Genomic DNA, 112,307 nt, shown 5'->3' on the forward strand with positions numbered 1-112,307 from the left:
GGCACAGCCGCGAATGCGCACGCCGGCCTCTCCGGTCCGCTCGCGGCTGACGACGAAGGCGGCGCCTCCGTCGGACACCGGACAGCAATCGAGCAGCTTCAGCGGCATCGCCACCGGCTTCGAGGCCATGACGTCGGCGACCTCGATGGGATCTTGGAATTGCGCACCGGGATGATTGCAGGCGTGGGCGCGCATCAGCACCGCGAATTCGGCGAGGTCTTCTTCGGTCACGCCGTATTCGTGCATGTATCTGTTAGCGACCAGGCCGTAATAGGCGGGAATGGTCGGGCCGAGCGGCACCTCGTAGTCGGGATGGCCGACCTGCGCCAACGCCTGGATCGAGGCATCGCGGCTCTGCCCGGTGAGGCGGTTCTCGCCGGCGACGACGAGCACATTGCGGGCGACGCCCGCTTCGACGAGATGATGCGCGAGCATGGTCATCGCGAGCCCGGTCGCGCCGCCGACTTGGACGGCGTGGGCGTAATTGGGGCGGATGCCAAAATGCTCGGCAAAGACGGTCGCCAGCATGATGTGCGGCGACACGGTAGAGTAGCCGCAGAGGATGCCGTCGACGTCGGCGCGGTTGAGCCCGGCATCGTCGAGCGCGGTTTGCGCGGCCCTGCTCATCAGGTCGAGCGAGGACGAACCTTCGTGCTTGCCGAAAGGCGTGAGGCCGACGCCGGTGATGAAGCTCACGGACGCACCTGTGCATCGTCATTCCGGGGCGGCGAACGGGTAACGCCATCGCGCACCATGGCGTCGATCTCGTCGGCGAAATAGCCGATCTCACGCAGGATTTCCGCGCCGTGCTCGTTGAGCTGCGGCGCAAGCCGCACCGGTTCGGCCTCGGTCTCGGACCAGGTCGCCGTCACCCTCATACTCCGGATCGGCCCTTCGGTTGGATGGTTCACCACCGGAAAGAAGTTGGTCGCCTCCAGATGCTCATCGTGCAGCATCGACGCGAGGTCGTGCATCGGCATCACAGGCACGTCCGCCCTGGTGAGCAGGTCGATCCATTCCTCGGTGCTGCGCGTCTCGAAGATGCGCGCGAGTTCGGCATAGACGACGTCGATATTGGCGGCGCGGCCGGCGAATGTCGCGAACATCGCGTCGGCGCGCAGGTCGTCGCGCCCCGTCGCCTTGAAGAAATTCTCCCACTGCTTGTCGTTGTAGACGATGACGCTGAGATAGCCGTCCGAGGTCTTGTAGGGCCTGCGGTCGCGCGAGAGGTGTCGGGCGTAACCGCCCTTGTCGAGCGGGGGCTCGTAGGTGAGACCGCCCATGTGGTCGCCCATGACGAAGCCGGCCATGGTCTCGAACATCGGGATGTCGACGCGCTGGCCTTGCCCGGTCCGGTCGCGGTGGACGAGGCTGGCGCAGATCGCGCCGACAGCGGTCAAGCCAACGATGCGATCGACCAGTGCGTTCGGCACATAGCGCGGCACGCCGTCACCGGTCTGCGCCATCAAGGCCGGCAGCGCGGTGGCGCCCTGGATCAGATCGTCATAGGCGGGCTTTGCGGCATACGGCCCGTCCTGGCCGAAGCCGAACACGCCGGCATAGACCAGCCGCGGATTGATCTTGCAAACAACGTCATAGTCCAGTTGAAGCCGCGCCATCGCCTGCGGGCGAACGTTGTAGACGAGCACGTCGGCGTCCTTCAGCAAGCGCAGCACGGCCTCGCGGCCGGCGGGCTTCTTCAGGTCGAGGCAGATCGAGCGCTTGCTGCGGTTGGTATTGAGGAACACCGGGCCCATGCCGGCGTGCCGCATCGGACCAATCAGGCGGGTGACGTCGCCGTCCAGAGACTCCACCTTGATGACGTCTGCGCCGTAGTCGCCGAGCATCTGGGTCGCATAGGGACCCATCAGCACGGTGGTCATGTCGACGACCTTGATGCCCTTCAGCGGCCCCATCGTTCACTCCCGATTGCGCGGGCTCAGATGAGCCCTGCGATTTCGGTCCAGCTAACGGCAGCGGCGGCGCGCGCGCAAGGGCGGCCGGCGTATGGCCGCATGCGCCGGCGAAGAAAGTCGGCTATTTCTTCTGACGGGATTCGCGCACTTTGAGGAGACGGTCGAGCTCCTCATTCTGCTGGTTGATGCGATCCGCGATCCGCGACTCGTTCTGCTCACCCGAGGCGGCCGCGGCCTGCTCGATGAGCTGGCGGATATTGTCCTCGAGAATCGCGATGCGATCGTTGAGTGCGTCCATCGACAGCGAATCTTCGTAGTCATTGCTCATGATGCATCCCCTGCAAATCGATCATGAGCTTTAAGGGCCCCGGGGGAGCCCACCATGATCTAGCGCAAGATAAGAAGGTGGGCACGGCGCTTGCGCGCCTTTGCCCACCCTACAAGGTCGGAGCTTACTTCAGCGGCTCCAGTACGGAGACGTAGTTGGCGACCGCCGCACCGCCCATGTTGAAGATGCCACCGAGTTTTGCGTTCTTGAGCTGCATGCCCTCGGGCGCTTGGCCGGCGAGCTGCATCGCGGTCATCACGTGCATGGAGACGCCGGTGGCGCCGATCGGATGGCCCTTGGCCTTCAGGCCGCCGGACGGATTGACCGGCAGCTTGCCGTCCTTGAGCGTCCAGCCTTCCTTGATGGCGCGGGCACCCTGCCCCCTCGGCGTCAGGCCCATCGCCTCGTACTCGATCAGCTCGGCGACGGTGAAGCAGTCATGGGTCTCGACGAAAGAGAGATCGGTGAGCGCAACACCCGCCTTCTCCAGCGCGCGCTGCCAGGCGACCGTGCAGCCCTCGAACTGGAGGATGTCGCGCTTGGACATCGGCAGAAAATCCTGGGCGTGCGCGGTGGCGCGGAAGCCGATCGACTTGCTCATGCCCTTGGCGGTTTCCGCGTCGGCCAGCACCAGGGCAGCGGCACCGTCCGAGACCAGCGAGCAGTCGGTGCGCTTCAGGGGGCCGGCAACGTAGGGGTTCTTCTCGCTCTCGGCGCGGCAGAACTCGAAGCCAAAGTCCTTGCGCATCTGGGCGAAGGGATTGGCAACACCGTTCTTGTGGTTCTTGGCCGCGATCAGCGCCAGTGCATCGGACTGATCGCCGTATTTCTGGAAATAGGAGCTGGCGATCTTGCCGAACACGCCGGCGAAGCCGCCGACGGTGTCGCCGTCCTCGGGCAGATAGGACGCCTTGAGCAGGTTCTTGCCGATCTCCGGCCCCGGCGTGCGCGTCATCTGTTCGACGCCGACAACGAGGACAATCCTGGCCGCGCCGGCCGCGATCGCGCGCACGCCCTGATGGACGGCGGCGGAGCCGGTGGCGCAGGCGTTCTCGACCCGGGTCGCCGGCTTGAAGCGCAGCTCCGGGTCGGCCTGAAGCACCAGTGAGGCGGTAAAATCCTGGGGCGAGAAGCCGGCGTTGAAATGGCCGAGCACGATCTCGTCGACATCGCCGGCCGAAATGCCGGCATCCGCCAGCGCCTCATTGGCGACCTTCACCACAAGGCTTTCCACGGTCTCGGTGTCGAACTTGCCGAATGGCGTATGCGCCCATCCGACGATGCTGGCGGTCATGATCTTTCTCCCTGGCGGTCTCTTGCTGACCTAAGTCTTAGCCCAGGGATGGCAAGACTTCACGCGGGTTTAAGGGCCTGGAGGGTGCGCTGGCAGATGGCAGTTATGCCGGCCCAGTTCCCGGCCCTGATCTCCGCCGTCGGGCACAGCCAGGAACCGCCGACCGCGACCACATTGGGCTCCGCGAGCCAGGTCGCCGCATTGGCCTCGCCGACCCCGCCGGTCGGGCAGAACCGCACGTTCGGGAACGGCCCACCCAGCGAACGCAGCCCCTTGATGCCGCCGGCCTGCTCGGCCGGGAAAAATTTTGCTACGTCGAAGCCGTAGGACAGCGCCATCATCAGCTCGGACGCGGTGGCGATGCCCGGCGCAAACGGCAAGGAGCTATGGGTGGCGGCCTTCAAGAGGTCCGGGGTCAAGCCCGGGCTGATGCCGAACGCAACGCCGAGCTTCTCGACACGCGTAAAGTCCGCCGGATTCAGAATCGTGCCGATGCCGACCACCGCCTCGGGCACCTCGGCCATCATCGCCCTCGCCGCCTCGATCGCAACGGGGGTCCGCATGGTCACCTCCAGCGTGCGGACGCCGCCGGCCACCAGCGCACGCGCCAGCGGCACAGCATCCTGAATCCGCTCGATGGTGAGGACGGGAATGACGGTCGCGGCCTTGAACAGCGCGACGAGGTGGTTCTGCTGGGCAGTGGTGGTCATCTTGGCTTTCGTTTCACTTGGTCGCTTGACGCGTCGTCGCCGGCCGGTGCCGTTTCTTCGGCGGCATGGCATAACCCGGAATGATGGCGCCGGAATAGCAGATCACGAGGCTGGCGAGGCGGTGCCCGGCCTGGGCGGCCTCGACCGGGTCGGAACCGGCGAGCCGCGCCGCGATATAGGCCGCGGCAAAACTGTCGCCGGCCGCGGTGGTGTCGACCACGGGTTTAGTCATGGGCTCGGCGCGAACCTCGTAGGGCCCCCCGGGAAAACGCAGCAGGCTGACCGGATCGGCGAGCCGGAACACCAGCTCGGGGCTCGGGATGCGCGCCATCAACTGCTCGTGGCTCTCGCCGGGATAAAGGGCGAGCAGATCCTCGGTCGAGGTCAGCACGATGTCGGCAGCCGCGAAGGCGGCTGAAAACACCTCGCGCGCGACGTCGCGATCCGGCCATCCCCGCGCGCGGAAATTGGTGTCGAACACGAAACGGGTGCCGAGCAGGCGCGCGCGCTTGATCGCCGCGAACAGGCGCTCGCGCCCGGCCGCGTCGTAGATCGAGAGCGTGATCGCAGAGAGATAGACGATGTCGTAGCTCATCAGGGAGTTGAGGAGATCGTCCGTCTCCGGCAGATTCATTAGCTGGCGCGCCGCCGCACTGTCGCGCCAGTGGAAGAACTGGCGCTCGCCCTTCGCATCGAGCTGGATCATGTAGAGGCCCGGCAGCTTGCCCGGCAGCCGCACGACGCGCCTGGTGCCGACGCCCTCCGCAGTCCAGGCCGCGATCATCTCATCGCTCAGGGCATCGTCGCCAAGCGCGGTGAGATAATCGACTTTGACCTCGAGCCGCGCGAGGTACACGGCCGTGTTGAGAGTGTCGCCGCCGAATCCGCGCGAGTAGAGGCCGCCGCCCTGCCCGCTGGAATGTCCGGCGGATTGTCCACCCTGGGCCTGCCGGAGCTCGACCATGCATTCGCCGATGCAAGCAACGCTCGCCATCACTTTACCCGCTCAGTCAGAGATCAGGCGACGAAATCGCCGCCGAGCTCGTCTTCGATGTGAATGCGGATGATGTCGTCGAAAGTCTTCTCGGCGGTGGTGAAGCCGAGCTCGAGCGACCGCTTTGCATTGAAGTTGCGCGGCCAGCCGCCGACGATGCCGACGATGAAGGGATCGGGCTCCCGCTTGATGCGGGCGGCGACCTTGTCGCCGGCGACGCGTTTCAGCGCAGCGATCTGCTCGCCAACCGTCGCCGACAGGCCCGGCATGGTCAAGTTGCGGCGCGGCCCCACCGCTGCGAGGTCCATGGTGGCGGCATGCAGCAGGAAGCCGACGGCGGAGCGCGGCGTGGCATGCCAGTGGCGGACGTCTTCGGATACCGGAAGGACCACTTCCTTGCCGGCCAGCGGCTCGCGCAGGATGTTGGAGAAGAAGCCCGATGCCGCCTTATTGGGCAGGCCGGGCCGAATGCAGATGGTCGGCAGGCGGATGCCGATGCCGTCGAGGAAGCCGCGGCGGGAATAGTCGGCCAGCAGCAATTCGCCGATCGCCTTCTGCGTACCGTAGCTCAGAAGCGGCGTGTGGAAGAACTCGTCGCCGATCGCATCGGGGAACGGCGCGCCGAACACTGCGATCGAGGACGTGAAGACCACGCGCGGCTTGTAGCCGCCGCCTGCGAGCCTGACGGCATCGAGCAGCATCCGCGTGCCGTCGAGATTGATGCGGTAGCCCTTGTCGAAATCGAGCTCGGCTTCGCCCGAGACGATCGCGGCGAGATGAAAGATCACGTCCGGACGGCCGGCGATCAGCTTTTCGGCCGCACCCGGCACGGCGAAATCGCTCGACACGGTCTCGACGGCAAAGCCGGCTTTTTCCGGCGCCTTCGGCTCGACCACGTCATGCATGGTCAGCTTGGTGATGTCGCTCTTGCCGAGCCGGCCGTCGCGCAACAACCGTTCGCACAATTTGCGGCCGACCATGCCGGCGGCGCCCAGAACCAGAATGTGCAAGAGCCTACTCCTTTTTATTGGCCGGAACGCGCCGGTTTCGGCGATTCGTCCTGGCGCGCGCTCAAGGCAGGCCCCGCGATCATTCCTTCACGGCGCCGGTCATCGCCGACACATAATACTCCACGAAGAAGGAATAAAGGATAACTACGGGAACCGAGCCAGTCAGAGCCGCCGCCATCAGCGCGCCCCAGTGGTAGACGTCGCCATTGACGAGCTCGGTGATCGCGCCGACGGGGATCGTCTTGTTCTCGGACGAGGAAATGAAGGTCAGCGCGTAGATGAACTCGTTCCAGGACAACGTGAAAGCGAAGATGCCCGCCGAGATCACTCCGGGCAGCGACAGCGGCAGCGTGATCTTCATCAGAATCTGCAGCCGCGTCGCCCCGTCAATCAGCGCACACTCCTCCAGCTCATAGGGGATGGTGCGGAAATAGCCCATCAGGAGCCAGGTGCAGAACGGGATCAGGAAGGTCGGATAGGTCAGGATCAGCGCCAGATTGCCGTCGAACAGGCCGAGCTGAAACACGATCGCCGCCAGCGGAATGAACAGGATCGAGGGCGGCACGAGATAGCCGAGGAAGATCGCAAGGCCGACATAGCGCGAGCCCTTGTAGCGCAGGCGCTCGATCGCGTAGGCGGCGCAGACGCTGGCGAACAGCGAGATGAAAGTCGAGGACACCGAGACGATCACGGTGTTCCACATCCAGAGCGGATAGTCTGTGTCGAAGAACAGCTTCTTGATGTGCTCCAGCGTCGGATGCACGATCCAGAACGGATTGTACTTTTCGTAATCGTACATTTCCGCGTCCGGCTTGAACGTCGCGACCGCCATCCAGTAGAACGGGAACAGCAGGAAGAAGATGATCAGGCCGAGCGGAAGGTAGACGCGGAAGAACTTCCGCGGGAAGCTCTCGAGGTAGTCCATTCCGACGCTTTGGTCATCTGCCGTGGTCATGGTCAGTCCCTCCCGCCCTGCTGCCAGCGGGAACGCTGAAGCCCAAAGAAGCTGAGCAGGATCGCCGCGACCAGGAACGGAATCATCGCGTTCGAGATCGCCGCGCCCTCGCCCAGATTGCCGCCGGTGATCGCGCGCTGGAACGACAGCGTCGCCATCAGATGGGTGGAGTTGATCGGCCCACCCCGCGTGATGGTGTAGATGAGCTGGAAGTCGGTGAAGGTCATCAGCACCGAGAACGTCATCACGACCGCGATGATCGGCGACAGCATCGGTAGCGTGATGTGGCGGAAGCGCTGCAGATTGGTGGCGCCGTCGAGATTGGCGGCCTCATAGAGCGAGGGCGAGATGGTCTGAAGTCCCGCCAGCAACGTGATCGCCACGAAAGGCACGCCGCGCCAGATATTGGCGGCGACGACCGACCAGCGCGCATTCCAGGGATCGCCGAGGAAATCGATATAGCGTGTGATCAGGCCGGCCTTGATCAACACCCAGGAGATGATCGAGAACTGGCTGTCATAGATCCACCAGAACGCGATTGCAGAAAGCACCGTGGGCACGACGAAGGGCAACAGGACGATGGCGCGGACCATCGACTTGAACGGCAGCCGCTCGTTGAGCAGCAGCGCCAAATAGAGGCCGATGGCGAATTTCACCGCGCTGGCCGCGACCGTGTAGAAGATCGTGTTGAACACCGACAGCCAGAACACCGAGTCCTTCGACAGCGAGACGAAGTTCTGGAAGCCGATGTAGCGCCCGGCTCCGCCGATCTTGGTATCGGTCATGCCGAGCCAGAAGCCCAGCGCCAGCGGGTAGGCCAGAAACAGGATGAGGATGGCGATTGCCGGCACCATGAACATCGCGCCGAGGAAATTCCGGCTCTCGAATGCTCTGGTCCACAAGCTGCTGCGCTTGACCTGCGCGACTGCGGACTCGGCCATAACTGCCATGTCGGATTCCCCTCGACGAAAAGTCGCGGCGTCCGGCGAACCGGACGCCGCGTAGATTGGAGCTGATCAGACCTGATAGTAGCGCTTGGCGCGTTCGGCCGCGCGTGCGGCTGCCGCCTTCGGCGTCACGGAGCCCGACGCCGCCTCGGCGAACATGTCGACGACGACGAAGTCGCCCATCACGGCGGCAGAGGCATAGCCGAGATCGCCGGCAAAGCCGTTGTCGCGGCAGCGCTTCAGGCAGTCGCGATACGGCGTGATCTTCGGATCCGACGTCCACACCGGGTTGTCGTTGTAGGCCGGCAGCGGCGGCGACACGTAGCCGTTGGAGGAGACCTCCCAGGCGTCGTAGTTCGCCTTGTCCATCATGAACTTGATGTACTCCTTGACCGCCTTGGGATACTTCGAGTGCTTGTAGCCGTAATAGACGAGCACGTTCTGCTGCTCGGTCGACACGCCCACGGGACCGATCGGCATCGGCGCGTGGTTCATGTCCTTGGCAATTTCCTGCTGCTTCGGATCGGTGGAGTTCTTGCCGACGGTCCAGATCGAGATACCGTTCAGCGTCAGGCTGAGCTCGCCGTTGAGGAACGCCTTGTTGTTGTTCGAGTCATTCCACGACAGCACGCCGGGGATGAAGGTCTCGTAGAGCTGCTTGACGTATTCGAGCGCGGCGATCGTCTCCGGCGAGTCGATCACGACCTCGTTCTTGTCGTTGACGACCTTGCCGCCGAAGGCCCACAGCGCCCACTGGCACCAGCCGTTGGCGTCGCCCGTGGCGTGGCCGAGCGCGAAACCGGCCGGCGTGTTGTTCTTCTTCAGCGCCTGGCAGAGCTTGAGGAAGCCGGCGGTGTCCTTCGGAAATTCATCGAAGCCGGCGGCCTTCACGTGGCTGACGCGGTAGTTCAGGCAGCCGCCGGTTGCGCCCTGCGGAATGGCGATCCAGCTGTTGCCCTTCTTGCCGTAGCGTTCGGCAACCGGGTACCAGCCGCCATACTGCGCGCCGAGATAGTCGGCGACGTCAGTCATGTCGATCAGCTTTTCCGGGAATTTATGGGGATCATCAAGCGTGCCGATGATCAGGTCGGGACCGGCGCCGACATTGGCGGCGACTGCGGCTTTCGGGCGGATGTCTTCCCAGCTCTCGGCCTCGAGCTTGACCTTGACGCCGGTCTTCTCGGAGAACGCCTTGGTCTGTTCGGCGAATTTGTCGAACTCGGCCTGAATGAACTGCTTCCAGCGCAGCACGCGGATGGAGGCGTTCGGCTCGGGCGTGTTGGTCCACTCCGCCGCGCGCACCGGGACAATGCCCGGGCCGGCCAGCAGCGCCGCGCCGCCCAGACCGACTTTAAGCACACTTCGCCTGTCGAAATCGCTCATCGTTCTCTCCCTAAATTTTATACTTGTATTGGGTCGTCTTGTATTGGTCGTCTTTGGCCGTTCTTCGGCCTCGCTACACTCGCTTGCCCGTCGCCTCGTCGAACAGATGAATCACGGAAGGATCGGGCTTCAGCTTGACCTTGTCACCCGGGTTGAACTGGTGACGTTCGCGGAAGACCGCGACGACCTGCTCACCACCGAGCTTCGCAAACACCTGCGTTTCCGAGCCGGTCGGCTCGACCACGACGATCTCGGCATCGGCGCCGTCGTCAGCGATGGTGAAATGCTCGGGACGTACGCCGTAAACGACAGGACGGCCATCGGACGCCGCCGGCGCGTTCTGGAGCGGCAGCTTGACGCCGTTCGGGCCCTCGAAGGTCGCGACGCCGTTGACGCGCACATGACCCTTCAGGAAGTTCATGGACGGCGAGCCGATGAAGCCAGCGACGAACTGGTTGTCGGGCTTGTCGTAGAGCTCGAGCGGCGTCCCCATCTGCTCGACGATGCCGTCATGCATGACGACGATCTTGTCGGCCATGGTCATGGCCTCGATCTGATCGTGGGTGACGTAGACGGTCGTGGTCTTCAGCCGCTGGTGCAGCTCCTTGATCTCGGTGCGCATCGCGACGCGCAGCTTGGCGTCGAGGTTCGACAAGGGCTCGTCGAACAGGAACACCTGCGGATCGCGCACGATGGCGCGGCCCATGGCGACGCGCTGGCGCTGGCCGCCGGAGAGCTGGCGCGGATAGCGTTCGAGCAGCGGCGACAACGCCAGGATCTCGGCGGCGCGCTTGACGCGTTTGTTGATCTCTTCGGTGCTCTCGCCCCGCAGCTTCATCGAGAAGCCCATGTTCTCGCCGACCGTCATGTGCGGATAAAGCGCGTAGTTCTGGAACACCATCGCAATGTCCCGCTCCTTGGGCTGGACATTGTTGACGACGCGGTCGCCGATCGAGATCGTGCCGGAGGTGATGTTCTCGAGACCGGCGAGCATGCGCAGAAGCGTCGACTTGCCGCAGCCGGAGGGGCCAACCAGGACGACGAACTGGCCGTCCTCGATCGGAATCGAAACGCCGTGCAGGACTTCAAAATTGCCGAACGATTTCCGCACGTCGCGGATTTGCACAGACGACATCTAGCTCCCTCCTCGAAAGTCCACGACGCATCTTGCGCCGCGACCGTCTTGTTTTTTCAGACTTCACCGAACGAAGCCCAACCTTAGCGGGCGACATTGTCGGCAGTTTGTGCGGTTTTGGCAATTTGTCTTTGGTTAGTCTGTGCTGGTAGCGCTGTCAACGTTCCTTTGTTTGCGACAGTGAGTGTGTTATGAGCAGCAAATGGGTCGAAACCGCACCAAGTCAGGCAAAATCCGGCTGGCGGAAGTCGCCGAGCTTGCCGGCGTCAGCCCGATCACGGCGTCCCGCTTCTTCCGCAATCCCGAGGCGCTGTCGCTCGCCAAACGGACCCGGGTCGAGAGCGCGGCCAGGGAGCTCGGCTATGTGCCGAATCTGGCGGCGCGCGCGTTGGCCTCGCAGCGCACCGAGGTGATCGGTGTCTTGATTCCGTCACTGACCAATAACGTGTTCTCCGACGTGCTGCGCGGCATCTACGACGCCTCCGAAAACAGCCGTTACTCGATCCAGTTATCCAACACACGCTACAGTATTCTCCAGGAGGAGAAGCTGCTGCGGCTGTTTCTTGCGCAGAAGCCGGCCGGGCTGATCGTCACCGGCATCGACCAGACCACCGAATCCCGCGCGATGCTCGATGCTGCCGACTGCCCGATCGTGCAAATCATGGAGATCGGACCCGATCCGATCGACATGATGATCGGCTTTTCGCACTATGACGCAGCCCGTGCGGCGGTTGCGCATCTGTTCGCGCAAGGTCACCGCAAGATCGGCTTCGTCGGCGCGCGGATGGATCCGCGGGTGCAGCGGCGGCTCGACGGATACGTCTCGGCCATGAAGGACGCCGGACTGTTCGAGCAACGCCTCGTCGTCACGACGGCGACACCGACGTCGGTGACGCTCGGAGGCGCCCTGTTCACCGATCTCCTGACGCGGGAGCCCGGCATGGACGCGGTGTTCTGCGCCAATGACGACCTCGCGCTGGGAGTGCTGTTCGAATGCAGGCGCCGCGAGATCGCGATCCCCGAACAGATCGCGATCGTCGGCTTCAACGATCTCGAATTCATGGCCTCCGCCGTCCCGACTCTCACGAGCGTACGCACCAACCGCTACGAGATGGGGAACACGGCAGCCAGCATGCTGATCGACGCGATCGACGGACGGCGTCCGGAGCATCCGGTGCTCGATCTCGGCTTCAAGGTGATCGAGCGGCAAAGCTCGTCGGCCCGGCGTTCCGACAACCGGCCAGCCGTTTCAGGCGCAGGCGCTGCGAACAAAATGGTAGCGTTACCAAGTGGCCATGACTAGTATCGGATTTGTGAGGAAACGACCCGCCAGCGGGCAGGCAAATCGTCGCTCGCGCCGTTGGGCATCGCACAAGCCGATACCATAGAACGGACGCCAGTGCGTTTGCATTGCAGGAGAAACCAATGACAAAAAAACCAACCAATGGGCATGCCCCCGCCGGCAACGGCGCTCGCCGCCACCTCCGCTCGCAGGAATGGTTCAACAATCCGCATAATCCGGGCATGACCGCGCTCTATCTGGAGCGCTATCTGAACTACGGTCTCACCCGCGCCGAGCTTCAGTCCGGCAAGCCGATCATCGGCATCGCGCAGACCGGCAACGACCTCTCCCCCTGCAACCGCCACCACATCGAGCTTGCCCATCGCGTCCGCGAAGGCATTCGCGAGGCCGGCGGCATTGCGATGGAATTCCCGACCCATCCGATCCAGGAGACCGGCAAGCGCCCTACCGCGGCGCTCGACCGCAACCTCGCTTATCTCGGCCTGGTCGAGATCCTTTACGGCTATCCCCTCGACGGCGTGGTGCTGACCACCGGCTGCGACAAGACCACGCCGGCCTGCATGATGGCGGCGGCAACCGTCAACCTGCCCGCGATCGTGCTGTCGGGCGGGCCGATGCTAAACGGCTGGCACAATGGCGAGCGCACCGGCTCCGGCACCATCGTCTGGAAATCGCGCGAGCGGCTCGCCGCCGGCGAGATCGACTATGAAGAATTCATGGAGATCGTGGCGTCCTCGGCGCCCTCGGTCGGTCATTGCAACACCATGGGCACCGCCTCGACCATGAACGGGCTTGCTGAAGCGCTCGGCTTCTCGCTGCCGGGCTGTGCGGCGATCCCCGCTCCCTATCGCGAGCGCGGCCAGATCGCCTATGAGACAGGGAAGCGCGCCGTCGAGATGGTCTGGGAGGATCTAAAGCCCTCGGACATCCTCACCCGCGAGGCGTTCGAGAACTGCATCGTGATCAACTCGGCAATCGGCGGCTCGACCAACGCGCCGATCCACATCAACGCGCTGGCGCGCCACATCGGCGTCGAGCTCTCCATCGACGACTGGCAGAAGGTCGGCCACGACGTGCCGCTCCTGGTCAACATGCAGCCGGCCGGCTTCTATCTCGGCGAGGAATTCCACCGCGCCGGCGGCGTGCCGGCGGTGGTGCGCGAATTGATGAAGCACAAGCGGATCCACGAGAACGCGGTCACCGTGAACGGCCGCGGCATCGGCGAGAACTGCGCCAATGCGCCAAAACCCGACAACGACGTGATCTGGGCTTACGACAAGCCGCTGGTGAAGGACGCCGGGTTCCTGGTGCTGCGCGGCAATCTGTTCGATTCCGCGATCATGAAGACCAGCGTGATCTCCAAGGAATTCCGCGATCGCTATCTCAGCAACCCGACCGATCTCAATGCTTTCGAGGGCCGCGCCGTCGTGTTCGAGGGTCCCGAGGACTATCACGAGCGGATCGACGATCCCTCGCTCGAGATCGACGAGCGCTGCGTGCTGTTCATCCGCGGCACCGGCCCGATCGGCTATCCCGGCGGCGCCGAGGTCGTGAACATGCAGCCGCCTGCCGCGCTGATCAAACGTGGCATCATGTCCCTGCCCTGCATCGGCGACGGCCGCCAGTCGGGCACCTCGGGTTCGCCTTCGATCCTCAATGCTTCGCCGGAAGCCGCCGCCAATGGCGGGCTCGCGATCCTCAGGAACGGCGACAAGGTGCGCGTCGATCTGAACAAGGGCAGCGCCAACATTCTCATCTCCGACGACGAGGTGAAGAAGCGCCACGCCGAGCTGAAGGCCAGTGGCGGCTTCAAGCATCCGCCGAACCAGACGCCGTGGCAGGAGCTTTATCGCAACACCGTCGGCCAGCAGTCGACCGGCGCTTGCATAGAACTCGCCACGCGCTATCAGAACGTCGCCGGCACCTTTGGTGTGGCGCGGGATAATCACTGACCACTCGTCATTGCGAGGAGCGAAGCGACGAAGCAATCCAGGCTGGCCTCCGCGGCGGGACTCTGGATTGCTTCGCTTCGCTCGCAATGACGATCCGATAGAACTTTCAGGCAAGGGAGAAGAAAATGGCAGACCGCCTCAAGGGAAAGCGCGCCGTCATCACGGCTGCAGCGGCAGGCATCGGACGCGCATGCGCCATCGCATTCGCGCGTGAAGGCGCAACCGTCATCGCCACCGACATCAACGAGAGCGGCATCGCGAGCCTGACCAAGGAAGGCGTCGCCGAAACCGCGAAGCTCGACGTGCGCAGCACCGCCGACGTCAACGCCTTCGCCAAGCGCGTCGGCAAGGTTGACATCCTGCTCAATGCCGCCGGCTTCGTGCACCACGGCACCATCCTGGAGTGCTCGGAAGAGGATTTTGATTTCTCGTTCGACCTCAATGTCAAGTCGATGCACCGGACCATCAGGGCCTTCCTGCCGGACATGCTCGCGGGCGGCGGCGGCAGCATCGTCAACATCTCCTCCTGCGCGGCGCTGCGGCCGCCGGCCAACCGCTACGTCTACAGCTCGTCGAAGGCCGCGGTGTCGCTGCTGACGCGCGCGGTCGCGCTCGACTTCATCACCAAGGGTATCCGCTGCAACAGCATCTGCCCGGGCACCGTTGAGACGCCCTCGATGCTCGACCGCGCCGCCGCGCAAGGCCCGCAGGGCAAGGAGATGTTCGTCTCCCGCCAGAAGATGGGCCGGCTCGGCACCGCCGACGAGATCGCGTCCATGGCGGTTTATCTCGGCAGTGACGAGAGCGCCTTCACCACCGGCGTCGACCTCGTCGTCGACGGCGGCTACATGCTCTGACGCCAAGGCATCCAGAAGGCATCCAGCATGAACAAGATCGATCTCAACGACCGTGTCGCCATCGTCACCGGCGGGGCGCAGGGCTTCGGCCGCGCCATCGTTCAGCGCTTCGTCGCCTCCGGCGCCAAGGTCGCGATCTGGGATTTCGACGCCGCGCTGGCCGAGAAGACGGCGAAGGAAATCGGCGACAACGCCCGCGTCTTCAAAGTCGACGTAACCGATACCGCGGCCGTCGAGCAGGCTCGCGACGCGACGCTTGCCGCCTTCGGCAAGATCGACATCCTCGTCAACAATGCCGGCATTGCCGGGGTCAACAAGCCGGTCTGGGAGACCGATCTCGAGGAATGGCGGAAGGTTCTGCGCATCAACCTGGACGGCCCCTTCATCTGCTGCAAGGCGGTCGTGCCCGCGATGCTCAAGCAGAAATACGGGCGCATCGTCAACATCGCCTCGATCGCCGGCAAGGAAGGCAATCCGAACGCCTCGCACTACTCGGCGTCCAAGGCCGGCCTGATCGCGCTGACGAAGTCGCTCGGCAAGGAATTGGCGGCACATGACATCCTCGTCAATGCGGTGACGCCCGCGGCTGCAAAGACCGCGATCTTCGACCAAATGACGCAGCAGCATATCGACTTCATGCTGTCGAAGATTCCGAAAGGCCGCTTCGTGCTGGTGGAGGAGCTAGCCGCGATGGCGGCCTGGCTCGCATCCGAGGACTGCGCGTTTTCGACCGGCGCGGTGTTCGACATCTCTGGCGGGCGCGCAACTTACTGAGGACGTCATGATCAGAGAGGGCGGATGTCTGTGCGGCGCGGTGCGGTTCAAGGCGGAGGGCGAGCCGCTCAACGTCCGCATCTGCCATTGTCGCATCTGTCAGAAGGCGATGGGCTCGCCCTACTTCGCCCGCGCGCAGTTCGACCAGCGCGCGCTGACCGTCGAGGGCGACACTGCCCGCTATGGGTCGTCCGAGAACATCGACCGCGTGTTCTGCAAACGCTGCGGCACGCGCCTGTTCGCCTGGCGGCGCAACGGCACGCTGGCGGGCGTCGCGCTGGCGACCTTCGACGATCGCAACGCCTTTGCGCCGACCGAGCACATCTGGGTCAGCGAAAAAATGGGCTGGGTGACGATCGAGGACGGCATGATCCGATATGAGGGGACGATCCCGACGTAGCTCATCCGGCGGCAAGGCTCGGTACCAAGACCGCCGGTCTCGCCGATCAATTGCAGCGTGGCATTTCGGAACCGGTCACCCTATGTTGAGGTGAAGCGTTGCTGCACCACCGGTTGGCTGGGTCGGCTGCAAGACCGCAGGTAAACCGGGACGGACGAGCCGTGAACATTTCTTTGTATGACCTCTCGGTGTGGGTGCTGCCGCTGGTGCTCGCCATCACCTTCCACGAGGCTGCGCACGCCTTCGTGGCATATCGTCTCGGTGACGATACGGCCTCGCAGCTCGGCCGTGTCAGCTTCAATCCGCTCCGCCACATCGACCCGTTCGGCACGGTGATCCTGCCGGCGATGCTGCTGTTCGCGCATTCGCCGTTCCTGTTCGGCTACGCCAAGCCTGTGCCGGTGAATTTCCGCAAGCTCAACGACCCCAGGCTCGGCATGGTGTGGGTGGCGCTGGCCGGGCCTGCCACCAACATCCTGCTGGCGCTGGCCGCAGCTCTTGCCCTGCACGCCCTGCCTTGGGCTCCGGCCAACTCGGCGCAATGGATCTTCGACAATCTCAAGAACGCGCTGCTGATCAACGCGGTGCTGGCGGTGTTCAACATGATGCCGATCCCGCCGCTCGACGGCGGGCGCGTCGCGGTCGGGCTGCTGCCCCGGCCGCTCGCCCTGCCGCTTGCGCGGCTCGAGCCGTTCGGGATGCTGATCCTGATCGGCTTGCTGATCCTGCTACCGCTGGCAGGCTCCCAGTTCGGTCTAAATCTTGATGTTATTTCAGCAATACTGCGAACGTTGACCGGTTATGTGATTCAGGCTGTTCTCATTCTGACCGGCAATGCGTAGTTGAACAGCGACACACCCGAACACAAGCCGAAGGGCTCGAGGCCGACTTGGTCAAAGCTGCCGATATGCTGATCGCGCGACGCGCCGATACCCGCGCCCGCGCCGATTTCGCCACCTGGAAGATGATGGCCAAGCTCAACGGGTCGTCCGCGCTGCCGCCGGGGGCGCAGGAATTCCTCGCGAGCTACAAGAACCTGCAGGCGCAGATGAACGAGGGTGAGGCTACCGAGGCCACCATCGGCGCCATCTACAAGGCCTACTATGCCGAGATGGGCGGCGCGGGAACCCCGCCTGACGTCCGCCCCAGGGCGGCCGAACCGGCGGCGGACAATGTTACCGCTTTCCGCCGCCCCGAACCGAAGCCGAAGAAGGCCAATTTCTTCGGGGCAGCGACCGCGGGCGCGACCCAGAAACGGCCGCTCCCGGTGGCCCTGATCTTCGCCTGCCTGGTCGTGGTCTATGTCGGGATCAGGCTCTACTGGCGCTGAGCCGACTTCTTCTTTTTCTTTGCGTCCGGCGGCGTGAAGATGATGTCGACGGTGCGCTCGAACCGGTCGTCGGTCAGGCTGGCAGGCGGCTGCGGGATGGGATCGGACTTGCGCACAATCGAGATCGCCGCCGCATCATAAGCTGCATCCCCGGATGACTCGGCAACGTCGACTGAAAGCACGTTGCCCCGCCGATTGATCGCGAAGGAGACCTTGACCTTCTGATTGTTGGGCTCCTTGCCCTCCGGGTTGACCTTGTGGGCGGTAAGATGCGCGCTGATCTTGCGGTTCCAGTCCGCCGTCAGCTTCAGAATATCCTTGCCGATGCCCAGCACAGGCGCCAGCGCCTTCTCGGCCTCGCGCGCGTCCTCATCAAGCGTCTGCCGCGCCGTCGCAACGGACTTCGGCGAGGCCTCCGCAGCGGGCGTCTCGACCGCCGCGATCTTCGGATCCTCGTCCTGCGGCTTCTTCGAGATGTTCTCGGTGACGACCCGATCGGGATCGTCGACCTGTTGCGACTGATCCTTTGGAAGCTCGGTTTCCTTGGTCTCGGCTTTTTGCTCGGGAAGCGCCTGCTGCTCCTGCATCGCTTCGCTATCCGGTCCCGGCGGAAGGTCGGTGTCAGGCGCCTTCGGCGAGGCCATCTCGACAGCGAACTCCGCGCCGGCCGCGCCGAGGCCGTCATCGCCGTCATCGGCGCGCAGGTGCGCCAGCGCGAGCGCGGCACCACCCAGATGCAGCGCGAGCGCCGCCACCGCTGCCAAAATCCAAAGCGTCCGGGCTGGTTTGGACTCGTCCGACATCGCGGCCTCTAAGGCTGAGCGGCGCCTGCCGCAGGCGCCCCCGGAGCGCCTTCCAGCGCAACCAGTTTCACCCGCGAATAGCCGCCTGAGCGCAACAGCTCCATGACCCCCATCAACTCGCCATACGGCACCGAGCGATCGGCGCGCAGAAAGACATACTTGTCCTTGCTCATGTCGGAGAGGCCGTCGAGGGTGCCGATCAACTCGGCGCGGTGGACCGGGTTCTCTCCGATGGCAAGCGTCAAATCGGGCTTGATGCTGAGATAGGTCGGCTTGTCCGGCTTCTTCTGCGGCGTCGCGCTCGACGTCGGCAGATCGATCGGCAGGTCGACGGTCGAGAGCGGCGCTGCGACCATGAAGATGATCAGCAGCACCAGGATGACATCGATGAACGGCGTGACGTTGATTTCATGCGTTTCGCCGAAATCGTCGTCGTCATCATTGTCTGCGAGCGAAACGCCCATGGATCACTCCGCCGCGCGCGAATGCACGCTGCCGTGGCTGCGGTCGAGATCGCGCGAGAGCAACCGCCCCGCCGCGCCCGAGGCACGGCTGACGAGCTCGAGATAGCTCTTCGTCACGCGCGAGAAGTAGTTGTAGATGATGACGGCGGGAATGGCGGCGACCAGACCGATCGCGGTGGCGAGCAGCGCCTCGGCGATGCCGGGCGCGACGACGGCGAGGTTCGTGGTCTGCGACTTCGAGATGCCGATGAAGCTGTTCATGATGCCCCACACCGTGCCGAACAGGCCGACGAAGGGCGAGGTCGAGCCGATGGTCGCGAGCACGCCCATGCCGACGCGGATGCGCCGCGCCTCCGCGCGCATGATCTCGGAGAAGCTCGAAGCCGCGCGCTCCTTGATGCCGGTGTCGCTGGAGAGGCCGGCCGACATCCGCGCCTCCCGCAGCGCCGCCGCCAGGAAGGACGGCAGGATGCCCTCCTTGGCGCCGAGCGCCATCTGCGCTTCGGCGAGCGAGCGGGCCTCCGCGATCTTCTTCAGCGCCGAACGAAGCTTGGTTGCGGCGATCGACAATTCGATCGACTTGGCGATCAGCACCGTCCACGTCATCAGCGATGCGAAGGCGAGCCCGATCATCACCGCTTTCACGATGATATCCGCCGACTGGAACATCACCCAGGGCGACAATTCCTTCATGGCGGGCGCGATGCCGGCATCGGACTTTGCCGCCGCGGGCGCGGCAGCTTGGGGCGCCGCAGGCGGAGCGACAACCGGGGCCGGACTGACCGCGGACGGCTGAGCCGTCGACTGGGCCGGAGCCGCGGGCGCGGCTTGTGTCTGGGCAGAAACAGGGGACGCAAGCCAGGCGGCCGCCAGCACCAGAGCTGCGGCAAGGCTTGCTTGGAAGGATATGATCTTCATACTTCGGCCCAGTAGCGAATGAGGTTGTGATAGATACCCGTCAATTTGACCGTTTCGGGATCGTCACGCCCGAGCCGTTCCACCAGCGCCTGTATCGCGGTGTCGAGGTCAAAGATCATGCTCCGGGCTTGATCGTCCCGTATCATGCTCTGAAGCCAGAAGAAAGACGCAACCCGCGTTCCCCTGGTCACCGGGGTCACCAGATGGAGGCTGGTCGAGGGATAGAGCACGCAGTCCCCGGCTTGCAACTTGACTTCGTGCGAACCGTAGCTGTCCTCGATCACAAGTTCGCCACCGTCGTACTCCTCCGGCTCGGCCAGGAACAGCGTCACCGACAGGTCTGTGCGGATGCGAAGGCCGGTCAGGCGGTCGCCGCGGATGGCATTGTCGACGTGCAGGCCAAAATGGTGGCCGCTGCTGGCTGCATAGCGGTTGAACAGCGGCGGGAAGATCTGGAGCGGGATCGCCGCCGCGATGAAGCGCGGGTTCGACGTCAGCGCCGAAATGATGCGGTTGCCGAGCTTGCGCGCGACCTCGCTGTCCGGCGGCAATTGCTCGTTGCGCTTGACCATCGCCGACTGCGCGCCGGCGGTGGAGCGCCCGTCTTCCCATTCGCTGGCGTCCATGATGCGGCGGAAATCCGCCACATCATCCTTGCTCAGAACGCCAGGCAGGCCCGTCAACATGATCAGAACTTCGCCGTCGTCACGAGATAGAACGCCCGCCCCGGCGCGACCGCCACGAAGGGTACGGCACTGCGATAGAACGAGTCGTAATAGAGCTTGTTCGTAAGGTTCTGAGCGTAGAACTTCATGGTCCAGTTCTGGTCGATCTTCTTCTCGATGAACGCGTCGAAACGCCAATAGCTCGGCAACTCGTTGGTGTTGGCCGCGAACGTGCCGCCATAGACCTTCGAGCGGTACACCGCCTGCCCGCCGAGTTCCCAGCCGCCATCGAACTTGTACTTGGTCAGCATGCTGAACGACTGGTGGGCAATGTTGGCAAGCTGCAGACCCAAATTCGACGCAACGCCGCTCTGCGTGACCTTCGACTGCATCAGCACCAGGCCGCCAAAAATGCTCCAGCGGTCGGTGAGCTTGCCCTCGGCCTCGATGTCGATGCCCTGGATCCTGTAGGCGGCCCCCGAAGTCAGCACGCTGTTGACGGTCTCGCGCGCATTGTCCTTGGTCGTCTGAAACAGCGCACCAGTCACCAGCAGGTGACGGTCGGCGAGCTCCCATTTGGTGCCGAGTTCGATCGCCTTGTTACGCTCGGGTCCGAGCAAAACGGCCGTGTTGGGCGGAACACCACCGTAATCGGTCGCGGTCGCATCAAGCTCCGACCCGAACGGATTGGCCGAGGTGGCATAGGCCGCATAGACGCTGCCGATCGACATCGGCTTGTAAACCAGGCCGACGTTGTAATTCACAAGGTCGGCGTTCTGCTTCAGATAGGCCGCGTTGGTCGACGAGCTCTGGCTATAGCCGTCGTAGCGCACGCCGCCGTTGACGATGATCGTGTCCTGCCAGTTGGCGGTATCCATGGCATACACGCTGGTGGTGTTGACGCCATATCGCGTCGGATTCCCGACGATCCCGGGAATGCTGAAGGGGATGTTGGTGAATTGCGGAGAATAGAGATTGACCCCCGTCACCGCGCCGTTGCTCGTGAAGGCGGAACCGGACAGCTCCGACGCGAGGCCCGCATAGCGGTCGATCGAGATGTTCTCGTTCGCATACTCGACGCCGAACACCGTGGTGTGCTTGACCCCGCCGGTGTCGAGCTTGAACGTGGCCTCGTTCTGGTTGGCCCACACGTCCACGCTTTGCAAGCGGCTCTGCGCGCTTGCCGTCGTGGTCCAGAGCAGCGGATTCGGGCTGGTCGTGTTCGGGTTCTGCGGCAGCGTGCCGATGTAGTTCAGCACCGAGTGCTCGCCGCGCACCTTGCTGGTCAGCGTAATGGCGTCGTTGACCTTGTACTCGATCGTGCCGGTGCCGAAATCCTGCCGCGCCGTCTGGAAGTCGCGGTTGAGGAAGCCGTACCAGCTTCCGCGCGGAATGCCCGCCGACGTCACCGGCACGTTGCCCTGCCTGTAAAAGGGCACGCCGAAATCCGGGTAGCCGCTGAGGTCGGTGTGGACGTAGTTCGTCGTGATCTTGATGTCGTTGGTCGGGGTGTACTTGGTCGAGATGAACGAACCCCAGCGATCGTCGGTGATGTAGTTGCGGCCGGCGACGTTGGCGTCCTGGAACAGGCCGCCAACGCGCACCGAGAAGGTGGGATCGATGACCTGGTTGACGTCGAGCGTGACCCGCTTGGTCCGGTCGGTGCCGAACTCGGTATCCATCCGCTTGAAATTGACGTCGCCCGCCTGCTTGGTGACGATGTTGATGGCGCCGCCAGCGGTGCCGCGGCCGGCGTAGGACGAGGCCGGGCCGCGCAGAATCTCGATCTGCTCGGTGAAGAAATTCTCGCGGATCGAGACCGCGGGATCGCGGATACCGTCGATGAAGACGTCGTTGCGCGCGTCGAAGCCGCGGATGAAGAAGCGGTCGCCGAAGGCGTTGCCGCCCTCGCCCGATCCCAGCGTCACACCCGCGGTGGAGCGTCCGATCTCCTTCAGCGTCGTGGCGTTCTTGTCCTCGAGCACTTCCTTGCTGAGCACGGTGATGCTCTTCGGCGTGTTCAGCATCTTTTCGGGAAACTTGCCGGAGGCCTGGACGTGGTCGACCTTGTAGGGCGCTGCCGGATCGGAATACGGATTACGGTCGGCTTCGCCGGCCGGAACGGTAGGAGCCGTCTGCTGCGCGGGCTGCTGCCGCTGCGCGGCGCGGCGAAGCGCATTGCGCGCGCGGACCTGGTCCGCCGTCGGCTTCGAAGCCACCGGGCGCGGACGCGCGACCGGAGCATCGACCGTCACCGGCGGCAGATTCGACTGCTGCGCTTCCGCGCCGCTCGACACCGATGCTGCCGCGATCAGGCCCGCGACAGCGGAGACCTTCTTGCCGGAAACGCTCGTGAACTTTTCATCGAATGCTGCGACCGAACGCAACGACTTCGGTGCGACCACCTGCCCCATTACCAAACACGCCCCATATTCCTGTTCGCCCATTCACTTCGATGAACGATTGGTGTGTTGGTATCGGCGGCAAAATAGCGGGTCAATGCGAGCAAGCCGCGAGAACGCTTGAATAAGTCCAGATCAAAACGATTCTAAACTACAGTTTGAAATCGTTCTAAAACAAGATTGGAGTCGTTCTAAAGAGAGCGCGAGTTCGGCGGTCGCGCGCGCATCGTCAATCGCTGCTTGGCGGCTTCATCAGCGAGAACAATTCATCGACGGTCTTCTGCGCCACCGCGCGCACGCGATCGCTGTTGTCCATGCCGGCGATGTTGACACCGTTGACGACGGCTCTGATCTCGTCGCGGAAGTCCGTGAGAAAGCGCAAGGGATCGCGCTGCTCGTTGGCGACGCGTGCGATCAATCCCGTGATCAGGATCTGACACGCGATCAGCTTGCCGTTCAGTTCGTCCATGCTGCGCTCCCGTTGTGGCGCGCCGATATGACCGATGCCAGTTTTCCTGACAACCGAAACGGCCTCCTCACGATTTAGAACCGTTCTTGCGAGCCGTCGCCTTGCGGCCCATGCGCGGCGCCGCTCGGTGCGGAGCACACCGCTTTCGAGCATTGCACAAAGTTTGCACGCTGATCGTTCCTGACGGGACAATCCAGCACTGCACACCGTAGTGACACGGAGCTGCCTAAGCGGTGCAAAGCTTTCCAATTGTTTAGGATTCTCAACGGATAGTGCTGTTTACACTGGAACTTGGCGTGTATTATACAAGCGCCCTGGAACCCTATGATTGCCTCATAATTCGTAGTTTAGGGCACAAGAGCCGACACGAGACGAAATGAAAAAGTCCCGGCCGATCCTCTGGATTCTGATCATCGCGGCCGTGGCCTCCGCGGGTTACTATGGTTGGCAGAAATTCGGCGCGCCCGAGGCCGGAAAAATCCAGACCGCACAGAAGGGGCCGCAGCGCCCGCCCGCCGTCCCCGTGAGCGTTTCGCCGGTCCAGAAGGTGGACTTTCCGGTTTACCTGACCGGTCTCGGCACGGTTGCGGGCTTCAACACCGTCCAAGTCCGGACCAGGGTGGATGGCCAGATCGACAAGATCGCCTTCACCGAAGGCCAGATCGTCAAGGAGGGCGAGCTCCTCGCCTCGATCGATCCCCGCCCCTATCGGGCCACGCTCGACCAGGCCAAGGCCAAGAAGGCGCAGGACGAGGCAAATCTGGCCAACGCCAATCTCGAGCTCCAGCGCGCCATGAAGCTCGGCGAATTCGCCACCGCCCAGCGGGTCGACACCCAGCGCTCGACGGTCGCCCAGCTCACCGCGCAGATCGCCGCCGACGATGCCGCGATCTCCAACGCGCAGACCCAGCTCGATTACACCCAGGTCAAGGCGCCGATCACCGGCGTCGCGGGCCTGCGCCAGGTCGACATCGGCAACATCGTCAATTCCTCGACGCAGACCGGCATCGTTACAATCTCGCAGGTCGAGCCGATCTCGGTGATCTTTACCGCGCCGGAAGATCAGCTGCCCTATATCAGCGAGGGCCAGAAGGCCGGCGCGCTCAAGGTGATCGCTTTCACCACCGACGGCAAGAAGACGCTGGCCGAGGGCAAGCTCGCGGTCATCAACAACCAGGTCGACACCAGCAGCGGCACGATCCGACTCAAGGCGGTGTTCGACAACAAGGACCACGCGCTGTGGCCTGGGCAGTCGGTGTCGACACGCCTGCTGGTGCGCACCCTGAAGGATGCGACCGTTGTCCCGGATGACGCGGTCCAGCATTCCACCAACGGCCTCTACGCCTATACGGTCAATCAGGACAACAAGGCCGAACTGCACAAGATCAAGGTCAGCTACGCCATCGACGGACGTTCGGTCGTCGACGAAGGGCTGACGCCCGGGCAGCAGGTGATCACCGGCGGCCAATTCAAGGTTCAGCCGGGAAGCCTCGTCTCGACGGCCGTGGCGAGTACGGATCCGGCCCAGAACAAGGTTCGACAGGAATGAACGCGGGCGGGATTTCGGCACCTTTCATCCGTTATCCCATCGGCACATCGCTGCTGATGGCCGGCATTCTCTTCGTCGGTCTGGTCGCCTATCCCCTGCTGCCGGTCGCGCCATTGCCGCAGGTGGACTTCCCGACCATCCAGATCACCGCCAATCTGCCGGGCGGCAGCCCCGAGACCATGGCCTCGTCGGTGGCCCAGCCGCTCGAACGGCAATTCGCCCAGATCCCGGGCATCGCCCAGATGACCTCGACGAGCTATCTGGGCACCGCGTCGATCACCATCCAGTTCGACCTCAACCGCAGCATCGACGGCGCCGCCAACGACGTGCAGGGCGCCATCAACGCCGCGAGCGGTCAGCTACCGAAGAACCTGCCCTCGCCACCGACCTATCGCAAGGTCAACCCGGCCGACGCTCCGATCCTGCTGTTGTCGGCGACCTCCGACACGTTGCCGCTGACCAGTGTCAGCGACGCGGTCGACGCCCAGCTCGCCCAGCAGATCAGCCAGCTCTCCGGCGTCGCGCAGGTCTTCATCGGCGGCCAGCAGAAACCGTCCATTCGCATCCAGATCGACCCGGCGAAACTCGTCGCCAAGGGCCTCTCGATGGAGGACGTACGCAGCCAGATCGCGATCACCACGGTCGACAGCCCGAAGGGCAACATCGACGGTCCGAAGCGCGCCTACACGATCTACGCCAACGACCAGCTCACGCAGGCCAAGGACTGGAACGACGTCATCATCGCTTATCGCAATGGAGGTCCCTTGCGAATCCGCGATGTCGGCCAGGCGGTCAGCGGCGCCGAGGACGCCAAGCAGGCGGCCTGGGCCAACGGCAAGCGCGGCGTGTTCCTGGTGATATTCAAGCAGCCGGGCGCCAACGTCATCGAGACCGTCGACCGGATCAAGGCCACCCTGCCTCGCCTCGTCGCAGCGATCCCGCCCGCGATCAAGATCGAGCTCATCAGCGACCGCACCACGACGATCCGCGCCGCGGTCGAGGACGTCCAGTTCACGCTGCTGCTGACCATTGCGCTGGTGGTCATGGTCATCTTCATTTTCCTGCGCAGTTTCTGGGCGACCGTCATACCCACCATCACGGTGCCGCTGGCGCTGCTGGGCGCGTGCGCCTTGATGTGGGTCGTCGGCTATTCGCTCGACAATCTGTCGCTGATGGCTCTCACCATCGCGGTCGGATTCGTCGTCGACGACGCCATCGTGATGCTCGAGAACATCACCCGTTACATCGAGGAAGGCGAATCGCCGATGGCGGCCGCCTTCAAGGGCTCCAAGGAAATCGGCTTCACCATCGTCTCGATCAGCATCTCGCTGGTCGCGGTGCTGATTCCGCTGCTGCTGATGGGCGGCATCATCGGACGCCTGTTCCGCGAATTCGCCGTCGTGCTGGCGATGACCATCTTCGTCTCGATGTTCGTGTCGCTGACCCTGACGCCGATGATGGCCTCGCGCTTCCTGCGCGCGCATGGGGAGGTGACCCACGGCAAGTTCTATCAATGGAGCGAGCGCGGTTTTGATGCGATGCTGCGCGGCTACGAATGGGTGCTCGACCATGCCCTGGCCTGGCGTCGCACGACCCTCACGATCTTCTTCGCGACCCTTGCCCTGTCGATCTATCTGTTCGTCCTGATCCCGAAGGGGTTCTTCCCGCAGCAGGACGTCGGGCTGATCACCGCGACCTCCGAAGCCTCCCAGGACATCTCGTTCGCGGAGATGCAGCGCCGCCAGGTCGAGCTCGGCAAGATCGTGATGGACGATCCCGACGTCGCAACAATCGCGATGAACATCGGCGGGAGCGGCCGCGCCGGCAACAACGGCAACATGTTCATCACGCTGAAGCCGCGCAGCGTCCGCAATGCCTCCGCGCAGCAGATCATCGCGCGGCTGCGTCCCAAGCTCGAGAAGGTGTCCGGCGCCCGCCTCTATATGCAGGCGGCGCAGGACGTCCGGCTCGGCGGCAGGCCAACGCGCACGCAGTTCGAGTTCACCCTGCAGGACGCCGATCTCGCCGAGCTCAACGACTGGGCGCCGAAGATCCTCGCCAGGATGCAGACGTTGCCGCAACTGCGCGACGTCGCGACCGACCAGCAGACCCAGGGCACCACGGTTCAGCTCAAAATCAATCGCGATACCGCAGCGCGTTACGGAATCCAGCCGCAGCTGATCGACGACACGTTGTACGACGCCTTCGGCCAGCGCCAGGTCACGCAGTATTTCACCCAGCTCAACACCTACAAGGTGATCCTCGAGATCCTGCCGGAGATGCAGGGCAGCCTCGAGAGTCTGAACAAGCTCTACCTGAAATCTCCGCTGACCGGTGACCAGGTGCCGCTGTCGACCTTCGCGACCTGGAGCACCGATCCGGTCCGCCCGCTCTCGATCAGCCACCAGGGCCAGTTCCCGGCGATCACGATCAGCTTCAACCTCGCCCAGGGCGTCGCGCTCGGCCAGGCCACCGAGGCCGTGCAAAAGGCGATGGCCGATCTCGGCGCGCCGCCGACGCTCAATTCGAGTTTCCAGGGCACGGCACAGGCGTTCCAGCAGTCGCTCGGCACTGTGCCGCTCCTCATTCTCGCCGCGCTGGTCGTGGTCTATCTGATCCTCGGCATCCTCTACGAGAGCTACATCCATCCGATCACGATTCTGTCGACCCTGCCCTCGGCCGGCGTCGGCGCACTCGCGATCCTGATGGCGGCCGGCTTCGAGTTCAGCCTGATTGCTTTGATCGGAGTCATTCTGCTGATCGGCATCGTGAAGAAGAACGGCATCATGATGGTGGACTTCGCCATCGCCGCGGAGCGCGATGAGCACAAGACGCCGGCGGAATCGATCCGGCAGGCAGCGCTATTGCGCTTCCGTCCGATCATGATGACGACGATGGCTGCCCTGCTCGGCGGCGTGCCGCTGATGCTCGGCCACGGCACGGGCGCCGAAATTCGCCAGCCGCTCGGCTACGCCATGGTCGGCGGTCTGATCGTCAGCCAGGCGCTGACGCTTTTCACCACTCCGGTCGTCTATCTCTATCTCGACGAGCTCAACAACTGGTTCTCGGGCTGGGGCCGTAAGGGTGACGGCGAAGGTGACGAGACGGTCGAGCACGGCACCGTTAAGGAAGCTGCCGAGTAGCAGCTTGCACCGCGCGCCTCACGACGTTACAGCGAGGCCCTCGGTTCACGTAAACGCGGTTTTGCCATGCTCATGCAATCCAGACTTGTCGCCCTTGTCGCCGCCATCCTGTTGTCGGCGGGTGTCGCGCATGCCCAGCAAGGCGCCAAGAAGAACGCGGCTCCCTCTGCCCCGGCGGCACAGCCCGCACCGGCTCCGACGCAGCCGCAGGCTGACGGCGCTCCGGCGCAGCCGCCCGGCTGGGTCGTGCGCTGCACCAGCGTCAGCCGCGACGCACCGCTCGAATGCGCGATGGAGCAGAACGCGGTGCTGACCAAGACCGGGCAGACCATCGTCCTGATCAACATCCGCATCGCGCCCGACACCCGCACACCAGTGGCGCTGTTGCAATTGCCGCTCGGCCTCAACCTTCCCATCGGCGCCAAGCTACAGGTCGACGAGGGCAAGACGGTCGATCTCCAGATCCAGACCTGCGAGAACCGCGGCTGCTACGCTTCGACGCCGATCGCACCGGACCTGCTTGCGACCTTGCGGTCGGGCAAGCAGCTCAAGGTCTCCTTCCAGAACATGGCGAAGGAAACGATCGCGATCCCGATGCCGCTCGGCGATTTCGCGGTGGCCTACGACAAGATCAAGTAAGTCGCCTCGCTCCTATTGCCGCGCCATCTGCGCGTTGCCGACGGCATCGCCGTCGAGCTTCTGGTCGTTGTGCATGGTGACGCTGACGTGCGAGAGCCGTCCGGTGAATTGGAACGGCGCCTCGTAATGCGAGACCGGACTGCCGCGGTCGCGGCCGATGTCGAGGCCCGACCACGAGATCAGCGTGTGGAATCCGAGCTGGGTCTGCAGCGACCCCGCCTTCTCACCATCAATCAGTAGCGTGTAGTCGGTGATGCCAGTGCGCGAGCCCTTCGCCGGCGGCTCCTTGCGCACGAGACGCTCGACATGCACGCCCAGCCGCCGCGCGCCCGACGGCACCTTGCGGTCCGAGCGGATGATCTGGTGACTGCCTCCGATGTTGAGGTCATGCACGAGGTGGCCATCCTTGACGTAAAGGCTGTAGCCGGACGTCGCGTCGCCGTGTGAGATCAGCACGCCATCGGCGCTCGCCTCGTCGATCTCAACATGCGCCTCGATCGTATAGCTGCGACTGCGCACGTCGGGTGCGACATCGGTCGGCACATGGCCCATGCCAGCATGGAAGACGAAATGGTGGCGAGCACCGTGGAAGCGCGCAGCATTCTCGGCAAAGCGTGGCCCGAAGCGATCATCGAGCGGCAACACCTTGTGCTTCTCGGCTTCCTCCCACCGTGTCGCGATCATCCGGCCAAGCCGCTCCGGCTCTTTCGCCGCGAGATCGTCGGTCTCGGAGAAATCCTCATCGAGATGGAACAGCTCCCATTTGTCGCTCTCGAAGGGCGTGCCCGATGGATGGAAAGCGACCGCCTTCCACCCTGCCTGCCAGAGGCCGCGATGGCCGAACATCTCGAAATATTGCGGCGAGCTCTTTGAAGGAGCAGACGCGTCCGTGATCGAACGCGCGAAGCTCTCGCCTTCCAGCGGCATCTGCCGGCAGCCTGCGATCTCGGCGGGCGCCTCGATGCCGATCAGCTCCAGCAGCGTCGGCGTGAGGTCGCAGGCGTGCACGAACTGGTGCCGCAGCTCGCCCGTGCCCGCGATCTTCTTCGGCCAATTGATGACGAAGGGATCGCGGATGCCGCCGCCATGGGTGTTCTGCTTGTAGCGGCGCAGCGGCGTGTTCGAAGCCATCGCCCAGCCATGCGGAAAATTGCTGTGGGTGTCCGGCCCGCCGATGTCGTCGATGCGGCTCAGCTTCTCCGCGATCGGCTCCGGCTCGAAATTGAATGGGCCCATCGCGTTGACGAAGCCGAGCGGCCCGCCCTCCTGGCTCGCGCCATTGTCGGACATCACGATGATCATGGTGTTGTCGCGGATGTCGGCCTTATCCAGAAATGAGACGAGGCGTGCGAGATGACGATCGGAATGGTCCAGCATTCCGGCAAAAGCCGCCTGCAGGCGCGTGAAGACGCGACGCTCGTCGGCCGAATGATCTTCCCAGGCCTTCACGCCGTCATTGCGCGCCGGCATCCGCGTTCGCTCCGGCACCAGTCCCATCGCCTTCTGACGCGAGAGCCGCTGCTCGCGTTCGACGTCCCAGCCGTGCGCGAACGAGGCGTCGTAGCTCCTGATGATATCCATCGGTGCCTGGTGCGGCGCGTGGCAGGCCCCCAGCGCGACCCAGGTCAGCCACGGGACGTCAGGACGATCGGCGACGTGATCTCCGATGAAGCGGATCGACTGGTCGATCAGATCCTCGGTCAGATGATAGCCGTCGGCATAGGTGCCCGGAGGATCGATATGCGTGTTGTCGGAGACGAGCTCCGGCGCGTACTGGTCGGTCTCGGCGTCGAGAAAGCCGTAGAAGCGATCGAAGCCGCGGCCGAGCGGCCAGCCGTCGAACGGGCCGGTGGCGCCGCTCTCGGTGAGCGGCGTCACATGCCATTTGCCGACCATGTAGTTGCGATAGCCGTGGTGCGCAGCATCTCGGCGAGCGTCCCCGCCTCGCGCGCGATCTTGCCGCGGTAGCCTGGATACCCGGAATCGAAATTGGCAAGGCACCCGACGCCGACCGAGTGATGGTTGCGCCCCGTCAGCAGCGCAGCCCGCGTCGTCGAGCACATCGCTGTGGTATGGAAGCCGGAATAGCGCAAGCCTTCGGCGGCGAGCCGGTCGATTGTCGGCGTCCGGATCGCCGAGCCGTAGCAGCCGAAATCGGAGAAGCCGACGTCGTCGAATAGCACCACCAGGATGTTCGGCGCGCCCTCGGGCGGCCTTGGCGAATCCGGCCACCAGGGTTTTGAGTCCGCAACCGTCTTGCCGACTGTGCCGCGAAACGGCGTGTCGCTGCGTGCACTCATCTGATCCTCCCTGTTCGGCCGGCCTGGGTGCCCGCCGACGGCCACGGTTGACCCGCAGCTCGTCCCCACCTAAATGTAATAAGAGTTATGATTATCATTTAGCCGCGATGCAAGCACGGAAGCAGCCACGTTCCGAAGACCCCGGGGTTCGCGATTTCGACCTGCCCGGCGTCGCCCCGTCGCGCCAGAAGCGCAGCCGGGAGACGACGCTGGCGCTGCTGCGCGCGGGCGCCGAGATGCTGCGGACGCGCAGCCTCGCCGAGCTCTCGATCGAAGCACTCTGCACCGAGGTCGGCGCCACCGTTGGCGCCTTCTACAGCCGCTTCGAGAGCAAGGAGGCCTATTTCAACGCCTTGATGGCGCTGGCCGCGCGCGACGGCGAGCACCGACTGGGCGAGATCAGGCAGCCGTCGCCCGAGACAGGCCTCAGCGAGCTCTGCCAAATCGTTGTCAAAGGCATCATCGCCTGGATGCGCAACCACGAGGGCGTGCTGCGCGCCGCGCTCCAGCATGACGACACCCGCCCGGACAAATGGACAGCGTTCAAGGCGCTGGCGAAAGCCACCACGATGGACGCCACCCCTCTCCTGCTGCCGGCCATGGGCAAGGGACGCAAGGCGGCCAAGACCCGCACCATCGCGTTCGGTTTCCAGGTCGTGCTGGGAACGCTGGTGAATGCGATCCTCAACGATCCCGGGCCGCTGTCGCTTTCGTCGAAAGAGATGGAGACGCGGCTGGCCGGCTGCCTGTTGCTGCTGCTTCAGGCGGAGCTATGACAATCCTTCGTCGCGAAGGATCTGTTTCGCCTTCTCGTCCCGGATCGCCTCGGCCTTTCTTACCCAGTAGATAGCCCGCTCGCTGTCTTTCGGGGCGCCGTTAAGGCCGTGAAAATAGTTGGCGATCATTTCTTGAATGGCCAGCAAATGGCCGGACTCGGCCACCCGCTCCTTCAGATTGAAGGACCTGAAGTACCGCTCCTGGGCCGTCCCTGCCCCTAGCCCCCGTCGCAAGGCCCCGGCGAGATAGAGCCAAGACTCGCAATCGTCGTCGGCGATCGATGCCTCGGCTCGCGCCATCAACGCCAGGCTGGCAGGCTGATCGCCCTTATCATCCAGATATTCAGCCATCTCGATCATGGCCATGACAGAGCCTTTCGCGATGAACGCCTCCAGATAGGCGGCGCCTTCGCCGTCCCCGCCTTCTTTCAAAAGTTGTCGGGCGACCCCAACATCGAATCCAAGCCCGTCTGAGAACACGATCCAATCTCCCGGCAGTCTCGCAAACAGCGAAAGCATAACATCATGCGCTGACATCGCCGCGGTTACCGCGAGCGGACGTCGATCAGTCCACGCCGAGATAAGCCTTCTGGACCTGCGGGTCCTCCGCGAGCGCCGCCGCCGTGCCTGACAACACGCTCTTGCCGACCTGGAGCACCGTGGCGAAATCCGAGACCTCGAGTGCGAGCTCGATCGACTGTTCGGCGAGCAGGATGGTCAGGCCCCCGCGATGCAGGCGGCCAAAGGTCTCGTACATGGATTCGACCACCGCCGGCGCGAGACCGAGCGAGGGTTCATCCAGCATCAACAGCTTCGGATCGCTCATCAGCGCGCGACCGACCGCGAGCATCTGCCGCTCGCCGCCGGACATGGTGCCGGCGCGCTGGTTGCGGCGCTCCTTCAGACGCGGAAAGATCTCGTAGACCCGTTCGAGCAGCGTGGCCTGGCGCGACTTGTCGTGCAGCGGCGTTGCGCCGAGTAGCAAATTGTTCTCGACGCTCTGCTGCACGAACAGCCGCCAGCCTTCCGGCGACAGCGCCAGCCCCTTGCGCACGATCGCAAACGCCCTCTCGCCGGCAATGTCCTCGCCGCGAAAGTGGATCGATCCGGAATGCACGGGAATGAGGCCGGCGATCGCGTTCAGCGTCGTGGTCTTGCCGCCGCCATTGGAGCCGAGCAGCGCGACGACGCTGCCTTCGGGAACCTCCAGCGAGACGTCGGACACGCCGATGAGATCGCCGTAGCGCACCTCGAGGTGCTCGATCCGCAGCAACGGCCCGCTCATAGGTCCGGCCCGCCCATCAGTTCGACCGGCGTGTGGCCGGCGGCCGCCTTGGCTGCGCGCTTGCCGAGATAGGCCTCGATCACCGCCGGGTTGGAGGTGACCTCGCGCGGCGAGCCGCGGGCGATCTCCTTGCCTTGGTGGAACACCATCACGCGGCTGGCGAGCGACATGATCACTTCCATGATGTGCTCGACGATCACGAGCGTGATGCCGGAACGATGAATGTCGCGCACGAGGTCGATGGCGAGCCTCACCTCATGGGCGTTGAGGCCGGCCATGGCTTCGTCGAGCAGAAGCACCTTCGGCTCGGTCGCCAGCGCCCGCGCGATCTCCAGCCGCTTGCGACCGGGCGTGCCGAGGGAACGCGCCGGCGCATCCGCAAGCCTGATCATGCCGACGCGCTCGAGCACCGCGCGCGCCCTGGTCTCGGCGTCCTTGCGATGCGAGGTGCGCAGGAACGCGCCGATCATGACGTTCTCCAGCACCGTCATGCCCTCAAAAGTCTGCGGCACCTGGAAGGTGCGGGCAAGCCCAAGCCCGGCGCGCAGCTCCGGCGTGAAGTCGGTGATGTCGCGGCCCTCGAACAGGACGCGGCCTGAAGTGGTCTTGAGATCGCCAGTCAGGCAATTGAAGAACGTAGACTTGCCCGCGCCGTTCGGGCCGATCAGGCCGAGGATGTCGCCCTGCTCCAAAGTCACGGAGGCGTCGTCCACCGCCTTGAAGCTGCCGAACGCCTTCGTAATTTCGCGTGCCTCAAGGAGCATGGCCAGCTCCGGTGTCCTTGGTCGGCTTACTGCGCCGCGTGAACAGGCTGAGCAAGCCACCCGGTTGGAAACGCGCGATCACGACGATGATCGCGCCATAGAGCACGAAGGTGAGCCCGGCGCCCTTGCCGCCGAGCCAGCTGTTGGAAATCTCTTCCAGCGGCACCAGGATCGCGGCACCGACGAGTGGCCCGAACAGCAGCCCTGCCCCGCCCAGCGCCGCCATGATCAGGATCTTCACCGAAATCAGGATGCCGAATCCGGACTCGGGATCGACGAAGCCGAACATCATGGCATAGAGCGCGCCGGCGACGCTCGTCAGCGCTGCGCTCAGCATGTAGGCGTAGAGCTTGGTGCGGCTGGCGGGGGCGCCGAGCGAGCGCGCCGCGCGCTCGGAATCCTTGATCGCACGCAGGTAAAATCCCATGCGGCTGTTGGTCATCCACCAGGTGATCAACAGCGTGATCGCGAGGATTGCAAGGAAGAGATAATAATACGGCAGCGACGACAGAAACGAGAGATCGAAGATGTTGCGCGGCACGGTCGGCCCGGAGAGCCCGACCGCGGCACCGAGCCAATCGGTGTTGGTCACGATCAGCCGCATCGTCTCGGCGACCGCGATGGTCGCCATGCTGAAATAATGACCGGACAGCCGCAGCGTCGGCACGCCGATGATCGCGGCCAGGCCCACGGCGAGCACGATCCCGCCGGGGATGCCGAACAGGGGCGACAGGCCGAACTTTGCGTAGGATCCCATCGCGGCATAAGCACCGCAGCCGAAGAACACGACGTGGCCGACCGAGACCTGGCCGGCATAGCCGCCGACGATATTCCACGCGGACGCCGCAATCGCATAAAGCAGCACCAGCGCGCCCAGGCGCTGCTGGAACGGCGAGGACAGCAGCAGCGGATAGGCGATCGCAATCGCTGCGACGACCGAGAGCCAGATCAAGCGCCGCATCACATCTTTCTCATCAGGTCTTGCTCATCACATCTTCCCCATCAAGCCCTGTGGCCGGAACCAGAGGAAGAGCAGGAACAGGACATAGACGACGATGTCCTTGTAGATCGCTCCGATCAGATAGCCCGACAGCGACTCGATCACGCCGATCAGCAGGCCTGCGACAAGGGCGCCCGGCACACTGCCAAAACCGCCGAGCGACACCGTGACGAAGGCGACGATGCCGAGCGTCTCGCCGACGGTCGGAACGATGTAGAAGAAGTTCGCGATCAGCGCGCCGGCGAGCCCGGTGGCGCCGGCCGCAATCGCCCAGGCGATCGCCTGCATGGTATCGGGACGGATGCCCATCAGTTGCGCCGCTGTTTGATCCTCCGCCACCGCCAGCATCTTCGAGCCGAGCGAGGTCCGCGTCAGCAGCAGATGCAGCCCGAGCGTGACGAGCAGCGCGACCACGCCGGCAAGCAGCCGCGAGGCCTCGATACGCAGGCCCGCGAACGCATAGGTGCCGCCCACGATGTTCGGAGGCATCGATAGGAAGTTGGCGCCGAACCACCAGAACACGGAATAGCGCAGCAATAGCGCAAGCCCGAACGTGCCGAGGATTTGCGCCAGCATCGGTCCCTTCATGATGTCGCGGATCAGGGCGAAATAGACGACGACGCCGACGGTCGCGAGCACCAGCGTCGCCAGCGGCGCGCCGAGGATCGGCCCTCCCCCCATCAGCGTGTACACGACGTAGGCCACGTACATGCCGAGCATGACAAAATCGCCATGCGCGAAATTGACGATGTTCATCATGCCCCACACCAACGTGAGGCCAGAGGAAAACAGGGCATAGACAGCGCCAAGCAGAAGCCCGCCGACGATCACCTGCACCAGTACAAAGGACATGAGCCAGCGTTGCTCTGATCAAATCATTTCGGGAATGGCGGGGCGCGCAGCCCCGCCTTCAAATCTCACCAGCCCTTGTAGGGCAGCACCGGCGCCTTCGCAGCATTGGCCTTCGGCCACACCGCGGTGTAGTTCTCGCCGTCCTGAAGCTGGATGATGAGCCCGGAGGCGAGAATATTCTGGCCCTTGTCGTCGAACTTCACGCCCTTGTAGCCCATCATCAATTGCTCGGGCTTCAGATCGGTCGCCTTCAACGCGGCCTGGATCTTCGCCGGGTCGGTCGAGCCGGCGCGGTCGATTGCGTCGGCCAGCACGAAGAAGCCCTGCATCTGGCGGCCGACGGTGTCGTCCATCTCCTCGCCGCTCTTCTTCTTGTACATGTCGGCGATGATGGCCGATGGTGAGCCGGCCGGCCCCACCGACCATGACGAACGGTTGAAGACGCCTTGCGATATCTTGCCGACCGCCTTGATGAAGGAGGGATCGGAATAGCCGGCGTCGTCGGCCAAAAGCACCGCCGGCTTGTAGTCAAGCGACTGCATAGTCTTGGCGAACAGGATCGCATCCGACGTGTAGCTGATCATGATGATCACGTCGGGCTTTTTGTCCTTGAGCTGGAGCACCTGGCCCTGCACATCGGTCGCGTTGACGGGATAGGCAACGTCAACTGCGATGGCCTGGCCCTTCTCCTTGAAGGCGGCGCTGATCGTGTTGGCGACCGAGGTGCCGTATTCGGTGTTGTCGTGAACCAGCGCGATTGCATCGGTCTTGGCGCCTTGCGCCTTGATGTCGGCGAGGAAATCGACATACGCCTTGGCGAAGTCGGTGGCGATCGGCGTGGTGCGGAAGAACCATTTGAAGCCGCGCTCGGTGAGATTGGCGGCGACCGACTCGGAGTTAAGAAAGGGAATGCCGTATTTCTCGGCGATTGCGCTCGAGGTCAGCGTGACGCCGGACTGATAGGAGCCGAACACGGCGGCCACCTTTTCTTCCGTGATCAGGCGCAACGCCTGGTTCTGGCCTGTCGCCGGGTTGCCCTGGTTGTCGGCGAACACGATCTCGATCTTGGCACCGCCGAGGCCCGCAAGGCCTGCGTTCTTGGCCAGCGGCAGAGTGCCGAGCTCGGGATGAGGGTTGTTGATGATGTCCATGGCGACTTCGAGCGCCGCCTTGGCGTGCGCGCCGATCGAGGCGGTGCCGCCTGACATCGGCAGGATCGCGCCGATCTTGACGACCTTGTCCTGGGCCTGCGCGGCTGAAGCGAGCGCAAGGGACATCGCAGCCGCGCAAAGCAGCCCGGTGACGTGCTTCAATCTCATGAAATCAGACCTCCCAAGGGGTTTCCCCAACCAGGATTTTTTGGAAGCTCGGCTAAGCGCCCGCTTCCGTTTGTTTATGCCTGGCGATGAGAGGATGGCATGCTGGCCCTGTACCGGCAAGTGAAACGGCTTGCCACGATGCTGCATGGACAAGCACCGGTGTGGGCTGGGTCAGCGCCCTCACCCCACGGGATCGCTCGCGCTCAGCAGCGTCGTGAAGCCGCCATAGATCATGCGCTTTCCGTCGAACGGCATGCCGTCCAACTTCAGCCGCGGGTCCGACATCACCTTCTTGTTGACGGCATCACGGGTCTCCCGGTCGCGATAGACGATCCAGGAGAACACCACGATCTCGTCCTCCTTCGCCATCACCGCGCGCGGAAACGAGGTGAGCTCGCCATAGGGCACGTCGTCGCCGATGCATTCGACATAGTCGAGCGCGCCGTGCTCCATCCAGATCGCGCAGGCCGATTGCGCCAGCGCCTTGTAGGCCTCGATTTTGTCCTTCGGCACGGCCAGCACGAAACCATCGACATAGGGCATCACGGATCTCCTTGGGCTGTGTATCCGAAGGACGATGCGGCGCCTGACGATCCGACCAGGAAACGTGATTTTCGGATGAGGCAAACGGTCGCGCGCCGCCGTGGCGCGCCGCCGGAGCCTGCGATCCCACGGCCCGCACGTCCCAAGTGGACCGCAAAACACCCCTGCGTCGCAGCGCTTGCCAGCCCACAGCCGAGCGGGTAGAAACCCTCCACGCCTGAGCCGTGATTTGCGCGACAGCGCCATCGGCCACAGCCGGACAAATCAACAAGTCATTGAATTTGTTCGGCTATTCCGTTGGGGAATGGTGTAACGGTAGCACAACAGACTCTGACTCTGTTTGTCTAGGTTCGAATCCTAGTTCCCCAGCCACTCCGGGTAACCAGCTCACAATCAGACCGTCAGAGGTTGCGCTCTCTTGGAGCGGTACCGCTAAATCACGATGCGATCGAAGTCGGCGGCAATTCGCGTGTTCGGAAAAATCATCGTCGCTTCGGCCAAAATCTCTTCGTCCCGATAGCGCCCCGACATGTGATTGAGCACGAGTTGTCCGACGTTGTTCGCGGCGGCAAATGAAGCCGCCTCGCGCGCGGTGAGATGGCCATAGTCCCGTGCGGTCGCGGCGTCACGATCGAGGAAGGTCGCCTCGATCACCAGTAGATCGGCGTCGGCCACACGTTTGCACAGCCCGTCGGTGGTTTCGGTGTCGCCGATCACCACGAGCTTCCTGCCGCCGCTCGGCGGCCCCAGCACGTCTTCCGGATCGATCGTGCGGCCGGCGATCACGACTGGTCGCCCCGCAGCCAATTCTCCGCGCAGCGGCCCATCGGGAACGCCGAGTTCGGCGAGGCGCTCCCGCTCAAGATGGCGACGTGCGGGACTCTGGAAGCAAAAACCAAAGCTGTCGGTGTCGCGGTGGCGGACCGGAAAGCAATCGACGGTGAAGTCGCCGGCGTCGATAACCAGTCCTTCGATCAGCGGCGCGAACTCCACAGGGATCGGCGCCCTGCCCGCGCCCCACAGGCCGGCAAGCATGCGGATGACGACGTCGAGCGTACCCTTCCCTCCATGGAGGGTCATCACGTCCGATTGCTGGCGCAACCCCAGCGTCGAGAAGAGACCGGGGATGCCGAGCACATGATCGAGATGGGCATGCGTCAGCAGAATGCGGTCAAGCCGCCGAAAGCCCGCACCGCTGCGCAGCAACTGGCGCTGCGTGCCCTCGCCGCAATCGATGAGGACGCGCTTGCCCGCTGCCTCCACCAGGAGAGCCGGATGGTTGCGCTCCGCCGACGGAACGCTGGCCGAAGTCCCAAGGAATGTCAGGGCGAACATGCTCGTCAGTGTCCAAGCTTCACCGCCCCCAATGCCACGTGAGCAGCAGCGCGTACAGAGCCCATCGATCCCGCATAGAGTGCGGCAAGAAATGCGTATCCCGCGATCTGGCGGCCAGCCGCCGCCTTCGGCCCCCGATCGGCGGACAGATCTGGTTCCCGTTGCGCGACCTCCTCATCCCATCTGCCAAATTGCATGCTCGATACTCGGATCGATTTGCAGCCGAGCGACATCGACGCGGCGCTGCAAGACAATGGAGATCGTGATGCAGTCCGGATTGACCGCCGCTGACTGGGACTACGGCTCGATCAGCACCCTGCTGAGCGCCCTGCACGCGCGCAAGGTTTCTGCGTCGGAGTTGATCGAGCATACGATCGCGCGCATCGAGGCGCTGGACGGACGGATCAATGCCGTCATCGTTCGCGATTTCGATCGCGCAAGAGACGCCGCGCGCGCCGCCGATGCCGCGCTTGGCCGCGGCGAGCGGCAGCCATTGCTCGGCATCCCCGTGACGTTGAAAGAACCGTTCAACGCCGCCGGCCTGCCGACGACATGGGGCTTTCCGCATTTCAGGGATTTCCAACCGGCGGAGGACGCCCTTGTCGTCTCGCGGTTGAAGGCGGCGGGCGCTGTCATCATCGGCAAGACCAACATCCCGATCGGTCTGCGGGATTTTCAGAGCTACAATGAGATCTACGGAACGACAAACAATCCGTGGGATCTCGGCCGATCGCCCGGCGGCTCCTCAGGCGGATCGGGCGCGGCGCTGGCCGCGGGGTTCGGTCCGCTCTCGATCGGTTCGGATATCGGCGGCTCGATCCGGGTGCCCGCGCATTTCTGCGGTGTGTTTGGACAACAAGCCGAGCCTCGGCCTGGTGCCGCTGCGCGGATACAGCCTGCCGCCGGCGCCGCCCGTGCCTGGCCAGGGCGATCTGGCCGTCGTCGGGCCGATGACGCGCACCGCCCCGGATCTTGCGCTCGCCCTCGACGTAATCGCCGGCCCCGACGAGACACGCGACGGGATTGGCTATCGTCTCGCGCTGCCGTTCCCGCGACACGACCAGCTCAGGGATTTCAGAATCCTCGTGATCGATACGCATCCGTTGATGCCGACAGGCGATGCCGTGCGTTCCGCCATCGGGCGATTGGCGGAACGGCTCGAACGATCAGGTGCGCGGGTCGCACGCTCGAGTGCGGCGCTGCCCGATCTCGCAGAATCCGCGCGGCTCTACATGAAGCTGCTGAACGCGGCGCGAAGTCCACGCCTGACACCGGCCGCCCTCGCAGAGGCGCAAGGAGTTGCCGCGGCACTCTCGCCCGACGACCGCAGCCTGCAGGCAGAGCGGGCGCGCGGCTGGGCGATGGTCCATCGTGAATGGCTGGCGACCGATGCGGCGCGCCTGCAGCTGCAGCAACGATGGCAGGAGCTATTCCGCGATTTCGACGCAGTGATCTACCCGGCCGCCGCCGTGCCGGCCTTTCCACAGGACCAGTCCGAGCCGTTCGACGCGCGGCAACTGGATATCGATGGACAGCTCTATCCCTACGCTGATGCATGCTTCATCTGGGCAGACCCCGCTTCGACCTGCGGACTGCCTGCGACCGCCGTTCCGATCGAGCGCACGCCATCGGGCCTGCCAATTGGCGTCCAGATCATCGGGCCTTATCTCGAGGACCGCACCACGATTGCGCTCGCCGGACTGATGGAACGCGAGTTCGGCGGCTTCGTCCCGCCGCCGTCGCTGGCTGCCAAGTAATGGCGAGCTGATCGAGGGCGATTAAGTTCTGTTGGCCGACTGCGCTTCGACCGCCTGCACGGCGACACTCGCGACCTGCTGCAACGCTTCGCGGTCCGAGCCCGAAGACGCCATCACGCCCATACCGACAGATACCGCTGAGACATAGCGTGCGAGTGCCGCGGGATCGGCGCTCTCCTTGAGATCGCCTTCGGCCTTTGCGCGAATGAAGCGATCGCGGAGCTGATCTTCGTTCTCGGCGCGGCGGGCGGCGAGTTCAAAAGGGACGCTCTCTGATCCGGTGCCGCACGCAATGCCGCCCTGCACGAGCAGGCAGCCGGGCGGGTTGGCCGGATCGGTTTGCTTGTCGGCGATGCCCATCAGCATCCGCTCGGCGACGTCGCGGGCGGTGGGCGCGGCCACCACCTCGTCCATCCAGACGTTGCGCAGCTTTGTATAGCGGTCGAGCGCGGCCTTCAGCAGCCCTTCCTTGTTACCGAAACAGGCATAGAGGCTGGGCGGATTGATCCCCATGGCCTCGGTCAACTGAGCGATCGTGGCACCCTCATAGCCATGGCGCCAAAACACTTCCATCGCCTGGTCCAACGCCGTTTCGGCGTCGAATTCGCGGGGGCGTCCCATGCCCATGTACCTGTTCTCCTCGAAACCGACGTCGTCCCTCAGCCTAACGCCTGATCCTATCTATTTGTTCTCGCTTTATTTTCTCTTCCGCTTGCCAACGCTTGCGGTAAGGGGCTACAATTTTCTTAGTGAATGGTACATAAGTATCTTGCGCTGCGGTATCCAGCTCCACATCTGTAGTGAACACTACATATCTGGAACGCGCAAATGCATCCCTCCCAAAATACTGCCCAAAATGCTCGCCGCACCGGCCGTTTCCGCCGCCTCCTTGGCGGCGTGGCCATCGTGGGCGCCCTCGCCGTGGCCGGTTCGATCGCGACCGGCCATTACTTTCGTGCCGCCCAAGCGACCGCGACGGCCGCCGCGGCCGAGCAAGCCGTCCCTGTCACGGTCGCGCTGATCGAACCAAAGCAGACCGTGCTATGGGACGACTTCTCCGGCCGGCTGGAAGCCATCAATCGCGTCGAGCTTCGTCCGCGCGTCGCGGGGGCGATCCTTGCGACCAACTTCACCGAAGGCGCGCTGGTGAAGGCCGGCGACGTCCTGTTCAAGATCGACCCGGCGCCCTACGTGGCCGAGGTCGACAAGGCCGCGGCCCAGCTCGAAGCTGCGAAAGCGCGCGTCGTGTTCACGCAGAATGAGCTCGAGCGCGGCGCGCAACTGGTCGGCAACGCCGTGGTCACGCGGCGCGACTACGACCAGCGCGACAACGCCAACCGCGAGGCCATCGCCAACGTGAAGGCAGCCGAGGCGACGCTCCAGACCGCAAAGCTCAATCTCGATTACACCGAGGTGCGTGCGCCCGTGGACGGCCGCGTTGGCAAGATCGAAATCACCGTCGGCAATCTCGTCGCCGCCGGCACCGCCTCTCCGGTGCTGACTTCGCTGGTCTCGGTCAACCCGATCTATGCGTCATTCGATGCGGATGAAGAGCTGGTGGTGCGGGCGTTGAACTCGATTTCCGAGGTCTCCGGCAAGCGCGGCAATCTCGATCAGATCCCGGTCGCGATGGCGACCTCCGGCGGCCTCTCGGCAAAGGGCCACATCCAGCTCATCGACAACCAGGTCAACGGCCAGAGCGGCACCATCCGTGTCCGCGCGGTGTTCGATAACGAGGACGGGCGTCTCATTCCCGGCCAGTTCGCCCGTGTGCGCATGGGCCAGCCCAAGCAGCAGTCGCTGGTCATGATCGACGAGCGCGCGATCGGAACCGATCAGGACAAGAAGTTCGTGATGGCAGTCGGCGACGACAGCCGTGCGGTCTATCGGCCGATCACGCTCGGCGGTTCGGTCGACGGGTTGCGTATCGTGACGGCGGGGCTGAAGACCGGCGACCGCATCATCGTCAACGGCCTCCAGCGCGTGCGCCCGGGTGCCCTGCTCAAGACGGAAATCGCGGCAATGGGCGCGCGCGGGCCGCAGCAGGCATCCAACCACAGCAATCAGGACGTCGTGCAGCGTTAGCGTCTCCGCCATGCCGGACCGCGCGGGCAGCGCGAGCCGGAATGTGAAAATCGTTGAACTGCCTAGACATCACTTCTGGATTCCGGTCGCGGGTTTTATCCGCGCCCCGGAATGACGGGAGAGTCGTCTCTCGCGCAGGGGCAAGGCCATGAATCTCTCGAAATTCTTCATCGATCGTCCGATTTTCGCCGGCGTGCTGTCGGTCCTGATCTTTCTCGCCGGCCTGATCTCGCTGTTCGCGATGCCGATCTCGGAATATCCCGACGTCGTGCCGCCCTCGGTGGTGGTGCGCGCGACCTATCCCGGCGCCAATCCCAAGGTGATCGCGGAAACGGTGGCGACGCCGATCGAGGAGCAGATCAACGGCGTCGAAAACATGCTGTACATGTCGAGCCAGGCGACCACCGACGGTGCGATGACGCTGACGGTGACATTCAGGCTCGGCACCGATCCTGACAAGGCGACGCAGCTGGTGCAGAACCGTGTGCAGCAGGCCGAGCCGCGCCTGCCCGCGGTGGTGCGTCAGCTCGGCATCATCACCAAGAAGTCCTCGCCCGACCTCACCATGGTCGTGCATCTGCTGTCGCCGAACAACCGCTACGACATGACGTATTTGCGCAACTACGCCGTGCTCAACGTCAAGGACCGGCTGGCGCGGATCGACGGCGTCGGCGACGTCCAACTCTATGGCGCCGGCGACTATTCGATGCGGGTGTGGGTCGATCCGCAGAAGGCCGCCGAGCACGGCCTCACCGCAAGCGATATCGTCAAGTCGATCCAGGCGCAGAACGTCGAGGCCGCCGCCGGCGTGGTCGGCTCCTCCCCGAACGTCAAGGGCATCGACCTGCAGCTGTCCGTCAACGCCGAGGGACGGCTTGCGAACGAGGAGCAGTTCGGCGATATCGTGGTCAAGACCGGCACGCGTGGCGAGGTGGTGCGGCTACGCGACGTCGCACGCATCGAGCTCGGCGCCTCCCAATACGGCCTGCGTTCGCTGCTCGACAACAAGCAGGCGGTGGCGATCCCGATTTTCCAGGCGCCCGGCTCCAATGCGCTCGAGATTTCCGACCACGTTCGCGCCACCATGGCCGAGATCAAGAAGAACATGCCGGAAGGCGTGTCCTACCAGATCGTCTACGACCCGACCCAATTCGTCCGTTCGTCGATCGAGGCTGTGATCCACACGCTGCTGGAGGCCATCGCGCTGGTTGTGCTGGTGGTGATCCTGTTCCTCCAGACATGGCGCGCTTCGATCATTCCGTTGCTGGCGGTGCCCGTATCGATCGTCGGTACCTTCGCGGTGATGCACGTCTTCGGCTTCTCCATCAACGCGCTCAGCCTGTTCGGCCTGGTGCTTGCGATCGGCATCGTGGTCGACGACGCCATCGTCGTGGTCGAGAATGTCGAACGCAACATCGAGGGCGGGCTGTCGCCGCGCGACGCCACCTACCAGGCGATGCGCGAGGTGTCGGGGCCGATCATCGCGATTGCGATGGTGCTGATCGCGGTGTTCGTGCCACTCGCCTTCATCTCCGGCCTTACCGGGCAATTCTACAAGCAGTTCGCGCTGACGATCGCGATCTCGACCGTGATCTCGGCCGTCAACTCGCTGACGCTATCGCCGGCGCTGTCGGCCCTGCTGCTCAAGGGACACAACGAGCCGAAGGACCGGCTGACGATCATCATGGAAAAGGGCCTCGGCTGGTTCTTCCGGGGCTTCAACAAGGTGTTCACACGGTCGTCGGAGAATTACAGCGGCACCGTCACCAAGGTGATCTCGGGCAAGGCGGCCGTCATGGGCCTCTATGTGGTCCTGGTCGGCCTCACCGCCTTCCTGTTCCAGCAGGTCCCGAGCGGCTTCGTGCCGGGTCAGGACAAGCAATATCTGGTCGGCTTCTCGCGACTGCCTGATGGAGCAACGCTGGACCGCACCGAAGACGTGATCCGCAAGATGAGCGACATCGCCCTGACCCAGCCCGGCGTTGAGAGCTCGGTAGCATTCCCGGGCCTGTCGATCTCGGGCTTCACCAACTCCTCCAACGCCGGCATCGTGTTCTCGACGCTGAAGCCGTTCGACGAGCGCAAGGGCCCCGCAATGAGCGGGAATGCCATCGCGGCCGACCTCAACAAGAAATACTCCGGGATTCAGGAGGCCTTCATCGCCATGTTCCCGCCGCCGCCGGTTAACGGTCTCGGCACCATCGGCGGCTTCAAGCTGCAGATCGAGGATCGCGCCGGCCTCGGCTATGAGGCGCTGAACGAGGCGACGAATGCGTTCATGGCGGCGATGCAAAAGGCGCCGGAGATCGCCGGCGTGTTCTCGAGCTTCCAGGTCAACGTGCCCCAGCTCTTTGCCGACATCGACCGCACCAAGGCGCTTCAGCTCGGCGTCCCCGTGACCGAGGTGTTCAACACGCTCCAGATCTACCTCGGTTCCTACTACGTCAACGACTTCAACAAGTTTGGCCGCACCTACTCCGTCTACGTGCAGGCCGACGCGCCGTTCCGCGCGCGTGCCGACGACATCAGGCAGTTGAAGGTGCGCTCGTCCTCCGGCGACATGGTGCCGCTGTCGGCATTGCTCACGATCCGCCAGAGCGCGGGCCCCGAGCGCGCGATCCGCTACAACGGCTTCCTGTCCTCCGACATCAACGCGGCGGCTGCGCCCGGCTTTTCCTCCGGCCAGGCACAGGGGGTGGCGACGCGGATCGCGGCGGAGACATTGCCGCCCGGCTTCGCCTTCGAATGGACCGACCTGACCTATCAGGAGTTCATCGCCGGCAATTCCGGCCTCTGGGTGTTCCCGCTGGCGATCCTGCTGGTGTTTTTGGTGCTGGCCGCCCTCTATGAAAGCCTGACCTTGCCGCTCTCGATCCTCATGATCGTGCCGATGGGTCTGCTGGCTGCGATGTTCGGCGTCTGGATCTCCAAGGGCGACAACAACGTCTTCACCCAGATCGGCTTGATCGTGCTGGTGGGACTCTCGGCCAAGAACGCGATCCTGATCGTCGAATTCGCGCGCGAGCTCGAATTCGCAGGCCGCACGCCGATCCGGGCCGCGATCGAGGCGAGCCGGCTGCGGTTGCGCCCAATCCTGATGACGTCGATGGCGTTCATCATGGGCGTCTTGCCGCTGGTGCTGTCCACCGGCGCCGGCTCGGAGATGCGGCGCGCGATGGGCGTCGCCGTGTTCTCCGGCATGATCGGCGTCACCATATTCGGCCTGTTCCTGACGCCAGTGTTCTATGTGCTGCTGCGGACCGTCAGCGGCATGAAGCCGCTAACGCATCACGGCAGCGACACCAGCGCGGCGCCGGTGCAAACCGTCGGGCATTAAATCAGGGAAATCCCCGACAGCAACAACAGAACGAGCACGGTCTTGCGAAAGACCGTCTCGTTGACCCTGTGGAAGGCGATCACGCCGAGCGCGGAGCCTACGAACAACGCCGGCAGGCTGACTGCGAGATCGATGAAGACTTTCGACGACAGATCCTGATGTCCAACCAGCAGCGCGATCGCGAACAGCTGCATCGCGGCGATGAACGGCTGCACCAGGCCGCGCTGCTCGCTCTTGGGCATGCCGCGCATGTCGCACCAGATGGTCGGGATCGCGCCGGGCATCGCCGTCAGCCCGCCCACCAGTCCTCCCCCGAACCCGATCAACGCGACCCAGTGCCGCCCGACCGCCTCGCCGGCCGTCACCAGCGTCGGCCGCAGCAGCATATAGGCCGCATAGAGGGCAACGACGATGCCGAAGCCGCGCCGGAGCAGATGCGTATCGGTGCTCTGGAGCAGAGATACCGCGATGGGAACTCCGATCAAGCCACCGACAATCAACAGCAAACTGCCTTCCCAGCGAATATTGCGCCGAAGCGCCCAAAGATTGGTGGCCTGCACGCCGATGCTGCACGCCATCATCAGCGGCACGGCTTCCAGCGGCTGAAACACCCGGAGCAGAATGGCGCCCGCCACTGCCGAGAAGGCAAATCCCGAGAGCCCGGAGACGAAGGCGCCGGCGAACACGGCAACGCTGAGCAGCATCAGAGTCGTGACATCAGGCACAATCCGCCCTCCGGTCAATCGTAAGGAATTTGCGGGACGGGGACCTCGGCGCTCTCGGTGCAAAGCGCCGGCCCGAGTGGAACCGACGGATTTGCGTAAGCATGAGATCGCTCCAGCATCGTGAGGCCGACCAGTTGGAGCGCGACGAGCGCCGCGGTCAGCGCGAATGCGGCGATGCTGACATTACGCACGCTCGAATTTGGGGTGGCCGGTCGTGCGCTCCCGCGGATCAACTCCGTTGGCATTTTCTAAAGTATCCTCTTCACGGGAGACGGGAATAATTTCATTCAAACACGGCGCGTCGTGCGGCTGGTCCAGCAGGTGGCGGTAGCGCCGCAACACACGCTCCGAGTCGATTTCCCGCTGCGCGCGGAGTGCCGCGCCAATGCGGGCCACGATATCGCGGAACCTGCCTGCCGAAACCGGTGACGCCGTTCGCATGTCAATCTCCTCTCAACCTGCACGAGAGGTTGACGGAATTCACTTCCGCTCGCAGTGAGTTGCTTCACACAAATGTCTGATAGGTCGAACAACAGATCGTGTGACGTCTATTAGAAGACAACGCGAAGAATCGCGTCATTCGATCGAACGACGTGCGATAACTTTCTAATGATGCTTCTGATTGAACCTATTGCGAGCTGCAGCGACTCGCGTGCGTTTTTGAACGCGTCTCAGTGCACAAGCGGATTGGAGAATCCAGCTGCGAGCTTGACGAGATCGGCTTGACGAGAAACGCCGGTCTTGGCGAACACGCGATGCAGATGCGTCTTCACCGTCGTCTCCGCGATGCCGAGCGCCACCGCCGTCTCCGGCACACCGCCGACATCGACGATCGATTGCAAGACCCTTAGTTCCGCAGGCGTGAGTTCGAAGGTGCGGTCAATGAGACCGGCACTGGAGCGACCGTCGAGTTCCGCTTTCCAGATGAACAAGGCTCCGACGGCCGAACTGCGCTCGGCCGTACCCTCGCGCAGCAATGATGGCGCGATTACGTGCGCGACGTAGTGGGAACCGTCACGTGACATCAGCGGAATTTTCCGCCCCGAAGATGCAGCCAACGCGACCTCGCCTGCGCCACGGAAAATATCGCGCAGAGCCGAATTTACAGCGGGCGAGCTTGCCACCAACCGGCCCGAGACAGATCGCAGAACATCCTCGACGGCCAGGATCGTCTCCGCGGCCGGATTGCTGTGGACGATATGACAGGTCGAGTCGAGCAGGATGACACCGGCATTCAGTCGGTCCACAACGTCGGCGAGCGCGATCGCGCGCTGCTGCTTCCGCTCGATAGCCCGGTTGATCAACAGCGCCCGGCTCGCATGCGGAGCCAGAAACTGCATTCGCGCCCGCTGCTCGGCGTCGAGCATCTCCCTGCCCGGGATCACGGTCAGCAGCATCGGACAGGGCGACTTCGACTGCTCCAGCACCACATTGGCGACGTCGACGCAACCCTGGGGGCGCAGCCATTCCTGGTAGAATCGGCCGCGGCGATATTCGTCGAAATCCACGAGATCGGGGATGTTGCGCACCTCGCCATAGCGCGGAAGCCGAGCAAGCGGGTCGTACCGGGAGTAAGTCTCCGCATAGAGCTGAATGTAGTGCGGATCGACCCCGCAATAATAATGCGTCGCGCCTGATTTTCTGACCGGGTCCTTCGAAATCAGACCACAGGCTTGGCTGCCGATGAAGGCATTGAGCTTGACGACGACCTCACTCCACAACTCCGGGCGGAGACCCGCGTCATAGATAGTCTCGATCAACTCGGACGGTTTTGGAAGTCGGGGCATCGGAAGAGCCAGTAGTGACACATGGAGGTGGCGACATGTTCTTCATGCCCGGCGGCTCCTGTGAGTCTGGCGAGGGAGCGAAAGGTTCAATCCTGAGGGCACAATTCGCCGCCTAGTTGATCAGCGGATTGGAGAATCCTGCCGCGAGCTTGACGAGATCGGCTTGACGCGAAACGCCCGTCTTGGCGAACACGCGATGCAGATGCGTCTTCGCCGTCGTTTCTGCGATACCGAGCGCGACCGCCGTCTCTGGGACGCCGCCAACTTCGACGATCGACAGCAACACGCGCAGCTCGGCCGGTGTAAGGTCGAAGGTCCGCGCGATCAATTCGCCGTAGGACTGTCCGCCGAGCGACACCTTGCGCAGCAGCAGCGCACCGACGGCATCATCGACCACCCTCTCGTTGCCGTGCCGCAGGACGGACGACAGCGGCAGGATATGCGCGACGTAGCGCTCGCCCGAGGGCGAAAGCAGCGAAAACGCCTGCCCCTTTGCGGCAAGCAGGGCAATTTCATTGCGGGTCGCGAACGCTTCCCGCAGCGTCTGATTGGCCTCCGCGCTGCTGGTCACCAATTGCCCCGCAACGGACCGAACCAGATCGTCGGCCGCAAGCAGGTCGTGCCCCGCGGAATTCGCGTGCACCACCCGGCAGAAGCCATCGAGCAGGAAGATGCCGCAGGCAAGATTGTCCAGGATCTCCGCCAGCGCCGTCGCCAGCGTCAGTTGCGAGGTCATGGCGCGGTTGATCAGCAACGCGCGGCTGGCGTGCCGGACGATCAGCGAGAGACGGTGCTTCATCACCGGATCCACCATCCGGCGGCCCGACAGCACCGTCATCATCACGGGGCAGCTCGCATTCGAATTCTCGAGCACGACGTTGGCCGCATCGCTGCAACCCTGCGGCCGCATCCATTCCTGGTAAAAGCGTCCTCGCCGATATTCATCGAAATTGACGAGATCCGGAATGCTGACGATCTGGCCGTGCGGTGGCAGGACCGTCAGGGGATCGAATTTCGAATGCGTCTCGGAATAGAGCTGGATGTAGTGCGGGTCCGCCCCGCAATAATAGTGCGTGACGCCGAATTTGCTGATCGAGTCCTTGGAAAACAGCCCGCAGGCCTGGCCGCCGACGAAGTCGCGGATGCCGGTGACGACGTTATTCCACAGCGAGGGATCGAGCCCGGCATCGTAGATGGCCTCGACCAGGTCGGGCAGTTTCCGCGGTCCGTGCATGGCTATAAATGGCCTGGGTGTTCAATATCACCGAGCATACCACAACCACAGCATGCGGCATCCTCCGATCGGAGGAGGCGCCGGCCAGGCAACGAACGGATATCCGCTTCGGGGGCCACTGATGCAGAGTCGCGATACCGCACCTGGAGGCTCAGATCTCGTCCCAGCCGACCTTCTCCACATTTTCCGACCAGACGGCAGCGCGATAGATCTCGCGCCCGTCGGCATTTCTGACCCGGATGCAGGCATCGCGGTCGCGCAAATCGTCGCGCCAGACGAACAGATGGCTTGCCATCTCGTTGGCCACCACGAATGTCGCTTCGGGGCATTCGAACACCATGCCGCCCGGATCGATCTTCACGATATTGCCGATCATAAGATCAAAGAAAAAACGGCGCATGCAATACTCCAACTGCGGGCGGCGCGCGCCCGTGCCGTCTCCAAGCGGCATCTGACCTGAAATTCAATCGCGCGCGGTCACGACATCTCGCCGCTCCTGACGTCACTGGGTGTGGCGCCATAAGTTCGACGGAAGCAGCGGTTGAAGTATGAGAGATCGCCGAAGCCGACATCGTAGGCGATCGAGCTGACCGTCCGCTCGGCGTACCCTGGTTCACGCAACATGCGATGCGCGCGCTTGACCCGTTGCTCGATCAGGAACGACGAGAACGTCTTGCCGTCGGCCTCAAACAGGCGCTGGAGATAACGTGGCGTCACGCCGAGCTCCTGGGCGACCGTGGCCACCGACAGATCCTGCCGACAGCAATTGTTGGCGATGGAAACTTTGGCCTTCTGCATCCGTGCCGCCTTGACGCCGCGCCGCCCGGCCAGTTCCCGCGGCTCATTGGTGGCACCGAGGACGATTGCCAGAAGATCGTGCAGATGCCCAACCCCGAGCTGGCGCAAGTTGGGCATCGCGAACGCCTTCTCCCGCACCAGCGTCACCGCGTAATCGACCAGCAATCGAAGTCCCGTTGAGCTCTCCGGCATGACACGCATCACGGCGTCATCGACATCCACGATCATCGGCGCCAGCACGCGTCTCGGCACGCGCAGCGAGAAGCAGCTGCCCAGCGACAATCGCTCGAACGTCGTGACGTCCTCCGCGCTCGTCAAGACTGCCTCTCCTGCACGAAGGCTCAGATCGTGTCCCCGCTCGGATATCCCAAGCACGCCAGATCGATTCACGATCAGGGCCAGGCTGTCGTCGCCATCGGCAACCAGGTGCTTGGTGCGAATGACCCGCGCTCCGCACAATCCTCCGATCAGCAATTGGGCTTCCGGCAAGACGTGGGACGTGAAGCTCGCCGCGGCCGGCTTTCCATCCCTGGCCTCGACCTCCGCCTTCAACACCCCGCGGCAGTAGAAATCGCGAAGCAGCGGGATACGCTCGTTTTCGGGAATTTCATTCGTTGAAACATTGAGAACGGAAAAATCAAACTGGCTCACTGCAATCCTCCAACCGACGAGCAGGTCCGGCCACGCGCTGTCGTTTCCTCACACTCGCGTTCGATGCCATCGCGGCATCTCCTCACGGCGCTCGCTGCTCTTCACTTTTCTGCAACGCAATATACGAAAGTATCAAACGACTCGCGTCCTGCATTCGGAGGACACGGGAGCTCGGCTCATCACAATGGATTGAGATCACGGCAGATACCGGCGAACCATGTGAAATGGATCACACGACGTCACCACCGTTCGTTCGACGCGCGAATGGAACGGCAAAGCCGGCGGCGATCTTGACCAGGTCGGCCTGCCTGCCGGCGCCGGTCTTCTCGAACAGGCGGCCGAGATGCGTCTTCACTGTCGTTTCGGCGATGCCGAGCTTTGCCGCAATGTCTGGAACGCCGCCAATCTCGATAATGGCCATCAAAACGCGCAATTCGGACGGTGTCAGTCTGAAGGCCACAGCGATCGCATCGGCTGCGAGCCATGTCGCCGCCGATGCCTTCTGAACGAAGAGCACCGTGGCTGCAGCATCTCGCGATGGAGTGCGATCGCGCTTCAGGGAAAAGGCGTGAAGCAGATAGTGCTGCCCATCAACTGATGTCGCAAGCTCGATCCGACGGCGAGCAGCGGAACGAGTTTCGCTGCGTGAATCTGTTTCGCACAGACCGCGGAATATTTTGTCGGTCTGGGTGTTGCGGGCCACGATCCGGTCGCCGACCATGGCGAGCAGGCTCGCATCGGCGAACAGCTCGCGGCATGCTGCGTTGGCATGCACGACCCGGCCGTCTGCGTCGAGCAGGCAGATCGCCGTGCTCAGTCTATCCAGGACTTCGGCAAGGTCGTCCACGGTATGCGAGCGTGCCCTGATCTGCCGGCCCATGATCCTGGAGCGCTGGAGGTGCGGAGCAAGCAGCCGCATGCGCTCACGCATCGGCTCGTCAACGATACCGCGCGAGCGGTGGCGCAACACCTGCAGGATCGTGGCGCGCGTGTCCGACTTCTCAAGCGCAACGGTTGCAAGGTCTATCGCTCCTTGCGGTTCCACCCACTCGCGATAGAAGCTCGTTGCCAGGAAATCGGCCTGAGGCATGATGTCGGCTACGCCGATCGTCTGCTCCGCCGCGAGCGTGAGATGACGATCGAGCAGAGGGTCCAGCTCCACATATCGGTCGCGATAAAGCTGGCGGAAGCGGGATTCGGTGCCGAAATGCTCGTGGATCTCGATCGAGAGCTTGGCTCTGTCCCTGGACAGGATGGTCGCGGCGCATCCGCCGACGAAATGCGAAACCTGTTCCAGCACCCCGTTGCGCAGCGCGGGATCGACCGCCGCGTCGTAGATCTCGCCGACGAGGGACGAGAATCGATTTGCGTGGAGGATTGTCATCGGCCGGACGACGCAATCTGCGTATGGCTCGCCCGCGCGAGATAGATGGCGATCCGGGGACTGGCGAAGGAGACGGACCGGTCAATCGCCGCCTTCGACGCGGAGAAAACGTTGCAACGAAATGCTGGAATATCGAACATCGTCCTTGCGTAACGTCAACCGCAGGATGCGGCTTGGACGTTTTCGCCAAAGACTAGGATATATGCGAACAGCGCGCCGACTGTGTGCGATCAGTCACGCGAGCGATGCGTCAGACGCCGCGCGCGCTGCAAAATCCTGCCGCCACCGATCCCGCCGGCGTCGCATCCGGCTCCGGCAATTTACTTGCGATTCTCTTCGCAGAATTTCAGCGCCGCCAGCGCTTCACCGGCACGCGGCACCTGCATCTCGATGCTGTCGTCGTCATCGTCCTCGAAATCGAGCGAGAGACGCTTGGCTTTGGACAGCCGGTCCATCATGGACTGATCGTATTCGAAGATGCCGCGAACGGTGGTCTTGTCCATGACCTCCCACTTCGCCTTCCTCATGATATCGGCGTCATCGGTGCCGACATCGGCCCGGAGGATCTCGCCGACCTTGTCCCACTCCCAACCGTCATAGATCATCACGATCACGATCGCCTTCTCGGAATAGGTGATGACGATGACGTAGTCCCGGTTCTCGTCTTGCTTGTCCTTGTAGCCGCGGCTCGCATTGCAATGTGCGTCCTGCGTGCGCTTCTCGATGGTCCAGTCGCCGACCTTGGATTGTTGCGCCTGCACCGGCCTTGCGGTCAAAGCGGCTGCGCTCAAGGCGCCGGCCAGCAACCCGACGGCGAGAAGAGATCGTTTCATGTCAGCCTCCAGCGTGTTCCCCGGACCGAGATGACCACCTCTGCCGGCGGCTCGCAAGGGCTTCCCCCGGTTTGCGTAGGACGCCGACCTCGCCCTACTCCCGCCGCGGCACGATCGCGATCGGGGTGAAGGTGTAAACCTCCTCGCCGTTCTGGTTGAACATCGTCCATTTCACCAGCGCGATGCCCTGCGGCCTCGACTTCGACGGCGTCAGGCTCATGACCTCCCCGACCAGATGCAGGCGGTCATCGGGCCGTACCGGGATGGTCCAGCGCAGCCCGTCGACGCCGGCGCCGATCAGCGGATGCGGGCCGAAGGGGCGGGTCTGGATCGCGAGGCTCATGGCAATCGCGGCGGTGTGCCATCCCGAGGCAGCGAGACCCCTGAACAGCGTCTGCTTGGCGGCTTCGTGGTCGAGATGCATCGGCTGTGGGTCGAACTCTGCCGCGAACCGCTTGATGTCGGCCTCGGTGACGTGAACTTCAGGGGATTTGAACTGCATTCCAATGGTGAGATCGTCGAACCACTCGACCCGCGCCATGATTTCGCCTCGCAATGTGATGCGCCGCCTCGCGCTAACAGAATTGAGCAAGAGCGGGATGTAGCGGCTCCGCAGCGCACAAACCAGCCCCGGGGTTCCCCAAGAAACCCGTTTCCAGATGCGACGAAACACGCCTGAAACAGATGGCCGGTTATCTGGTTGTCAAAATCATACAGGGACGGCCACCATGCAATTCTTCCTCGACCTAATCTGGGATTACTCCTGCTGTCAGCACCTCGTTGCCCTGCCACCGCAGGAGGACGAGCTATGATCGAGCTGATCTCGGCCTTGCTCGCGCTTTGCAGCGTCGGCGTTTTTGCAGCGCACGCGGTGGATGCCTATCGCACCACACATCACTGATAGCCGTGCACTGATAGCCTTGCCCTAGAACGGCCGCCGGTAGAAATGCTCCGAATGAGTTGCCGGCGGAAACCTGTTGGCGAGCGCGAGAGCTCCCCTTTCGTCCGTCTCGAGCGCGATCTTCTGTGCGAGCATCACGTCGCCGGGAACGAGAAAGCCTGACGGGACGAAGCACCACCCCATCGTCGCATTTCCGGCCGCATCGATCTCATGGACATTGGCCGCAGTGCCATAATGGATGCGATAGGTATTGCCGGTATCGCAGCCGACGACATCGAAATGCCGGTGCTGCTCGAATTGCGCGCGCTGCGCCGGCGACAGCCAATCGGCCAGAAGCCGGCGGCCGCGGGCATCCGGCGTGTTCTCGCCGAAGAAGCGCCGATAGAGTTCGCGTAGCGCATGCAGACGCGCACGCGCCGGCGCGCGGAGCCAGACTGCCGCGATCATGAGCAGCTCAGATCAACCGCCGACCAGGCGGGGATAGAACAGCGTTTCCTGCACGGTCGGGTCGAACGATCGGATCCGGGTGACTTCGCCAGGTCCGGTTCGCAGCGCGGCGGTGAAGCCCGCTCCGGTCAGCTCCCGAAAGCGCCGTTCGGCCCGCGCCAGCGCTTCGGCATTGCCAGGATCAAACTCGTGGCGCGTGTCGCCAGTCTGGTCCATCACGATCTGGGTTGCCATGTTGAGTCTCCTCATGCCCAGCCCTGTTCGATCTAAGCAAACCTCGTGCCGTCGGTTCCTGATGGCAACAACTTTCTCTTGTCGGCGCATCACGCCTTGCTGAGCTGCTCAGCGCGAGGCGGCCGTTCCTCCGCCCTCGTCGATCTGCCGTCCCATCAGGGCGATCGCCTTCTGATAAACGCCGGCGGCATTCCAGGCCTCGATGGCGACGAAATTCGGCTCGCCCGGCTGGTAACCGGCTCCTGCACGCCAGCCATGGGCCTTGAGGAAATTCGCCGTCGAGTTCAGCGCATTGGCGGCAACTTCGAGATTACCGGTGCCATAGGCCAGGATGTTCTTGGGCATGAACTGGGTCTGGCCGACCTCACCGTGCATCGAGCCGCGGGTTGCACCCGACAACGTGCCGCGATCGATCAGCTTCAGCGCCGCATAGAGCTGCTCGGTAAAGAATTCGGGACGGCGGCAGTCATAGGCGAGCGTCGCAATCGAGGAGAGCATGTTCTGGTTGCCGCGCTGGCTGCCGAACCCGGTCTCCATGCCCCAGATCGCGATCAGCGGCCCCGGCGGGACGCCATAGCGCTGCTGGATCGAGGCGAACAAGGCGGCCTGCGACTGCTTCAGCTGGCGACCCTTGGCGACGATGGTGGTGGCGCCGCGCTTGGCGAGGAACTGGTCGAGCGTCAGCGAGAAACTGCGCTGGCCGCGGTCGGCCGCGATGGTGGCACTGGCGTAATTGGTCTGCATCAGCGCCGAGAGCGCGGTCTGGCCGACGCCCTTGCCCTGCGCTTCCGCACTGAATTCGCGCTTCCAGGCCTCGAAGCCGGCCGACGAACTGCCGCATTGCGCGGCGTGGGCCGCGGACGCCAGGCAGCCGAGCAGCGTCATCGCCCCAAAAACCGCCCCAGCTACAGTTCTGCCCCTGATCATATCCGATGTCCTCTCTCTGGCGCGATCCAATGGCCGAGCTTACCCGGACGAAGGCGCCGACTCCATGGCGTGATCATACGACAGTTCCAGTCCATCCAAATTGCCCTCCTTGCGCCACTTGTCGAGCAGCCGCAGGAATGCCACCGGCCCGCGCCAATACTGGCTGTTTCTCGCCGCGATCGGATCAAACACGCCTTCATTGTTGTAGTAGCCGGGCGTGCATTCGGCGAGATAGGTCTGGCGGCCGAGCGCGGCTTTGACCACCTCCTCGACCCAGGCGTCCTCGGCCTCGAGCGTCGGCTCCAGCGTCCGGGCTTTGCGCTTACGCGCCTCGGCGATCACATAGGCGATGTGCTGGGACTGCGCGTCGATGATGTGTGGGAAGTTGGCGCTCTGGCCGGCCTGCACCGTGACGATCTGGAAACAATTCGGGAAGCCGCGACTGTAGAAGCCGTGCAATGTCTTGACGCCATCGCGCCAGCGCGCGGACAAGCTGATGCCGTCGCGACCATAGACCTCAAAGCCCATGCGGCGGGCATAGTCGGTGCCGACCTCGAAGCCGCTGGCATAGATCAGGCAGTCGAGCTCATAAGCCTTGCCGTCGACCACGACCGCGTTCTCGGTGATGCGCTCGACGCCCTGTCCCCTGGTGTCGACGAGTTGCACGTCGGGCCGATTGAAGGTGTCGAGATATTCGTCGTGGAAACACGGCCGCTTGCAGAAGGCCTTGTACCAGGGCTTTAACGCCGAAGCCGTCGCCTCGTCCTTGACGATCGCATCGACGCGCGCCCGGATCTCTTCCATCTTGCGATAATCGGCCTGCTCGATAACCTTGAGCGCCTCCTCGATCGAGGTCACCGGCTGGGGCTGGCGGCGCGGCGCCAGCAGGATCTCCCCGAGCAGGCCGGTCCAGCCGTCCTGCACCAGATCCTGTTCGAAGGGCTCGCCCGAGATCACCGCGGTGAAATTATCCATGCGTTCGCGCTGCCAACCAGGCCTGAGCCCCTGCGCCCAGCTCTGATCCGTGGGGCGGTCGTCGCGCACGCCGATCGCCGACGGCGTACGCTGGAAGACGTAGAGCTCCTTGGCCGAGCGGCCGAGATGCGGCACGCATTGCACGGCGGTGGCGCCGGTGCCGATGATGCCGACGCGTTTGTCGCCAAGACCGGTCAGACCACCTTCGGCCGTGCCTCCGGTGTAGGCGTAATCCCAGCGGCTGGTATGGAAGCTGTGTCCCTTGAAGCTTTCGATTCCGGGAATGCCCGGCAGCTTCGGACGGCTCAGCGGGCCTCCGGCAAGGATGACGAAGCGCGCGCGGATGCAATCACCGCGATCGGTCTCGACCAGCCAAATTGCCTCCTGCTCCTGCCATTCCATGCGCGTGATGACGGTCTGAAACAGCGCGCGCTCATAGAGACCGAAGTGACGGCCGATGCGGCGCGAATGTTCGTAGATCTCGGGTGCTCGCGCATATTTGCGCACCGGCATGTAGCCGGTCTCTTCCAGCAACGGCAGGTAGATGTAGCTCTCGGTATCGCAGGCCGCGCCAGGGTACCGATTCCAGTACCAGGTGCCGCCGAAATCGGCGGCCTTTTCCACGACCCGGAAATCATCGATGCCGGCTTCGCGCAGTCGCGCGCCGCACAGAAGGCCGCCGAAGCCGCCGCCGACGATGAGCACCTCGGTCTGTTCGCTGACAGCCTCGCGCGCAAATCCGGAATTGGCCCAGGGATCGTCGAGATAGCGCCCGAACTCGCCGGTCACCTCGACATATTGCGCCTTGCCCTCGGTGCGCAGGCGGCGATCGCGCTCATCGCGATAGCGCGCGCGGAGTGCGTCAATGTCGATTGTAGATTCGCTGGCTGCACCGGTCTTGTGTCTTTGCGCTGACATCCGTTTCCTCCCCGGCGGACACTGCTTCGCCGGCAGCTCGCATCACTTAGCCCTGAAAAAGAGACGCGTGCAATCACGTCCCTCGCTTTTTGCGTGAACGTCGCGTGGCGTTCCGCTAACCTCAAGCGCACATCACAAGCGTACGCCATGCAACGACGTGGCGGTCCGGAGGACACGATGCAGGGATTGATGATGGACATGCCGCTCCTGATCAGCGGCCTGATCCAGTATGCCGCCGATTATCACGGCGAGGCCGAGGTCGTCGCCCGCGAGATCGAGGGCGACATCCATCGCTACACCTATGCCGACGCCCATCCGCGCATCAAGCGCATGGCATTGGCGCTCAAGAGGCTCGGCATGATGCCCGGCGACCGCGTCGGCACGCTGGCCTGGAATACGCACCGGCATTTCGAGATGTTCTACGCCGCGCCGGGCATGGGCTATGTGCTGCACACCATCAACCCGCGGCTGTTCCCTGAACAGCTCGTCTACATCGTCAATCATGCCGAGGACCGGCTGCTGTTCATCGACCGCGCCACACTGCCGATTGTCGAGGCGATCGCGCCGCAGCTGAAGACGATCGAGGCGTTCGTCGTGATGTCCTCCCGCGAGCGGATGCCGGAGACGAAGCTGGCGAATGTTCATTGCTACGAGGAGCTGCTGGACAAGGAGAACGACGCCGGCTTCGCATGGCCGGAGTTCGACGAAAAATCGGCATCGACCATCTGCTACACCTCCGGCACGACGGGCAATCCGAAGGGCGTGATCTATTCGCACCGCGCCGCGATCCTGCAGACCATGGTCTCCTGCAATTTCGACTTCCTGCCCGGGCACCTGGAAGGCGTGCGCGAGGTGATGATGCCGATGGCGCCGCTGTTCCACGGCAACGGCTGGAACATGCCGTTCACCGCGCCCTATACTGGCTCGAAGCTGGTTCTGCCTGGCCGCAACTACGAGCCCGACAAGCTTTATGAACTGCTCGAAGGCGAGAAGGTGACGCTGTCGGCGGGCGTGCCGAGCTTCTGGTTGATCCTGCTCGACTGGCTCGGACGCACCGGCAACAGGTTCTCGACGCTTCGTGCAACATTGTCGTCAGGCTCGGCGCCGCCGCGCGCGATGGTCGAGAAGCTCAAGCGTGAGTATGACATCGATTACATCCAGGCCTGGGGCATGACCGAAGCCTTGGGCTGCTCGATGCCGGGCCTGCGGCCGGGCTCCGAACATCTCGACGACAAGGAGAAGTTCGACCGCCGCCAGGTATCCGGCCGCGCCTGTTTCGGCACCGCCTTGCGCATCGTCGATGACGTCGGCAACGCGCTGCCGCGCGACGGCAAGAGCGTTGGCCATCTGCGCGCGCGGGGACCGTGGGTTGCGTCCGGCTACATGAAACTTGATGAAGGCCTCGACCGCGACGGCTGGCTGATCACCGGCGACATGGCGGTGATCGACCCTCAGGGCCACGTCACGCTGACCGACCGCTCCAAGGACGTGATCAAGTCCGGCGGCGAATGGATCTCCTCGATCCAGCTCGAGGACGTCGCCTTGTCTCATCCCGATGTGCTGCAAGCTGCCGTGGTCGCGATCAGCCACGAGAAATGGCAGGAGCGGCCTCTGCTCCTCGTCGTCCGCAAGAAGGGCGCGACCGTCGACGGCAAGACGCTGCTCGACCACATGCGCCCCAAGATCGCGAGCTGGTGGATGCCCGACGCGGTCGAGTTCATGGACGAGTTCCCGATGACCGGCACCGGCAAGGTGCTCAAATCGGCGCTGCGCGAGAAATTCAAAGAGTATCGCGCCCCTTGAGCCGATCGCGCGCCGGCCTGTCCATCGATCAAGGAGACCAAAGATGCTCTACCCGATGTCCCCCAAAGTCGTCGAGCTCAAGCGCAGGCTCGAAAGTTTCATGGACCGGCACATCTATCCGAACGAGGAGCGCTTTTATCGCGAGGCGGAGGAACTGGGGCCCTGGAAGGTCTATCCGGTCGTCGAGGAGCTGAAGCCGCTGGCGCGCGCCGAAGGCCTCTGGAATCTGTTCCTGCCGGACTCCAGCCACGGTGCAGGCCTGACCAATCTCGAATATGCCCCGCTCTGCGAGGTCATGGGCCGCTCGCATCTCGCGCCCGAAGTCTTCAACTGTTCGGCGCCCGACACCGGCAACATGGAGGTGCTGGAGCGCTATGGCACGGACAAGGACAAGGAGCGCTGGCTGAATCCGCTGCTCGCGGGCGAAATCCGCTCCTGCTTTGCCATGACCGAGCCTGCCGTCGCCTCATCCGATGCGACCAACATCGAAAGCTCGATCGTCCGCGACGGCGACCATTACGTCATCAACGGCCGCAAATGGTACACGACGAACGCAACCGACCCGCGCTGCAAGATCTGCATCTTCATGGGCAAGACCGATCCCGACAATGCGGACCGCCACAAGCAGCAATCCATGATCCTGGTGCCGATGGACACAGCGGGCGTCGAGGTCAAGCGTCCCCTGCCCGTGTTCGGCTTCTACGGCGTGCCCGACCGTGCCTCCGAGGTCGTCTTCACCAATGTGCGGGTCCCCAAGGAGAACATGCTGCTCGGCGAGGGCCGCGGTTTCGAGATCGCGCAGGGACGCCTCGGTCCCGGCCGTATCCACCACTGCATGCGGCTGATCGGGCTCTCCGAACGCACGCTGGAGAAGATGTGCCGCCGGGTGCGCAGCCGCGTCGCCTTCGGCAAGCCGGTTTCCGAGCAGACGGTGACGCAGGAGCGCATCGCAGAAGCCCGCATCATGATCGAACAGGCCCGGCTGCTGACGCTCAACGCCGCCTACGCGATGGATACCGTCGGCAACAAGGTGGCGAAAGCCGAGATCGCGATGATCAAGGTCGCTGTGCCCAACATGGCCTGCCAGATCATCGACTGGGCGATCCAGGCCCATGGCGGCGGCGGCACGTCGAACGATTTCGGATTGACGCAAGCCTATGCGACCGCGCGTTTGCTGCGTCTAGCCGACGGCCCAGACGAAGTGCACAGGAACCAGATCGCGCGGTTCGAGCTGAAGAAATATTCGAACGCCTAGCGTCCCACACTGGCCGATGAGCACAGTGCCCTGTTCCTTCTCCCCTTGCGGGAGAAGGTGGCGCGAAGCGCCGGATGAAGGGTCTCTCTCAGCGAAGACAACCCCCTCATCCGAGGGTGTCTGCATCAACCAGCGGAGCTGCCCTCTCCCGCAAGGGGCGAGGGCACAATGACACGCAGCCCGATTGCAACCAGCGCCTTGGCGCCCTCGCCTCAATTCACGACGTACACATCCGGATCGAAGCTGGAGCTCGGCTTCTTGAAGGCGTTGCGCAAGGCGCCCGACATGGGGACGTTGTAGTTGAGGCCGTTCGGCGGCGTCGGCGATTGCAGCCACCTCTTGTAGAGGACCTCGATCTCCTGGCTCGCGTATAGCTCCGCGGTCGCGCGATCGGCGAGCGCTTTGAACGGCGCGTCCTCCCGCCGCAGCATGATCCCGTAAGGCTCAGGCTTCGAGAACGTCTCCTCGCTGATCATGAAGAGCTGTGGTTCCTTCGAGCGCGCGATCGCGACCGCGAGCTGCACGTCGTCAAGCGCGTAGGCCTGGGCGCGGTCAGTTTCCAGCAGCAGGAAGGCTTCGGCCTGGTCCTTGGCGGGCATCACATTGATGCCGAGATTGCGCTCGGTGTTGACCTTGGCGAGCTGCGTCAGGTTGACCGAGCCGGCCACCGCCGTCACCGCCTTGCCCTTGAGATCGTCGATGGTGTTGATCTTTGCGGCTTTCTTGGCCGCAAATCGCGTTGCGCTGAGGAAGTGCGTGTTGGTGAATGCGACCTGCTTCTGGCGATCGGCATTGTTGGTGGTCGCCGAGCAATGCAGGTCGAGCGTCCCGTTGACCATCAGCGGAATCCGGTTCGACGACGTCACGGCGAGGGTGTCGACGGCGATATCGGCCATGCCGAGCTGCTTCTTCACGGCATCCACGATCTTGAGGCAGATATCCATGGCAAAGCCGACCGGCTTCTGGTTGCCGTCGAGATAGCTGAACGGGACCGAGGCCTCCTGATAGCCCAGCGTGATCTTCTTGGTCTCTTTGACCTTCTGAAGCGTACCCGACAGGTCTTCGGCTGAGGCGGCAGTTGCAAGGCATGTGAGGGCCAGGACAACAGTGGGAAGACGCATCGGGAGCTCCTCAGGGATCAGCGGCTTGCGCCGGCGCGCAGCCGCGGATGGTGTAACCCATGGCAGGACCAACCGCCAGACGAGGTTGTACCTATCAGCCATCGCGGTTTTATATCGACGCCAGCCAAGGTGTATTCGTGCCCGTCTATTCGCAAGTGAGCTGCTGCTCGAACCAGCCAGATAGCAGATTTGACAGCGGCGGCCACATCCGCTGGAAGCTCGCGAACTTGCCGACATTGGCGCGATACATCGCGCGTAACTCCTGCTCGATGGCCGGCAGGTCAACGCCAATACAAGCCCCGTCCTTGGCAATCGTTTTCCCCGCAACGACGACTTCCTTGACCATGGACGCATTGCCGCGGGCGAACAGTAACGCCATGGAATCAACCGGCATGATCTGGTCACGGTCGAGCCGGTCGAGATCAATCACGGCGAAGTCCGCGGGATTGCCGGGCGCGAGCTCGCCCGTCCCCGGCGCGCCGGTAGCGCGCCGGCCGTTGTGGACGGCGAGCGCGAACAGTTCGGCCGGCGTCCATGTCTGCCTGAAGCCGAGGCCGCCATGGACCATCTGAACCAGCCGCATCTCGCGCAGGACGTCGTCATCCTCGTCGAGCGCCAGCCCGTCGACGCCGACGGCGATGGCACAACCGCATTTGTGCGCGGCGGCGATCGGGGCGAGCCCTGAGCGCAGATGCATGTTAGAGCTGAAGTTGGTAACGATGCGCGTGCCAGAGGCCGCGATCATCTCGAGCTCATCCGGGCGGGCGTGGATGCAATGCGCGAGCGTCAGCCGCTCGGAGAGGAAGCCGATGTCGCGCAGCCATCGCACCATGTCGGGAAAGTTCTGGTCCGCCCAGGCGCGCTGATACACGGTCTCCAGCAGGTGCATGTGGATGCGGCGGCCGGTCCGCACCGAGTTCTCGGCAACGGCTTCAAGGAGCGGCTTCGAGCACCATTGCACGCCGGCGGGCCCAAGCTGCACATCGACCATGGGGCCAGTGATCGCCGCGGCAATGGCGTCGGTCATTTCGATATAGGCGTTGGGCGACATCGGTACGCGCACAAAGAGGTCCTCGATGGTCTTGCGATCATCGCGGGAGAGCCCAGTGAGGACCGGTTCGGCATCACCATAGACGATTGGATTCTGGTCTCGCACGGCCAGCGCGAAGGCGATGCGGATGCCGACGTCGGATGCAGCCCTCGCGATCGCCTTGGCTTCATCGAGCATGGGCATCGTCCCGCTCGGCCGCGTGTAGTGAACCATCATCGCCGCGCAGCCGGTCTTGGCCGAGCGCGCCAGCGCGGAGGCCGCGGTCAGATAGGGATCGACCGGCGTACCCAGTGCGGTCCGCAGGATCCAGCTCTCCAGGGGCATGCCGACCGCACCAAAGGACGACGCGGTCGCGCGGGCATGGTCATGGGCGTTGACGAACGCTGGAATGACAAAGGAGCGAGGACCGCTGGTTGGCCCCGCTCCTTCAAAAACATCGGTGATGACACCGCCGTCGTGCCGCAGCACGACATTGTCGAAGACACCACGATCGATGCCACGGAACAGGCTGGTCGCCGCAATCTCCGTGACCATGACCACCCCTCCCAATCAGTTGGCCGTATACACCAACTCCCGCTCCGCGCGCGGCGGCAGGAATTCGCGCGAGAAGACTTCCGCCGGGGTCGGCGCCCGGGCGAGCTGATAGCCCTCAACCACGATGCCGATAGCCCGCGTCATGCGGTCGTCCTTGATGTCACCGATCCCGATTTCTTTCATCTCAGCCGAGACGATCAGCTTGTCGAAGGAATATTGCAGCCGACGCTTCTCGACTGCGACGTCGATCAGATTGTCGTAGTTCAGCGCGGCTTTCATGCCGGCGTTCTGGTCCTTGGCGACGGCAATCGCGCCCTTGTTGATGGCACGCACCAAGCCCGCTACCGCCTTCGGGTTCGACGCGATCAGCTTCTTGGAGACCATCACGCCGTTGGAATAGAGATCGAGGCCGTATTCACCGAAAGAGAACCATTTGAAATCCTTGTCGGGATCCTGGCGGTTGAGCACGAGATTGAAGTAGCTGGTGATATTGAACACGAGAGCAGCATCGATGTCGCCCTTGATCAGCATCGGCTCCTGCAGGTTCGGCGCCATGTTGGAGATCTTGATCTTGTCGCCGTCGAGGCCGTTCTTGCGCGTGAACACCGGCAGCAGCCGCGTCGTCGGCGTGCCCTGCGCGCCCCCGAGCGTGTGCCCTTCAAAATCCTTGATCGTGTTGATGCCGCTGGTCTTCTTGGCAACAATCGCGAACGGCGGCTGGTTCCACATCATGTAGACCATGACGGGGGCGTCCTGCGGTTTGGTCGAGGCGTTCTGGATGATGGCGTTGACGTCGCCGAACCCTGCGTCATAGGCGCCTGACATGACGCGCGTGACGGTGGCACCTGATCCCTCGCCCTGGTCGATGACAACGTTAAGGCCTTCCTCTTTGAAGAAACCGTTGTCCTTGGCATAGAAGAACGCGGCATCGCTACCCTGCGTCTTCCAGCCCAGCGTGAACTTGATCGTGGTGTCCTCGGCCGCGGCGACGCCCGTGGACAGGGCCAATCCCAGCACTGCGGCAGTTACTTTTCTCAACATCGAGACCTCCTCAGCTTCGTTGCGTGACGTTTGAAAAAATCAGGTGGCGATGACGTCGTTCTTGCGCGTGGCCCAACCGGTGACACGCCCCTCGATCAGCGAGAACACGACGTAAAGCGCGACGCCGAGGGCGGCGAGCACGAACAGGCTGGCGAACACCAGCGGCACGTTGAAATTCGATGACGCGGTCATCATGACGTTACCGAGGCCGCGGTTGGAGGCGACCGTCTCCGACAACACCGCGCCGACGAAGGCGTAGGAGATCGCGACCTTCAGAGAGGCGAAGAAGAACGGCATCGTCCTGGGCAGGCCGACATTCCAGAGGATGTCGAACTTGCTGGCGCCGAGCGCCTTCAGCACGTCTTCGAGTTCGGGCTCGGTGGTCGCAAGTCCCGTCGCGATATTCACGACGATCGGGAAAAAACAGATCGAGAGCGCCGTCAGGACCGCGGGCACCGTGCCGGAGCCGAACCACAGCACGAAGATCGGAACCACCGCGACCTTGGGGATCGAGGAGAAGCCGATCAAGAGAGGATAGCAGGTGTCATAGGCCGTCTTGGAGACGCCGATGGTGGCGCCGAGCGCGACACCGAGCGCGACGCCGAGCACGAAGCCGAACATTGTGGTGGCAAGCGTCTGCACGATGTGGGGCCACAACACCGGAAAGCGCTGGTACAAGGTCACGAATACTTGCGACGGCCGCGGTAGCACGAGATCCGACATTCCGGTCGCGAGACAAAACAGTTCCCACGCGACGAAGAACAGCACGATCAGTCCCGCCGACCACGCCTTCTGCCTGATATAGATTGCGGACATCTCAGCCTGCCCTCTGTTGGGCCGCGCCGCGCGCATCCTCGATGAAGGCGCGCAGCTTCTGGTTCAGCGCGACAAATTCCGGCTCGAAGGTCATGGCAACGGTGCGCGGCCGCGCGAACTCCACACGACTGTCGTCGAGAATGCGGCCGGGACGCGCGCTCATTACGCAAATGCGGCTGGCAAGGAAGCCGGCTTCGCGCAGGTCATGGGTGACGAGCAGCACCGTCGGCTTATGCGTCATCCAGAGGTTCTGGAGGATCGTCCACAGCTCCTCTCGGGTGAACTGGTCGAGAGCGCCGAATGGCTCATCCAGCAGCAGCATGCGCGGCTCGTGGATCAGCGCGCGGCAGAGGTTGGCGCGCTGGAGCATGCCGCCGGAGAGCTGCCAGGGAAAGTGGCTGCCAAAGCCCTTGAGGCCGACCTGCTCCAGCAGCGCGTTGGCCTTGTCGCGGAACGCTGTCTTGCGCAGCTTGCGGAAATTGGAGCGGAACGGCTCGACGATCTTGAGCGGCAGCATGATGTTCCGCTCGATCGTCATCCACGGCAGCATGGTCGGGTTCTGGAAGGCCATGCCGACCCGCAGCGCGCGCGCCGCGACCTCCCGGCCGCCGACGATGACGACCCCGCTGGTGGGCTGCACCAGGCCGCTGACGAGACGCAGAATGGTCGATTTGCCGCATCCGGACGGGCCGACCAATGCAACAAACTCGCCGTCGGCGATCTTCAGGCTGGTCTTGGACAGAGCGGGCACGGCGCGGTCGCCGCGTCCGAAGGTCACTGACGCCTCGGACAGCTCTATCGCTGTCGCGGCGGCCTCTTCGGAAACGGGCTGACCGTCAAATTGAGCGTTGGGTTGCATGCGCATCACAGCCAAAGTGCATGCAAGGTGGATGCCAGCGGGCAAAGCTCGTAAAATCAATGTCCTGAGAGAATTCCGTGCCTGCGAAGCGGATTCGATTTAGGCAATCGGACCGTCAAACTGCATGCAATTGGGGCGCTAAATTGCCGGAACGCCGTGCTAAACAGAGGTGACACCCACCCAAGGAATCGCCGATGCCGGCGCGCGCCACCAGGAAGACTTCCGAATCGTCAGACAAGGTCAGCATGATCTGCCGCGCGCTCAGGCGCGCGATCATTGAGCAGGCGCTGGAGCCCGGCGCAAAGCTGCCCGAGGATTCACTCGGCGAGCGCTTCGGCGTCAGCCGCACCATTGCCCGCCACGCGCTAGGGCAACTGGCGGCGGAAGGCCTGGTCGAGCTCCGCCGCAACCGGATCGCAGTGGTGGCGACGCCGAGCTGGCAGGAGGCGCGCGACGCCTTCGATATCCGCATCGAGCTCGAGCGGCTCGTGGTGCGCCAGCTCGCGGGCAAACTAACCAAGAGCCAGATCAGCGAGCTGACCGACCACGTCGATGCGGAAGACCGTGCGCGTGGCGGCACGGACGCAGCCTCGATCCGGCTGGCCACCGAATTCCATATCCTGCTCGCCCAGATGACGAATAGCCCGATCCTGGTGCGCTATGTCAGCGAGGTTGCCTACCGTTGCTGCCTGACGCTGTCGCTGTACAGCCGACCGCACTCGACCGAATGCGCGATCAACGAGCATCGCGCCATCATCGCCGCGCTCGCCAAGGGCGACGAGGCCAAGGTGATGGAATTGATGCACCATCATCTGGATTCTGTGGCCAATCGCGCATTGGTCGCCCCGACTCCGCAGCGCGGCCGCGATCTGCTCGATGTTCTCGCGCCCTACGCCGATGAGGTCACGAGTGACCGCGTCGTCAAACTGCCTAAAGTCGCTCGGCGCGGTTAGGCTTCGATCCCGCGTTGAACCAAAATGCGCTCCGCGCTGTCGTTCCAGACATCCATTTTCACGATCTGGCCGCCTCTGACGACGAAACGATCGACATAACGATTACCCTCGAACGGCGTGCCGTCGATCCACTCGCCATAGAGCGTGCCTACGCTGTAGACGACGGTCTCGTCCGCGCCCGGGCAGACGTCGAACCGATCCATCTTCTTCTTGACCCAGCGATAGCGCTTTGCGTTGAAGCCGGTCGGCCCGCGCGGGTGACCGAATTCGCGCCCGCCTGTAAACGTGATCACCGTCCCCGGCTTCATATAGGCTGCGGCTGCATCGGGATCGGGTATCATCGAGGCCGTGAGATAAGCTTCGACGATCTCAGCGTCGGTTGTCGGACGTTGGGCTGTTGCAGGAGCGGACATGACGGGTTCTCCGGGGCCGACACATTCTACAATTCACTCCTCGAATTGCATGCACGTTTTTTGAACAATTCGCCTGCGGAACTGCACACAATCTAGAGCTGCCCACCTCCTCCGCTTCCGTTAGGCTATCCACCTGAATCAGACGCCATGACCAGCCAAACCGCCCTCGACCTGATCTTCCGCAACACGCTGTTGCGATCATCCGCCGCACCGGTCGATATCGGCGTGAAGGCCGGCCGCATCGCCGCGATCGAGCCGAAGCTCGCCTGCGAAGCCGTCGAAGTCGATGTCGGCGGGCGCCTCGCCCTGCCCGGCTTCGTCGACAGCCACATCCATCTCGACAAGGCCTGCCTGCTTGGCCGCTGCGGGCATGATCACGGCAGCGTCTCGGAAGCGATCCGCGCCGTCGCCGGGATGAAGAAGGATTTCTCGGTCGAGGACGTCTACGCGCGCGGCGCCCGGGTGCTCGAACGCGCCATCGCCCACGGCACCACGCGCATGCGAACCCACGTCGAAATCGATCCGCGCATCGGCTTGCGCGGCTTCGAGGCGGTGAAGGCGCTGAAGCGTGACTATGCCTGGGCGATCGACCTGTCGCTCTGTGTCTTTCCGCAGGAAGGCCTCACCAACGATCCCGGCAGCGAGGAGCTTCTGATCCAGGCGCTGCGCGACGGCGGCGAGGTGATCGGCGGCTGTCCCTACACGGACACCGACCCGAACGCCCATCTCGCACGCATCTTCGACCTCGCCGAGGCGTTCGACGTGGATGTCGACCTCCATCTCGATTTCGATCTCGATCCCTCCTGGTGGCACCTCGACGAGGTCTGCCGGCAGACCGAGCGGCGCAACTACGGGGGCCGCGTGGCGATCGGCCATGCGACGAAACTCTCCGCACTGCCACCGGAGCGGCTGAAGGCCGCCACAGCGCAACTGGCGAAGGCCGGCGTTGCCGTCACCGTGCTGCCGGCAACCGATCTCTATTTGATGGGGCGCGAAGCGACCCACAACGCGCCACGCGGGCTGACGCTCGCCCACAAGCTCTCCGGCGACGGCGTGGTGTGCTCGATCGCGACCAACAACGTGCTCAATCCCTTCACGCCGTTCGGCGATGCCTCCCTGCTCCGAATGGCGAACTTCTACGCCAACGTCGCGCATGCCTCGGTGAACGACTTCGATGCGTGCCTCGATCTCGTAACCGAGCTGCCGGCGCGGCTGATGAACCTACGGAATTACGGCATCAGGGTCGGAAACCCCGCCGATCTCGTCGTGCTCGATACGCAAGACAGCCGCTTCGCGATCGCCGAGCTGCCGGATATCGTGATGGGCTTCAAGAACGGCCGGCAGACTTTTGCGCGGCAACGACCCATTCTGTTTCGCCCCGGCTCCTGAGCCGCTCTGGACGCATATCTGCATTGAAGCGAGGCGGATGCCGCGTTATTTCCGTTCGATGTTACCGCCGATCGTTCTCATATTCCGAATCCGGTAGAATACCGGATAGTCGATCCGCGCTGATTGCCGATAGCTGAGCGTATTGCCAGTCCCGCGGTGCCGTTCAAAGCAGAACCTGCACTGATGTCTGCATTCATCGGGGAAGCATCGACATGTTCAGCGCATTCAGCAGCATCGACCATCACGCCATTCGAGCGAGAACGCCCGGCGATGCCGCGATAAAACGGCTCGACGGCATCGGGCATGTCCTGTCAAACCTCGATCTGGCGAGCATCCGGACCCAGGATGACTTGACGCGCATGCTCCTGACGCTCGACACCGCCGACAAGTGCATTCGGGTGATCCGCGCGGAATTCCGGACCCAAGTCGCGAACGATCGGCTGGCCCGCAAGACCGAAGACCTGATGGCGTTGATCGAACGCGTCCGGGACGAGCTCACGGGCTGTTGCGCGGTAAAGTCCTGAGCAAGAGCCGCCCTATTTCTCGCGATTGATCTTCGCCAGGATTCGGTCCGCCTCGGTGCGCCAGTCAGCGCTGCGGGCGAACTCCTTGGTGCCCTTCGTTCCGAACAGGCCCTCATCGGCGAGGTCCGCCACCCAGGCCTGCCGCTCGGCGGTGCCCTGCGCGGACCACGGCGTCAGTCCGGCTTCACGCACGGTTTCGGCGACTTCGCGTACTTCCTCGGCGCGGCGGCGGCCATGCTCGATCACGCGCTGGAAGCAATAAGCACCCTGCTTCTCCCAATCGATCGTGGGGAAGGTTTCCGCCAGCGAAGCCAACACCGCATCCTCGATGCCATAGGCGCGCGCGGTGGTGAAGCTTTCGATCACCATGGCCTCCAGGCCCTTGATCATGATGCTGCGGCACATCTTCACCGCCGATGACACACCGAGCTTGTCGCTCGCAACCTTGGCCGCAAAACCGATCGCGTTCAAAAGCGGCTGCAGCTCCCTTGCGCCGGGACCGCCGAGCAGCAGCGGCACCTTGATCCGATAAGGCGGCACCGACGTCATAACCGCGCCCTCGACATAGCGTCCGGCGGCGCCATCGATCAGGGCGGCGGCACGCTGCTTGGCGCCGGGAGAGGCCGAATTGAAATCCAGGAACCAGGTGCCCTGATTGATTGCGGCCGCGCAGGCCTCTGCCACCGGCACGGCCTGGCTCGCCGTGACCGCGGAGATGATGAAATCGGACTTCGCGGCCAGCTCAGCGTGAGACGCCGCCAGCGCCACACCGAATTTCGCCGCATGCTCGAGCAGCGTTGCGCCCTGCTCGCCACCGAGCTTGATGTCATAAGCGGCAACCTTGATGTCCTGCTGGCGCAAATCCTCGGCCAGGATCCTGCCGACTTCGCCATAACCGATCAGCCCGATCTGCCATCGCTTGGGATCGCCCGCCATCAGTTCAGTCCTCGCGTGGTCTCGTCGAACAGCTCTTCGACCGCATAGCGGCGCGGGATCAGCGCCTGCTGAAATGCATAGTCGATGATCAGCTCCAGCGGCTTCCTGTTCGCCTCCACTCCGAACGGAACGAGATCGGGCGTCTCCGCAGGCCCCATCTGGGTCTTATTCCGCTTGAGCAGATCATAGACGCCCGAAACCACGTCAGGACGCGATTTCGTCAGCTGCTCGGTCACGACCACGAGATGGTTGACCGGCACGACGCCGCGACGCGCGTACCATTTGGCGGCTTCCGCGGCCGGATCGGGGAATAGCGTCTTCAGCTTGGGATCGTTCGAGGGCTCACCAAGGACGGCATCGAGCTCGCCGTCGAGCAGCATCTGCAAGATCTTCTTGCCCTTCGACGCGCGCTCGGTGGTGTCGACATATTCGGCGACGTGCGGATCCTCGAACGTGACCCAGCGGATGTTGTCGAGATTGACGCCGCAGTCATTGGCGAGGATGCCCCTGATCCAGGCGCCGGTGGTGGTCGTGAACGAGCGGATACCGACGCGCTTGCCTTCGAGATCGGACGGCCCGAGGGTTCCGTGCGCGGGATTATAGAGCGCGTAAGAATGCTGGAAGCGGCCGAGCATGGTGGCAGGCAGCAGCACCAGCGGCTTGCCATGCGCCTTTGCCATCAGATAGGTGACGATCGCCATCTCGCAGACGTCGAAGGCCCGCTCGCGCACCATCGGTTTGAACGCGGTGTTGGTCGGCGTGTACTCGACGAAATCGAGATCGAACAGGTCGGAGCGGAGTTCGCCGCTCTTCACCGCCTGGACATGGGGGTGACTGCCGAGCACGGCCTTCAGCTTGAGACGATCCATCGGCCCGCTCCGCTTCTCTTCAGACATCCTCGGGATTGTCGACATAGACGAGCCCCGCCTTCGCCAAGGCCTCACGCATGCTGTACATGTCGAGGCCCAGCTCGCCCGAAGCCAGCCGCTTGCGTTTGCCGCCTTCGTCCGCGTTGCGCTTCTTCGCCTTCTCGGCGACCTCGGCTGCGTAGCGCTTCGGCACAACCACGACGCCGTCGTCATCGGCCACGATGATGTCGCCGGGGTCGACGTTGACGCCGGCGCAGACCACGGGGACGTTGACCGAGCCGAGCGTGGCCTTCACTGTGCCCTTGGCCGAGACCGCGCGCGACCACACCGGAAACTTCATCTCGTGCAGTGCCCTGACGTCGCGGCAGCCGGCATCGATGATCAACCCCTGCACGCCGCGCGCCTGCAGCGAGGTGGCGAGCAACTCGCCGAACATGCCGTCGGTGTTGTCGGTGGTGCAACCGACGACGAGAACGTCGGCCTTTTTGCACTGCTCGACCGCGACATGGATCATCCAGTTGTCGCCGGGCTGCGCCAGCACGGTGACGGCAGGACCGGCGATCGCCGCGCCCGGCCACACCGGCCGCAGATAAGGCTTCATCAGGCCGATGCGGCCATAGGCCTCGTGCACGGTCGAGACGCCGTACTCCGCCATGGCGGCGGGATCGGCACGCTCAATGTTGCGAACGACGACCGGCCTCATGCCAGCTCCTCCGCTACCGTCGGGAACAAGCGCTGATAGGCCTCGCCATAGGTCATCGGCACACCGGTGTTGCGGCTGCCCTGGATGCCGCGATTGAGCGCAACGCGCTCGTAATAGCCCCAGAGATGCTTCTGCGCGGCAAGGATCTGGAATGCCTCATACTTATCCTCCCAGACCTCGTCGATCTTGAGGAGCAGGTCCGGCTTGTAATTGCACTGCTCGGGCTGGTGCGGCTCGAACAGAAACACCGGCGGCGCGGAGTATTTGTACTGCGCGCCGGGCTTGTGGCCCATCGCCTGCGCGACCACACGGGTCTCCTGGGCGAAATGCGCCGCGTTCGGATGATCGAAATTATAGGGATCTTCCAGTGCGTGCGTCAGCACGAAGCTTGGATTGAGCTCGCGGTAGATGTCGACCATGCGGTCGAAATGCGCTTCCGTCAGCTTCAGCGGATAGTCGCCGCAGTCGAAGAACTCGATCTCGGCGCCGAGCAGTTTGGCAGCGCGCTCCGCCTCATCCTTGCGGCCGCCTTTGACCGATTCCAGCGTCGCGCCCTTCTCCTTCCAGGCGAACTGGCTCTCGCCGCGCTCGCCGAAGGACAAGCAGACGATCTTCATGCGATAGCCCTTCTTCGCATGCAGAGCGATGGCGCCGCCGGCGCGCCAGACGAAATCGCCCGGATGGGCCGTGATCACGAGACCTGCTTTCATGGGCTTATTCCCCTCTTTCCTTGATGAGCAATTTATCGATCACGGACACCGTCATTCCTCGAACTCGAACAGGCGGGCTGGATTATCGACGAGGATCTTCTGCTGATACTCCGGCTCCGGCGCGAACAGCGGGATCAGGTCGACGAGATCGCCGTCGTTCGGCATCGCCTTGACGTTGGGATGTGGCCAATCGGTGCCCCAGATGATCCGGTCGGGCGCGGTCTCGACGATCTTTCGCGCGAACGGCACCGCGTCGGTGAACGGCGGACCCGCCGATGACACCCGCTCCGAACCGCAGATCTTGACCCAACATTTCTCGTCGCGCTGCATCAGCTCGATCAGGATCTTGAACGGAAGCTGATCGAGCCCTTCGGACGCCTTCACCCGTCCCATATGGTCGATCGTGTAGCTAAGCGGCAGCCTTGTCAGCATGTCGGCATATTCAGGCAGGTCGATCGCGTCGAAATGCAGGTCGATGTGCCAGCCGAGCGGCGCAACCATCGCGACGATACGGTCGAACACCCGCTTGTCGGGAACGCCGCCGAGATGGCGAACGAAATTGAAGCGGCAGCCGCGGAAACCACCCTCATGCAGCACGCGAAGTCCGCGCTCGGTGATGGTGTCGTCGATATTGGCGACCGCACGGTAGGCCCCGTTGCTCTGCGCGATGGCGTCCAGCGCCACCGTGTTATCGGTGCCATGCACACTGGCATTGACGATGACGGCACGCTCGACCCCGAGCTTGGCATGCATCGCGCGAAAATCGGCGAGCGGCGCATCCGGCGGCGTGTAGGAACGGTCCAGCGCGTAAGGGTATTCCGCGCCGGGCCCGAAGATGTGGCAATGCGCGTCGCAGGACAGTTTCGGCAGCCTGAACTTCGGCGTGCGCGTGTCCGGATCGGGCGGCGGAATGGTCGGCGTGTACATGATGGCCATCAGATAAACCGCCGAACGAAACTGCGTGTTCAAGTCTTGCTGCTGACGACCGGTCGTCGCCGTGCGGGCGCAGCCTGATCGAGCGCCGGCGCCTGGAACGCGGCCACGGTGGCTTGCACCAATTGCTCGATGGCGCTTGCGGCATCGTTGCCGTCGGCCTCGCCGCGCGACAGGCGCGAGACGCGATCCGGCGTCACCAGCGAATAATAGAGCGCGCCAAGCAGAAAGTGGCTGCGCCAGACGATGTCGGTGCGGGGAACGTGCGGCAGGCTGTCGTGGATCGCGTCAATGAAGGCGTGGCTGGTATCGTCAAAAGTCTGCGCGATGATTTTCCGCGCGACCTCATTGCCCTCCGCGGACATCACCGCGCGCAGCCGTGTGAACCGCGCCCCGCCCCCGGCAAGATCGCTGCCCGAGGTGAAGGCCGGCGCGACATAGGCCCGCACCACCGCTTCGAGCCGGTCCTGGAGATCGCGCACGCGCTTGGCGGCCGCGAGCAACTCGGAACGGCGCAAATTCATTGGCCCGCAATGGCGGCGGTAGATCTCCAGCAGCAGGCCGTCCTTGGTCTTGAAATGATAGGTGACGCTGCCGGGATTGGCGCCCGCGGCCTGTGCGATATCGCGCACCGACACGGCGTTGAAGCCGTTGGTGGCGAACAGCTCCTCGGCCGCGGCGAGAATTGCCTCGCGCATGTTCGGCTTGCGGGCCGTTTCCTTGCTGGCGGCGTTGCGTATCATGTGATTTGTACTATCGTACAAAAAATCAGGTCTCGTCAACAAAAACCATGGGCGGCGTCCGGACGGCTCGAGGCGGTCCGCGCACAACGCCCGCAAGGAGTGCTGGAAAATGCTGGATTTGAACAAGAAGATCGGCAGCTTAATGCTAGGTGCCGGTCTGCTGCTGGCGGGCGGCGCCGCACAGGCCGCCGACAATTATCCGAGCAAACCGGTTCACATCCTGGTGCCCTACACCGCCGGCGGCGCGGTCGACGTGCTCGCGCGCACGCTTGGACAGGCATTGGCGAAGACCTGGGGCCAGCAACCAGTGGTCGACAATCGCCCCGGCGCCGGCGGCATCGTCGCCTCGCAGGCACTGACGCAGGCCGCCCCCGACGGCTACACGCTGATTCTGGTCGCGAGCGGTCATCCCCTCAATCAGTTCATTTATCCGAGCGTGCCCTACGACACGTTCAGGGATTTTACCGCGATCACCGAAGTCGCCTCCTCGCCGCTCGCGATCGTGGTGGCCAAGGACAGCCCTTACAAGACGCTCGGCGATCTCCTCGCTGCGGCGAGGAAGGAGCCGGACAAGCTTTCCTACGGTATGTCCGGCAACGGCACCTCGGCGCACCTCGCCGGTGAGCTGTTGAAATACATGTCCGGCACCAAGATCGTCGCGATCCCTTACAAGGGCGGCGCGCCCGCGCTGACCGCCGTGATGGCCGGCGACATCCCGCTCAGCATCAATCCGCTTGCGGAGGCCATCGGCCAGATCGAAGGCGGGCCGGTGCGCGCGCTCGCGGTGACCTCGGCCGAACGCTCCAAGGCACTGCCCAATGTTCCGACTGTCGCCGAGTCGGGCGTGTCGGGTTACGACGTCTCCGTCTGGTGGGGCGTTCTCGGTCCGGCTAAAATGCCGCCGGAGATCGTGGCGAAGCTCGAAGCCGATCTGAAGGCGGCGCTGCAGGACCCGAACGTGCTGTCGACGCTCGGCAAGATCGGCGCAGCCCCGGTCGGTTCTTCGTCCAAGGAATTCGACGCCTACATGCACGCCGAGGCGATCAAATGGGAGCCAGTGCTGAAGGCCGCCGACATCCGAGCGCAATGAGGCACTTCACATGAGAACCGGCGCGCTCGACACGATCCAGTAGCGGGCAGGCTTGCGTGGCGCCACGAACGCGACGCGCGAGCAGGTCAATTGCGTGCGCTCGCCCGCCTCTTCTCCGGCGGCGCGGGACGCCGCGCGAAATCGGCATCGTCATCGCCTCCTCCCGACGGGATCAGGATTGCGCGCTCGCGCGGCAGCGCTTCCGGCATCTCGTCGCGGATGAAGGCGATGAGCTTCTCTCTCATTTCGCAGCGCAAATCCCAGGACTGCGGCGCGTTCCTGGCGCTGACGAGGGCGCGAAGTTCGATGGTGCGAGAATCCGCGTCGATCACCTGCAGATTGACCACCTCGCCGTCCCAGAGCTTGGACTCCTTCACAGCTTCTTCCAGCCAGCGCCGGATCCGCGGCACGTCGGCGCGATAATCGACGTGGAGCGCGATCACGCCGATCAGGGACGCGGTGTCGCGGGTCCAGTTCTGGAATGGCTTTTCGATGAAATAGGACAGCGGCACCACCATGCGGCGCCAATCCCACAGCCGGATCACCACATAGGTCGAGGCGATGTCCTCCACCCAGCCCCACTCGTTTTCGATGATCACGGCGTCCTCGATGCGGATCGGCTGGGTGATCGCAATCTGCAAGCCCGCGATCAGGTTGCTCAGCAGCGGACGGGCGGCAAGACCAACGATGATACCGGCTGCGCCGGCCGAGGCGAACAGGCTGACGCCGTATTGCTTCACCGAATCGAACGTCATCAGCGCAGTCGACACCGTGATGACGACGATGATGGTGTCTGTGACCCGCTTGAACACCCGCACCTGCGTGACGTGCTTGCGCGCAACGAGATTCTCGGTGACGTCACGAAAGTTCTGGAGATAGCGCGCCGCGCTCATGTCGACGATCCGGATCGATATCCAGCCGATCAGGGCGATGAAAGCCACGACGAACACGCGCATCAGCGGCGTGCGGATGATGTCGTCGAGCGGCGCAAGCGGCAGAACCAGCGCGACCGCAGCAAGACACAGGGCTAACCTGGTCGGACCGGCGGTACGCTCGATGAACACAGCCAGCAAAGGGAGGCGGGTTCCGAAGGCACGATTGAGGAGCCATACCGCGACCCGATACAGGAACAAAGCAAGCAGGATCGCGATGACGATCAAGCTGAGACCGACGAACCAGGAAGGCACCCAGCCAAGCATCTCGTCGAGGTCGGCCATAATTGCTTGCAGATTCATGCGTGTCCCCGCGTTGCATTAGCGTCCGCGCTCAACGCATTTAGAGCGGCTTCGCTCCCGCACTCGGTGCAATGCAGCATCCCCTTGGTGCATCCGTCGTCGAATTGCGCTATTTCTGAGCAATCATGACTCGACGGACCGGCAGCGCCGACCTTCCTCTTCACACCGGCCGGGTTCCACCCTGGCTGGCGACCCGCATGTCTTCGCTCGGCGCGATCGTCACGCAGGCGATCGTGCATCACTACGGACGCGATGCATTCCTCCAGCGGCTCTCGCACCCGTTCTGGTTCCAGTCGTTCGGCGCCGTGATGGGGATGGACTGGCACTCCTCGGGCATCACGACCTCAGTGATAGGCGCGCTGAAGCGAGGTCTAGGCCCCCTCCAGGATGAGCTCGGAATCTATGTCTGCGGCGGGCGTGGCCAGCACTCGCGCAAGACCCCCGACGAACTGATGCAGCTCGGCGACCGCGTCGGCTTCGACGGCGCAAAGCTCACGCGTGCGAGTCGCCTCGTGGCGAAGGTGGACAGCGCCGCGGTCCAGGACGGTTTCGACCTTTATCTGCACGGCTTCTTCGTCACCGCCGACGCCAAATGGACTGTGGTGCAGCAGGGCATGAACGGCGACAAGCGACAGGCTCGCCGCTATCACTGGCATTCCGAGGCGCTGAAGAGTTTTGTCGATACGCCGCACAGCGCGATCGACGGGCCGCTGCAGGGCGAGATCGTCAACCTCACCGACCATCGCGCCGATATCTCGCGCACCGCACAGCTCGAGCTGCTGAGCGATCTCGGCCCGGATGGCATTCTTTCCGAATTCGAGCGGCTCACCGGGACTGCGCCCGAGCCGGCTCAGGCGATGCTGCCGCACCTGATCATGCCCGCGCATCACGACGTCCGGCCGAAAGATGTGTTCGCGCGCCGCCTGCACGGCACACTCGCGGCCGCGGCCGAGCGCGGCCCGATCGATTTTCCGGAGCTGCTGCTGACGCCCGGCGTTGGCGCGCGTACCGTGCGCTCGCTGGCAATGGTGGCCGAAGTGGTGCACGGCGCGCCCTATCGCTTCAACGATCCCGCCCGGTTCTCGCTCGCCCACGGCGGCAAGGACCGGCATCCCTACCCTGTTCCAATTAAGGTCTATGACGAAACCATTCGCGTGCTGAAGGGGGCGATTCAGAACGCAAAGCTCGGACGCGAGGAAGAGATGCAGGCGATCAAGCGCCTCGACGACCAGGCGCGGCGGCTGGAGCGCACCGCGCGCGGGCCGTCGGTCGAATCCTATATCGCCGGAGAGCGTGCGGCCTCGCCCGATCTCGACGGCCGCTCCGTGTTCGGCTGGGAGCGTGATCTCGGGCCGACAAAAAAGCGGACCGGCTGAAGACCGGTCCGCAAGTTTAGCGGGAGGAGCGCCTCTCTCAGGTATCGTCGTCCTTGGATTCCTCATCGAGCCGGTTAGCCGAGTGATCCTGGTATTGATCCGTCTGGATCGCCTTGCCGTCCATGCCGCGAATGTCCGAATGCTGCTTCTTGTCGCGGTTCGACAGGACCATATTGTCGCCGATCTTCTCCTTGGGCACGTCGGTCATGGCGCCGGTGCCGTCGCCCTTGCCGTGCATGCCCGATCTGAAATGCGTCTTGCTGCCATGACCACCTGGCATCTTTTTCTCCTCTTGCTTTGATCGCCCGTGAGGCTCAGTGCTTCTGCTGTGCCGGCGTTGGTTTCGGCGGCTTGTGGCCGCTCTGGCCGGTATCGTTGTGCTTGTTGTGGTCGCTTTCCTGGTTGAGGCCGCCCCGGCTCACCGGAAATTCACTCTGCCGCGCCTCAGGTCGCGCTCGGTGAACCGCCGTGTCCTCGGGATTGTGGCCAAGGGCCTGTTCAAGCTCTCGCGCGTCTGGAACATCCGGCTTGCGCTCGAGGATGCGAACCTGTTGCTCGTGGGTCTTCTTGCCTTGCATGCTTGTCCTCCAGAGCTAGCGGCCTCTTCGGTGGGCGCCACTGCGTGCGACGTCCTTGTCGATACCGCCAGCGGCGTTCACGTCGTTCTCGACGTCGCCTTCGATCGTGTTCTCGCCCAGGGCGTCCTCGAGGTCCTCAGGCGAGATACCGGCCATTGTTGCGCCTTTCGATCCACCGATCATGGGGTTGTCGTGCAGATCCTTTTCGGTCGGTGCATAGAGTTTGGGTTGCTTACTGGTCATGTCTCACCTGCCTCCGCCTTTTCCGGCCTCGTCATGCCTGTGGTGTGAATCGTGCTCGCCACCTCCGCCGGAGACGCGGCTGTGCTTGCGCTGCGGGTCGTCCGCCGGTGGCTTCTTCACTTCGAGCGGTGTCTTCGCATTCTCATGCGATGCGCCAGGTCCGCCCTGACGGATGCTGTTCTGTGTCTTGGTGGATGTCGACATGAAGGTCCGCTCCTCAGCGATCTTGCTGATAGCCTTGGTTGGTGGTGTTCTGCTTGATGTTGCCCTGCTGCCCTTGCTGATCCGGATTTTGCGCACGCTGCTGGCCGCGCGGGGCAGTCGAGGACACTTGCTTGGCGTCGCCGGTTCCCTTCGGGCTTTGGTTCTCGGCGGGAACAGGTGGCATCTTGCCAGTCATGATGCTGTCTCCTGTTGTTGGTTCTGCGACATCGACCGGAGGAACTCGTCCGGCTTCCGATGTCCCAAAAACAACTAAAGCAGCGACATGCCGTTCCTAGCGACCGGGTACAGAAAAATTTTCGAGGGCGTGTAAGTCTCAGCACGCCGTTGGCTGGGAACGAACCATCATCGATTCAGCTGACGCTGTCGCCTGTGCTCTGTAGCCGTCCGGCACGACAGGGAGGTTCGCGATCGCACGCATGCCGGGTCGCTTGCGCCAGTGGATCTGAGACACGTCCACAGCAAAGCCAAGTTTCGGCCATCGCACGAACAGCGCTTCCAGGGCACACGCTGCCTCGATCCGGGCCAGCTGATGGCCAAGGCAGAAATGGATTCCCGTTCCGAAGGAGATGTGACGGTTCGGCTTGCGCGCGAGATCGAGGCTCTCGGGACGATCATGCATCGCCGGGTCCATGTTCGCGGCGGCGAGCATCACCATGACGCGATCGCCCTTCTTCAGACGCACGCCCGCGAGCTCGATATCCCGCCTCACATAGCGCGGCTTCGAGAACTGCACCGGCGACACGAAGCGCAGGAATTCCTCCACCGCAAGTCCGACGCGGCTCCAGTCCTGTGCCAGCCAGTCGCGGACGCCAGGATTTCTGAGGAGCTCGTAGACCGAACCGCTGATGAGATGCGTGGTGGTCTCCGAGCCCGCCGCGAGCAGCAGGAACACCATCGAGACCATTTCGTCCGGCGTGATCTGGCCGCCCTCACGCTCGACCCGGACCAGCTCAGCGATCAGGCCCTCGCCGCCCCGCACGCGGGCAATCTGCAACTGCCGTTCGAGGTAGGCTCGCATCTTGCGGAACGCGAACAGCATGCGGAAAAAGCTGGCGACGTTCGTGAGCGAGGACATCGTATTAGCCCAAGCGATGAAGCGAGAGCGATCGGCCAATGGCAATCCCAACAGCTCGGAGATCACCGCGAGCGGCAGGATGCGGGCATAGCGCTGGACGAGATCGGCCGGGCTTCCCGCCAAGAACAGCTCGTCGGCGAGACCATCCGCGACGGCGCGGATACGCGGCTCCATCGCGACGATCGCGCGGCGGCGGAAGGCCTCGTCCACGATGCTGCGCAGCCTCGTGTGGTCCGGTTCGTCCATCGTCAGCATGTTGCTGGCGATGGTTCTGACGTAGTTCGGCATCCACCAGCGCAAACCTGCGACGTCGCCATCCTCCTTGCGCAGCGTGAAATCGGTGCCGTCTTTCAGGACTTGCGCCGTGGCCTCATGGGTCGTGGTGATCCAGACGTCGCTGACGAAAGGAAATCGCGCCGCGACCACAGGACCGGACATGCGCAACGTTGCGATCGCCTTGGGCGGATCGCGAAAGAAGGCCTCGCTGGTGAAATCGAGGCGTGGTGCCATGTGATCACCGGAGCGGTTGATGGCGTCTCAGCGAGATGGTGCGTGTCATTGCCCACGCAAGGGGTGCGGAACCTCCGCTTCGGCATCGCTGCAGGCGCAAGAGTCCAGTCTCACCCCCGCCCGGGCGAACGCGGGCCGATCTTGCGCTGCTGCTGATTGGTGTAGGCGTCCCAATTGCTCCAGCTGCCCTTGCTGAGGCTTTGCAGGTCGGTGGTGAGCGGACGGCGCGTGCGCTTGTCGTGATCGGCGATCACGCGCTCGGATTGCAAGATCTTGCGCTTGAGTTCCCCGACCGCCTTCTGGGTCTGGCCGTTCCGCTTCGAAGACGCGATCTCGCCCATCGTGAAGCGCGCGGTCTCAAGTGCCTTCAACTCGGCGCGGTTCTTCTTCAACTGAACCCGGTGCCAGGCGATGTTGCTGTCGCTGTCCGCAACCATGGGGGAACTCCGCTGATTCGCTCCCGCAGTGTATCGCGTGCCGAATCGGCGCCGCAACGGGCACCCGGCGGCGAAAATACGGTCTTCTTGCGCGGGAGTTCCGAGCCTAGCGCTCGGCGAACGCCTTTTCGACCACGAATTGGGCCGGCTCGCCGTGATTGCCCTCGATCAGCCCCCGCTCGCCAAGGAGCACGCGGGTATCCGCCACCAGCGCCGGGCTGCCGCAGATCATGACGCGGTCGTGGGCGGCTTCCAAGGCCGGCAGGCCGATATCGGAAAACAGCTTGCCCGAGGTGATGAGGTCGGTGATGCGGCCGCGATTGCGGAAGGGATCGCGCGTCACGGTCGGATAGTAGATCAACTGGTTGCGGATGTACTCGCCGATCAGCTCGTCCTTCGGCAGCGTCTCGGTGATCATCTCGCCATAGGCGAGCTCCTTCACGTGCCGGCAACCGTGCAGCAGCACGACTTTCTCAAAGCGCTCGTAGGTTTCGGGGTCCTTGATCACGCTCAGGAACGGCGCAAGGCCCGTGCCGGTGCCGATGAGGTAGAGGTTGCGGCCGTCCTCCAGATTGTCGATGACCAGCGTGCCGGTGGCCTTGCGGCTGACGATGATCTCGTCGCCTTCCTTCAGATGCTGGAGCCGCGAGGTGAGCGGGCCGTCCGGCACCTTGATCGAGAAGAACTCCAGCGTGTCCTCGTAATTGGCGCTAGCGACGCTGTAGGCCCGCAGCAGCGGCTTCTCGCCGACCTTGAGGCCGATCATGGTGAATTCGCCGTTGCGAAAGCGGAAGGTCGGGCTGCGGGTGGTCTTGAAGGAGAACAGCGTGTCGGTCCAGTGGTGGACGCTCAAAACGGCTTCCTGATTGAAATTGCTCATCTCACCCTTCCGTGGCGCGTCGTGGCGGTTCTCAAGGCGGCAGCTATGCGTCGTTTGTACACGATCATTTGTATACTAATGAATAATCCGGCTTGATCCCGCGGTCAAGGCTGCCCAAGATCGGAAGCGTTGCAGTTAAGGACAAGGACCCATTCCATGGCGCATGACGCACCCCAGGCCACCGGACCCTCGAAGCTCGTGATCCGCAATATCGGCCTGATCCTGTCCGGCGCGCTGGAAAAGCCGATCCTGGACGGCGACACCATCGTCGCCGAGAACGGCAAGATCACCGCGATCGGCCGCTTCAAGGACCTCAACACCGAAGGCGCGACCGCCATCGTCGAGGCCAACGGCACCACGGTGGCGCCCGGCCTGATCGACAGCCATGTCCACCCTGTTGCAGGCGACTGGACGCCTCGCCAGAACCAGATCGGCTGGATCGACAGCAATTTGCATGGCGGCGTCACCACGATGATTTCCGCCGGCGAGGTGCATATGCCCGGCCGCCCGCGCGACGTCGTCGGGTTGAAGGCGATGGCGATCTTCGCACAGCGCGCATTCTGGAATCTGCGGCCTGGCGGCGTGAAGGTTCACGCCGGCGCGCCTGTGATCGAATGCGAGATGGTCGAGGAGGACTTCAAGGAGTTGGCCGCAGCCGGCGTCAAGCTGCTCGGCGAAGTTGGCCTGGGCGGCGTCAAGGACGGCCCCACCGCGCGAAAAATGGTCGGTTGGGCCCGCAAATACGGCATCCAGAGCACGATCCACACCGGCGGTCCCTCGATTCCCGGCTCCGGCCTGATCGACAAGGACGTGGTGCTGGAGGCCGACACCGATGTGGTTGGCCACATCAATGGCGGCCACACGGCCCTTCCCGACGACCAGATCCGCTGCATCTGCGAGGGCTGCAAGCGTGGCCTCGAGCTCGTGCACAACGGCAATGAGCGCTCGGCGCTGTTCACGTTGCGCATCGCGCGCGAGATGGGCGATCTGCATCGCGTCATCCTCGGCACCGACGCGCCGGCCGGCTCCGGCGTACAGCCGCTCGGCATTCTCCGGATGGTCTCGATGCTGTCCTCGCTTGGCGACCTGCCGGCCGAGGTCGCGTTTTGCCTAGCCACCGGCAACACGGCGCGGATGCGCGAATTGGATTGCGGCCTGATCGAAGTTGGCCGTTCCGCCGACTTCGTCATCATGGACAAGGCGCAGCACTCGGCCGGCAAGAACATTTTGGACAGCGTGCAGCTCGGCGACCTCCCGGGCATCGGCATGACCATTATCGACGGTATCGTGCGCACCCAGCGCAGCCGCAACACCCCACCGGCCGGCAGGGTACCCGAGGTGGTGGCGAAGTGACGCAGCCGGAGCGGCTCGCCGCTCCGCGCGGTCCCCTGAAAGCATTGAACAAGTCACCAGCCTGCTGCGTCTAACGCAGGCAGTTCATTGCTGGACGTCGAGGCAGACATGAAGAATTCGTCGCGGATTGCTGCCGGCGTTGCCGGTGCGGTCGGAGGTTATGTCGCGACCTTTGTGCTGTTTTCACTGCTCGATCTGGGCAACCGGGCGGACCCGATCACGTCTGGTCTGTTGGCACTGTTCGTCTACTCACCCATCGGCGCGATCGCTGGCGTGGTGCTTGCCAGCTGGCTGGTGACGCGTTCCGGCGCGGATGCAAGCAATAGCGGTCTCGCGCGCAACAGCCTGAAGTCGCTCGGCGTTGTCGCCCTGCTCTGCGTTGCCGTTGCGGCCACTTACATGGGCGTCGCGTACATGACGGCCACACCCTGGCTCAACCGGAACGGCGCCACTCCCCTGCTCGTGTTCGAGGTTCGCCTTCCGGCCGGCGCAACGGTGCCGAAATCACCGCAAGACATCACTATCGAATTGCAGACCGACCTCAACACCATGCCGGGCGAATTGAACCCGGCCGGCTTCCATCGTGACGGCGATCAGCCCGTTATCGCAGGCGAAGTCGAACTGGCGTTCCGAACCTTGCACCGGCAGCTCGCCGTCAACATCCAGGGACAGCCCAGCCGAGTGTACCCGATCGGACTGACGGCCTGGGCTCCGCATACGCCGGAGTTCGGAACGTGGCGACGGCTCGCCGACGGCAGCGAAATCCGCTATCGCGCCAAATGGCCAGGGAAGACGTAAGGGCCTCACCGCGGTTTTGCGATTTCACAACGCACGTAGGTCTGGCGATTGCCTGGCCCGACCGGGCTGTTGTCCATCACCAGCTTGCCATCCGCGGCAATGGAGACCCGGGGACTGGAGCGATACTTCTCGCCCTCGCCTTCGCAGGCGAGCTTCATTTTCCAGGCGAGCTTCCCGTCGGCAGTGATCTCACTGGCGCGGCACCGGGTCTCGTACCAATAGAGGCGGTTGCCGCCCTCGATGCTCATGCGGTTGGCGCTGTCCTGGTCGCGGCAATCCTTTTTGGTTGACGCCCAGAACCCCTCATAGGCTTGCGCCGCCAGGGCGGGAGCACACTGGCTTGCCAGCACCGCACTCGTACTCAGAGCCATCGCAAAGCGGGTCGCCGCTCTCATATCAAAACCTCGACAAGACCTTCACCGAGGTTAGTCGCGCCTCAGCGCAGCTTGTTCAACAGGGCCATCAGCATCTCGCGCTCCTTTGCCTCGAGCGGCGCCAGTGTCTCCCGTGTGATCGCGAGCGCATTCGGCGCCACCTTTTCCGCCAGCTGCTGCCCGGCGCGCGTCAGGCTGACCAAAAGCCGCCGTCCGTCCTCGGGATCCTGGCTGGTCTCGGTGAGGCCGCGCGCCGTTAAACGATCGATCACGCCCTTGATCGTCGCCACATCCATCGCCGTGAGGCGCCCGAGCTGGTTCTGCGAGCATGGCCCGGCCTCGGCGAGCTTCGACAGTGCCGCCCATTGCGTCGGCGTAATATTGGTGCCTATCTCGCGAGAGAAGATCGCGCTGTGGCGCTGCCAGACCTGGCGAAGGATGAAGCCAACCTGCTCATCGAGCACGTAAGGCGGCTTTGCCGGTTTGACGCTTTTCTTCGCCGCGACGCTTCTCGCCATTCGCTGGATGCCCTTGCCCTTTGCCTTCACAACGACAGATGCGCGTCGCGGATATCCGGACGCGCGTCGAGCTCGGCCATGGTGCCGCCGAAACAGATGCGGCCACGCTCGATGATATAGGCGCGATCGGAGATCAGCCGCGCAAAGTGCAGATTCTGCTCGGAGACGACGATGCTGACGCCCTCCTTCTTCATGGTCAGGATGGCATCAACCATCTGCTCCACGATCTTCGGCGACAGGCCTTCCGAGGGCTCGTCCAGCAGCACCAGCGACGGATTGCCCATCAACGTGCGTGCGATGGTGAGCATCTGCTGCTCACCGCCGCTCATGCGGCCGCCCGGGCGATTTTTCATCTCGCCCAGGTTTGGGAACAGCGAAAACAGCTTGTCGCGGGTCCAGTGCGGCGCGTTCGGGCGCTTCGGCTGGCGGCCGACTTCGAGATTTTCTTCTACCGTCAGGTCGGTGAAGATACGCCGCTCCTCCGGCACGTAGCCAAGCCCGTCCCGCACAATCCCATGTGTGGGACGTGCCGAGACATCCTTGCCTTCGAACATGATCCGGCCCGAGCGCTGCGCGACGAGCCCGACGATCGAGCGAAACGTCGTCGACTTGCCGGCGCCGTTGCGGCCGAGCAGCGCCACCACTTCCCCCTCGCCGACCTCGAAACCGATGTCGAACAGGATATGGGCCGGCCCGTAATGACTATTGAGCCCCTCGACCGTGAGCTTCATGCCGATGCTCCCTCGCGATGCCCGGCCTCGTAAAGGAGGCCTTCGCCGAGGTAGACCGCCTGCACCTGCGGATTGCCCCGGACTTCGGCCGGCGAGCCCTCGGCGATCAGCGTGCCGCGGTTGAGCACGATGATGCGATCGGCGTGCTCGAACACCACGTCCATGTCGTGCTCGGTGAAGAGAACGCCGATCGATTTTTCCCGGGCGATCTGCGCGGTCAGCCGCATCAAATCGACACGCTCGCGCGGTGCCATGCCGGCGGTCGGCTCGTCCATCAGCAGGAGCTTTGGCTGGTTGGCGAGCGCGACGGCGAGCTCGAGCCGCTTGAGATCGCCATAGGCAAGCTCACCGCAGGGACGATCCGCATAGCCGCCCATGCCGACCAGTTCCAGCAGTCGCCCGGCTTCGCCGCGGTCGAAGTTCGGCGCCGAGCCCCAGAGATTGAACAGCTGCTTGCCGTGCGAGACCAGCGCGACCTGAACGTTCTCGCGCACCGTCATGGTCGCGAAGGTCGCGGTGATCTGGAAGGTGCGGCCCACGCCCATCCGCCAGATCTCGCGCGGCTTCCTGCCGGTCGTGTCTTCGCCGAGCAGGCGGACGTGGCCGCTATCAGGCTTGTTCTGTCCGTTGAGCATGTCGAAACAGGTGCTCTTGCCCGCGCCGTTCGGTCCTATCAACGCCAGGATTTCGCCGGCGCGTAGCGAGAACGAGACGCCGCGCACGGCGTGGACGCCGCCATAGGATTTGGTCAGTCCTTCGACCGCGAGAAGTGGGGGGGCGAGGCTCATTCGGCGGACTCGATCGGCTTGGCAAGCAAGGGTGACCCCGGCGGCGATGCCTTCCTGCGACGCTGCGCCAGCATCTCCAGCATGCCGACGATGCCCTTGGGGAAGACGACGACGATCAGAACGATGAAGCCGCCGAGCACGAGTTTTGACAGGTCGGTCTGGCTGACCAGCCAGATGTTCAAAGCCTTGTAGACGATGGCGCCGATCACTGCGCCCGACACGGTCTCGACGCCGCCGAGCAGCACCATGACGAGGGCATCGACCGAGAGCGAGATGCCGAGATTGTCCGGGAAGACGCTGCCCTTGAGGTAGGCGAACAGCGCGCCGCCGATGCCGGCGGTCGTGCCCGCGATCACGAAGGCCGTCCATTGGATCCGCTTGGCGTTGATGCCGACCGCTTCGCTGCGCAGCACCGAGTCGCGCGTCGCCCTCAGCGCATAGCCGAACGGCGAGAACACCATCGCCCGCAACGCGATCGTCACGAGTGCCGCAATGCCGAGCGACAGCCAGTAGAAATGCGATGGGCTCGCCGCCCAGCTCGCCGGCCAGACGCCCAGGATGCCGTTATCGCCGCCGGTGACGCTCACCCATTGGAACGCGATCGACCAGACGATCTGCGCGAAGGCGAGCGTCAGCATCGCAAAATAGACGCCGGAGAGCTGCACCGCGAAGAAGCCGAACACGGCAGCCCCCATGCAGCCGAGCAGCGGACCGAGCAACAGGCAGACGATCATCGGCAGTCCCGCCATCTTGGCCAGGAAAGCAACGCCGTAAGCGCCGAGGCCGAAATAGGCGGCGTGGCCAAAGGAGGCGAGTCCTCCGACCGACATCAGGAAGTGCAGGCTGACGGCGAAGATCACTGAGATCGCGATCTCCGAGCCGACGGTCAGTGCATAATTGCCGGCAAACAGCGGCAGCGTCGCCGCGATGACGAGCGTTGCAAGCGCAGCCAGCCGCTCGTTCGACGTCAGCGGTCGCCAGGGATTGACGGTGAGACCCGGCGTCTTGCGCGCGGGGGCCTCGGGCCTGCCGAACAGGCCCCAGGGCCGCACGATCAGCACCGCCGCCATCACCAGGAAGACCAGGATGATGGAGATTTTTGGAAAGATCAGGATGCCGAAGGCGTTGAGCTCGGAGACCAGCACCGCCGCGACGAAAGCGCCGATGATGCTGCCGAGGCCGCCGATCACCACGACGACGAAAACCTCGACGATGATACGCAAATCCATCGCATGATGCACGGCATCGCGCGGAATCTGGAGCGCGCCGCCGAGCGCGGCCAGGAAAACGCCGACCGCAAACACGGATGTAAACAGCCATTTCTGGTTGACGCCGAGCGCTGCGACCATGTCGCGGTCCTGCGTCGCTGCGCGCACCAGAACGCCCCAGCGCGTGCGCTGAAACAAAAGCCAGAGAATGCCGAGCACGACCGGGCTGAGCACGATCAAGAATAAATCATAGCTCGGGATGTTTTGGCCGAAGAAGTCGATCGCCCCCTTGAAGCCGGGTGCACGGCGTCCCACGAGATCGTCTGGGCCCCAGATCAGGACGACGAGGTCCTCAACCATCAAGGTCAGGCCGAAGGTCGCGAGCAGTTGGAACAGCTCGGGCGCGTGATAAATGCGCCGGAGCAGCACCATCTCGACAATGACGCCGATCACCGCCACGGCAAGCGCTGCGATGACGATCCCGCCCCAGAATCCGAACGTCCCCGATAGGCGCTCCGTCAGTGTGAAGGCGATATAGGCGCCGATCATGTAGAAGGCACCGTGCGCGAAATTCACGATCCGCGTTACGCCAAAGATGATCGACAGGCCCGACGCCACCAGAAACAGCGACGCTGCGCTGGCGAGACCGGTCAGAAACTGTACGACGTAAAAGGCCATCGGCGGTCCGGGTTGGTGTTGCATCACCTCTCCCCGCTTGCGGGGAGAGAGAGCTTCGTAGGGTGGGTTAGCGCAGCGTAACCCACCTCTTGTGGTCCTGCGGGTACAGACCGTGGTGGGTTATGCCTGCGGCTAACCCACCCTACGGCAGCGGAGATCAATCCTTCGGACGCAGCTTCTCGACTTCGGCATCACTTGGCAGATAGTCCGCGCCCTTCTTGTAAGACGAGTCCACCATCACGCCCTTGCCGTCCTTCAGCGCGGTCTTGCCGACATAGGCACCGAGCGTCGACTGGTGATCGATCTTGCGGAAGGTGATCTCGCCCAGCGGCGACGGCATCGACAGTCCTTCCGCCGCAGCGATCAGCTTCTCTGGATCGGTCGAATTGGCCTTCGCCAGGATCGCCGCCGCAGACTTGATGGTCTGGTAGCCGACGATGGAGCCGAGACGCGGATAGTCGTTGTACTTGGCCTGATACGCCTTCAGGAACGCGTCGTGCTCGGGCGTCTTGATCGAGTACCAGGGATAGCCGGTGACGATCCAGCCCTCGGGCGTCTCCTCCTTGAGCGGGTCGAGATATTCGGGCTCGCCGGTCAGGAAGGACACAACTTCGCGTCCCTTGAACAGGCCGCGGGTGTTGCCTTCACGCACGAGCTTGACGAGATCGGCTCCGAAGGTGACGTTGAGGATCGCTTCCGGATTGGCCGCGGCAACCGCCTGCACCACCGGACCCGCGTCGATCTTGCCCTGCGGCGGCCACTGCTCGTCGACCCACTGGATGTCCGGCCGCTTCTCCGACATCAGCTTCTTGAACACCGCGACCGCGGATTGGCCGTATTCATAGTTCGGCGCAATCGTCGCCCAGCGCTTTGCCGGCAGCTTGCTGGCTGCTTCCACCAGCATCGCCGCCTGCATGTAGTTGGAAGGACGCAGTCGGAACGTGTATTTGTTGCCCTTGGACCAGGTGATGGCGTCCGTCAGCGGCTCGGCCGCCAGGAAGAACACCTTCTTCTGGTTGGCGAAGTCGCTGACCGCAAGACCAATGTTCGACAGGAACGTACCCGTCAGCATCGCCACGCCCTCGCTCGACACCAGCTCGTTTGCCGCGGTCTGCGCATCTGCCGGCTTGCCGCTATCGTCCTTGGAGATGACGACCAGCTTCTTGCCGTTGATGCCGCCGGCCGCGTTGATCTCTTCGACCGCGAGCTGCCACCCCTTGCGATAGGGCTCGGTGAACGCCGGCAGCAACGAATAACTGTTGATCTCGCCGATCTTGATGTCCTGCGCCAGGGCCGAATGAGCCATGCCGCTTGCCAACAGCGCGAACGCCGCGCCGACAAAATAGTTCTTTGCTCGCATCCCAACCTCCACTTTTCTGAAAAGATTAACGCAGTCCGTCTTCGCCCTTGATCTCCGCAGCCGTCAGCCCGCCGACGCGCGGCAAAGGACGGCCGCTGTCGGTGACGGCGACCGCGACCATGATCTCATTGGCGCGCGGCGCATCGTTGATCTGCACTTCCATGCCGTCGAAATGACTGCGCACGAAGGCTGCATCCTTGTGGCCCAGCGGAATGTCCAGCGTCGTGCCGGGTCCACCGCGCTTCTTCGACGACGGGATCAGCGCAGCGCCCTTGCCTAGCACTTTGCGCACCGGCGCGCCCATTTTCGGGTGAAGGATGGCGGCTGCATGCTCCAACTCGCCGTTCTCGCCGACGGCCGCGGCCTTGCCATAGCTCTGCGCCTTAGTACCGTCGATGCCGAGCGCCGCCACCGCGCGCTTCGACAGCAGTTCGCCGAGCTCTTCGCCAATCGCGATCAGCGGCGAGAGATCCTCGACATACTTTCCAGCAAACGGGTTCTCGATCACGGCGATTGCCGCCGCACGCCGCGTCGGCGGCGAGACCTGGCGGCCCATCTCCATCTGCGTCTCTTCGACGACGGTGACGATCTTGCGGATGATCGCGCTCATGATTGTTTCCTCAAGCCGCTTCCCTGTTCAGGCATGAACCGCGTTCTCTTGTACAAGCGGGCGCGGTCGTTGCCGTTCAATATCCTTGGTCCCGATGACAAGCATATCACCACAAAGCTGCAACACGGCACCCTCGATCAATCCGCGATCGAATAATTGCCGTGCACATTCCGCGCCAGATTCGAGCGCGGTGGTGATCTCGTTATGCGACAATTCACTGACGTCACGGGTCACGAGCCGCCCGCCGAGATCGCTGTCTGGCTGAAGTTCGTTCGCAGGTTTTCGGATGACCGCGGGATGCCCCGGCAGATCGACGGCGTTTGCAATGATCGTCGCGGCGGCATCGGCTTGCGACGCCGTTCCGGCCAATACGGTCACCGCATCGGCGATTCCGAGCGAAAAGCTGCGGCCGTGCCGTCCGCTGGTCGCAATGCCGCGCACGGGATCATCGGCGTCCACCCTGATTGTCCGCATCACGCCGTCGCGATCGGGCCGGTCCATCAGGCCCACCGAAAAATGCGCGCCCTCACCGAGATGCAGGGCGATGTCACCGCCATTGTTGACATAGGTCCGATCGAGCGATGCCGCGCCCAGCATCGCGCCCAACACCTCCTCCGCCACGCTGCCGGCCACAGCGGCCATCGGCGTGATGAAGCCATCAGCGGCATAGGGCGCCACCGCGGCGTGCATGCGACGCGCCACAACGCCTCTCAACGAGGTCCGCGCCTCGACAGCGCTCCGCAGCTCCGGCAGTTCCGCGCAGAGCTCGTCGAGAAGCCCGGTGAACCGTTCGGCCGCAGCCTCGTAGGCTGCACGCACTGCGTCGGAGGCACCCCTCGCCTCGACGACCAAATCAATCGGTCCATCCTGCAAATGCAGACGCCGGCCATCAGACAGCAACGCGATTTGCGGGAGCCTTGTCATGCCCGAGGTCCCGGAATCGGGTTTTGCCAGGGCAATTGTCGGACATCGTCGCCGCCCTGAACTTCGGAGAGCGGTTTCACATAATCCATGTGCCCGCCGAGCGCTGCATAGTCCGACAGCTTCATCGTGAATTCGATCGGCGCGACCAGCGCGGGCGTCGGCACGTAACCGAATGCCCCCGCCGGCATCTGGGTCACATCGACCATGTAGGTGATGCCGCCGCCGGGCCAGACATAGACCGGCGCGCCGCCGCTGGTGACGCGTGTCAGCGCGTCCTTCACCGAGCGCGTCAGCCGCACCGGATTATCGGTCACGCCCGCCCGCAAGGAACCACCGGCTCCCGCCATGAACAGCACCGTACACAGCGCCGGCTCGCAATTCTCCTGAATGCGCTCGACCGAGAACTTCAAATCATCAGGCATCTCGGTCTCGACCGGCTTCAAGGCCTCGTCGAGCACATAGTAAGAGGAGTGCTCGCCCGTCGTGGAGACCATCAGCATGGAGAGGCCAGGCTTGGCCTCCTTCGCGTCGAACGGTCCCAGGATTGCGAGCGGATCAGAGATGTTGGTGCCGCCCCACCCCGTGCCGGGATCGGCGACCTGGAAATAGCGGCCGGGCGTCGAGCGGCGCCCTTTCATCTTGATGCCGGTGTCGGCGATGTCGAGCAGCTTGCCGGCCTGGTGCTCCGAGAGCACGCCGGTGATATGGTCGTCGACCACGACAACTTCATCGACCTTGCCGTGCCATTGCTTGGCGAACATGCCGATCGTCGCCGAGCCGCAGCCAACGCGCATGCGCTCTTCTTTCATGCCGTTGACGATCGGCGGCTGGCCCGCCTGCACCACCACGCTCGCGCCGCCGTCGATGGTGAGTTCGACCGCCTTGCAATTGGCGAGGTCCATCAACGTGTCGCAGGTGACGCGGCCTTCTTTCTTGGAGCCGCCGGTCAGATGATGCACGCCGCCGAGCGACAGCATCTGCGAACCGTATTCGCTGGTGGTGACATGGCCGACCGCCTCGCCTTGCGCACGGACGGTCGCCGTCTCCGGCCCGAGATAACGGTCGGTGTCGATCTTCACCTTGATGCCGCAATAGGAAAAGATGCCCTCGGTGACGACAGTCACCATGTCGACGCCGTCGACCTCCGCCGAGACGATGAACGGCGCCGGTTTGTAGTCGGGATAGGTCGTACCCGCCCCGATCGCGGTTACAAAGGTGGAAGGCTCGTGGACGATCTTGCCGTCCCAATCTTCGGTGCGGCTGAACGGAACGAGCTTGCCGCCATGCGACACGGTGCGCTCCAGGATCACATGCGGATCGACGCGGACGAGCTTGCCCTCGTGATTGGCATAGCGGTCGCAGGCGCCCGCCGCGCCCGGCTTGATGTAGCACATCACCGGACACGCATCGCAGCGGATCTTGTCGATGGCGGCGCTCGTAGGTTCAGTCACCATGTCAAAGCCAGCCGACAGTGCAGTTATCATTTGTACACGAACGATGTTGCGCGCCCTCCCGATGGCTGTCAAGCGGCGGTGCGGCTCAAAACATACGCCTGCCGCATAAAACCTCATTTGCCTATCCGCTCTGTCCACAAAGAAGGCATTCGCGCTGCACTGCGGCATGCACGGCTTGCACGTTTGTGTACAAACGGTATCGTCGCAACGTAGATTTTGAGCGAGCTTGGAATTTTCGCGAAGCTTTGGCCGCGGCGCTCGACGAGTCGACTTGGGAACGAGGATGACGCAGACACCGATCCGCATCACCGTGAACGGCAGAATCCGCGAGATCACTGCGGCGCGAGACACGCCGCTGCTCTACGTGCTGCGCAACGATCTCGCGCTCAACGGTCCGAAATACGGTTGCGGCCTCGGTGAATGCGGCACCTGCACCGTCCTGATCGATGGCGCGGCGGCGCGCTCCTGCGTGATTCCGATCAGTGGCTGCGCCGGCCGCGACATCGTGACGCTCGAAGGGCTTGGTACGCGCGACAAGCCGGATGTGGTGCAGCAGGCCTTCATCGACGAACAGGCCGCGCAATGCGGCTACTGTCTCAACGGCATGATCATGACCACCAAGGCGCTGCTTGCGATCAACCCGAGGCCTACCGAGCAGGAGGCGCTGGCGGCGCTGCGCTACAATCTCTGTCGCTGCGGAACGCATATCGAGATCCTTCGCGCAGTGATGCGTGCGTCCGGCCAGTTCGCCGAGGCCGGTGATTGATGGCCTCCCCGCATCCGAACGGAGCTGAGCTGCAATCCGGCTCGCTCGTCGTCGTCCGCACCGTGGACGAGTGCACCTCCGAGACCTTCGTCCGCATCACCGCGAACGGTTCGGTCACAGCCTACAACGGTCATGTCGATCTCGGCACCGGCATCCGCACGGCGCTTGGGCAGATCGTGGCTGAAGAGCTCGACGTCTCCTTTGCCCGCGTCATCGTGGTGCTCGGCGATACCGCAACGGTGCCGAACCAGGGCGCCACGATCGCGAGCGAGACTATCCAGATCACCGCCGTTCCCCTGCGCAAAGCCGCCGCGCAGGCGCGACACTTCCTGATCGCACGTGCGGCCGAGCGCCTCGAGTTGCCGGCAGCCGATCTCAGGATCGAAGACGGCCTTGTGCGCGGGCGCGACAATCGCAGCGTCAGCTATGGCGAGTTGATCGGCGGAGAGACGATTCGTCTCGAGCTTGCCGACGATGTCGCCGTCAAGCAGGTCGGCGATTACGCCATTGTCGGCCAATCGATGCCCCGCGTCGACCTGCCGGCCAAGGCCACGGGCGAGCTGACCTTCGTGCACGACATCCGTGTATCAGGCATGCTGCACGGCCGCGTGGTGCGCCCGCCCTATGCCGGCGTCGACGCCGGCCCGTTCGTCGGCACCAGCCTGATTTCGGTCGACGAATCCTCGGTGCGCGACATTCCCGGCATCATAGCCGTCGTGCGGATCGGCGATTTCGTCGGAATCGTCACGGAGCGCGAGGAGAACGCGATCCGTGCGGCCGAGCAGCTTGCGGTGAGCTGGCGACCGACGCCTGAACTGACCGATCTCGCCGACGTCGAGACGGCGCTGCGAGCCAACCCGTCGACGCCGCGCACGCTGATCGACAAGGGCGACGTCGATGCAGCCATTGCCGGTGCCGCCAAGCCGATGCAGCGCACTTACGTCTGGCCATATCAGATGCATGCCTCGATCGGCCCGTCCTGCGCGGTCGCCGACTTCCAGGACGGCAACATCCGCGTCTGGTCGGGCACGCAAAATCCGCACGTGCTGCGCGGCGACCTGTCGCTGCTGATCGAGCGTCCCGAGAGCGAGATCGAGGTCATCAGGCTGGAGGCGGCCGGCTGCTACGGCCGCAACTGCGCCGACGATGTTACCGCGGACGCGCTGTTGCTCTCGCGCGCGGTCGGCCGGCCGGTGCGCGTGCAGCTCACGCGCGAGCAGGAACACGCCTGGGAGCCCAAAGGCACCGCACAGCTCATCGACGTCAAGGGCGGCCTGAACGCGGAGGGTGACGTCGCTGCTTACGATCTCGCCACGCGCTATCCCTCGAATGCCGCGCCGACGTTGGCGCTGTTGCTGACGGGGCGGATATCGCCGAAGCCGGACGTCCTCCAGATGGGCGACCGCACAGCGATCCCGCCTTACGATTACGACCACATGCGCGTCGTCGCCCACGACATGGCGCCGATCGTGCGCGCGTCCTGGTTTCGCGGCGTCTCGGCCCTGCCGAACACCTTTGCGCATGAATCCTATATCGACGAGGCCGCGACCGAGGCCGGCGTCGACCCGATCGAATATCGCCTGCGTTATCTGAAGGAGCAGCGCGCGGTCGATCTCGTCAATGCGGTCGCCGAGCGCGCGGGCTGGACGCCGCGGCCGGTGCGCGAAGAGAAAGACGGCGAGATCGTGCATGGGCGCGGCTTTGCCTATGCGCTCTACGTCCACAGCAAATTTCCCGGCTATGGCGCGGCGTGGTCGGCCTGGGTCACCGACGTTGCCGTCAACAAGTCGACCGGCGAGGTCAGCGTCACGCGAGTCGTCGCGGGGCAGGACTCCGGCTTGATGATCAACCCGGACGGTGTGCGCCACCAGATCCATGGCAACGTCATCCAGTCCACCAGCCGCGCGCTGATGGAGGAGGTCTCGTTCGAGCGCGGCGCAGTCGCGGCGCGGGAATGGGGCGCCTATCCGATCATCCCCTTCCCTGACGTGCCCAAGATCGACGTGTTGCTGCTGCCGCGGCCGGACCAGCCGCCGCTCGGCGTCGGCGAATCCGCCTCGGTCCCGAGTGCGGCCGCGATTGCGAACGCGATCTTCGATGCCACCGGCGTGCGCTTTCGCGAGCCGCCGTTCACGCCTGAACGTATCCTCAACGGGCTGCACGGCGGCGCCCCAGCCACGCCGCAGGCGCTGCCAGCTCCCGCTACGCCACAGCCATCCCGCGTCTGGGAAAACCCCTTCGCCAAACGCGCCGGCATCTTCGCCACGATCGCGGCCGTCTGCACCGCGGCGATTGGCATCGGTGCGGCTGTTTTGCCCGGCCGCGCCATCGCGCCGATCGCGCGGCCCGACCCATCGGTCTATTCCGCAGCGACGATCGCGCGCGGGCAACAACTGGCCGCACTCGGCAATTGCGCGGAGTGCCACACCACGATCGGCGGTGCGCTCAACGCCGGCGGCCGCGCCCTGGAGACGCCGTTCGGCACGATCTACGCGACCAACATCACGCCAGATGTCGAGACCGGAATCGGCGCTTGGTCCTATCCCGCGTTCGAGCGCGCGATGCGCGACGGGCTGCATCGTGACGGACGGCAGCTCTATCCCGCCTTCCCCTATACGCATTTTGCCAAGACCAGCGAAGCCGACATGCAGGCGCTCTACGCCTACCTGATGGCGCAGCCGGCGGTGCGCGCGACGCAGCCTGCGAATACGCTCGCCTTCCCGTTCAATCTCCGCCCGCTACTTGCCGGATGGAATGCGCTGTTCCACCAGACGCGCGAATTCAAGCCCGATCCTGCCAAATCCGAGGTCTGGAATCGCGGCGCTTATCTCGTCGAGGGTCTCGGCCATTGCAGCGCCTGCCATTCGCCGCGCAACGCGCTCGGCGCCGAGCAGCGTGGCGCCTATCTTGCCGGCGGCTTTGCCGAGGGCTGGGAGGCGCCGCCGCTGACCTCACTCTCGCACGCGCCGATCCCATGGAGCGAAGACGAGCTTTTCGTCTATTTGCGCACCGGCCACTCGCGATATCATGGCGTCGCCGCCGGGCCGATGGCGCCTGTCGTCAGGGACCTCAAAGCCCTGCCCGACCAGGACATCCGCGCCATGGCCGTCTATCTCAACTCGTTCAATGACACCGCGACCGGGACGCCGACGCAGGACGCACTCGCGACCAGGCTTGAAGCGTCAACGCTGGTCACGCTTGCTTCCTCCACAGGCGCGCGGCTCTATCAGGGCGCCTGCGCCGTCTGCCATGAGGTCGGCGGCCTGCCGCTGTTCGGCAGCCGGCCCTCGCTGGCACTCAACAGCAATCTGCACAGCGCCGCATCGGACAATCTCGTGCAAATCATCCTGCACGGCATCGCCGAGCCGGTTTCGAGCGATCTCGGCTACATGCCCGCATTCAAGAACAGCATGAGCGATACGCAGGTCGAGGAACTGGTCACCTTTCTACGCAAGCAGTTTGCACCGGACAGGCCGGCGTGGACCGGCGTGAAGGAGACGATTGCGCGTGTGAGAGCCGCCGCGAACTAAGCGCTACTTCTTGTGCTCCACCGGCGGCGTGCCATGCGTATGGAACGACTCGATCGTCTTCAGGCCCCACGCCTGCCCCTTCTTGCGCTCCTCCTCCGTCCACACGATTGGCTTCCAGTCGGGCGCGAGGATGAGGCGCGCGCCGGCATTGGCGACTTCGACGCGATTGCCGCCGGGCTCGTAGACGTAGAGGAAGAAGGTCTGCTGGATAGCGTGCTTGTGCGGGCCGGTCTCGATGTGGATGCCGTTCTCCAGGAAGATGTCGGCGGCGCGCAAAATCTCTTCGCGGCTGTCGAGCGCGTAGGTGACGTGGTGGAAGCGGCCGGGCGTGCCGGAATGGTCGAGCGAATAGGCGAAATCGTAGCTCTTGTTCGACATCGTCAGCCACATTGCCGCTTCGCGGCCGTCGTTCAGCACGATCTGCTCGGTGAGGCGGCAGCCGAGATAATTCTCGAAGAACTCGCGGTTCGCCTTGATGTCCACGGCGAGGCAATTGAGGTGGTCCAGGCGGCGGACATTGACGCCGCGAGCGGGAAAGCGCTGCGCCTGGTTCTTCAGTGCGGGTTTCAGCTCGGGCGGCGCTTGATACCATTCGGTCTCGTAATAGAGCTCGACGATGTGTCCATCGGGATCGCGGCAGCGGAAGGTCGGCCCCTGCCCCATGTCGCCGTCGATCCAGCCGATGTCGAACCCGGACCCTTTCAGCGCCGCGACTCGGCGCTCCAGCGCCTGCTGGCTGCGCGCGCGTAACGCCATGTGCTCCATGCCCGATGTCTTCGACGCCGTCAGTTTGAGCGAATAGCGCTCATAGTCGTCCCAGCCGCGCAAATAGACCGACTCGCCCTTTTGCCCGCTGACGGTCATGCCCATCACGTCGACGAAGAATTTCAGGCTCTCGTCCGGCTTCGGTGTCAGCAGCTCCATGTGGCCGAGATGAGCGAGATCGAGGATCGGTTCGGGCTGCATGATGTCCTCCAAGGCGTGGCTTGCGATCCGCTGGATCGGATCCCTCGAGCTGGCGCCGGCGGCAATCCGCTCATGCGCCGGTGGGCGGCACTGAGGCTGCCGGTTCATTTGCACCAATGTACAAATGATTAGGTCCCGTCAACAAATCAAAAGTCGTCACTGCGAGCGAATGACGGCCCATCCAAGATGACGACCCGTCCCCCAAGGCGACCGACTGCCCGAATGGTAAAATCTTCCTTAAACCCTGTCGGTGTCGACGGCCGGGAAAAAGCAGCATTTCTCGGCCGCTTCTGCCAGGAAGTATGCATTGGGAACAAACCTCGCACCCGAATTGTCGCGGATTTAACGAAGCGCCGGCCCCTGCCGCTTAACCGTTTGTCCAGCGACGGCCGTGCATAGTCCGGGTCAACCCGTTGCTCTTGCCAGGTTCATTCATTGTGACATCTTTTGGACGCGTGATTTCGGTTCGCGGATCGCTCGCCCGGGTCGGGCTGCTGGCCGAAAGCCGCATGCCGGTCTCGGAAGTGCGGGCCACTGTCGGCCGGTTCGTCAGTATCCGCTGCGCCAGCTCGGTCATCGTCGCGATGATCACCGAGGTGTCCTGCGAAAACCTGTCGAGCAACGACAATTTGATCGCCATCGCCTCGGTCGACCTGCTGGGCGAAATCCTCAACGCGACCGGCAAGGCCAAATTCCAGCGCGGCGTCACCAACTATCCGACAATCGGCGATTCCGTCGATCTGATCACGAGCCAGGAGCTGCGCACGATCTACGCGCCGACCGGCTCCGACCAGATCAATGTCGGCTTCCTCCAGCAGGACAGCTCCGTCGTCGCCTATGTCGACATCGAGGAAATGCTCTCCAAGCACTTTGCAGTGCTGGGATCGACCGGCGTCGGCAAATCGACCGGTGTGTCGCTGTTGCTCAACGAGATCCTTAAGGCGCGCCCGAACCTGCGCATCTTCCTGCTCGATGTGCACAACGAATATGGCCGCTGCTTCGGGGACCGCGCGCTGGTGCTCAATCCGCGCAATTTGAAACTGCCATTCTGGCTGTTCAATTTCGAGGAAATCGTCGACGTGCTGTTCGGCGGCCGCGCCGGCGTGCCCGAGGAGCTCGACGTCCTCGCAGAAGTCATTCCGCTCGCCAAGGGCGTCTATACCCAGTACCAGAACGCCGATCGCATTGGCCTGAAGCGCATCGATCCCAAGCAGATCGGCTACACCGTCGATACGCCGGTGCCCTATCGCCTGGTCGATCTGATGTCGCTGATCGATGAGCGCATGGGCAAACTCGAGAACCGCTCCTCGCGCATCATCTATCACAAGCTGATCTCCCGCATCGAGGCGGTCCGCAACGACCCGCGCTACGCCTTCATGTTCGACAACGCCAACGTCGGCGGTGACACCATGGCCGAGGTGATCAGTCATCTGTTTCGCCTGCCGGCGAACGGCAAGCCGATGACCGTGATGCAGCTCGCCGGCTTCCCGGCCGAAGTCATCGATTCCGTCGTCTCGGTGCTTTGCCGCATGGCCTTCGACTTCGGCCTGTGGAGCGACGGCGTTTCGCCAATGCTGTTCGTCTGCGAAGAGGCTCACCGCTACGCCTCCGCCGATCGTAATGTGGGCTTCGGGCCGACCCGCAAGGCGGTGTCGCGCATCGCCAAGGAAGGCCGCAAATACGGCGTTTATCTCGGCCTCATCACCCAGCGTCCGGCCGAGCTCGACGCCACTATCATCTCCCAGTGCAACACGCTGTTCACGATGCGTCTTGCCAACGAGCGCGACCAGGCGCTGCTGCGCGCCGCGGTGTCGGATGCCGCCGCCAACCTGCTTTCGTTCGTGCCGTCGCTCGGCACCCGCGAAGTGCTGGCATTCGGCGAAGGTGTCGCGCTGCCGACGCGGCTGCGCTTCAAGGAGGTGCCGCCGCATCAATTGCCGCGCGGCGAAGCCACCATCAGCAGCGTACCATCCGTCACCTCCGGTCACGACATGCATTTCGTCGGCGCCGTGCTCGAGCGCTGGCGCGGTGCCACCTCGCAGCGCGACGTGCCGAACGATCCGGTGTTCTCGGCGCCGCCCGCGAAGACGCTCTCCAACGTCGAAGCCCCGATGCTGCAACCGTCGATGGGGCTGGATCCGGACCGCTTCTCGCTGCTGAAGAAGCCGCTGCGGTAAAGCAACGCTCGTTTTCCAGCTCCGGCATTGCGAGCCTGGCGTCACGTTGAGCATAGCGCCGGCATCGACTATGGTTGCCGGCCCCAAGCCGGAATCCATGCCCATGACAAAGCCCGCGCAACGCTTCTCCGCTCCCGCCCTCGATGCGCTGCCTGACGACATCCGCACGCGTCTCCTCGGCGTGCAGGAGAAGAGCGGCTTCGTGCCGAACGTGTTCTTGACGCTGGCCTACCGCCCGGACGAGTTCCGCGCCTTCTTCGCCTACCACGACGCGCTGATGGAGAAGGACGGCGGCCTCACCAAAGCCGAACGCGAGATGATCGTGGTCGCGACCTCGGCGGCGAATCAGTGCCAATATTGCGTGATTGCGCATGGCGCGATCCTGCGTATCCGCGCGAAGAACCCGCTGATCGCCGACCAGATCGCCACGAACTACCGCAAGGCCGACATCACGCCGCGGCAAAAGGCGATGCTCGACTTCGCGATGAAGGTCTCGGCCGATGCGCAGCGGATTTCCGAGGATGATTTCACCGCGCTCGCGCCGCATGGCTTCAGCGACGACGACATCTGGGATATCGCCGCAATCTCCGCCTTCTTTGCGTTATCGAACCGGCTGGCGAATTTCACCGGCATGCGGCCGAATGACGAATTCTATTTGATGGGACGGCTGCCGAAGAAATGAGTGACCGCCGCGACTGCGGAAGGATCGCCGGCAGTCCAGCGGATGAGTTCCCGTTTGACGGGAACTCTGCGTTTTCGCAATCGCACACGTTTAATTAAGAATCTCACCCTCAACTAGCACAAACGCTTTGGCACAACTTGCGCAGTTTCCGTCACCGGAGACGCTGATGAGTCGTGCCTGTTGGGGGCTTCTCATGAACGTGCGGGCATTTGTTATCGCGACCTGTATTGGCACGGCATTCTTCGCGGCCGGATACGCATGGAACTATCAGCCCGACTTCATCGACGCGAGCGAGATATGGAGCATGTTCGAATCGGAGCATGGCAAGGCGCGGGCTGCCGTCTTACGCGTCCTCATTGCGCCGAATTCAGCTCACTTCAACGGCCTGCGAACGATCGATGCAGACAGGGGAAGATACGTATGCGGCTCCGTAAAGGCGATGGATAAAGAGAGGCAGTATGTCGAGGTCGCGTTCGTTTACACCGTCGCGATCGATTTTGCCCGTATCGACGACGACGGGCGGATGACGTCGCAGCGCTCTGCTTACAAGCCCTGCCCAGCCGCGGCCGATGACAAAATTGCCGACCAGAACACGCTGATATCGCCAGGCGCGCTGTCGATGATCAAGACCGTCGAAAAAATCATCCCCAAGTCCAACGGCGGAACGATGGAACAACAGCTTGGCCAGCTGGCCGGACAGACAGCGGCGGTCGCGCCAGGTTTGGCGGCCCCGCAGAGATCGGCCGGCTCATCGGGTTCGGCAGCGTTTGCAGGGGCAGGACGGGCGCCAGTAGCACAGCATTCAAGTTCGGGCGTGGAGGGGCGACAAGCAGATGAATTGACGTGGCGTGTCGATCAGCCGCCGGCCGCATGGCCGACCTTCCCCTCGGACCATCCGCTGGCGAAATCGGTGCAGAAGCGGACGGGCGCCGAGGCCCTGGCTTTCGCGAAAGATATCGAGGCTCGCTGGGAGGAAGCCAAATCCTCCGGGGTTCTGGCCAAGCGTCCTTCGACTGAGGAGATCAAGGAAGCATGCCGCGCGCTACTTGCGATTGATCCCACGGACAAGGATTATCCGCGGGCCTGGGCCGCCTTTGTCCGCTTGCGCAAAATCGATCGCGACGCTGCTGGTTGAAGGCCTCGCTCAGGCCTTTCGCCGCAGGCTCCAAAGGCTCCCGAGAGCCACGACGGCGGTCATGAGCAGGATGGCGACGAAGGTTTGGATGATCGTGAAGTTCAGGGCGTCACGCGCGACGAACAGCGCGGTGACGGCTCCGGCAAACACAAACAGAATGCGAAGAATCAGACTCATCATCATGTCTCCAGACGGCATGATCCGGAGCCACCCGGCGACGCGGATGCGCAAGGCTGGTTCGGCGGTCATGCCGGCGGACCTTACCGGCCGGCATCAAAGCCTGTTTGCGATACGTCAAGCGCGCTTCGCCGCTACGCAAGCGGGCTCGGACCGCCCCTCGCACGCTGTGGCGGCATCGCAACTGCGCTGCCTGCGGCTGCGCAGCACTGGGCGCCGGACTAGCGCTTCGCCATCAACTCGAGCGCCGGGGCAAAGCGCTCGGAAAATGTCAACGTCTTGGCATGGTGTACTGCGGCAAACGATGCCGAGATCCCGGCTGAAGCGACCACGAGCAGGGCAACGGCGAAAACCAGACGGCGCATTTCGGCCTCCTGTATGACCTCGACGACACCAACAGATGACACGGCTTTGTTTCAGCACCGCTTCGCGCGGACAGAGGGATGGTTTCGCTCAAGAGACTGTGATCGGATCCGGTCTGTGGCGCCGCATGCCGTTCCGATGTGAGCGTTGCGCCTAATCATCCTCCGCCGGTCCGCACCAGCCGGGCAGATAGATCGCATCCTTGCTCTTGGCTGAGGACATCGCCTTCTCGAGCGCCTTGTCAAAATTGGCGTCCACAGCCTTGCGCGACAGCTTTCTGCGCAGATAATCGGCCCACAGGAATTCGGAGAACGGCGTGGTGTCCTTGGCGAAGCCGCCCATGCGGCGCAGCTCGCCGGCAAGGCTCCGGAAGGGATCGTCCTTGAGATCGACGACGGATTTCGGCAAATCGCGGAACGGCCGCCGTTCGCCCTTGGCGTCGTAGGGATAGACCCAGCGCTTATTGTCCATCACGCCCCAGAACGCTTCGCGCTCGACCATCCTGAGGTCGCCGATGATGGTAACCAGCACCTCCTTGACGCCCTCGTCGTGCAGCGCGCGACCGAGATGATGATGGTCGATCACGTAGTAGCGCTCCTCGGGGCCGTGCACGACGGGGATCATATGCTTGCCGAGCAGATCGGCCTGCTTCTTCTTGTCGTGCTCGCGCCAGCGCTTGCGCTTCTCCTTGACCTCGCGCATCCCGACCGTCATCTGCGTCGGCCGCAGCGACAGGATCGACACCGGATGTACTCTCGGTTCGCGCGTATTGGTCATGGTCGAAAGGCCCTTAACATGGTTGCAGCTGCGTGATCAGGTTCCCTGAACTATGGCATGGCCCTCGCGCCGGCAAATGCATTCAGCTGGGCGGAGGTTTTTGCATCGCACCCTCTGCATGTCCGGGACGACGGTTCCGCGGTCATTCGTTCGCAGCCCCTGCAGGATAGTGCGAACGCGCAATGCACGTGCGCGTTGAGAAGATTTTCTGCAACGCGTTCACCACCTATGCTATCTAAAAATCGCTGCTTCGGAGTGATCCCTGCACCATGACAACCCAGCGGCCCATAAGCTCGGATGACGAGCACCGGGTGCTCCAGTTCAGGCCGCGCACCTCGCCTTCCCCGACGGGCTACCGCGGCAATGCTACCGTGCAGAAATTGCGCGTCGCGCCCGAGCCGCTCGACCTGTCGCGCTATGAGCAGCCCCGCACTGCACCGGACGATTTCCGCCATCGCATGCTCGCCAACATCGCGGCGCTGGCTTTCACCATCGCACTGACCGCGATCGGGATCTGGCTTGCGGTCAGCATCGCCGACCTGCGCCGGACTCAGGATTGCGTGCTGATGGGCCGCCGCGACTGCGTCAAGATCACGACGCCGCACATCTAGGCGACGGTCCTTAGGCCGGAGCGGCTCAGCCGGGGCGTCCCCAGTCCAGTCCCCACACCCGTCCGGCTCCATTGAACTCAGGGCGGCGCTCCGATATACGGGCTTTCGACCCGGCCAGAGGGGGGTTGAGGGCGTCATCGGGGCGCGATGCCCACCCACCGTTCCACTCTGGACAATCTGACAAATATCTGCAATATATCAAAGGCTTAGTGATGTCCTCCACATTCGATCAGGTCGCTACGATCATCGCTGAAACCTGCGACATCCCGCGCGACACGATCACGCCGGATAGCCACGCCATCGATGACCTCGGCATCGACAGCCTCGATTTCCTGGACATCGCGTTCGCGATCGACAAGCAGTTCGGTATCAAGCTGCCGCTGGAAAAGTGGACCCAGGAGGTCAACGACGGCAAAGCGACCACCGAGCAGTATTTCGTGCTGAAAAACCTGTGCGCCCGCATCGACGAACTGGTTGCGGCCAAGGGCGCGAGCGCCTAAGCGCGCGGTCATGCAACTCGAATACTTCCACATGATAGATCGCGTCGTCGACCTCAACGTCGACGCGAAGACGATTGTCGTCGAGGCTCAGGTCCCGATGGAGAGCACCATCTTCGAGGGGCACTTCCCGGGCTATCCCCTGATGCCCGGCGTGCTCCTGATCGAATCGATGGCGCAGGCCTCGGGCTGGCTTCAGCTTGGCGTGCTCAAATTCGAGCGCATGCCGATCTTGGCCGCTGTCAAGGAGGCCAAGGTCCGCGGCTCGGTCTTCCCCGGCGATCTCATGAGCATCGAGGCGAGCCTTGCCCATCAGGGCTCGGGCTACGCCGTGACCGAAGCCAAGATCAAGGTTGGCGGCAAGCTGCGCGCGAATTCGACGCTGACCTTCACGCAGATTCCCTTTCCCCATGCGGATATGCGCGCCCACATGGACGCGGTCGCCAAACGCGTCGGCTTTCCGCAACAGGCCGTATCGCCATGACCGAGACTGCTTCGAAGCCCGCCCAGACGGAAGTCTGGATCACCGGCATTGGCCTGGCCACCTCGCTCGGCGAGGGCCTGGACGCCAACTGGGCCGCGCTTCAGGAGAAGCGCATCAATGTCGATGAGAAGGGCTTTGCACCCTATATCGTGCACCCCCTGATGCCTGTGACCTTCGACAGCCAGATCCCGAAGAAGGGCGACCAGCGCCAGATGGAAGCCTGGCAGCGCATCGGCACCTATGCGGCCGGGCTTGCGCTCGACTCCGCCGGGATCAAGGGCAACAAGGACATCCTGTCGAAGATCGACATGGTGGTCGCCGCTGGCGGCGGCGAGCGCGATCTCAACGTCGACACCGGCGTGCTCACGGCCGAGGCCAAGGGCGCCAATGCGCCCGGCTTCCTCAACGAGCGGCTGATGAGCGACCTCAGGCCGACGCTGTTCCTGGCCCAGCTCTCCAACCTGCTCGCCGGCAACATCGCTATCGTGCACGGCATTGGCGGCACCTCACGCACCTTCATGGGTGAAGAGGTTGCCGGCGCCGATGCCGCCCGTATTGCATTGTCGCGCATCGCCTCCGGCGAGAGCGACATCGCGCTGATCGGCGGCTCGCACAATGGCGAGCGCAAGGACCTGATGGTCCTCTACGAATTCGGCGACTTCAATCTCAAGCACAAGTTCGCACCCGTGTGGGCGCGCAAGGACCACGCCGGCTTCGCGCTCGGCTCGGCCGGCGCGTTCCTGGTGCTGGAATCGAAGGCGCATGCGGAAGCGCGCGGCGCAAAGCCATTCGCGAAGCTGTCGAGCGTCGTTGCCGACCTCGCCCGGCGCAAGACCCCCGGCGACATGGCCGCGACGCTGGAGAAGCTTTGGGCAAAGTTGCCGAAGCGCGACGGCAAGGGCGCGATCATATCCGGTGCGACCGGCGCTGAGCCGGCGACATCAGAAGAGCACGGCTTCCTGAAGGGCCACGCCGAGTTCCCGGTGCGCTCGACCGGCACGATGTTCGGCCACACCATGGAGACGCAATTCCCGCTCGGCATCGCGCTCGCCGCGCTGTCGATCTCTCGTGGCGCGCTGTTTCCGCCGAACGATTCCACGGGCACCGAGATTGAAATGCAGGGAGCGCCCACCCAGATTGTGGTGGTGGGGGCCGGACACTGGCGCGGCGAAGGCATGGCGCTGGTCGAGGCAGTAAGCTAAAGCGCATTGCGCTTTTGGCAGGTTATTGATTGGGCATGATCTTCTCGGAAAACCGCGTCACGCTTTTTCGGATCATGCTCCAGCTCAAGCGGGGATCGACATGACTGCACCACGCGACAAACTCGGGCGCCCCGTCGTCGTCGTCACCGGCATGGGCATTATGACCTCGCTGGGCAACGGCAAGACCGACAATTGGGCGAAGCTCGTCGCCGGCGAATCCGGCATCCGCACCATCACGCGCTTTCCGGTGGACGGCCTGAAAACGACGATGGCCGGCACGGTGGATTTCGTCAGCGTCGATCCGTTCTCCTCCACCGGGCTGTCCGAGCGGATGGCCGAACTGGTGACGCAGGAGGCGCTGGACCAGGCCGGCATCGGCGCCAAGGCGGATTTCCCGGGTCCTCTCTTCCTTGCGGTCGCACCTGTGGAAGTCGAATGGCCGCAGCGCCGCGAGCTCGGCCGCGCCGTTGGTAAGCTCGACTTCAATTACGACGATCTGCTGCGCATCTCTGGCGGCGGCAAGTACAGCGCCTATCACCACCGCTTCATGTTCGGCTCGGTCGCGGCCTACCTCGCGGAGACCTTCGGCACCAAGGGCTCGCCGATCTCGTTGTCGACGGCCTGCGCTTCGGGCGCGACCTCGATCCAGCTCGGCGTCGAGGCGATCCGCCGCGGCGAAACCGATGCCGCCCTGTGCGTGGCGACCGACGGCACCGTCAATCCGGAGGCGCTGGTGCGCTTCTCGCTGCTCTCGGCGCTGTCGACCCAGAACGATCCTCCGCAGGCGGCCTCCCGTCCCTTCTCCAAGAACCGCGACGGTTTTGTCATGGCCGAAGGCGCAGGTGCGCTGGTGCTCGAAAGCTATGAAGCGGCCACCGCGCGCGGCGCAAAAATCCTCGGCGTGATCGCCGGCTGCGGCGAACTCACCGATTCCTTCCATCGCACCCGCTCGTCGCCCGACGGCAAGCCGATCATCGGCTGCATGAACAAGACGCTGGCCGACGCCGGCATGACGCCGGACCAGATCGACCACATCAACGCGCACGGCACCGCGACGCCCGAGAACGACAAGATGGAGTACAATACGACATCGGCCGTGTTCGGCGATCTCGTCTCGAAGATTCCGGTCACCTCCAACAAGTCGATGGTCGGCCACACCATCTCGGCCGCCGGCGCGGTCGAGGCGATCTTCTCGCTGCTGACGCTGGAGCATCAGCGCATCCCGCCGACGATCAACTACGACAATCCGGATCCCACGATCCTGTTCGACGTCGTCGGCAACAAGGCACGCGATGCCCGCGTCACCGCAGTGATGTCGAACTCGTTTGGCTTCGGCGGCCAGAACGCCTCGCTGATCCTGACCCGCGAACCGGCCTGACCGGACGCATGGCGCTGCTTCCTGCGAGGACGAAGGCCCGCGCGCGGGAGACGGCCAAATCGATCGGTGGAGGCCTGATCGGCGCTGCCACCGTCGGCATGTTGCGCACCACGCGTTATTTCGATCCGGCCAAGACCTCGGAGTTTTTCGCACGCGTCACCAGGCTGATCGGGCCGCGCCTGCGCGAGCACCGCATCGGCCGCGCCAATCTCGCCGCCGCGTTTCCGGACAAGCCGCCCGAGGAAATCGAATCCATCCTGATGGGCGTCTGGGACAATCTCGGTCGCGTCGGCGCCGAATTCGCCCATATGGACCACGTCTGGGATTATGACCGCGATCATCCGGAAAACAGTCGGATCGAACTGCCCAGCCGCAGCATCGAGCTGTTCGATCAAATCCGCGACGACGGCAAGCCGGCGCTGATCTTCGCCGCGCATCTGGCCAATTGGGAATTGCCGGCGCTCGCCGCGGTCGCACACGGGCTCGATGCGGCAATCCTCTACCGCCGCCCGAATATCGCCTCCGCCGACCGCATCATCCAGGAGATGCGCCAAGTCAACATGGGCACGCTGATCCCGGCGGGGCGCGACGCGCCGCTGCGGCTTGCGCAGGCGCTCAAGGACGGCAAGCACGTCGCGATGCTGATCGACCAGTATCTGACCGGCGGCGTCGAGGTCACCTTCTTCGGCCGCAAGACCCGCGCCAATCCGATGCTGGCGCGCCTGTTGCGCCAGGTCGAATGCCCGATCCACGGCGTCCGCGTCATCCGCCTTCCCGGCGGCCGCTTCACCGCCGAGATCACCGAAGAGGTCCAGCCGGTGCGCGACGCCGACGGCAGGATCGACATCCAGGGCACCACCCAGGCGATCACCAGCGTGGTGGAAGGTTGGGTCCGCGAGCATCCCGAGCAGTGGCTGTGGCTACACCGACGTTGGCGGTGATCCTGTTTCGTCATTGCGAGCGACTTGTCCGCCGTAGCTCGAAGAGCGAAGGCGGAAGCGAAGCTCCAGACTCCCTCTGCGGAAAGATTCTGGATTGCTTCGTCGCTTCGCTCCTCGCAATGACGGGCGCGATTACCGTCCCGTCTTCACCCTGGTCCAGAGCCTATTGATGACCCGCTGGGTCGCCGGCTCGCGGGCCGTGATGACGAACAGCTTTGCGAGCGTTGCCTCGTCCGGATAGATATTCTTGTCGTTCAATATTTTCGGATCGACCAGCTTCTGGCTGGCGAGGTTGCCGTTGGCGTAGGACAGGAAGTCCGTATTCTTGGCGGCCACGTCCGGACGGTAGAGATAGTTGATCAGCTCGTAGGCTTCCGCGACGTTCTTCGCATCGGCGGGGATCGCGAGATTGTCGAAGAACATCTGCGCGCCCTCCTTCGGGATGGCGTAGCCGATCTCGATGCCGCTCTTGACTTCGGCAGCGCGGGCGCGGGCCTGCATGATGTCGCCGGACCAGCCGGCCACGAAGCAGATCTCGCCGGTGGCGAGCGCGCTTAGATATTCGGACGAATGAAACTTGCGCACGGAGGGCCGCACCTTGGCGACGACATCGGCGGCCTTCTCGAGTTCGGCCTGCTTGGTCGAGTTCGGATCGAGCCCAAGATAATTCAACGCCGCCGGAAAGATGTCGTCGGCGGAATCGAGCATGTGCACGCCGCAGTCTTTGAATTTTGCGAGGTTCTCCGGCTTGAACACGATGTCCCAGCTATCGATCTTCGCATCCGCTCCGAGAATCTGCTTCAGCTTGGCGACGTTGTAGCCGATGCCCGTCGTGCCCCACATGTAATTGGCGGCGTAGACATTGCCGGGGTCGTAGATCGCGAGACGTTCGGTCACCACCGGCCAGGCATTGGCCAGGTTCGGCAGCTTCGACTTGTCGAGCTTCTGGAAGATGTTGGCCTTGATCTGGCGCTGGAGGAAATAGGCGGTGGGCACCACGACGTCATAGCCGGACTTGCCGGCCATCAAGCGCGTCTCCAGGGTCTCGTTGGCGTCAAAAGTGTCGTAGACCACCTTGATGCCGGTCTCCTTGGTGAAGGCCTCGAGGACATCGGGGGCCACGTAGTTCGACCAGTTGTAGAAGTTGACGACCCGCTCCTCGGCCCCTGCGGGGGCGGAGAGCAACGTCAGCGCGGCGGCGATCGCGAGGCCAAAACCAAAGCGGCTGACGATCGTCATCTCCTACCTCTTGCGCCCGCGCACCGCGTCCGACAGCCGCTCCAGCGCGGTATCGAGCGTCTCGTCCTTCTTGGCAAAGCAGAAGCGCACCACCGAGGTCACAGGATCCTGCTCGTAGAAGGCCGACACCGGGATTGCCGCGACCTTGTAGTCCTTCACAATCCGCCAGCAGAACTCGGTGTCGCTCTCGTTCAGCCCCAGCGGCGACAGGTCAACGGTGAGGAAGTAGGTGCCCTGCGACTTCAGCACCGGGAAGCCGAGGCTCTCCAGTCCCTTGGCGAGACGGTCCCTGCTCCGCGCCAGGTCCTTGCGCATCGACAGGAAATACTCGTCCGGCTTGCCGAGGCCGTAGGCGACGGCGGCCTGGAGGTTCGGCGCGGTGGTGAAGGTCAGGAACTGGTGCACCTTGGCGGCAACGCGCAGCAGCGGCGGCGCGGCGCAGACGAAGCCGATCTTCCAGCCCGTCAGCGAAAAAATCTTGCCGGCCGAACCGACCTTGATGGTGCGGTCGCGCATGCCGGGGATGGTGATCAGCGGGATGTGCTTGTGCTCGTCGAAGGTGACGTGCTCCCAGACCTCGTCGCAGATCGCGATGACGTCGAACTCCTGGCAGTAGCGCGCCAGCAGCTCGAGGTCCTCGCGCGGAAACACCACCGCGGACGGATTCAGGGGGTTGTTGAAGAGCACCGCCTTGGTCTTTGAATTGAAGACGCTTTTCAGCATGTCCTCATTCAGCCGCCAATGCGGCGGCTCAAGCCGGACCAGGCGCGGAATGCCGCCGGCCTGGCGAATGATCGGCAGATAGGAATCGTACACCGGCTGGAAGCACACCACTTCGTCACCGGGCTGGACCACGGCGAGGATGGCCGAGGTCAGGGCCTCGGTGCCGCCGGAGGTCACCATCACCTCGCTCATCGGATCGAGCTTGAGGCCGTGCCAGTGGCCGTAATGGGTCGCGATCGCCTGGCGCAGTTCCGGCAGGCCCATCATCGACGGGTACTGGTTGTAGCCGTTCAGCGAGGCATCGGCCGCGGCGCGGCGGATGTCCTCGGGGCCGGGATCATCGGGGAAGCCCTGCCCGAGATTGATGGCGGCATTGTCGCGCGCGGCTTGCGACATTGCCTCGAAGATGGTGACGGGAAGGTCCGCGAAGACCTTGTTGAGGGACGAGCTCTTGGACATCGGCGGGGTCAGCCGCCGACCTTGCTGGGAAGACCCGCCGCCTTCCAGCCGAGCATGCCTCCGGCCAGATGCTTGTCGTAAGGCAGGCCCGCGGCCTGCGCCGCCAGCGAGGCCGTCACCGAACGCTTGCCCGAGCGGCAGGCGAACACGACCTCCTTACCCTCGGGATCGGGGATCGCTTTGGGATCGAAGGTCGAGAGCGGCACGACCACGCCGTAGGGATAAGCCTCGGCCTCGACCTCGTTCGGCTCGCGCACGTCGACGAGGAGATAGCGCCCTTCCGCGACACCCTTGGAGACCTCGTCCGGGGTCAGATCCTGTACTTGATTTGCCACATCATCCTCCAACGTCGCGGGCCGCTGCCGGGGCGATCCCGGCGGCCGGCAACCTCGCCTCTCGGCCGGTGAAAATCAAGCGCTACAAAGGCTTGAGCTGCCTTGCGCAAGTTAAAGCTAAATCGCAGCGACTTGAAGCGCGACCTTCAGGATGCCTGAAGCTCCTGCTTCACACCCTCACCGCTAACTCGGTGTCATTCCCCGCGAAAGCGGGGAATCCAGTACGCCGCGGCCTCCCCGTATCTACGCACGTTCTCTGGATACTGGATCGCCCGGTCAAGCCGGGCGATGACAGCGGCGGAGCTAAATGGTGACCTGGGTGCCGACCTCAACGACGCGACCGGAGGGGATCTGGAAATAGTCGGTGGCGTCGTTGGCGGAACGGCTGAGCGAGATGAACAGCCGGTCCTGCCAGCGCGGCATGCCGGAATGGGCGGCCGGCTTGAGCGCCCTCCGCGACAGGAAGAACGAGGTCGACATGATGTCGAACTGCCAGCCGAGCTTGCGGGCGATCGCCAGCGCCTTCGGCACGTTGGGCGATTCCATGAAGCCGAACTTCAGCGTCACCTTGGAGAAGGTCGGCGAGATCTGCTCCAGCTTCACCCGCTCGGCCGGATCGATGCGCGGGGTCTGTGCGGTCTCGATGGTGAGAATGACGTTCTTCTCGTGCAGCACCTTGTAGTGCTTCAGACTGTGCATCAGCGCGGTCGGGGCGCTGAGGGGATCGCTGGTCAGGAACACGGCGGTGCCGGGCACGCGTTGCGGCGGCCGCTTCTCGAGCATCGCCACGAGGTCGGCGAGCGGGAATTCGAGCTTGCGCGACTTCTCGAACAGCAGCCGACTGCCGCGCCGCCACGTGTACATCAGGATGATCATGAGCGCGCCGAGCGCCAGCGGCACCCAGCCCCCCTCGAATACCTTGAGCAGATTGGCGGCTAGGAAGGTGAGGTCGAGGAACAGGAACGGCGCGATCAGGGCGGCAGCCGTGAACGGCGACCACCGCCAGACCTTCCAGATCACCACGAAGCCCATCATCGCCGTGACGACCATGGTCCCGGTGACGGAGATGCCGTAGGCCGAGGCCAGCGCGCTGGAGGAGCGGAACAAGAGCACCAGCAGGACCACCGCGACCAGCAGGAGCTGGTTGATGCGCGGGATGAAGATCTGGCCCGAATGGGCTTCGGACGTATGGCGAATTTCAAACCGCGGCAACAGACCGAGCTGGATCGCCTGACGCGTCAGCGAATAGGCACCGGTGAT

112 protein-coding genes, 1 tRNA gene and 2 pseudogenes (2 of these 115 only partly in view) are annotated in these 112,307 nt (G+C 63.7%); 35 read left to right on the forward strand and 80 right to left on the reverse strand.

Annotation, left to right across the window (positions count from 1 at the left end):
* The 11 genes from GWG67_RS01130 to GWG67_RS01180 all read right to left on the reverse strand — a co-directional run.
* Window positions 1-696, reverse strand: partial view of a thiolase family protein gene (locus tag GWG67_RS01130; protein ID WP_275167329.1) — the 5' portion only. 441 nt of this gene lie to the left of the window's left edge; only the first 696 of its 1,137 coding nucleotides appear in the window; it begins with the start codon at window positions 694-696; the stop codon falls past the left edge of the window.
* Complete coding sequence (locus tag GWG67_RS01135) at window positions 693-1,916, reverse strand: CaiB/BaiF CoA-transferase family protein (protein ID WP_275167330.1); 1,224 nt, start codon at window positions 1,914-1,916, stop codon at window positions 693-695. The genes GWG67_RS01130 and GWG67_RS01135 overlap by 4 nt, the downstream gene beginning before the upstream one ends.
* Before the next feature lie 121 nt (window positions 1,917-2,037).
* Window positions 2,038-2,244 (reverse strand): hypothetical protein, encoded by a 207-nt coding sequence (locus GWG67_RS01140; RefSeq protein ID WP_007592312.1) that lies wholly within the window; start codon window positions 2,242-2,244, stop codon window positions 2,038-2,040.
* Between the two features lie 124 nt (window positions 2,245-2,368).
* Window positions 2,369-3,538, reverse strand: a complete 1,170-nt coding sequence (locus GWG67_RS01145; protein ID WP_275167331.1) for an acetyl-CoA acetyltransferase — start codon at window positions 3,536-3,538, stop codon at window positions 2,369-2,371.
* Window positions 3,539-3,597: 59 nt separating this feature from the next.
* The gene (eda, locus tag GWG67_RS01150; protein ID WP_275167332.1) at window positions 3,598-4,248 is read right to left on the reverse strand and encodes a bifunctional 4-hydroxy-2-oxoglutarate aldolase/2-dehydro-3-deoxy-phosphogluconate aldolase; all 651 of its coding nucleotides are present in this window, start codon (window positions 4,246-4,248) and stop codon (window positions 3,598-3,600) included.
* Between the two features lie 13 nt (window positions 4,249-4,261).
* Window positions 4,262-5,242, reverse strand: a complete 981-nt coding sequence (locus GWG67_RS01155; protein WP_275167333.1) for a sugar kinase — start codon at window positions 5,240-5,242, stop codon at window positions 4,262-4,264.
* Between the two features lie 23 nt (window positions 5,243-5,265).
* Window positions 5,266-6,252, reverse strand: a complete 987-nt coding sequence (gene denD / locus GWG67_RS01160) for a D-erythronate dehydrogenase (protein WP_275167334.1) — start codon at window positions 6,250-6,252, stop codon at window positions 5,266-5,268.
* Window positions 6,253-6,331: 79 nt separating this feature from the next.
* Entirely contained in the window at window positions 6,332-7,207 is an 876-nt protein-coding gene (locus tag GWG67_RS01165) for a carbohydrate ABC transporter permease (RefSeq protein ID WP_007592322.1), read from the reverse strand.
* A 2-nt stretch (window positions 7,208-7,209) separates the two neighbouring features.
* A complete protein-coding gene (locus GWG67_RS01170; protein ID WP_275167335.1) occupies window positions 7,210-8,157 on the reverse strand; it encodes a carbohydrate ABC transporter permease in 948 nt (315 codons plus the stop codon).
* 66 nt (window positions 8,158-8,223) lie between these two features.
* On the reverse strand, window positions 8,224-9,537 hold the full coding sequence (locus tag GWG67_RS01175) for an ABC transporter substrate-binding protein (RefSeq protein WP_106943144.1): 1,314 nt from the start codon (window positions 9,535-9,537) through the stop codon (window positions 8,224-8,226).
* A gap of 73 nt (window positions 9,538-9,610) precedes the next feature.
* On the reverse strand, window positions 9,611-10,672 hold the full coding sequence (locus GWG67_RS01180; RefSeq protein ID WP_275167336.1) for an ABC transporter ATP-binding protein: 1,062 nt from the start codon (window positions 10,670-10,672) through the stop codon (window positions 9,611-9,613).
* Between the two features lie 202 nt (window positions 10,673-10,874).
* Between GWG67_RS01180 and GWG67_RS01185 the strand changes: the two genes are divergently transcribed.
* The 7 genes from GWG67_RS01185 (at window position 10,875) to GWG67_RS01215 (ending at window position 17,288) form a co-directional block, all read left to right on the forward strand.
* Complete coding sequence (locus tag GWG67_RS01185) at window positions 10,875-11,975, forward strand: LacI family DNA-binding transcriptional regulator (RefSeq protein WP_275167337.1); 1,101 nt, start codon at window positions 10,875-10,877, stop codon at window positions 11,973-11,975.
* Between the two features lie 122 nt (window positions 11,976-12,097).
* Window positions 12,098-13,927: an IlvD/Edd family dehydratase gene (locus GWG67_RS01190; protein ID WP_275167338.1), complete on the forward strand. Its 1,830-nt coding sequence runs from the start codon at window positions 12,098-12,100 to the stop codon at window positions 13,925-13,927.
* Between the two features lie 125 nt (window positions 13,928-14,052).
* Window positions 14,053-14,784, forward strand: coding sequence for an SDR family oxidoreductase (locus GWG67_RS01195; RefSeq protein ID WP_275167339.1), 732 nt, complete (start codon window positions 14,053-14,055; stop codon window positions 14,782-14,784).
* 27 nt (window positions 14,785-14,811) lie between these two features.
* Window positions 14,812-15,558: an SDR family NAD(P)-dependent oxidoreductase gene (locus GWG67_RS01200; protein ID WP_275167340.1), complete on the forward strand. Its 747-nt coding sequence runs from the start codon at window positions 14,812-14,814 to the stop codon at window positions 15,556-15,558.
* A gap of 7 nt (window positions 15,559-15,565) precedes the next feature.
* Window positions 15,566-15,958, forward strand: a complete 393-nt coding sequence (locus GWG67_RS01205; RefSeq protein ID WP_275167341.1) for a GFA family protein — start codon at window positions 15,566-15,568, stop codon at window positions 15,956-15,958.
* A 161-nt stretch (window positions 15,959-16,119) separates the two neighbouring features.
* Window positions 16,120-16,800, forward strand: coding sequence for a site-2 protease family protein (locus GWG67_RS01210; RefSeq protein WP_275167342.1), 681 nt, complete (start codon window positions 16,120-16,122; stop codon window positions 16,798-16,800).
* Window positions 16,801-16,865: 65 nt separating this feature from the next.
* Entirely contained in the window at window positions 16,866-17,288 is a 423-nt protein-coding gene (locus GWG67_RS01215; RefSeq protein WP_275167801.1) for a hypothetical protein, read from the forward strand.
* On the opposite strand, the gene GWG67_RS01220 is transcribed toward GWG67_RS01215, so the two are convergent.
* The 6 genes from GWG67_RS01220 to GWG67_RS01245 form a co-directional block, all read right to left on the reverse strand.
* Entirely contained in the window at window positions 17,276-18,091 is an 816-nt protein-coding gene (locus GWG67_RS01220; protein ID WP_275167343.1) for a TonB family protein, read from the reverse strand. The two genes, GWG67_RS01215 and GWG67_RS01220, sit on opposite strands and share 13 nt — an antisense overlap.
* Before the next feature lie 8 nt (window positions 18,092-18,099).
* The gene (gene exbD, locus GWG67_RS01225) at window positions 18,100-18,555 is read right to left on the reverse strand and encodes a TonB system transport protein ExbD (protein ID WP_018459254.1); all 456 of its coding nucleotides are present in this window, start codon (window positions 18,553-18,555) and stop codon (window positions 18,100-18,102) included.
* Between the two features lie 3 nt (window positions 18,556-18,558).
* Window positions 18,559-19,473 (reverse strand): tonB-system energizer ExbB, encoded by a 915-nt coding sequence (gene exbB, locus GWG67_RS01230; RefSeq protein ID WP_275167344.1) that lies wholly within the window; start codon window positions 19,471-19,473, stop codon window positions 18,559-18,561.
* A complete protein-coding gene (locus GWG67_RS01235) occupies window positions 19,470-20,159 on the reverse strand; it encodes a Fe2+-dependent dioxygenase (RefSeq protein ID WP_275167345.1) in 690 nt (229 codons plus the stop codon). Before GWG67_RS01235 ends, exbB begins: the two co-directional genes overlap by 4 nt.
* Window positions 20,160-20,161: 2 nt before the next feature.
* Complete coding sequence (locus GWG67_RS01240) at window positions 20,162-22,552, reverse strand: TonB-dependent siderophore receptor (protein ID WP_275167346.1); 2,391 nt, start codon at window positions 22,550-22,552, stop codon at window positions 20,162-20,164.
* Window positions 22,553-22,769: 217 nt separating this feature from the next.
* Window positions 22,770-23,009, reverse strand: coding sequence for a hypothetical protein (locus tag GWG67_RS01245; protein WP_275167347.1), 240 nt, complete (start codon window positions 23,007-23,009; stop codon window positions 22,770-22,772).
* Window positions 23,010-23,385: 376 nt separating this feature from the next.
* On the opposite strand from GWG67_RS01245, the gene GWG67_RS01250 reads away from it, so the two are divergent.
* From GWG67_RS01250 to GWG67_RS01260, 3 genes are all read left to right on the forward strand, one after another.
* Window positions 23,386-24,558, forward strand: a complete 1,173-nt coding sequence (locus GWG67_RS01250; protein WP_275167348.1) for an efflux RND transporter periplasmic adaptor subunit — start codon at window positions 23,386-23,388, stop codon at window positions 24,556-24,558.
* Complete coding sequence (locus GWG67_RS01255; RefSeq protein WP_275167349.1) at window positions 24,555-27,701, forward strand: efflux RND transporter permease subunit; 3,147 nt, start codon at window positions 24,555-24,557, stop codon at window positions 27,699-27,701. Before GWG67_RS01250 ends, GWG67_RS01255 begins: the two co-directional genes overlap by 4 nt.
* Before the next feature lie 66 nt (window positions 27,702-27,767).
* A complete protein-coding gene (locus tag GWG67_RS01260; RefSeq protein ID WP_275167350.1) occupies window positions 27,768-28,340 on the forward strand; it encodes an invasion associated locus B family protein in 573 nt (190 codons plus the stop codon).
* 12 nt (window positions 28,341-28,352) lie between these two features.
* Here the strand turns inward: GWG67_RS01260 and GWG67_RS01265 are convergent.
* Window positions 28,353-30,640, reverse strand: a pseudogene (locus GWG67_RS01265) (arylsulfatase).
* Window positions 30,641-30,747: 107 nt separating this feature from the next.
* Here GWG67_RS01265 and GWG67_RS01275 point away from each other — a divergent pair.
* On the forward strand, window positions 30,748-31,416 hold the full coding sequence (locus GWG67_RS01275; RefSeq protein WP_275167353.1) for a TetR/AcrR family transcriptional regulator: 669 nt from the start codon (window positions 30,748-30,750) through the stop codon (window positions 31,414-31,416).
* Here the strand turns inward: GWG67_RS01275 and GWG67_RS01280 are convergent.
* From GWG67_RS01280 to GWG67_RS01310, 7 genes are all read right to left on the reverse strand, one after another.
* Window positions 31,411-31,896 carry a hypothetical protein gene (locus tag GWG67_RS01280; RefSeq protein WP_275167354.1) on the reverse strand — a complete coding sequence of 162 codons (486 nt, stop codon included), beginning with the start codon at window positions 31,894-31,896 and terminating at the stop codon, window positions 31,411-31,413. The genes GWG67_RS01275 and GWG67_RS01280 overlap by 6 nt on opposite strands.
* Before the next feature lie 85 nt (window positions 31,897-31,981).
* Complete coding sequence (locus GWG67_RS01285) at window positions 31,982-32,701, reverse strand: ABC transporter ATP-binding protein (RefSeq protein ID WP_275167355.1); 720 nt, start codon at window positions 32,699-32,701, stop codon at window positions 31,982-31,984.
* On the reverse strand, window positions 32,698-33,465 hold the full coding sequence (locus tag GWG67_RS01290) for an ABC transporter ATP-binding protein (RefSeq protein ID WP_275167356.1): 768 nt from the start codon (window positions 33,463-33,465) through the stop codon (window positions 32,698-32,700). The genes GWG67_RS01285 and GWG67_RS01290 overlap by 4 nt, the downstream gene beginning before the upstream one ends.
* The gene (locus GWG67_RS01295; RefSeq protein WP_063992810.1) at window positions 33,455-34,426 is read right to left on the reverse strand and encodes a branched-chain amino acid ABC transporter permease; all 972 of its coding nucleotides are present in this window, start codon (window positions 34,424-34,426) and stop codon (window positions 33,455-33,457) included. The genes GWG67_RS01290 and GWG67_RS01295 overlap by 11 nt, the downstream gene beginning before the upstream one ends.
* A 27-nt stretch (window positions 34,427-34,453) precedes the next feature.
* A complete protein-coding gene (locus tag GWG67_RS01300) occupies window positions 34,454-35,317 on the reverse strand; it encodes a branched-chain amino acid ABC transporter permease (protein WP_275167357.1) in 864 nt (287 codons plus the stop codon).
* Between the two features lie 65 nt (window positions 35,318-35,382).
* Window positions 35,383-36,636, reverse strand: coding sequence for an ABC transporter substrate-binding protein (locus GWG67_RS01305; RefSeq protein WP_275167358.1), 1,254 nt, complete (start codon window positions 36,634-36,636; stop codon window positions 35,383-35,385).
* A gap of 180 nt (window positions 36,637-36,816) precedes the next feature.
* Window positions 36,817-37,179, reverse strand: a complete 363-nt coding sequence (locus GWG67_RS01310; RefSeq protein WP_275167359.1) for a DUF1428 domain-containing protein — start codon at window positions 37,177-37,179, stop codon at window positions 36,817-36,819.
* Between the two features lie 298 nt (window positions 37,180-37,477).
* Between GWG67_RS01310 and GWG67_RS01315 the strand changes: the two genes are divergently transcribed.
* A tRNA-Gln gene (locus GWG67_RS01315) sits at window positions 37,478-37,551 on the forward strand.
* 60 nt (window positions 37,552-37,611) lie between these two features.
* Here GWG67_RS01315 and rnz read toward each other — a convergent pair.
* A complete protein-coding gene (rnz, locus tag GWG67_RS01320) occupies window positions 37,612-38,514 on the reverse strand; it encodes a ribonuclease Z (protein WP_275167360.1) in 903 nt (300 codons plus the stop codon).
* A gap of 253 nt (window positions 38,515-38,767) precedes the next feature.
* Between rnz and GWG67_RS01325 the strand changes: the two are divergent.
* Window positions 38,768-40,271, forward strand: a pseudogene (locus GWG67_RS01325) (amidase).
* A 21-nt stretch (window positions 40,272-40,292) separates the two neighbouring features.
* Here GWG67_RS01325 and GWG67_RS01330 read toward each other — a convergent pair.
* Window positions 40,293-40,898, reverse strand: a complete 606-nt coding sequence (locus GWG67_RS01330) for a TetR/AcrR family transcriptional regulator (protein ID WP_027569503.1) — start codon at window positions 40,896-40,898, stop codon at window positions 40,293-40,295.
* A gap of 201 nt (window positions 40,899-41,099) precedes the next feature.
* On the opposite strand from GWG67_RS01330, the gene GWG67_RS01335 reads away from it, so the two are divergent.
* Together GWG67_RS01335 and GWG67_RS01340 are read left to right on the forward strand one after the other, a co-directional pair.
* Window positions 41,100-42,356: an efflux RND transporter periplasmic adaptor subunit gene (locus GWG67_RS01335; RefSeq protein ID WP_275167361.1), complete on the forward strand. Its 1,257-nt coding sequence runs from the start codon at window positions 41,100-41,102 to the stop codon at window positions 42,354-42,356.
* 148 nt (window positions 42,357-42,504) lie between these two features.
* The gene (locus tag GWG67_RS01340; protein ID WP_275167362.1) at window positions 42,505-45,693 is read left to right on the forward strand and encodes an efflux RND transporter permease subunit; all 3,189 of its coding nucleotides are present in this window, start codon (window positions 42,505-42,507) and stop codon (window positions 45,691-45,693) included.
* Here GWG67_RS01340 and GWG67_RS01345 read toward each other — a convergent pair.
* From GWG67_RS01345 to GWG67_RS01410, 14 genes are all read right to left on the reverse strand, one after another.
* Complete coding sequence (locus GWG67_RS01345) at window positions 45,690-46,418, reverse strand: sulfite exporter TauE/SafE family protein (protein WP_275167363.1); 729 nt, start codon at window positions 46,416-46,418, stop codon at window positions 45,690-45,692. The genes GWG67_RS01340 and GWG67_RS01345 overlap by 4 nt on opposite strands.
* Before the next feature lie 14 nt (window positions 46,419-46,432).
* Window positions 46,433-46,609: a hypothetical protein gene (locus GWG67_RS01350; protein WP_275167364.1), complete on the reverse strand. Its 177-nt coding sequence runs from the start codon at window positions 46,607-46,609 to the stop codon at window positions 46,433-46,435.
* Window positions 46,602-46,859, reverse strand: coding sequence for a hypothetical protein (locus tag GWG67_RS01355; RefSeq protein WP_275167365.1), 258 nt, complete (start codon window positions 46,857-46,859; stop codon window positions 46,602-46,604). Before GWG67_RS01355 ends, GWG67_RS01350 begins: the two co-directional genes overlap by 8 nt.
* A gap of 230 nt (window positions 46,860-47,089) precedes the next feature.
* A complete protein-coding gene (locus GWG67_RS01360; RefSeq protein WP_275167366.1) occupies window positions 47,090-48,205 on the reverse strand; it encodes a helix-turn-helix transcriptional regulator in 1,116 nt (371 codons plus the stop codon).
* A gap of 112 nt (window positions 48,206-48,317) precedes the next feature.
* Window positions 48,318-49,439: a LuxR family transcriptional regulator gene (locus GWG67_RS01365; protein WP_275167367.1), complete on the reverse strand. Its 1,122-nt coding sequence runs from the start codon at window positions 49,437-49,439 to the stop codon at window positions 48,318-48,320.
* 151 nt (window positions 49,440-49,590) lie between these two features.
* The gene (locus GWG67_RS01370) at window positions 49,591-49,839 is read right to left on the reverse strand and encodes a hypothetical protein (RefSeq protein WP_275167368.1); all 249 of its coding nucleotides are present in this window, start codon (window positions 49,837-49,839) and stop codon (window positions 49,591-49,593) included.
* Between the two features lie 77 nt (window positions 49,840-49,916).
* Entirely contained in the window at window positions 49,917-50,888 is a 972-nt protein-coding gene (locus tag GWG67_RS01375; RefSeq protein WP_275167369.1) for an AraC family transcriptional regulator, read from the reverse strand.
* Window positions 50,889-51,117: 229 nt separating this feature from the next.
* Window positions 51,118-52,272, reverse strand: a complete 1,155-nt coding sequence (locus tag GWG67_RS01380) for a LuxR C-terminal-related transcriptional regulator (protein ID WP_275167370.1) — start codon at window positions 52,270-52,272, stop codon at window positions 51,118-51,120.
* Between the two features lie 320 nt (window positions 52,273-52,592).
* Complete coding sequence (locus GWG67_RS01385) at window positions 52,593-53,105, reverse strand: hypothetical protein (protein ID WP_275167371.1); 513 nt, start codon at window positions 53,103-53,105, stop codon at window positions 52,593-52,595.
* A gap of 94 nt (window positions 53,106-53,199) precedes the next feature.
* Window positions 53,200-53,646, reverse strand: coding sequence for a MaoC family dehydratase (locus GWG67_RS01390; protein WP_275167372.1), 447 nt, complete (start codon window positions 53,644-53,646; stop codon window positions 53,200-53,202).
* A 384-nt stretch (window positions 53,647-54,030) separates the two neighbouring features.
* Window positions 54,031-54,453 carry a hypothetical protein gene (locus GWG67_RS01395; RefSeq protein WP_275167373.1) on the reverse strand — a complete coding sequence of 141 codons (423 nt, stop codon included), beginning with the start codon at window positions 54,451-54,453 and terminating at the stop codon, window positions 54,031-54,033.
* 12 nt (window positions 54,454-54,465) lie between these two features.
* Complete coding sequence (locus GWG67_RS01400; RefSeq protein ID WP_106943097.1) at window positions 54,466-54,687, reverse strand: hypothetical protein; 222 nt, start codon at window positions 54,685-54,687, stop codon at window positions 54,466-54,468.
* 108 nt (window positions 54,688-54,795) lie between these two features.
* Window positions 54,796-55,614 (reverse strand): lytic transglycosylase domain-containing protein, encoded by an 819-nt coding sequence (locus tag GWG67_RS01405; protein WP_275167374.1) that lies wholly within the window; start codon window positions 55,612-55,614, stop codon window positions 54,796-54,798.
* Window positions 55,615-55,653: 39 nt separating this feature from the next.
* A complete protein-coding gene (locus tag GWG67_RS01410; protein ID WP_275167375.1) occupies window positions 55,654-57,507 on the reverse strand; it encodes an NAD(P)/FAD-dependent oxidoreductase in 1,854 nt (617 codons plus the stop codon).
* Window positions 57,508-57,684: 177 nt separating this feature from the next.
* Here GWG67_RS01410 and GWG67_RS01415 point away from each other — a divergent pair, with 177 nt between their 5' ends.
* Complete coding sequence (locus tag GWG67_RS01415; protein WP_275167376.1) at window positions 57,685-59,310, forward strand: long-chain fatty acid--CoA ligase; 1,626 nt, start codon at window positions 57,685-57,687, stop codon at window positions 59,308-59,310.
* A gap of 43 nt (window positions 59,311-59,353) precedes the next feature.
* Entirely contained in the window at window positions 59,354-60,565 is a 1,212-nt protein-coding gene (locus tag GWG67_RS01420) for an acyl-CoA dehydrogenase family protein (protein ID WP_275167377.1), read from the forward strand.
* A 212-nt stretch (window positions 60,566-60,777) separates the two neighbouring features.
* Here the strand turns inward: GWG67_RS01420 and GWG67_RS01425 are convergent, their stop codons facing one another.
* From GWG67_RS01425 to GWG67_RS01445, 5 genes are all read right to left on the reverse strand, one after another.
* Entirely contained in the window at window positions 60,778-61,686 is a 909-nt protein-coding gene (locus GWG67_RS01425) for an amino acid ABC transporter substrate-binding protein (RefSeq protein WP_275167378.1), read from the reverse strand.
* Between the two features lie 145 nt (window positions 61,687-61,831).
* A complete protein-coding gene (locus GWG67_RS01430; RefSeq protein ID WP_275167379.1) occupies window positions 61,832-63,271 on the reverse strand; it encodes an amidohydrolase family protein in 1,440 nt (479 codons plus the stop codon).
* A 15-nt stretch (window positions 63,272-63,286) separates the two neighbouring features.
* Window positions 63,287-64,312, reverse strand: a complete 1,026-nt coding sequence (locus GWG67_RS01435; protein WP_275167380.1) for an ABC transporter substrate-binding protein — start codon at window positions 64,310-64,312, stop codon at window positions 63,287-63,289.
* A gap of 39 nt (window positions 64,313-64,351) precedes the next feature.
* Window positions 64,352-65,128, reverse strand: a complete 777-nt coding sequence (locus GWG67_RS01440) for an ABC transporter permease (RefSeq protein WP_275167381.1) — start codon at window positions 65,126-65,128, stop codon at window positions 64,352-64,354.
* A gap of 1 nt (window position 65,129) precedes the next feature.
* Window positions 65,130-65,987 (reverse strand): ABC transporter ATP-binding protein, encoded by an 858-nt coding sequence (locus GWG67_RS01445; protein WP_275167382.1) that lies wholly within the window; start codon window positions 65,985-65,987, stop codon window positions 65,130-65,132.
* A 194-nt stretch (window positions 65,988-66,181) separates the two neighbouring features.
* Between GWG67_RS01445 and GWG67_RS01450 the strand changes: the two genes are divergently transcribed.
* The gene (locus tag GWG67_RS01450) at window positions 66,182-66,940 is read left to right on the forward strand and encodes a GntR family transcriptional regulator (RefSeq protein WP_275167383.1); all 759 of its coding nucleotides are present in this window, start codon (window positions 66,182-66,184) and stop codon (window positions 66,938-66,940) included.
* Here the strand turns inward: GWG67_RS01450 and GWG67_RS01455 are convergent.
* Complete coding sequence (locus tag GWG67_RS01455; protein ID WP_275167384.1) at window positions 66,937-67,353, reverse strand: nuclear transport factor 2 family protein; 417 nt, start codon at window positions 67,351-67,353, stop codon at window positions 66,937-66,939. The genes GWG67_RS01450 and GWG67_RS01455 overlap by 4 nt on opposite strands.
* Window positions 67,354-67,500: 147 nt before the next feature.
* On the opposite strand from GWG67_RS01455, the gene GWG67_RS01460 reads away from it, so the two are divergent.
* Window positions 67,501-68,742, forward strand: a complete 1,242-nt coding sequence (locus tag GWG67_RS01460) for an amidohydrolase family protein (RefSeq protein ID WP_275167385.1) — start codon at window positions 67,501-67,503, stop codon at window positions 68,740-68,742.
* A 77-nt stretch (window positions 68,743-68,819) separates the two neighbouring features.
* Here GWG67_RS01460 and GWG67_RS01465 read toward each other — a convergent pair whose 3' ends face one another.
* The gene (locus tag GWG67_RS01465) at window positions 68,820-69,047 is read right to left on the reverse strand and encodes a hypothetical protein (protein WP_275167821.1); all 228 of its coding nucleotides are present in this window, start codon (window positions 69,045-69,047) and stop codon (window positions 68,820-68,822) included.
* Here GWG67_RS01465 and GWG67_RS01470 point away from each other — a divergent pair.
* On the forward strand, window positions 68,955-69,266 hold the full coding sequence (locus GWG67_RS01470) for a hypothetical protein (RefSeq protein WP_275167386.1): 312 nt from the start codon (window positions 68,955-68,957) through the stop codon (window positions 69,264-69,266). The genes GWG67_RS01465 and GWG67_RS01470 overlap by 93 nt on opposite strands.
* Before the next feature lie 12 nt (window positions 69,267-69,278).
* Here GWG67_RS01470 and GWG67_RS01475 read toward each other — a convergent pair whose 3' ends face one another.
* The 6 genes from GWG67_RS01475 to GWG67_RS01500 are packed head-to-tail and all read right to left on the reverse strand — an operon-like array spanning window position 69,279 to window position 74,160.
* Complete coding sequence (locus GWG67_RS01475) at window positions 69,279-70,202, reverse strand: NAD(P)-dependent oxidoreductase (RefSeq protein ID WP_275167387.1); 924 nt, start codon at window positions 70,200-70,202, stop codon at window positions 69,279-69,281.
* Window positions 70,202-71,071 (reverse strand): hypothetical protein, encoded by an 870-nt coding sequence (locus GWG67_RS01480; protein WP_275167388.1) that lies wholly within the window; start codon window positions 71,069-71,071, stop codon window positions 70,202-70,204. The genes GWG67_RS01475 and GWG67_RS01480 overlap by 1 nt, the downstream gene beginning before the upstream one ends.
* A gap of 19 nt (window positions 71,072-71,090) precedes the next feature.
* Entirely contained in the window at window positions 71,091-71,774 is a 684-nt protein-coding gene (locus GWG67_RS01485) for a 4-carboxy-4-hydroxy-2-oxoadipate aldolase/oxaloacetate decarboxylase (RefSeq protein ID WP_275167389.1), read from the reverse strand.
* Window positions 71,771-72,484 carry a PIG-L deacetylase family protein gene (locus tag GWG67_RS01490; protein WP_275167390.1) on the reverse strand — a complete coding sequence of 238 codons (714 nt, stop codon included), beginning with the start codon at window positions 72,482-72,484 and terminating at the stop codon, window positions 71,771-71,773. Before GWG67_RS01490 ends, GWG67_RS01485 begins: the two co-directional genes overlap by 4 nt.
* A gap of 51 nt (window positions 72,485-72,535) precedes the next feature.
* On the reverse strand, window positions 72,536-73,420 hold the full coding sequence (locus GWG67_RS01495) for an amidohydrolase (RefSeq protein ID WP_275167802.1): 885 nt from the start codon (window positions 73,418-73,420) through the stop codon (window positions 72,536-72,538).
* Between the two features lie 29 nt (window positions 73,421-73,449).
* A complete protein-coding gene (locus GWG67_RS01500) occupies window positions 73,450-74,160 on the reverse strand; it encodes a TetR/AcrR family transcriptional regulator (protein WP_275167391.1) in 711 nt (236 codons plus the stop codon).
* A gap of 109 nt (window positions 74,161-74,269) precedes the next feature.
* Between GWG67_RS01500 and GWG67_RS01505 the strand changes: the two genes are divergently transcribed.
* Complete coding sequence (locus tag GWG67_RS01505; protein WP_275167392.1) at window positions 74,270-75,250, forward strand: tripartite tricarboxylate transporter substrate binding protein; 981 nt, start codon at window positions 74,270-74,272, stop codon at window positions 75,248-75,250.
* Window positions 75,251-75,336: 86 nt separating this feature from the next.
* Here the strand turns inward: GWG67_RS01505 and GWG67_RS01510 are convergent, their stop codons facing one another.
* Window positions 75,337-76,485: a mechanosensitive ion channel family protein gene (locus GWG67_RS01510; protein WP_275167393.1), complete on the reverse strand. Its 1,149-nt coding sequence runs from the start codon at window positions 76,483-76,485 to the stop codon at window positions 75,337-75,339.
* 125 nt (window positions 76,486-76,610) lie between these two features.
* Here GWG67_RS01510 and GWG67_RS01515 point away from each other — a divergent pair, with 125 nt between their 5' ends.
* Window positions 76,611-77,861 carry a DUF763 domain-containing protein gene (locus tag GWG67_RS01515; RefSeq protein WP_275167394.1) on the forward strand — a complete coding sequence of 417 codons (1,251 nt, stop codon included), beginning with the start codon at window positions 76,611-76,613 and terminating at the stop codon, window positions 77,859-77,861.
* Between the two features lie 37 nt (window positions 77,862-77,898).
* Here the strand turns inward: GWG67_RS01515 and GWG67_RS01520 are convergent, their stop codons facing one another.
* The 8 genes from GWG67_RS01520 to GWG67_RS01555 form a co-directional block, all read right to left on the reverse strand.
* A complete protein-coding gene (locus GWG67_RS01520; protein ID WP_275167395.1) occupies window positions 77,899-78,141 on the reverse strand; it encodes a hypothetical protein in 243 nt (80 codons plus the stop codon).
* Between the two features lie 34 nt (window positions 78,142-78,175).
* Window positions 78,176-78,439: a hypothetical protein gene (locus tag GWG67_RS01525; protein ID WP_275167396.1), complete on the reverse strand. Its 264-nt coding sequence runs from the start codon at window positions 78,437-78,439 to the stop codon at window positions 78,176-78,178.
* A 15-nt stretch (window positions 78,440-78,454) separates the two neighbouring features.
* Complete coding sequence (locus GWG67_RS01530; protein WP_275167397.1) at window positions 78,455-78,682, reverse strand: hypothetical protein; 228 nt, start codon at window positions 78,680-78,682, stop codon at window positions 78,455-78,457.
* Window positions 78,683-78,685: 3 nt separating this feature from the next.
* Complete coding sequence (locus tag GWG67_RS01535) at window positions 78,686-78,886, reverse strand: hypothetical protein (protein WP_275167398.1); 201 nt, start codon at window positions 78,884-78,886, stop codon at window positions 78,686-78,688.
* A gap of 13 nt (window positions 78,887-78,899) precedes the next feature.
* Entirely contained in the window at window positions 78,900-79,082 is a 183-nt protein-coding gene (locus tag GWG67_RS01540) for a hypothetical protein (protein WP_275167399.1), read from the reverse strand.
* Between the two features lie 138 nt (window positions 79,083-79,220).
* Entirely contained in the window at window positions 79,221-80,492 is a 1,272-nt protein-coding gene (locus tag GWG67_RS01545; protein ID WP_275167400.1) for a cytochrome P450, read from the reverse strand.
* A 110-nt stretch (window positions 80,493-80,602) separates the two neighbouring features.
* On the reverse strand, window positions 80,603-80,929 hold the full coding sequence (locus tag GWG67_RS01550) for a hypothetical protein (RefSeq protein ID WP_275167401.1): 327 nt from the start codon (window positions 80,927-80,929) through the stop codon (window positions 80,603-80,605).
* A 106-nt stretch (window positions 80,930-81,035) separates the two neighbouring features.
* Window positions 81,036-81,809 carry a ferredoxin--NADP reductase gene (locus GWG67_RS01555; RefSeq protein WP_007608907.1) on the reverse strand — a complete coding sequence of 258 codons (774 nt, stop codon included), beginning with the start codon at window positions 81,807-81,809 and terminating at the stop codon, window positions 81,036-81,038.
* A gap of 156 nt (window positions 81,810-81,965) precedes the next feature.
* Between GWG67_RS01555 and GWG67_RS01560 the strand changes: the two genes are divergently transcribed.
* Together GWG67_RS01560 and GWG67_RS01565 are read left to right on the forward strand one after the other, a co-directional pair.
* Entirely contained in the window at window positions 81,966-83,162 is a 1,197-nt protein-coding gene (locus tag GWG67_RS01560) for an amidohydrolase family protein (RefSeq protein ID WP_275167402.1), read from the forward strand.
* Window positions 83,163-83,270: 108 nt separating this feature from the next.
* Window positions 83,271-83,960, forward strand: coding sequence for a hypothetical protein (locus GWG67_RS01565; RefSeq protein WP_275167403.1), 690 nt, complete (start codon window positions 83,271-83,273; stop codon window positions 83,958-83,960).
* Between the two features lie 5 nt (window positions 83,961-83,965).
* Here GWG67_RS01565 and GWG67_RS01570 read toward each other — a convergent pair whose 3' ends face one another.
* The 9 genes from GWG67_RS01570 to GWG67_RS01610 form a co-directional block, all read right to left on the reverse strand.
* Entirely contained in the window at window positions 83,966-84,355 is a 390-nt protein-coding gene (locus GWG67_RS01570) for a hypothetical protein (protein WP_342761011.1), read from the reverse strand.
* Window positions 84,356-84,396: 41 nt separating this feature from the next.
* On the reverse strand, window positions 84,397-84,852 hold the full coding sequence (locus tag GWG67_RS01575) for a MarR family winged helix-turn-helix transcriptional regulator (RefSeq protein ID WP_007592445.1): 456 nt from the start codon (window positions 84,850-84,852) through the stop codon (window positions 84,397-84,399).
* Between the two features lie 26 nt (window positions 84,853-84,878).
* On the reverse strand, window positions 84,879-85,583 hold the full coding sequence (locus GWG67_RS01580) for an ABC transporter ATP-binding protein (RefSeq protein WP_275167405.1): 705 nt from the start codon (window positions 85,581-85,583) through the stop codon (window positions 84,879-84,881).
* Complete coding sequence (locus tag GWG67_RS01585; RefSeq protein WP_275167406.1) at window positions 85,580-86,371, reverse strand: ABC transporter ATP-binding protein; 792 nt, start codon at window positions 86,369-86,371, stop codon at window positions 85,580-85,582. The genes GWG67_RS01580 and GWG67_RS01585 overlap by 4 nt, the downstream gene beginning before the upstream one ends.
* On the reverse strand, window positions 86,368-88,257 hold the full coding sequence (locus tag GWG67_RS01590) for an ABC transporter permease (protein WP_275167803.1): 1,890 nt from the start codon (window positions 88,255-88,257) through the stop codon (window positions 86,368-86,370). The genes GWG67_RS01585 and GWG67_RS01590 overlap by 4 nt, the downstream gene beginning before the upstream one ends.
* A gap of 157 nt (window positions 88,258-88,414) precedes the next feature.
* Window positions 88,415-89,617: an ABC transporter substrate-binding protein gene (locus GWG67_RS01595; RefSeq protein WP_275167407.1), complete on the reverse strand. Its 1,203-nt coding sequence runs from the start codon at window positions 89,615-89,617 to the stop codon at window positions 88,415-88,417.
* A 25-nt stretch (window positions 89,618-89,642) separates the two neighbouring features.
* Entirely contained in the window at window positions 89,643-90,227 is a 585-nt protein-coding gene (locus GWG67_RS01600; RefSeq protein ID WP_275167408.1) for an amino acid synthesis family protein, read from the reverse strand.
* A 27-nt stretch (window positions 90,228-90,254) separates the two neighbouring features.
* Complete coding sequence (locus tag GWG67_RS01605) at window positions 90,255-91,151, reverse strand: UPF0280 family protein (RefSeq protein ID WP_275167409.1); 897 nt, start codon at window positions 91,149-91,151, stop codon at window positions 90,255-90,257.
* Window positions 91,148-92,605: a 6-hydroxynicotinate reductase gene (locus tag GWG67_RS01610; protein ID WP_275167410.1), complete on the reverse strand. Its 1,458-nt coding sequence runs from the start codon at window positions 92,603-92,605 to the stop codon at window positions 91,148-91,150. The genes GWG67_RS01605 and GWG67_RS01610 overlap by 4 nt, the downstream gene beginning before the upstream one ends.
* A gap of 283 nt (window positions 92,606-92,888) precedes the next feature.
* On the opposite strand from GWG67_RS01610, the gene GWG67_RS01615 reads away from it, so the two are divergent.
* Both GWG67_RS01615 and GWG67_RS01620 read left to right on the forward strand, forming a co-directional pair.
* Complete coding sequence (locus GWG67_RS01615; RefSeq protein ID WP_275167411.1) at window positions 92,889-93,371, forward strand: (2Fe-2S)-binding protein; 483 nt, start codon at window positions 92,889-92,891, stop codon at window positions 93,369-93,371.
* The gene (locus GWG67_RS01620) at window positions 93,371-96,901 is read left to right on the forward strand and encodes a molybdopterin cofactor-binding domain-containing protein (protein ID WP_275167412.1); all 3,531 of its coding nucleotides are present in this window, start codon (window positions 93,371-93,373) and stop codon (window positions 96,899-96,901) included. The genes GWG67_RS01615 and GWG67_RS01620 overlap by 1 nt, the downstream gene beginning before the upstream one ends.
* 3 nt (window positions 96,902-96,904) lie before the next feature.
* On the opposite strand, the gene GWG67_RS01625 is transcribed toward GWG67_RS01620, so the two are convergent.
* Window positions 96,905-97,867 (reverse strand): catechol 2,3-dioxygenase, encoded by a 963-nt coding sequence (locus GWG67_RS01625; RefSeq protein WP_275167413.1) that lies wholly within the window; start codon window positions 97,865-97,867, stop codon window positions 96,905-96,907.
* Window positions 97,868-98,304: 437 nt separating this feature from the next.
* Between GWG67_RS01625 and GWG67_RS01630 the strand changes: the two genes are divergently transcribed.
* The 3 genes from GWG67_RS01630 (at window position 98,305) to GWG67_RS01640 (ending at window position 101,861) form a co-directional block, all read left to right on the forward strand.
* The gene (locus GWG67_RS01630) at window positions 98,305-100,044 is read left to right on the forward strand and encodes an ATP-binding protein (RefSeq protein ID WP_007592463.1); all 1,740 of its coding nucleotides are present in this window, start codon (window positions 98,305-98,307) and stop codon (window positions 100,042-100,044) included.
* Window positions 100,045-100,147: 103 nt separating this feature from the next.
* Window positions 100,148-100,726 (forward strand): peroxidase-related enzyme, encoded by a 579-nt coding sequence (locus GWG67_RS01635; RefSeq protein WP_275167414.1) that lies wholly within the window; start codon window positions 100,148-100,150, stop codon window positions 100,724-100,726.
* Between the two features lie 193 nt (window positions 100,727-100,919).
* Window positions 100,920-101,861 carry a hypothetical protein gene (locus GWG67_RS01640; RefSeq protein ID WP_275167415.1) on the forward strand — a complete coding sequence of 314 codons (942 nt, stop codon included), beginning with the start codon at window positions 100,920-100,922 and terminating at the stop codon, window positions 101,859-101,861.
* 9 nt (window positions 101,862-101,870) lie between these two features.
* Here the strand turns inward: GWG67_RS01640 and GWG67_RS01645 are convergent, their stop codons facing one another.
* From GWG67_RS01645 to GWG67_RS01655, 3 genes are all read right to left on the reverse strand, one after another.
* The gene (locus tag GWG67_RS01645) at window positions 101,871-102,110 is read right to left on the reverse strand and encodes a hypothetical protein (RefSeq protein WP_275167416.1); all 240 of its coding nucleotides are present in this window, start codon (window positions 102,108-102,110) and stop codon (window positions 101,871-101,873) included.
* 149 nt (window positions 102,111-102,259) lie between these two features.
* Window positions 102,260-102,403 (reverse strand): hypothetical protein, encoded by a 144-nt coding sequence (locus GWG67_RS01650; protein WP_007608861.1) that lies wholly within the window; start codon window positions 102,401-102,403, stop codon window positions 102,260-102,262.
* Between the two features lie 151 nt (window positions 102,404-102,554).
* Window positions 102,555-103,178, reverse strand: a complete 624-nt coding sequence (locus GWG67_RS01655; RefSeq protein WP_275167417.1) for a ParB-like protein — start codon at window positions 103,176-103,178, stop codon at window positions 102,555-102,557.
* A 269-nt stretch (window positions 103,179-103,447) separates the two neighbouring features.
* Between GWG67_RS01655 and GWG67_RS01660 the strand changes: the two genes are divergently transcribed.
* The 6 genes from GWG67_RS01660 (at window position 103,448) to GWG67_RS01685 (ending at window position 108,291) form a co-directional block, all read left to right on the forward strand.
* Complete coding sequence (locus tag GWG67_RS01660) at window positions 103,448-103,789, forward strand: hypothetical protein (protein WP_275167418.1); 342 nt, start codon at window positions 103,448-103,450, stop codon at window positions 103,787-103,789.
* Window positions 103,790-104,001: 212 nt separating this feature from the next.
* Window positions 104,002-104,289: an acyl carrier protein gene (locus GWG67_RS01665; RefSeq protein WP_007592476.1), complete on the forward strand. Its 288-nt coding sequence runs from the start codon at window positions 104,002-104,004 to the stop codon at window positions 104,287-104,289.
* A gap of 10 nt (window positions 104,290-104,299) precedes the next feature.
* The gene (locus GWG67_RS01670; RefSeq protein ID WP_007608856.1) at window positions 104,300-104,770 is read left to right on the forward strand and encodes a 3-hydroxyacyl-ACP dehydratase FabZ family protein; all 471 of its coding nucleotides are present in this window, start codon (window positions 104,300-104,302) and stop codon (window positions 104,768-104,770) included.
* On the forward strand, window positions 104,767-105,972 hold the full coding sequence (locus tag GWG67_RS01675; protein WP_275167419.1) for a beta-ketoacyl-ACP synthase: 1,206 nt from the start codon (window positions 104,767-104,769) through the stop codon (window positions 105,970-105,972). The genes GWG67_RS01670 and GWG67_RS01675 overlap by 4 nt, the downstream gene beginning before the upstream one ends.
* Before the next feature lie 100 nt (window positions 105,973-106,072).
* Window positions 106,073-107,350: a beta-ketoacyl-ACP synthase gene (locus tag GWG67_RS01680; protein ID WP_027569448.1), complete on the forward strand. Its 1,278-nt coding sequence runs from the start codon at window positions 106,073-106,075 to the stop codon at window positions 107,348-107,350.
* 8 nt (window positions 107,351-107,358) lie between these two features.
* Complete coding sequence (locus GWG67_RS01685; protein ID WP_275167420.1) at window positions 107,359-108,291, forward strand: lipid A biosynthesis lauroyl acyltransferase; 933 nt, start codon at window positions 107,359-107,361, stop codon at window positions 108,289-108,291.
* Window positions 108,292-108,423: 132 nt separating this feature from the next.
* Here GWG67_RS01685 and GWG67_RS01690 read toward each other — a convergent pair whose 3' ends face one another.
* The 4 genes from GWG67_RS01690 to GWG67_RS01705 form a co-directional block, all read right to left on the reverse strand.
* Entirely contained in the window at window positions 108,424-109,530 is a 1,107-nt protein-coding gene (locus GWG67_RS01690; RefSeq protein WP_275167421.1) for a polyamine ABC transporter substrate-binding protein, read from the reverse strand.
* A 3-nt stretch (window positions 109,531-109,533) separates the two neighbouring features.
* Complete coding sequence (locus GWG67_RS01695) at window positions 109,534-110,712, reverse strand: aminotransferase (RefSeq protein WP_275167422.1); 1,179 nt, start codon at window positions 110,710-110,712, stop codon at window positions 109,534-109,536.
* Between the two features lie 8 nt (window positions 110,713-110,720).
* Window positions 110,721-111,047, reverse strand: a complete 327-nt coding sequence (locus tag GWG67_RS01700; protein ID WP_063996571.1) for a rhodanese-like domain-containing protein — start codon at window positions 111,045-111,047, stop codon at window positions 110,721-110,723.
* Window positions 111,048-111,350: 303 nt separating this feature from the next.
* Window positions 111,351-112,307, reverse strand: partial view of a potassium transporter Kup gene (locus GWG67_RS01705; RefSeq protein ID WP_275167423.1) — the 3' end only. It continues 972 nt past the right edge of the window; 957 of the gene's 1,929 nt are visible here — the last part of the coding sequence; the start codon falls outside the window, past its right edge; it ends in the stop codon at window positions 111,351-111,353.

It is taken from the genome of Bradyrhizobium sp. CSS354 (assembly GCF_029051725.1).
In the GTDB taxonomy this organism is placed as follows: domain Bacteria; phylum Pseudomonadota; class Alphaproteobacteria; order Rhizobiales; family Xanthobacteraceae; genus Bradyrhizobium.

Excerpts from the sequence above, each read along its gene's own strand:
- GWG67_RS01135 (WP_275167330.1), bottom strand. The coding sequence starts at position 1,916 with ATGGGGCCGCTGAAGGGCATCAAGGTCGTCGACATGACCACCGTGCTG.
- GWG67_RS01140 (WP_007592312.1), bottom strand. The coding sequence starts at position 2,244 with ATGAGCAATGACTACGAAGATTCGCTGTCGATGGACGCACTCAACGAT.
- GWG67_RS01145 (WP_275167331.1), bottom strand. The coding sequence starts at position 3,538 with ATGACCGCCAGCATCGTCGGATGGGCGCATACGCCATTCGGCAAGTTC.
- eda (WP_275167332.1), bottom strand. The coding sequence starts at position 4,248 with ATGACCACCACTGCCCAGCAGAACCACCTCGTCGCGCTGTTCAAGGCC.
- GWG67_RS01155 (WP_275167333.1), bottom strand. The coding sequence starts at position 5,242 with ATGGCGAGCGTTGCTTGCATCGGCGAATGCATGGTCGAGCTCCGGCAG.
- GWG67_RS01165 (WP_007592322.1), bottom strand. The coding sequence starts at position 7,207 with ATGACCACGGCAGATGACCAAAGCGTCGGAATGGACTACCTCGAGAGC.
- GWG67_RS01170 (WP_275167335.1), bottom strand. The coding sequence starts at position 8,157 with ATGGCAGTTATGGCCGAGTCCGCAGTCGCGCAGGTCAAGCGCAGCAGC.
- GWG67_RS01175 (WP_106943144.1), bottom strand. The coding sequence starts at position 9,537 with ATGAGCGATTTCGACAGGCGAAGTGTGCTTAAAGTCGGTCTGGGCGGC.
- GWG67_RS01180 (WP_275167336.1), bottom strand. The coding sequence starts at position 10,672 with ATGTCGTCTGTGCAAATCCGCGACGTGCGGAAATCGTTCGGCAATTTT.
- GWG67_RS01185 (WP_275167337.1), top strand. The coding sequence starts at position 10,875 with ATGGGTCGAAACCGCACCAAGTCAGGCAAAATCCGGCTGGCGGAAGTC.
- GWG67_RS01190 (WP_275167338.1), top strand. The coding sequence starts at position 12,098 with ATGACAAAAAAACCAACCAATGGGCATGCCCCCGCCGGCAACGGCGCT.
- GWG67_RS01195 (WP_275167339.1), top strand. The coding sequence starts at position 14,053 with ATGGCAGACCGCCTCAAGGGAAAGCGCGCCGTCATCACGGCTGCAGCG.
- GWG67_RS01200 (WP_275167340.1), top strand. The coding sequence starts at position 14,812 with ATGAACAAGATCGATCTCAACGACCGTGTCGCCATCGTCACCGGCGGG.
- GWG67_RS01205 (WP_275167341.1), top strand. The coding sequence starts at position 15,566 with ATGATCAGAGAGGGCGGATGTCTGTGCGGCGCGGTGCGGTTCAAGGCG.
- GWG67_RS01215 (WP_275167801.1), top strand. The coding sequence starts at position 16,866 with ATGCTGATCGCGCGACGCGCCGATACCCGCGCCCGCGCCGATTTCGCC.
- GWG67_RS01220 (WP_275167343.1), bottom strand. The coding sequence starts at position 18,091 with ATGTCGGACGAGTCCAAACCAGCCCGGACGCTTTGGATTTTGGCAGCG.
- exbD (WP_018459254.1), bottom strand. The coding sequence starts at position 18,555 with ATGGGCGTTTCGCTCGCAGACAATGATGACGACGACGATTTCGGCGAA.
- exbB (WP_275167344.1), bottom strand. The coding sequence starts at position 19,473 with ATGAAGATCATATCCTTCCAAGCAAGCCTTGCCGCAGCTCTGGTGCTG.
- GWG67_RS01235 (WP_275167345.1), bottom strand. The coding sequence starts at position 20,159 with ATGTTGACGGGCCTGCCTGGCGTTCTGAGCAAGGATGATGTGGCGGAT.
- GWG67_RS01240 (WP_275167346.1), bottom strand. The coding sequence starts at position 22,552 with ATGGGGCAGGTGGTCGCACCGAAGTCGTTGCGTTCGGTCGCAGCATTC.
- GWG67_RS01245 (WP_275167347.1), bottom strand. The coding sequence starts at position 23,009 with ATGGACGAACTGAACGGCAAGCTGATCGCGTGTCAGATCCTGATCACG.
- GWG67_RS01250 (WP_275167348.1), top strand. The coding sequence starts at position 23,386 with ATGAAAAAGTCCCGGCCGATCCTCTGGATTCTGATCATCGCGGCCGTG.
- GWG67_RS01255 (WP_275167349.1), top strand. The coding sequence starts at position 24,555 with ATGAACGCGGGCGGGATTTCGGCACCTTTCATCCGTTATCCCATCGGC.
- GWG67_RS01260 (WP_275167350.1), top strand. The coding sequence starts at position 27,768 with ATGCTCATGCAATCCAGACTTGTCGCCCTTGTCGCCGCCATCCTGTTG.
- GWG67_RS01275 (WP_275167353.1), top strand. The coding sequence starts at position 30,748 with ATGCAAGCACGGAAGCAGCCACGTTCCGAAGACCCCGGGGTTCGCGAT.
- GWG67_RS01285 (WP_275167355.1), bottom strand. The coding sequence starts at position 32,701 with ATGAGCGGGCCGTTGCTGCGGATCGAGCACCTCGAGGTGCGCTACGGC.
- GWG67_RS01290 (WP_275167356.1), bottom strand. The coding sequence starts at position 33,465 with ATGCTCCTTGAGGCACGCGAAATTACGAAGGCGTTCGGCAGCTTCAAG.
- GWG67_RS01295 (WP_063992810.1), bottom strand. The coding sequence starts at position 34,426 with ATGCGGCGCTTGATCTGGCTCTCGGTCGTCGCAGCGATTGCGATCGCC.
- GWG67_RS01300 (WP_275167357.1), bottom strand. The coding sequence starts at position 35,317 with ATGTCCTTTGTACTGGTGCAGGTGATCGTCGGCGGGCTTCTGCTTGGC.
- GWG67_RS01305 (WP_275167358.1), bottom strand. The coding sequence starts at position 36,636 with ATGAGATTGAAGCACGTCACCGGGCTGCTTTGCGCGGCTGCGATGTCC.
- GWG67_RS01310 (WP_275167359.1), bottom strand. The coding sequence starts at position 37,179 with ATGCCCTATGTCGATGGTTTCGTGCTGGCCGTGCCGAAGGACAAAATC.
- rnz (WP_275167360.1), bottom strand. The coding sequence starts at position 38,514 with ATGTTCGCCCTGACATTCCTTGGGACTTCGGCCAGCGTTCCGTCGGCG.
- GWG67_RS01330 (WP_027569503.1), bottom strand. The coding sequence starts at position 40,898 with ATGGGCATGGGACGCCCCCGCGAATTCGACGCCGAAACGGCGTTGGAC.
- GWG67_RS01335 (WP_275167361.1), top strand. The coding sequence starts at position 41,100 with ATGCATCCCTCCCAAAATACTGCCCAAAATGCTCGCCGCACCGGCCGT.
- GWG67_RS01340 (WP_275167362.1), top strand. The coding sequence starts at position 42,505 with ATGAATCTCTCGAAATTCTTCATCGATCGTCCGATTTTCGCCGGCGTG.
- GWG67_RS01355 (WP_275167365.1), bottom strand. The coding sequence starts at position 46,859 with ATGCGAACGGCGTCACCGGTTTCGGCAGGCAGGTTCCGCGATATCGTG.
- GWG67_RS01360 (WP_275167366.1), bottom strand. The coding sequence starts at position 48,205 with ATGCCCCGACTTCCAAAACCGTCCGAGTTGATCGAGACTATCTATGAC.
- GWG67_RS01365 (WP_275167367.1), bottom strand. The coding sequence starts at position 49,439 with ATGCACGGACCGCGGAAACTGCCCGACCTGGTCGAGGCCATCTACGAT.
- GWG67_RS01370 (WP_275167368.1), bottom strand. The coding sequence starts at position 49,839 with ATGCGCCGTTTTTTCTTTGATCTTATGATCGGCAATATCGTGAAGATC.
- GWG67_RS01380 (WP_275167370.1), bottom strand. The coding sequence starts at position 52,272 with ATGACAATCCTCCACGCAAATCGATTCTCGTCCCTCGTCGGCGAGATC.
- GWG67_RS01385 (WP_275167371.1), bottom strand. The coding sequence starts at position 53,105 with ATGAAACGATCTCTTCTCGCCGTCGGGTTGCTGGCCGGCGCCTTGAGC.
- GWG67_RS01390 (WP_275167372.1), bottom strand. The coding sequence starts at position 53,646 with ATGGCGCGGGTCGAGTGGTTCGACGATCTCACCATTGGAATGCAGTTC.
- GWG67_RS01395 (WP_275167373.1), bottom strand. The coding sequence starts at position 54,453 with ATGATCGCGGCAGTCTGGCTCCGCGCGCCGGCGCGTGCGCGTCTGCAT.
- GWG67_RS01400 (WP_106943097.1), bottom strand. The coding sequence starts at position 54,687 with ATGGCAACCCAGATCGTGATGGACCAGACTGGCGACACGCGCCACGAG.
- GWG67_RS01405 (WP_275167374.1), bottom strand. The coding sequence starts at position 55,614 with ATGATCAGGGGCAGAACTGTAGCTGGGGCGGTTTTTGGGGCGATGACG.
- GWG67_RS01410 (WP_275167375.1), bottom strand. The coding sequence starts at position 57,507 with ATGTCAGCGCAAAGACACAAGACCGGTGCAGCCAGCGAATCTACAATC.
- GWG67_RS01415 (WP_275167376.1), top strand. The coding sequence starts at position 57,685 with ATGCAGGGATTGATGATGGACATGCCGCTCCTGATCAGCGGCCTGATC.
- GWG67_RS01420 (WP_275167377.1), top strand. The coding sequence starts at position 59,354 with ATGCTCTACCCGATGTCCCCCAAAGTCGTCGAGCTCAAGCGCAGGCTC.
- GWG67_RS01425 (WP_275167378.1), bottom strand. The coding sequence starts at position 61,686 with ATGCGTCTTCCCACTGTTGTCCTGGCCCTCACATGCCTTGCAACTGCC.
- GWG67_RS01430 (WP_275167379.1), bottom strand. The coding sequence starts at position 63,271 with ATGGTCACGGAGATTGCGGCGACCAGCCTGTTCCGTGGCATCGATCGT.
- GWG67_RS01435 (WP_275167380.1), bottom strand. The coding sequence starts at position 64,312 with ATGTTGAGAAAAGTAACTGCCGCAGTGCTGGGATTGGCCCTGTCCACG.
- GWG67_RS01440 (WP_275167381.1), bottom strand. The coding sequence starts at position 65,128 with ATGTCCGCAATCTATATCAGGCAGAAGGCGTGGTCGGCGGGACTGATC.
- GWG67_RS01445 (WP_275167382.1), bottom strand. The coding sequence starts at position 65,987 with ATGCAACCCAACGCTCAATTTGACGGTCAGCCCGTTTCCGAAGAGGCC.
- GWG67_RS01450 (WP_275167383.1), top strand. The coding sequence starts at position 66,182 with ATGCCGGCGCGCGCCACCAGGAAGACTTCCGAATCGTCAGACAAGGTC.
- GWG67_RS01455 (WP_275167384.1), bottom strand. The coding sequence starts at position 67,353 with ATGTCCGCTCCTGCAACAGCCCAACGTCCGACAACCGACGCTGAGATC.
- GWG67_RS01460 (WP_275167385.1), top strand. The coding sequence starts at position 67,501 with ATGACCAGCCAAACCGCCCTCGACCTGATCTTCCGCAACACGCTGTTG.
- GWG67_RS01470 (WP_275167386.1), top strand. The coding sequence starts at position 68,955 with ATGTTCAGCGCATTCAGCAGCATCGACCATCACGCCATTCGAGCGAGA.
- GWG67_RS01465 (WP_275167821.1), bottom strand. The coding sequence starts at position 69,047 with ATGCCCGATGCCGTCGAGCCGTTTTATCGCGGCATCGCCGGGCGTTCT.
- GWG67_RS01475 (WP_275167387.1), bottom strand. The coding sequence starts at position 70,202 with ATGGCGGGCGATCCCAAGCGATGGCAGATCGGGCTGATCGGTTATGGC.
- GWG67_RS01480 (WP_275167388.1), bottom strand. The coding sequence starts at position 71,071 with ATGGATCGTCTCAAGCTGAAGGCCGTGCTCGGCAGTCACCCCCATGTC.
- GWG67_RS01485 (WP_275167389.1), bottom strand. The coding sequence starts at position 71,774 with ATGAGGCCGGTCGTCGTTCGCAACATTGAGCGTGCCGATCCCGCCGCC.
- GWG67_RS01490 (WP_275167390.1), bottom strand. The coding sequence starts at position 72,484 with ATGAAAGCAGGTCTCGTGATCACGGCCCATCCGGGCGATTTCGTCTGG.
- GWG67_RS01495 (WP_275167802.1), bottom strand. The coding sequence starts at position 73,420 with ATGGCCATCATGTACACGCCGACCATTCCGCCGCCCGATCCGGACACG.
- GWG67_RS01500 (WP_275167391.1), bottom strand. The coding sequence starts at position 74,160 with ATGATACGCAACGCCGCCAGCAAGGAAACGGCCCGCAAGCCGAACATG.
- GWG67_RS01505 (WP_275167392.1), top strand. The coding sequence starts at position 74,270 with ATGCTGGATTTGAACAAGAAGATCGGCAGCTTAATGCTAGGTGCCGGT.
- GWG67_RS01510 (WP_275167393.1), bottom strand. The coding sequence starts at position 76,485 with ATGAATCTGCAAGCAATTATGGCCGACCTCGACGAGATGCTTGGCTGG.
- GWG67_RS01515 (WP_275167394.1), top strand. The coding sequence starts at position 76,611 with ATGACTCGACGGACCGGCAGCGCCGACCTTCCTCTTCACACCGGCCGG.
- GWG67_RS01520 (WP_275167395.1), bottom strand. The coding sequence starts at position 78,141 with ATGCCAGGTGGTCATGGCAGCAAGACGCATTTCAGATCGGGCATGCAC.
- GWG67_RS01525 (WP_275167396.1), bottom strand. The coding sequence starts at position 78,439 with ATGCAAGGCAAGAAGACCCACGAGCAACAGGTTCGCATCCTCGAGCGC.
- GWG67_RS01530 (WP_275167397.1), bottom strand. The coding sequence starts at position 78,682 with ATGACCAGTAAGCAACCCAAACTCTATGCACCGACCGAAAAGGATCTG.
- GWG67_RS01535 (WP_275167398.1), bottom strand. The coding sequence starts at position 78,886 with ATGTCGACATCCACCAAGACACAGAACAGCATCCGTCAGGGCGGACCT.
- GWG67_RS01540 (WP_275167399.1), bottom strand. The coding sequence starts at position 79,082 with ATGACTGGCAAGATGCCACCTGTTCCCGCCGAGAACCAAAGCCCGAAG.
- GWG67_RS01545 (WP_275167400.1), bottom strand. The coding sequence starts at position 80,492 with ATGGCACCACGCCTCGATTTCACCAGCGAGGCCTTCTTTCGCGATCCG.
- GWG67_RS01550 (WP_275167401.1), bottom strand. The coding sequence starts at position 80,929 with ATGGTTGCGGACAGCGACAGCAACATCGCCTGGCACCGGGTTCAGTTG.
- GWG67_RS01555 (WP_007608907.1), bottom strand. The coding sequence starts at position 81,809 with ATGAGCAATTTCAATCAGGAAGCCGTTTTGAGCGTCCACCACTGGACC.
- GWG67_RS01560 (WP_275167402.1), top strand. The coding sequence starts at position 81,966 with ATGGCGCATGACGCACCCCAGGCCACCGGACCCTCGAAGCTCGTGATC.
- GWG67_RS01565 (WP_275167403.1), top strand. The coding sequence starts at position 83,271 with ATGAAGAATTCGTCGCGGATTGCTGCCGGCGTTGCCGGTGCGGTCGGA.
- GWG67_RS01570 (WP_342761011.1), bottom strand. The coding sequence starts at position 84,355 with ATGAGAGCGGCGACCCGCTTTGCGATGGCTCTGAGTACGAGTGCGGTG.
- GWG67_RS01575 (WP_007592445.1), bottom strand. The coding sequence starts at position 84,852 with ATGGCGAGAAGCGTCGCGGCGAAGAAAAGCGTCAAACCGGCAAAGCCG.
- GWG67_RS01580 (WP_275167405.1), bottom strand. The coding sequence starts at position 85,583 with ATGAAGCTCACGGTCGAGGGGCTCAATAGTCATTACGGGCCGGCCCAT.
- GWG67_RS01585 (WP_275167406.1), bottom strand. The coding sequence starts at position 86,371 with ATGAGCCTCGCCCCCCCACTTCTCGCGGTCGAAGGACTGACCAAATCC.
- GWG67_RS01590 (WP_275167803.1), bottom strand. The coding sequence starts at position 88,257 with ATGGCCTTTTACGTCGTACAGTTTCTGACCGGTCTCGCCAGCGCAGCG.
- GWG67_RS01595 (WP_275167407.1), bottom strand. The coding sequence starts at position 89,617 with ATGCGAGCAAAGAACTATTTTGTCGGCGCGGCGTTCGCGCTGTTGGCA.
- GWG67_RS01600 (WP_275167408.1), bottom strand. The coding sequence starts at position 90,227 with ATGAGCGCGATCATCCGCAAGATCGTCACCGTCGTCGAAGAGACGCAG.
- GWG67_RS01605 (WP_275167409.1), bottom strand. The coding sequence starts at position 91,151 with ATGACAAGGCTCCCGCAAATCGCGTTGCTGTCTGATGGCCGGCGTCTG.
- GWG67_RS01610 (WP_275167410.1), bottom strand. The coding sequence starts at position 92,605 with ATGGTGACTGAACCTACGAGCGCCGCCATCGACAAGATCCGCTGCGAT.
- GWG67_RS01615 (WP_275167411.1), top strand. The coding sequence starts at position 92,889 with ATGACGCAGACACCGATCCGCATCACCGTGAACGGCAGAATCCGCGAG.
- GWG67_RS01620 (WP_275167412.1), top strand. The coding sequence starts at position 93,371 with ATGGCCTCCCCGCATCCGAACGGAGCTGAGCTGCAATCCGGCTCGCTC.
- GWG67_RS01625 (WP_275167413.1), bottom strand. The coding sequence starts at position 97,867 with ATGCAGCCCGAACCGATCCTCGATCTCGCTCATCTCGGCCACATGGAG.
- GWG67_RS01635 (WP_275167414.1), top strand. The coding sequence starts at position 100,148 with ATGACAAAGCCCGCGCAACGCTTCTCCGCTCCCGCCCTCGATGCGCTG.
- GWG67_RS01640 (WP_275167415.1), top strand. The coding sequence starts at position 100,920 with ATGAACGTGCGGGCATTTGTTATCGCGACCTGTATTGGCACGGCATTC.
- GWG67_RS01645 (WP_275167416.1), bottom strand. The coding sequence starts at position 102,110 with ATGACCGCCGAACCAGCCTTGCGCATCCGCGTCGCCGGGTGGCTCCGG.
- GWG67_RS01650 (WP_007608861.1), bottom strand. The coding sequence starts at position 102,403 with ATGCGCCGTCTGGTTTTCGCCGTTGCCCTGCTCGTGGTCGCTTCAGCC.
- GWG67_RS01655 (WP_275167417.1), bottom strand. The coding sequence starts at position 103,178 with ATGACCAATACGCGCGAACCGAGAGTACATCCGGTGTCGATCCTGTCG.
- GWG67_RS01660 (WP_275167418.1), top strand. The coding sequence starts at position 103,448 with ATGACAACCCAGCGGCCCATAAGCTCGGATGACGAGCACCGGGTGCTC.
- GWG67_RS01665 (WP_007592476.1), top strand. The coding sequence starts at position 104,002 with ATGTCCTCCACATTCGATCAGGTCGCTACGATCATCGCTGAAACCTGC.
- GWG67_RS01670 (WP_007608856.1), top strand. The coding sequence starts at position 104,300 with ATGCAACTCGAATACTTCCACATGATAGATCGCGTCGTCGACCTCAAC.
- GWG67_RS01675 (WP_275167419.1), top strand. The coding sequence starts at position 104,767 with ATGACCGAGACTGCTTCGAAGCCCGCCCAGACGGAAGTCTGGATCACC.
- GWG67_RS01680 (WP_027569448.1), top strand. The coding sequence starts at position 106,073 with ATGACTGCACCACGCGACAAACTCGGGCGCCCCGTCGTCGTCGTCACC.
- GWG67_RS01685 (WP_275167420.1), top strand. The coding sequence starts at position 107,359 with ATGGCGCTGCTTCCTGCGAGGACGAAGGCCCGCGCGCGGGAGACGGCC.
- GWG67_RS01690 (WP_275167421.1), bottom strand. The coding sequence starts at position 109,530 with ATGACGATCGTCAGCCGCTTTGGTTTTGGCCTCGCGATCGCCGCCGCG.
- GWG67_RS01695 (WP_275167422.1), bottom strand. The coding sequence starts at position 110,712 with ATGTCCAAGAGCTCGTCCCTCAACAAGGTCTTCGCGGACCTTCCCGTC.